The sequence below is a fragment of the Rhodococcus sp. DK176 genome (assembly GCF_038447315.2).
GTDB classification, from domain to species: Bacteria; Actinomycetota; Actinomycetes; order Mycobacteriales; family Mycobacteriaceae; genus Rhodococcus_F; species Rhodococcus_F jostii_A.
In genome coordinates this window covers 1140106-1255448 of the sequence record NZ_CP118321.2, presented here as the reverse complement: position 1 = coordinate 1255448, position 115343 = coordinate 1140106, and the positions used below count along the sequence as shown (strand labels likewise).

General features: G+C 68.8%; 105 protein-coding genes and 1 riboswitch (2 of these 106 only partly in view). Of the genes, 63 read left to right on the top strand and 42 right to left on the bottom strand.

The features are described from left to right. Positions 1 to 1208, bottom strand: partial view of a multidrug effflux MFS transporter gene (locus PSR88_RS05875; protein ID WP_016880021.1) — the 5' portion only. 46 nt of this gene lie to the left of the window's left edge; 1208 of the gene's 1254 nt are visible here — the first part of the coding sequence; the start codon lies at positions 1206 to 1208; its stop codon lies beyond the left edge, outside the window. 232 nt (positions 1209 to 1440) lie between these two features. Between PSR88_RS05875 and PSR88_RS05870 the strand changes: the two genes are divergently transcribed. Continuing rightward, on the top strand, positions 1441 to 2127 hold the full coding sequence (locus PSR88_RS05870; RefSeq protein WP_016880022.1) for a DNA alkylation repair protein: 687 nt from the start codon (positions 1441 to 1443) through the stop codon (positions 2125 to 2127). Between the two features lie 114 nt (positions 2128 to 2241). Here the strand turns inward: PSR88_RS05870 and glnA are convergent, their stop codons facing one another. Then, entirely contained in the window at positions 2242 to 3678 is a 1437-nt protein-coding gene (glnA, locus tag PSR88_RS05865; RefSeq protein ID WP_009473800.1) for a type I glutamate--ammonia ligase, read from the bottom strand. Between the two features lie 211 nt (positions 3679 to 3889). On the opposite strand from glnA, the gene PSR88_RS05860 reads away from it, so the two are divergent. Then, positions 3890 to 4366, top strand: a complete 477-nt coding sequence (locus tag PSR88_RS05860) for an RDD family protein (RefSeq protein WP_009473799.1) — start codon at positions 3890 to 3892, stop codon at positions 4364 to 4366. A gap of 65 nt (positions 4367 to 4431) precedes the next feature. Here the strand turns inward: PSR88_RS05860 and PSR88_RS05855 are convergent, their stop codons facing one another. The 5 genes from PSR88_RS05855 to sucB form a co-directional block, all read right to left on the bottom strand. Further along, positions 4432 to 5190 carry a DUF4191 domain-containing protein gene (locus tag PSR88_RS05855; protein ID WP_005247752.1) on the bottom strand — a complete coding sequence of 253 codons (759 nt, stop codon included), beginning with the start codon at positions 5188 to 5190 and terminating at the stop codon, positions 4432 to 4434. Between the two features lie 73 nt (positions 5191 to 5263). Next, positions 5264 to 6274, bottom strand: a complete 1011-nt coding sequence (lipA, locus tag PSR88_RS05850; protein ID WP_005561159.1) for a lipoyl synthase — start codon at positions 6272 to 6274, stop codon at positions 5264 to 5266. Positions 6275 to 6326: 52 nt separating this feature from the next. Then, complete coding sequence (gene lipB, locus PSR88_RS05845; protein WP_009473797.1) at positions 6327 to 7103, bottom strand: lipoyl(octanoyl) transferase LipB; 777 nt, start codon at positions 7101 to 7103, stop codon at positions 6327 to 6329. 48 nt (positions 7104 to 7151) lie between these two features. Beyond that, complete coding sequence (locus PSR88_RS05840; protein ID WP_011594266.1) at positions 7152 to 8042, bottom strand: TIGR01777 family oxidoreductase; 891 nt, start codon at positions 8040 to 8042, stop codon at positions 7152 to 7154. A gap of 92 nt (positions 8043 to 8134) precedes the next feature. Further along, entirely contained in the window at positions 8135 to 9865 is a 1731-nt protein-coding gene (gene sucB / locus PSR88_RS05835) for a 2-oxoglutarate dehydrogenase, E2 component, dihydrolipoamide succinyltransferase (protein ID WP_011594265.1), read from the bottom strand. Between the two features lie 329 nt (positions 9866 to 10194). Between sucB and PSR88_RS05830 the strand changes: the two genes are divergently transcribed. Then, the gene (locus PSR88_RS05830) at positions 10195 to 10533 is read left to right on the top strand and encodes a hypothetical protein (RefSeq protein ID WP_009473794.1); all 339 of its coding nucleotides are present in this window, start codon (positions 10195 to 10197) and stop codon (positions 10531 to 10533) included. Between the two features lie 66 nt (positions 10534 to 10599). On the opposite strand, the gene PSR88_RS05825 is transcribed toward PSR88_RS05830, so the two are convergent. Continuing rightward, positions 10600 to 12117 carry a leucyl aminopeptidase gene (locus PSR88_RS05825; protein WP_016880023.1) on the bottom strand — a complete coding sequence of 506 codons (1518 nt, stop codon included), beginning with the start codon at positions 12115 to 12117 and terminating at the stop codon, positions 10600 to 10602. Between the two features lie 121 nt (positions 12118 to 12238). Between PSR88_RS05825 and gcvT the strand changes: the two genes are divergently transcribed. Together gcvT and PSR88_RS05815 are read left to right on the top strand one after the other, a co-directional pair. Continuing rightward, positions 12239 to 13339, top strand: coding sequence for a glycine cleavage system aminomethyltransferase GcvT (gene gcvT / locus PSR88_RS05820; RefSeq protein WP_016880024.1), 1101 nt, complete (start codon positions 12239 to 12241; stop codon positions 13337 to 13339). Positions 13340 to 13402: 63 nt separating this feature from the next. Then, positions 13403 to 14506, top strand: a complete 1104-nt coding sequence (locus PSR88_RS05815) for a branched-chain amino acid aminotransferase (protein WP_029537317.1) — start codon at positions 13403 to 13405, stop codon at positions 14504 to 14506. 19 nt (positions 14507 to 14525) lie between these two features. Here PSR88_RS05815 and PSR88_RS05810 read toward each other — a convergent pair whose 3' ends face one another. Genes PSR88_RS05810 through cobU form a run of 3 tightly spaced genes read right to left on the bottom strand, consistent with a single transcriptional unit; the run spans position 14526 to position 17031 of the window. Next, entirely contained in the window at positions 14526 to 15266 is a 741-nt protein-coding gene (locus PSR88_RS05810) for an adenosylcobinamide-GDP ribazoletransferase (protein ID WP_016880025.1), read from the bottom strand. A gap of 2 nt (positions 15267 to 15268) precedes the next feature. Further along, a complete protein-coding gene (gene cobT, locus PSR88_RS05805; protein WP_016880026.1) occupies positions 15269 to 16387 on the bottom strand; it encodes a nicotinate-nucleotide--dimethylbenzimidazole phosphoribosyltransferase in 1119 nt (372 codons plus the stop codon). After that, positions 16384 to 17031, bottom strand: coding sequence for a bifunctional adenosylcobinamide kinase/adenosylcobinamide-phosphate guanylyltransferase (gene cobU / locus PSR88_RS05800; protein ID WP_011594260.1), 648 nt, complete (start codon positions 17029 to 17031; stop codon positions 16384 to 16386). Before cobU ends, cobT begins: the two co-directional genes overlap by 4 nt. 100 nt (positions 17032 to 17131) lie before the next feature. Here cobU and PSR88_RS05795 point away from each other — a divergent pair, with 100 nt between their 5' ends. Then, positions 17132 to 17347 carry a hypothetical protein gene (locus tag PSR88_RS05795; RefSeq protein ID WP_016880027.1) on the top strand — a complete coding sequence of 72 codons (216 nt, stop codon included), beginning with the start codon at positions 17132 to 17134 and terminating at the stop codon, positions 17345 to 17347. A 3-nt stretch (positions 17348 to 17350) separates the two neighbouring features. On the opposite strand, the gene PSR88_RS05790 is transcribed toward PSR88_RS05795, so the two are convergent. Continuing rightward, on the bottom strand, positions 17351 to 18007 hold the full coding sequence (locus PSR88_RS05790) for a DUF3043 domain-containing protein (protein ID WP_009473786.1): 657 nt from the start codon (positions 18005 to 18007) through the stop codon (positions 17351 to 17353). Between the two features lie 88 nt (positions 18008 to 18095). Between PSR88_RS05790 and PSR88_RS05785 the strand changes: the two genes are divergently transcribed. From PSR88_RS05785 to PSR88_RS05775, 3 genes are all read left to right on the top strand, one after another. Continuing rightward, positions 18096 to 19169 carry a glycerate kinase gene (locus PSR88_RS05785; RefSeq protein ID WP_016880028.1) on the top strand — a complete coding sequence of 358 codons (1074 nt, stop codon included), beginning with the start codon at positions 18096 to 18098 and terminating at the stop codon, positions 19167 to 19169. A 141-nt stretch (positions 19170 to 19310) separates the two neighbouring features. After that, a complete protein-coding gene (locus PSR88_RS05780; RefSeq protein WP_005247725.1) occupies positions 19311 to 19661 on the top strand; it encodes an iron-sulfur cluster assembly accessory protein in 351 nt (116 codons plus the stop codon). Between the two features lie 178 nt (positions 19662 to 19839). After that, positions 19840 to 20814, top strand: coding sequence for a carbohydrate kinase family protein (locus PSR88_RS05775; RefSeq protein WP_016880029.1), 975 nt, complete (start codon positions 19840 to 19842; stop codon positions 20812 to 20814). Between the two features lie 71 nt (positions 20815 to 20885). Here PSR88_RS05775 and asnB read toward each other — a convergent pair whose 3' ends face one another. Beyond that, entirely contained in the window at positions 20886 to 22811 is a 1926-nt protein-coding gene (gene asnB / locus PSR88_RS05770) for an asparagine synthase (glutamine-hydrolyzing) (RefSeq protein ID WP_011594256.1), read from the bottom strand. 261 nt (positions 22812 to 23072) lie between these two features. Here asnB and PSR88_RS05765 point away from each other — a divergent pair, with 261 nt between their 5' ends. Together PSR88_RS05765 and PSR88_RS05760 are read left to right on the top strand one after the other, a co-directional pair. Further along, entirely contained in the window at positions 23073 to 24140 is a 1068-nt protein-coding gene (locus tag PSR88_RS05765; RefSeq protein WP_016880030.1) for a cytochrome c oxidase subunit II, read from the top strand. A gap of 41 nt (positions 24141 to 24181) precedes the next feature. Continuing rightward, positions 24182 to 24598, top strand: a complete 417-nt coding sequence (locus PSR88_RS05760) for a cytochrome c oxidase subunit 4 (protein ID WP_009473781.1) — start codon at positions 24182 to 24184, stop codon at positions 24596 to 24598. Positions 24599 to 24666: 68 nt separating this feature from the next. Here PSR88_RS05760 and PSR88_RS05755 read toward each other — a convergent pair whose 3' ends face one another. Further along, complete coding sequence (locus PSR88_RS05755; protein WP_011594254.1) at positions 24667 to 25269, bottom strand: TetR/AcrR family transcriptional regulator; 603 nt, start codon at positions 25267 to 25269, stop codon at positions 24667 to 24669. Positions 25270 to 25338: 69 nt separating this feature from the next. On the opposite strand from PSR88_RS05755, the gene PSR88_RS05750 reads away from it, so the two are divergent. After that, on the top strand, positions 25339 to 26295 hold the full coding sequence (locus tag PSR88_RS05750) for a DMT family transporter (protein ID WP_016880031.1): 957 nt from the start codon (positions 25339 to 25341) through the stop codon (positions 26293 to 26295). Here the strand turns inward: PSR88_RS05750 and PSR88_RS05745 are convergent. The 4 genes from PSR88_RS05745 to PSR88_RS05730 form a co-directional block, all read right to left on the bottom strand. After that, on the bottom strand, positions 26292 to 27941 hold the full coding sequence (locus PSR88_RS05745) for a cytochrome b (RefSeq protein ID WP_050787461.1): 1650 nt from the start codon (positions 27939 to 27941) through the stop codon (positions 26292 to 26294). The genes PSR88_RS05750 and PSR88_RS05745 overlap by 4 nt on opposite strands. 29 nt (positions 27942 to 27970) lie before the next feature. Continuing rightward, entirely contained in the window at positions 27971 to 29113 is a 1143-nt protein-coding gene (locus tag PSR88_RS05740) for a ubiquinol-cytochrome c reductase iron-sulfur subunit (RefSeq protein ID WP_009473777.1), read from the bottom strand. Then, entirely contained in the window at positions 29110 to 29961 is an 852-nt protein-coding gene (locus tag PSR88_RS05735; RefSeq protein WP_081437413.1) for a cytochrome c, read from the bottom strand. The genes PSR88_RS05740 and PSR88_RS05735 overlap by 4 nt, the downstream gene beginning before the upstream one ends. A 64-nt stretch (positions 29962 to 30025) precedes the next feature. Further along, positions 30026 to 30637, bottom strand: coding sequence for a heme-copper oxidase subunit III (locus PSR88_RS05730; protein WP_005260123.1), 612 nt, complete (start codon positions 30635 to 30637; stop codon positions 30026 to 30028). A gap of 127 nt (positions 30638 to 30764) precedes the next feature. Between PSR88_RS05730 and PSR88_RS05725 the strand changes: the two genes are divergently transcribed. After that, complete coding sequence (locus tag PSR88_RS05725; RefSeq protein WP_011594251.1) at positions 30765 to 31235, top strand: ribonuclease E inhibitor RraB; 471 nt, start codon at positions 30765 to 30767, stop codon at positions 31233 to 31235. Positions 31236 to 31278: 43 nt separating this feature from the next. Then, on the top strand, positions 31279 to 32367 hold the full coding sequence (trpD, locus tag PSR88_RS05720) for an anthranilate phosphoribosyltransferase (RefSeq protein ID WP_011594250.1): 1089 nt from the start codon (positions 31279 to 31281) through the stop codon (positions 32365 to 32367). A 9-nt stretch (positions 32368 to 32376) separates the two neighbouring features. Here the strand turns inward: trpD and PSR88_RS05715 are convergent, their stop codons facing one another. Beyond that, positions 32377 to 32652: an Lrp/AsnC family transcriptional regulator gene (locus PSR88_RS05715; protein ID WP_005247708.1), complete on the bottom strand. Its 276-nt coding sequence runs from the start codon at positions 32650 to 32652 to the stop codon at positions 32377 to 32379. Then, positions 32649 to 34415, bottom strand: a complete 1767-nt coding sequence (locus tag PSR88_RS05710) for a DEDD exonuclease domain-containing protein (protein ID WP_016880032.1) — start codon at positions 34413 to 34415, stop codon at positions 32649 to 32651. Before PSR88_RS05710 ends, PSR88_RS05715 begins: the two co-directional genes overlap by 4 nt. Before the next feature lie 466 nt (positions 34416 to 34881). Continuing rightward, positions 34882 to 35046, top strand: a riboswitch (cyclic di-AMP (ydaO/yuaA leader). Positions 35047 to 35060: 14 nt separating this feature from the next. On the opposite strand from PSR88_RS05710, the gene PSR88_RS05705 reads away from it, so the two are divergent. The 4 genes from PSR88_RS05705 to PSR88_RS05690 all read left to right on the top strand — a co-directional run bounded on the left by PSR88_RS05705 (position 35061) and on the right by PSR88_RS05690 (position 39622). Next, positions 35061 to 35606: an NlpC/P60 family protein gene (locus PSR88_RS05705; RefSeq protein ID WP_029537328.1), complete on the top strand. Its 546-nt coding sequence runs from the start codon at positions 35061 to 35063 to the stop codon at positions 35604 to 35606. Between the two features lie 380 nt (positions 35607 to 35986). Next, entirely contained in the window at positions 35987 to 37039 is a 1053-nt protein-coding gene (locus tag PSR88_RS05700; RefSeq protein WP_011594247.1) for an NlpC/P60 family protein, read from the top strand. A gap of 50 nt (positions 37040 to 37089) precedes the next feature. Continuing rightward, the gene (locus PSR88_RS05695; protein WP_016880033.1) at positions 37090 to 38451 is read left to right on the top strand and encodes a hypothetical protein; all 1362 of its coding nucleotides are present in this window, start codon (positions 37090 to 37092) and stop codon (positions 38449 to 38451) included. A gap of 43 nt (positions 38452 to 38494) precedes the next feature. Then, a complete protein-coding gene (locus PSR88_RS05690; RefSeq protein ID WP_016880034.1) occupies positions 38495 to 39622 on the top strand; it encodes a glycosyltransferase family 4 protein in 1128 nt (375 codons plus the stop codon). Positions 39623 to 39680: 58 nt separating this feature from the next. Here the strand turns inward: PSR88_RS05690 and PSR88_RS05685 are convergent, their stop codons facing one another. Then, a complete protein-coding gene (locus PSR88_RS05685; RefSeq protein WP_016880035.1) occupies positions 39681 to 41492 on the bottom strand; it encodes an AMP-dependent synthetase/ligase in 1812 nt (603 codons plus the stop codon). Between the two features lie 168 nt (positions 41493 to 41660). Here PSR88_RS05685 and PSR88_RS05680 point away from each other — a divergent pair, with 168 nt between their 5' ends. The 6 genes from PSR88_RS05680 to PSR88_RS05655 all read left to right on the top strand — a co-directional run bounded on the left by PSR88_RS05680 (position 41661) and on the right by PSR88_RS05655 (position 46216). Next, entirely contained in the window at positions 41661 to 42035 is a 375-nt protein-coding gene (locus tag PSR88_RS05680) for a hypothetical protein (RefSeq protein WP_005260151.1), read from the top strand. A 152-nt stretch (positions 42036 to 42187) separates the two neighbouring features. Continuing rightward, entirely contained in the window at positions 42188 to 42625 is a 438-nt protein-coding gene (locus PSR88_RS05675; RefSeq protein ID WP_009473765.1) for an SRPBCC family protein, read from the top strand. Then, the gene (locus PSR88_RS05670) at positions 42622 to 43863 is read left to right on the top strand and encodes an ArsA family ATPase (protein ID WP_081437412.1); all 1242 of its coding nucleotides are present in this window, start codon (positions 42622 to 42624) and stop codon (positions 43861 to 43863) included. The genes PSR88_RS05675 and PSR88_RS05670 overlap by 4 nt, the downstream gene beginning before the upstream one ends. Continuing rightward, positions 43860 to 44261, top strand: a complete 402-nt coding sequence (locus PSR88_RS05665; protein ID WP_009473762.1) for a hypothetical protein — start codon at positions 43860 to 43862, stop codon at positions 44259 to 44261. The genes PSR88_RS05670 and PSR88_RS05665 overlap by 4 nt, the downstream gene beginning before the upstream one ends. A gap of 52 nt (positions 44262 to 44313) precedes the next feature. Continuing rightward, on the top strand, positions 44314 to 45327 hold the full coding sequence (locus PSR88_RS05660) for an ROK family protein (protein ID WP_009473761.1): 1014 nt from the start codon (positions 44314 to 44316) through the stop codon (positions 45325 to 45327). Between the two features lie 130 nt (positions 45328 to 45457). Next, positions 45458 to 46216, top strand: coding sequence for a lysophospholipid acyltransferase family protein (locus PSR88_RS05655; protein WP_005260161.1), 759 nt, complete (start codon positions 45458 to 45460; stop codon positions 46214 to 46216). A 13-nt stretch (positions 46217 to 46229) separates the two neighbouring features. Here PSR88_RS05655 and PSR88_RS05650 read toward each other — a convergent pair whose 3' ends face one another. Beyond that, positions 46230 to 47552, bottom strand: coding sequence for a glycosyltransferase 87 family protein (locus PSR88_RS05650; RefSeq protein WP_029537333.1), 1323 nt, complete (start codon positions 47550 to 47552; stop codon positions 46230 to 46232). 67 nt (positions 47553 to 47619) lie between these two features. On the opposite strand from PSR88_RS05650, the gene PSR88_RS05645 reads away from it, so the two are divergent. Both PSR88_RS05645 and PSR88_RS05640 read left to right on the top strand, forming a co-directional pair. Then, complete coding sequence (locus PSR88_RS05645; protein ID WP_011594241.1) at positions 47620 to 48111, top strand: polyadenylate-specific 3'-exoribonuclease AS; 492 nt, start codon at positions 47620 to 47622, stop codon at positions 48109 to 48111. A gap of 42 nt (positions 48112 to 48153) precedes the next feature. Then, positions 48154 to 49539, top strand: coding sequence for a class II 3-deoxy-7-phosphoheptulonate synthase (locus PSR88_RS05640; protein ID WP_005247669.1), 1386 nt, complete (start codon positions 48154 to 48156; stop codon positions 49537 to 49539). A gap of 47 nt (positions 49540 to 49586) precedes the next feature. Here the strand turns inward: PSR88_RS05640 and pknB are convergent, their stop codons facing one another. Beyond that, positions 49587 to 51605 carry a Stk1 family PASTA domain-containing Ser/Thr kinase gene (gene pknB, locus PSR88_RS05635; protein WP_342338062.1) on the bottom strand — a complete coding sequence of 673 codons (2019 nt, stop codon included), beginning with the start codon at positions 51603 to 51605 and terminating at the stop codon, positions 49587 to 49589. A gap of 110 nt (positions 51606 to 51715) precedes the next feature. Here pknB and PSR88_RS05630 point away from each other — a divergent pair, with 110 nt between their 5' ends. Beyond that, a complete protein-coding gene (locus PSR88_RS05630) occupies positions 51716 to 52084 on the top strand; it encodes an Rv2175c family DNA-binding protein (protein ID WP_011594239.1) in 369 nt (122 codons plus the stop codon). A 7-nt stretch (positions 52085 to 52091) separates the two neighbouring features. On the opposite strand, the gene PSR88_RS05625 is transcribed toward PSR88_RS05630, so the two are convergent. The 4 genes from PSR88_RS05625 to PSR88_RS05610 all read right to left on the bottom strand — a co-directional run bounded on the left by PSR88_RS05625 (position 52092) and on the right by PSR88_RS05610 (position 57491). Continuing rightward, positions 52092 to 53033: a phytoene/squalene synthase family protein gene (locus PSR88_RS05625; RefSeq protein WP_011594238.1), complete on the bottom strand. Its 942-nt coding sequence runs from the start codon at positions 53031 to 53033 to the stop codon at positions 52092 to 52094. Positions 53034 to 53040: 7 nt separating this feature from the next. Further along, complete coding sequence (locus PSR88_RS05620) at positions 53041 to 54645, bottom strand: alpha-(1->6)-mannopyranosyltransferase A (protein ID WP_029537337.1); 1605 nt, start codon at positions 54643 to 54645, stop codon at positions 53041 to 53043. Positions 54646 to 54757: 112 nt separating this feature from the next. Further along, positions 54758 to 56383: a phytoene desaturase family protein gene (gene crtI / locus PSR88_RS05615; protein ID WP_011594236.1), complete on the bottom strand. Its 1626-nt coding sequence runs from the start codon at positions 56381 to 56383 to the stop codon at positions 54758 to 54760. A gap of 10 nt (positions 56384 to 56393) precedes the next feature. Next, complete coding sequence (locus tag PSR88_RS05610; protein WP_192815030.1) at positions 56394 to 57491, bottom strand: polyprenyl synthetase family protein; 1098 nt, start codon at positions 57489 to 57491, stop codon at positions 56394 to 56396. Between the two features lie 147 nt (positions 57492 to 57638). On the opposite strand from PSR88_RS05610, the gene metF reads away from it, so the two are divergent. Further along, the gene (metF, locus tag PSR88_RS05605; protein WP_009473752.1) at positions 57639 to 58646 is read left to right on the top strand and encodes a methylenetetrahydrofolate reductase [NAD(P)H]; all 1008 of its coding nucleotides are present in this window, start codon (positions 57639 to 57641) and stop codon (positions 58644 to 58646) included. Here the strand turns inward: metF and PSR88_RS05600 are convergent. Genes PSR88_RS05600 through PSR88_RS05580 form a run of 5 tightly spaced genes read right to left on the bottom strand, consistent with a single transcriptional unit; the run spans position 58639 to position 63532 of the window. Beyond that, positions 58639 to 59799 carry a glycosyltransferase gene (locus tag PSR88_RS05600; protein ID WP_016880043.1) on the bottom strand — a complete coding sequence of 387 codons (1161 nt, stop codon included), beginning with the start codon at positions 59797 to 59799 and terminating at the stop codon, positions 58639 to 58641. The two genes, metF and PSR88_RS05600, sit on opposite strands and share 8 nt — an antisense overlap. Next, complete coding sequence (locus tag PSR88_RS05595; protein WP_011594234.1) at positions 59796 to 60509, bottom strand: LppM family (lipo)protein; 714 nt, start codon at positions 60507 to 60509, stop codon at positions 59796 to 59798. The genes PSR88_RS05600 and PSR88_RS05595 overlap by 4 nt, the downstream gene beginning before the upstream one ends. 31 nt (positions 60510 to 60540) lie before the next feature. After that, complete coding sequence (locus tag PSR88_RS05590; protein ID WP_016880044.1) at positions 60541 to 61353, bottom strand: carotenoid biosynthesis protein; 813 nt, start codon at positions 61351 to 61353, stop codon at positions 60541 to 60543. Continuing rightward, positions 61350 to 62924: a phytoene desaturase family protein gene (locus PSR88_RS05585; protein ID WP_016880045.1), complete on the bottom strand. Its 1575-nt coding sequence runs from the start codon at positions 62922 to 62924 to the stop codon at positions 61350 to 61352. The genes PSR88_RS05590 and PSR88_RS05585 overlap by 4 nt, the downstream gene beginning before the upstream one ends. Next, positions 62921 to 63532 carry a GNAT family N-acetyltransferase gene (locus PSR88_RS05580; protein WP_029537339.1) on the bottom strand — a complete coding sequence of 204 codons (612 nt, stop codon included), beginning with the start codon at positions 63530 to 63532 and terminating at the stop codon, positions 62921 to 62923. The genes PSR88_RS05585 and PSR88_RS05580 overlap by 4 nt, the downstream gene beginning before the upstream one ends. 253 nt (positions 63533 to 63785) lie before the next feature. Here PSR88_RS05580 and PSR88_RS05575 point away from each other — a divergent pair, with 253 nt between their 5' ends. From PSR88_RS05575 to PSR88_RS05460, 24 genes are all read left to right on the top strand, one after another. Further along, the gene (locus tag PSR88_RS05575) at positions 63786 to 64166 is read left to right on the top strand and encodes an SAV_6107 family HEPN domain-containing protein (RefSeq protein ID WP_016880047.1); all 381 of its coding nucleotides are present in this window, start codon (positions 63786 to 63788) and stop codon (positions 64164 to 64166) included. A 232-nt stretch (positions 64167 to 64398) separates the two neighbouring features. Then, complete coding sequence (locus PSR88_RS05570; protein ID WP_009473745.1) at positions 64399 to 64827, top strand: DUF3040 domain-containing protein; 429 nt, start codon at positions 64399 to 64401, stop codon at positions 64825 to 64827. 490 nt (positions 64828 to 65317) lie between these two features. Continuing rightward, positions 65318 to 65749: a division/cell wall cluster transcriptional repressor MraZ gene (gene mraZ, locus PSR88_RS05565; protein ID WP_011594229.1), complete on the top strand. Its 432-nt coding sequence runs from the start codon at positions 65318 to 65320 to the stop codon at positions 65747 to 65749. 196 nt (positions 65750 to 65945) lie between these two features. Next, positions 65946 to 66962, top strand: coding sequence for a 16S rRNA (cytosine(1402)-N(4))-methyltransferase RsmH (gene rsmH / locus PSR88_RS05560; RefSeq protein ID WP_009473744.1), 1017 nt, complete (start codon positions 65946 to 65948; stop codon positions 66960 to 66962). Next, positions 66959 to 67636, top strand: a complete 678-nt coding sequence (locus PSR88_RS05555) for a hypothetical protein (protein WP_009473743.1) — start codon at positions 66959 to 66961, stop codon at positions 67634 to 67636. Before rsmH ends, PSR88_RS05555 begins: the two co-directional genes overlap by 4 nt. Beyond that, positions 67633 to 69483 (top strand): peptidoglycan D,D-transpeptidase FtsI family protein, encoded by a 1851-nt coding sequence (locus tag PSR88_RS05550; protein WP_011594228.1) that lies wholly within the window; start codon positions 67633 to 67635, stop codon positions 69481 to 69483. Before PSR88_RS05555 ends, PSR88_RS05550 begins: the two co-directional genes overlap by 4 nt. 169 nt (positions 69484 to 69652) lie before the next feature. After that, on the top strand, positions 69653 to 71266 hold the full coding sequence (locus tag PSR88_RS05545) for a UDP-N-acetylmuramoyl-L-alanyl-D-glutamate--2,6-diaminopimelate ligase (protein ID WP_011594227.1): 1614 nt from the start codon (positions 69653 to 69655) through the stop codon (positions 71264 to 71266). Continuing rightward, positions 71263 to 72777 carry a UDP-N-acetylmuramoyl-tripeptide--D-alanyl-D-alanine ligase gene (locus tag PSR88_RS05540; RefSeq protein ID WP_016880048.1) on the top strand — a complete coding sequence of 505 codons (1515 nt, stop codon included), beginning with the start codon at positions 71263 to 71265 and terminating at the stop codon, positions 72775 to 72777. Before PSR88_RS05545 ends, PSR88_RS05540 begins: the two co-directional genes overlap by 4 nt. Further along, on the top strand, positions 72774 to 73853 hold the full coding sequence (gene mraY / locus PSR88_RS05535) for a phospho-N-acetylmuramoyl-pentapeptide-transferase (protein WP_005247625.1): 1080 nt from the start codon (positions 72774 to 72776) through the stop codon (positions 73851 to 73853). Before PSR88_RS05540 ends, mraY begins: the two co-directional genes overlap by 4 nt. Before the next feature lie 4 nt (positions 73854 to 73857). Continuing rightward, on the top strand, positions 73858 to 75357 hold the full coding sequence (murD, locus tag PSR88_RS05530) for a UDP-N-acetylmuramoyl-L-alanine--D-glutamate ligase (RefSeq protein ID WP_016880049.1): 1500 nt from the start codon (positions 73858 to 73860) through the stop codon (positions 75355 to 75357). Beyond that, the gene (gene ftsW / locus PSR88_RS05525) at positions 75354 to 76889 is read left to right on the top strand and encodes a putative lipid II flippase FtsW (protein WP_016880050.1); all 1536 of its coding nucleotides are present in this window, start codon (positions 75354 to 75356) and stop codon (positions 76887 to 76889) included. Before murD ends, ftsW begins: the two co-directional genes overlap by 4 nt. Further along, entirely contained in the window at positions 76886 to 78034 is a 1149-nt protein-coding gene (murG, locus tag PSR88_RS05520; protein WP_016880051.1) for an undecaprenyldiphospho-muramoylpentapeptide beta-N-acetylglucosaminyltransferase, read from the top strand. The genes ftsW and murG overlap by 4 nt, the downstream gene beginning before the upstream one ends. Next, a complete protein-coding gene (murC, locus tag PSR88_RS05515) occupies positions 78031 to 79542 on the top strand; it encodes a UDP-N-acetylmuramate--L-alanine ligase (protein ID WP_009473736.1) in 1512 nt (503 codons plus the stop codon). The genes murG and murC overlap by 4 nt, the downstream gene beginning before the upstream one ends. Further along, a complete protein-coding gene (locus tag PSR88_RS05510) occupies positions 79539 to 80426 on the top strand; it encodes a cell division protein FtsQ/DivIB (RefSeq protein ID WP_009473735.1) in 888 nt (295 codons plus the stop codon). The genes murC and PSR88_RS05510 overlap by 4 nt, the downstream gene beginning before the upstream one ends. 217 nt (positions 80427 to 80643) lie before the next feature. Beyond that, entirely contained in the window at positions 80644 to 81843 is a 1200-nt protein-coding gene (ftsZ, locus tag PSR88_RS05505) for a cell division protein FtsZ (RefSeq protein WP_009473734.1), read from the top strand. Then, positions 81840 to 82583, top strand: a complete 744-nt coding sequence (gene pgeF / locus PSR88_RS05500; RefSeq protein ID WP_011594221.1) for a peptidoglycan editing factor PgeF — start codon at positions 81840 to 81842, stop codon at positions 82581 to 82583. Before ftsZ ends, pgeF begins: the two co-directional genes overlap by 4 nt. Positions 82584 to 82629: 46 nt before the next feature. After that, positions 82630 to 83355, top strand: a complete 726-nt coding sequence (locus tag PSR88_RS05495; protein WP_192815031.1) for a YggS family pyridoxal phosphate-dependent enzyme — start codon at positions 82630 to 82632, stop codon at positions 83353 to 83355. An 85-nt stretch (positions 83356 to 83440) separates the two neighbouring features. After that, a complete protein-coding gene (locus tag PSR88_RS05490; RefSeq protein ID WP_005574458.1) occupies positions 83441 to 84118 on the top strand; it encodes a cell division protein SepF in 678 nt (225 codons plus the stop codon). A gap of 133 nt (positions 84119 to 84251) precedes the next feature. Continuing rightward, complete coding sequence (locus tag PSR88_RS05485; protein ID WP_005247609.1) at positions 84252 to 84554, top strand: YggT family protein; 303 nt, start codon at positions 84252 to 84254, stop codon at positions 84552 to 84554. A gap of 102 nt (positions 84555 to 84656) precedes the next feature. Then, a complete protein-coding gene (locus PSR88_RS05480) occupies positions 84657 to 85502 on the top strand; it encodes a DivIVA domain-containing protein (RefSeq protein ID WP_011594219.1) in 846 nt (281 codons plus the stop codon). A 49-nt stretch (positions 85503 to 85551) separates the two neighbouring features. After that, complete coding sequence (locus tag PSR88_RS05475) at positions 85552 to 85803, top strand: hypothetical protein (protein WP_011594218.1); 252 nt, start codon at positions 85552 to 85554, stop codon at positions 85801 to 85803. 261 nt (positions 85804 to 86064) lie between these two features. Beyond that, entirely contained in the window at positions 86065 to 89232 is a 3168-nt protein-coding gene (ileS, locus tag PSR88_RS05470) for an isoleucine--tRNA ligase (protein WP_016880054.1), read from the top strand. Positions 89233 to 89278: 46 nt separating this feature from the next. Next, the gene (locus PSR88_RS05465) at positions 89279 to 90613 is read left to right on the top strand and encodes a DNA polymerase IV (RefSeq protein WP_029537350.1); all 1335 of its coding nucleotides are present in this window, start codon (positions 89279 to 89281) and stop codon (positions 90611 to 90613) included. Between the two features lie 152 nt (positions 90614 to 90765). Next, positions 90766 to 91266, top strand: a complete 501-nt coding sequence (locus PSR88_RS05460) for a hypothetical protein (protein ID WP_005247603.1) — start codon at positions 90766 to 90768, stop codon at positions 91264 to 91266. Positions 91267 to 91365: 99 nt separating this feature from the next. Here the strand turns inward: PSR88_RS05460 and PSR88_RS05455 are convergent, their stop codons facing one another. Together PSR88_RS05455 and PSR88_RS05450 are read right to left on the bottom strand one after the other, a co-directional pair. Continuing rightward, entirely contained in the window at positions 91366 to 92118 is a 753-nt protein-coding gene (locus tag PSR88_RS05455; RefSeq protein ID WP_011594215.1) for a sensor domain-containing protein, read from the bottom strand. Further along, a complete protein-coding gene (locus PSR88_RS05450) occupies positions 92118 to 93071 on the bottom strand; it encodes a hypothetical protein (protein ID WP_009473723.1) in 954 nt (317 codons plus the stop codon). Before PSR88_RS05450 ends, PSR88_RS05455 begins: the two co-directional genes overlap by 1 nt. 51 nt (positions 93072 to 93122) lie before the next feature. On the opposite strand from PSR88_RS05450, the gene lspA reads away from it, so the two are divergent. The 5 genes from lspA (at position 93123) to dnaE (ending at position 99870) form a co-directional block, all read left to right on the top strand. Further along, on the top strand, positions 93123 to 93719 hold the full coding sequence (gene lspA / locus PSR88_RS05445) for a signal peptidase II (RefSeq protein ID WP_009473722.1): 597 nt from the start codon (positions 93123 to 93125) through the stop codon (positions 93717 to 93719). Next, on the top strand, positions 93716 to 94642 hold the full coding sequence (locus tag PSR88_RS05440) for an RluA family pseudouridine synthase (protein WP_029537355.1): 927 nt from the start codon (positions 93716 to 93718) through the stop codon (positions 94640 to 94642). Before lspA ends, PSR88_RS05440 begins: the two co-directional genes overlap by 4 nt. 1 nt (position 94643) lies before the next feature. Further along, a complete protein-coding gene (locus PSR88_RS05435; protein WP_011594213.1) occupies positions 94644 to 95321 on the top strand; it encodes a hypothetical protein in 678 nt (225 codons plus the stop codon). Further along, positions 95318 to 96235 (top strand): EamA family transporter RarD, encoded by a 918-nt coding sequence (rarD, locus tag PSR88_RS05430; protein ID WP_016880056.1) that lies wholly within the window; start codon positions 95318 to 95320, stop codon positions 96233 to 96235. Before PSR88_RS05435 ends, rarD begins: the two co-directional genes overlap by 4 nt. 98 nt (positions 96236 to 96333) lie before the next feature. Next, on the top strand, positions 96334 to 99870 hold the full coding sequence (gene dnaE / locus PSR88_RS05425) for a DNA polymerase III subunit alpha (protein ID WP_016880057.1): 3537 nt from the start codon (positions 96334 to 96336) through the stop codon (positions 99868 to 99870). Between the two features lie 3 nt (positions 99871 to 99873). On the opposite strand, the gene PSR88_RS05420 is transcribed toward dnaE, so the two are convergent. Continuing rightward, on the bottom strand, positions 99874 to 100110 hold the full coding sequence (locus tag PSR88_RS05420) for a hypothetical protein (RefSeq protein ID WP_011594211.1): 237 nt from the start codon (positions 100108 to 100110) through the stop codon (positions 99874 to 99876). A gap of 171 nt (positions 100111 to 100281) precedes the next feature. Between PSR88_RS05420 and PSR88_RS05415 the strand changes: the two genes are divergently transcribed. The 3 genes from PSR88_RS05415 to ilvA are packed head-to-tail and all read left to right on the top strand — an operon-like array spanning position 100282 to position 103939. Then, the gene (locus PSR88_RS05415) at positions 100282 to 100716 is read left to right on the top strand and encodes a nitroreductase family deazaflavin-dependent oxidoreductase (RefSeq protein WP_009473716.1); all 435 of its coding nucleotides are present in this window, start codon (positions 100282 to 100284) and stop codon (positions 100714 to 100716) included. Positions 100717 to 100767: 51 nt separating this feature from the next. Continuing rightward, the gene (locus PSR88_RS05410) at positions 100768 to 102543 is read left to right on the top strand and encodes a pyruvate dehydrogenase (protein WP_009473715.1); all 1776 of its coding nucleotides are present in this window, start codon (positions 100768 to 100770) and stop codon (positions 102541 to 102543) included. A 43-nt stretch (positions 102544 to 102586) separates the two neighbouring features. After that, positions 102587 to 103939 carry a threonine ammonia-lyase IlvA gene (gene ilvA, locus PSR88_RS05405; protein ID WP_009473714.1) on the top strand — a complete coding sequence of 451 codons (1353 nt, stop codon included), beginning with the start codon at positions 102587 to 102589 and terminating at the stop codon, positions 103937 to 103939. A 4-nt stretch (positions 103940 to 103943) separates the two neighbouring features. Here the strand turns inward: ilvA and PSR88_RS05400 are convergent, their stop codons facing one another. After that, entirely contained in the window at positions 103944 to 104468 is a 525-nt protein-coding gene (locus PSR88_RS05400; protein ID WP_009473713.1) for a TetR/AcrR family transcriptional regulator, read from the bottom strand. 125 nt (positions 104469 to 104593) lie between these two features. Here PSR88_RS05400 and PSR88_RS05395 point away from each other — a divergent pair, with 125 nt between their 5' ends. After that, positions 104594 to 106159: an MFS transporter gene (locus PSR88_RS05395; RefSeq protein ID WP_011594210.1), complete on the top strand. Its 1566-nt coding sequence runs from the start codon at positions 104594 to 104596 to the stop codon at positions 106157 to 106159. On the opposite strand, the gene treZ is transcribed toward PSR88_RS05395, so the two are convergent. Together treZ and PSR88_RS05385 are read right to left on the bottom strand one after the other, a co-directional pair. Next, complete coding sequence (gene treZ, locus PSR88_RS05390; protein WP_016880060.1) at positions 106126 to 107859, bottom strand: malto-oligosyltrehalose trehalohydrolase; 1734 nt, start codon at positions 107857 to 107859, stop codon at positions 106126 to 106128. The two genes, PSR88_RS05395 and treZ, sit on opposite strands and share 34 nt — an antisense overlap. Positions 107860 to 107899: 40 nt before the next feature. Next, the gene (locus PSR88_RS05385; protein ID WP_005260252.1) at positions 107900 to 108049 is read right to left on the bottom strand and encodes a hypothetical protein; all 150 of its coding nucleotides are present in this window, start codon (positions 108047 to 108049) and stop codon (positions 107900 to 107902) included. A gap of 109 nt (positions 108050 to 108158) precedes the next feature. Here PSR88_RS05385 and PSR88_RS05380 point away from each other — a divergent pair, with 109 nt between their 5' ends. Beyond that, positions 108159 to 108347: a DUF1918 domain-containing protein gene (locus tag PSR88_RS05380; protein WP_005563004.1), complete on the top strand. Its 189-nt coding sequence runs from the start codon at positions 108159 to 108161 to the stop codon at positions 108345 to 108347. Positions 108348 to 108438: 91 nt separating this feature from the next. Next, positions 108439 to 109065, top strand: a complete 627-nt coding sequence (locus tag PSR88_RS05375) for a TetR/AcrR family transcriptional regulator (protein ID WP_011594207.1) — start codon at positions 108439 to 108441, stop codon at positions 109063 to 109065. A gap of 17 nt (positions 109066 to 109082) precedes the next feature. On the opposite strand, the gene PSR88_RS05370 is transcribed toward PSR88_RS05375, so the two are convergent. The 4 genes in view from PSR88_RS05370 to PSR88_RS05355 are tightly spaced (at most 53 nt apart) and all read right to left on the bottom strand, a layout consistent with a single transcriptional unit that may run on beyond the window. Next, positions 109083 to 110024, bottom strand: a complete 942-nt coding sequence (locus PSR88_RS05370; protein WP_016880061.1) for an NADP-dependent oxidoreductase — start codon at positions 110022 to 110024, stop codon at positions 109083 to 109085. Between the two features lie 53 nt (positions 110025 to 110077). After that, positions 110078 to 112435 (bottom strand): malto-oligosyltrehalose synthase, encoded by a 2358-nt coding sequence (gene treY / locus PSR88_RS05365; RefSeq protein WP_016880062.1) that lies wholly within the window; start codon positions 112433 to 112435, stop codon positions 110078 to 110080. 13 nt (positions 112436 to 112448) lie between these two features. Next, a complete protein-coding gene (gene glgX / locus PSR88_RS05360; protein WP_011594204.1) occupies positions 112449 to 114710 on the bottom strand; it encodes a glycogen debranching protein GlgX in 2262 nt (753 codons plus the stop codon). A 51-nt stretch (positions 114711 to 114761) separates the two neighbouring features. After that, positions 114762 to 115343 carry the end of an adenosylmethionine--8-amino-7-oxononanoate transaminase gene (locus tag PSR88_RS05355; protein WP_009473705.1) on the bottom strand. It continues 714 nt past the right edge of the window, so 582 of the gene's 1296 nt are visible here — the last part of the coding sequence; the start codon falls outside the window, past its right edge — the gene reads right to left on this strand; it ends in the stop codon at positions 114762 to 114764.

The following is a 115343-nucleotide window of genomic DNA, read 5'->3' as shown; positions in this document are numbered from 1 at the left end:
TGGGACCGCCGGGTGGACGTGGTGAGGAGCAGCAAAATCCCGGCTCCCGCGCCCAGGGTCAGGTACAGCCAGCCCAGCGGTGCCTGGCTGTTCTCCGGCAGCACTCCGGCGACGGCCATCGCCGCACTGACGACGAGATAGCAGGCCGCGGTGACGACACCGCCGATCAGTCCGAGGTTGCGGGTGAACAGTCCGAGGGCCAGCCCGTACATCTGCGGGCAGAGCACTCCGCATCCGGCGAGCGCGAGGCAGGCGCCGATCGTGATGGCCGGTGCGGTGACGACGGACAACCCGGCCGTGACGGTGAGTACGAGTGCGCCCGACACGAACACCCACCACGCGCCGAACGCGAGCCGGCGGGTTCCGACCCGAACAGCCAGCGCACTGCAGGCGAGTTCGCCGAGGAGGTTCGCGCCGCCCACGACCAGCGCCACCGCACCGTAGGCGGCAGGGGAGAAGCCGAGGATCTGCTGGTACAGGAAGGGAGCGACGACACCGAAGACCATCTGAGCGGACGCCATCAGACCGAACACGAGCACGAACCCCACGAAGATGCGGTGACGCAGGGCCGCACCCAGCACCCGCGCCGCGGCGCCGACGTCGACCGGTGCCCGCAGATCCGGCGGAAGGGTCTCCGGCAGTCCCGCGACGACGAGGGGAACGGCGAGCGCCGCGAGAAGCGCGATCAGCCCGAACACCAGACGCCACGAGATGAACTGCACCAGTACCCCGCCCACCGCGGGTGCGACAACGGGCGCCAGCCCCCACGCGGCCCCGAGGAGACCGGACACGGATGTGAGCCGGGCGCCGCGGTAGCAGTCGGCGGCGATCGCGTAAGCGAGGACGAGGCACGCGCACCCGCCGATACCCTGCACGAATCTCAGACCGAGCAGCAGTGTGATGTTCTGCACGAGTGCGCATCCCACGCTGGTGACGACGAGGATCGCCAGGCAGGTCACCAGAGTTCGTTTGCGGCCCACCGCATCCGCGATCAGGCCGACCGGAATGAACGCCAGACTCATGCCCAGCATGTAGGCGGTCACCGTGTTCTGCACGACGGCGGCGGACGCGTCCAGATCGAGCACCATCTGCGGCAACGCCGGAGTGTAGATGTCGAGCGGGATCTGGCTGAGCGGAATCACCAGCAGCAGAATGACCACCACACGGCGCGGAACCGGCACACCGGACGACGTCGTGGGCACTGACATCCCGCATCACCTGCTTCTCGACCCGAGGGGGCTGGAGAACGGAGCAAGTATCCCGAAAGGCTCCGACCGCACGTTTCGCAACGGTCCGTGTGGTCGGTTCCCTGGATCATACGACGCGGCCCGCGGCGCCCGGGCGGGTTCCGGACCGCCCGGCAGGGGGCCGAGACACCACACGGCGGGGGCCGGCGTCCGTCGTAGGCTGAATCCCCCATGTGACGGACAGGAGACTCAGGTGGCCGAGACGGCGCTGACGGAGACCACGGTTGCCCAGGTGATGGCCGAGCTGGCCGAGCTCGAGGACCCGAGGGCACGCGAGGTGAACGAGAAGCACGGTGACGATCACGGGGTGAACCTCGGCAAGCTGCGCGCGCTCGCGAAGAGGCTGAAGACGCAGCAGGAACTCGCGTACCGGCTGTGGGAGACGGGTGACACCGCGGCACGACTGCTGGCGATCCTGATCTGCCGCCCGAAGGCGTTCGAGCGCGACGAGTTGGACGCCATGCTGCGCGAGGCGCGCGCACCCAAGGTGCACGACTGGCTCGTGAACTACGTGGTGAAGAAGAACCCGCACGCCGAGGACCTGCGCCGGGCGTGGTCCGTCGATCCGGATCCAGCGGTCGCCGGTGCCGGCTGGGCGCTGACCACCGAACGCGTGGCGAAGAAGCCCGAGGGCCTCGACCTCGCGGGACTGCTCGACGTCATCGAGGCGGAGATGAAGGACGTCCCGGATCGCCTGCAGTGGGCGATGAACCACTGCCTGGCCCAGATCGGGATCGAGCACGCCGAGTACCGCGCCCGCGCACTCGACATCGGTGAGCGCCTCGAGGTGCTGAAGGACTACCCGACCTCCCCGGGCTGCACGTCCCCGTTCGCGCCCATCTGGATCACCGAGATGGTGCGCCGACAGGGCGGCGAATAGAAGGTTCGACCCGACGACCGCGGCGGCCACCTGCGACCGGACGCAGAAGAGCCCACCCGCGCCGCGATCGGTGTCGTGATCGCGGCGCGAGTGGGCTCGACTGAAGCTACCGACTCACACGTCGTAGTACAGCTGGAACTCGTAGGGGTGCGGACGCAGGTTGACCGGAGCGATCTCCTGCTCACGCTTCAGCGAGATCCACGTCTCGATCAGGTCGGACGTGAACACGCCACCCTCGGTGAGGTAGTCGTGATCAGCCTCGAGGCGATCGATGACGGCCGACAGGCTGGTGGGAGCCTGCGGGATGTTGCGGGCCTCCTCCGGCGGGAGCTCGTAGAGGTCCTTGTCGACGGGAGCCTGCGGCTCGATCTTGTTCTTGATGCCGTCCAGGCCGGCCATCATCTGCGCCGCGAAGTTCAGGTAGGGGTTACCCGAGGAGTCGGGGGCGCGGAACTCGAGGCGCTTGGCCTTCGGGTTGTTGCCGGTGATCGGGATACGCACGGCCGCCGAGCGGTTGCGCTGGCTGTACACGAGGTTGATGGGGGCTTCGTAGCCCGGCACCAGACGGTGGTACGAGTTGATCGTCGGGTTGGTGAACGCCAGCAGCGACGGTGCGTGGTGCAGGATGCCGCCGATGTAGTGACGCGCCATGTCGGACAGACCCGCGTAGCCGGCCTCGTCGTGGAACAGCGGCTTGCCGTCCTTCCACAGCGACTGGTGGACGTGCATACCCGAGCCGTTGTCGCCGAACAGCGGCTTCGGCATGAAGGTGGCCGACTTGCCGTGCTGCCAGGCGGTGTTCTTCACGATGTACTTGAACAGCTGCAGGTCGTCCGCGGCCGCGAGCAGCGTGTTGAACTTGTAGTTGATCTCCTGCTGGCCGCCGGTGCCCACCTCGTGGTGGCCGCGCTCGAGCTCGAAGCCCGCGTTCTGCAGGTTGGTGGAGATCTCGTCGCGCAGGTCGACGTAGTGGTCGTACGGAGCGACGGGGAAGTATCCACCCTTGGGGCGGACCTTGTAGCCCAGGTTGGGGCTGCCGTCGGCGTTCACGTCGTTGCCCGTGTTCCAGGAACCCGAGATAGAGTCGAGCTCGTAGAACGCGCCGTTGATGCCGGAGTCGTAGCGGACCGAGTCGAAGATGTAGAACTCGGCCTCGGCGCCGAAGAAGGCGGTGTCGGCGATGCCGGTCGACTTCAGGTATTCCTCGGCCTTGCGCGCGACGTTACGCGGGTCGCGGCTGTAGGACTCACGCGTGAACGGGTCGTGCACGAAGAAGTTGATGTTCAGCGTCTTGGCCGCGCGGAACGGGTCGAGCTGGGCGGTGGCGACGTCGGGGAGGAGCATCATGTCCGACTCGTGGATCGACTGGAAGCCGCGGACGGACGAACCGTCGAACGCGAGGCCGTCCTCGAAGACGTCCTGGTTGAACGCGGACGCCGGGATCGAGAAGTGCTGCTGCACGCCCGGCAGGTCGCTGAACCGGATGTCGACATACTCGACGTTCTCGTCCTTGATGAACTTGATGACCTCTTCGGCCGTGGTGAACGCCACGCTTGTGCTCCTTAAGTCGCTTCAGCCAAGTGGATATTGGCGAATTCGTCGAGCCAGACGGTAAGGACTTGGTGTTGCCCGCTGGTCAACCTTTTGTTTCGCCCGTGTTACGCGTCGAATCTTCCTGGGCTTTTACACCGGCTGTGACTGCGCACACAGCCCAAACGTCCGGTGTGAGGTCCTCGGAGAGGCGACGCCTATCCTGGACAGCATGGCACGTATCACCGGTTCCTGGCTTTCCGGACCTTCGGCCGCGCTGCCGAACGGCGCGGACGAGACGACGCAGTCCTTCCGCGGCGAGCGCCTCGGATTGCAGGCGGAAGGTCCCGGTTCACTCGCGAGCACGGGACGCCGTCTCGCCGCTCTGATGATCGACTGGGTGTCGTCGGCGGGCGTCGCGGCACTGATCATCGGCGACAACTTCTTCGAGGGTCCGTTCTCGACCGTCACTCTGCTCGTCTGGTTCGTCGTCGGGGTCGCCACGGTGTCGCTGTTCTCGTTCACACCGGGGCAGCTGTTCCTCGGCATGCAGGTGGCGCGGGTGGACGGACCCGCCCGTGTCGGCTTCGTCCGGGCCCTGGTGCGTCAGGCGCTGCTCGTGTTCGTCGTGCCCGGAACCATCACGGACATCGACGGTCGTGGCATGCAGGACCGGGCCACCGGCACCGCCCTGATCCGCACGCGCTGACCCCTCGGAACGTCTTCCGCCCGATGTCGGATCGACATCGGGCGGAGTAGTGGGGCGACAGGCTTCTAGCGACGACGGATGGTGCGCTGCACGCCACGCATCTTCGCGCCGCCGGGCATCGGACCCTTGGGCAGTGCGGCGCCGCCACCGCGGCTGCTGAGCGCGGCGAGCCGCGACTCGATGGCGTCCATCCGCTTGGTGTCGATGTTCTTCGGGAGCTTGTTCAGGTGCTTCTGCAGCTGCGACAGCGGGACCTGGCCCTCGTCGTTGCCGATGACGATGTCGTAGATCGGGGTGTCGCCGACGAGGCGCGCCGTCTTCTTCTTTTCCTGGGCCAGGAGCGACTTCACGCGTTGCGGCGACCCCTCGGCGACGAGGATGACGCCGGGTCGCCCGATCACGCGGTGAACGGCGTCGAGCTGCGTGGTGCCGGCGACCGCGCTGGTCACGCGCCAGGAGCCCTGCATGTTGTCGAGTGCCCAGGCGGCCGCGCCTGCCTGGCCCTCGGCCTTGCCGTACACCGTCTTCTGGACGCGCCGGCCGAAGATGATGAACGCTCCGAGCACGCCGAGGAGGAGACCGATCGGGAGAAGGAACCACTGGAGGCCCCAGATCAGACCGACGAGGAAGAACACCACCGCGAGTCCGATGAGCGTGCCGAGCATGAGCGGCAACAGCAGCTTGTCTTCCTTGCGCTGCATCTGGAACGCCTGCCAGAGCTGAGTTCTGCGTTCCTTCGACGCCTGCCTGCGGGCTGCCTTGGCGGCTGCCTTTGCTTCTTTGCTGGGTTTGCCCGCTTTACCGGATTTACTGCCGTTCGCCATGCTCTTCAGGATACGTCCCTGGCCGTGCGCGGTGATGACCCGTCCGGTGTCGACCACCGCGCACGCGTGGAGGTCAGCGGGCGAGCCGCGCCATGAGGGAACTCGCCTCCTGCGACGCATCGCCGCTTTCGGTGAGATGTGCCTGTCCTGCAGGCAATTCGCGGCCATGGTGGGCCATCGCCTGCGCGTAGAGGCGGCCGGCGCGGTAGGAGGAGCGGACGAGGGGTCCGGCCATGACGCCGGCGAATCCGATTTCCTCGGCGGTCTTGGAGTGCTCGACGAACTCTTCGGGCTTGACCCACCGCTCGACCGGGTGGTGGCGGGGGGAGGGGCGCAGGTACTGGGTGATGGTGATGATGTCGCAGCCGGCGTCGTGCAGGTCGTGCAACGCCTGGGTGACCTCGTCGGGGGTTTCGCCCATCCCGAGGATGAGGTTGGACTTGGTGACGAGGTTGTCTTCGCGGGCGGCGGTGATCACGTCGAGGCTGCGCTGGTAGCGGAACGCGGGCCGGATCCGCTTGAAGATGCGGGGGACGGTTTCGACGTTGTGGGCGAGCACCTCGGGGCGGGTGGAGAACACCTCGGCGAGCTGATCGGGCTTGGCGTTGAAGTCGGGGATGAGCAGTTCGACGCCGGTGCCGGGATTGAGCTGGTGGATCAGGCGGACGGTTTCGGCGTAGAGCCAGGCGCCGCCGTCGGGGAGGTCGTCGCGGGCGACGCCGGTGATGGTGGAGTAGCGCAGTCCCATCGCCTGGACGGATTCGGCGACGCGGCGGGGTTCGTCGCGGTCGAGGTCGTCGGGTTTGCCGGTGTCGATCTGGCAGAAGTCGCAGCGGCGGGTGCATTGTTCACCGCCGATGAGGAAGGTCGCCTCGCGGTCTTCCCAGCATTCGTAGATGTTGGGGCAGCCGGCTTCTTCGCAGACGGTGTGCAAACCCTCGCGCTTGACGAGGCTCTTGAGCTCGGAGTATTCCGGGCCCATCTTCGCTCTCGTCTTGATCCAGTTCGGTTTGCGTTCGATCGGAGTCTCCGCATTTCGGATCTCGAGGCGGAGCAATTTGCGTCCTTCTGGGGCCACAGTCACGCGGTCGATGGTACGCCCGGCCCGTCGCACCCGGCGGGCCGGGGAGCGGTCGTCAACCGTACTGAACAGTAGTGAAAGTGGGAGCGGAGGACGTCGTCCCGGCGGCGGCGGAGTCGAACGTCACCCGCTCGATGTCGTGTTCGGTCACCGGAAGTTCGCCGTCGAGCGCGGCGACGACAGCCGCAGTCACGGCAGGCGTGACCTCCTCGACCGTGACGTCGCGGCCCAGTTCCCGCGACAGCGACGTGACCCCGGCGTCGCGGATACCGCACGGGATGATCGCGTCGAAACCCGTGAGAACGGAATTGCAGTTGAGCGAGAAGCCGTGCAGTGCCACACCACGCTGTACCCGCACCCCGATGGCCGCCACCTTGCGCTCGGGCAGCCACTGCCCGTTGTCGAAGGACGCAGGCAGCCACACACCGGAGCGGCCGTCCACCCGGCCGCACACGATGCCGAGGTCGGTGCACACGGTGATCAGCGCCTGCTCGAGCCGGCGCACGTACCGCACGACGTCGACCGGTTCGGCCAGCTTGACGATCGGGTAGCCCACCAGCTGTCCCGGACCGTGCCAGGTGATTTTCCCGCCGCGGTCGACGTCGATGACGGGAGTGCCGTCGGTCGGACGGTCCTCGGGTTCGGTCCGGCGCCCCGCGGTGTAGACGGCCGGGTGTTCGAGCAGGAGCAGCGTGTCGGTGCCCACGTTCTCGGCGCGTTCGGCCGCCAGCTCGCGCTGTCGATCCCAGGCGTCGACGTACCCGATCGTGCCGAGGTGTTCGACGGAAATCGGGGAGGGGCTGAAACGGGCGGATTGTGTCGCGCTGCTCATGCGCTAGAGGTTACGCCGGGGCAGCCGAGGCACCGCCACGACCTGGGTTCACCGCACGAGAGCGGCGTCGAGCGCTTCCCCGATGGTGTTGTGCCGGAACCGGAATCCCGCATTCTCGAGCACCGTGGGTATCGCGCGCTGTCCGGCCAGAATGCCTTCCTGCGCGAACTCTCCGACCAACGCACTGAGGGCGAACCCGGGAACGATCCACGGCGCGGGGCGATGCAGCGTCCGCGCGACCGCGCCGTTGAACTGGGCGTTGGTGACGGGCGCCGGACCGGTGACATTCACGGGACCGGCGACGTCGTCGCGGGCGAGGACGAACTTGATCGCATCGACCTCGTCCTCCAACGAGATCCACGACAGGTACTGGCGGCCGTTGCCGAGCCGGCCGCCGAGCCCGAACGAATACAGTGTCTTCAGCCTGCCGAGCAGGCCGCCGTGGGGGGAGAGGACGATGCCGCTCCGCAGCAGAACCGTCCGGACCTTCGAGGTGTCGGCGGGGGCGGTCGCGGCCTCCCAGTCGCGGCAGGTGTCCGCGAGGAAACCCGTCCCGGAGGGCGAGGTCTCGTCGACGACCCGGTCGCCGGTGTCGCCGTAGTAGCCGACCGCGCTCGCATTCACGAACACGGGCACCCCGGCCTCGGCGACACCCTCGGCCAGGACGTCGGTGGCGGCGATGCGGCTGTCCCGGATCAGTTGTTTGTACGCCCCGGTCCAGCGTTTGTCGCCGACCCCGACGCCGCACAGATTCACGACCGCGTCGGCGTCCGCGAGGATCCCCGTGTCGATCCTGTCCTTCTGCGGATCCCAGCGCGACTCGTCGGGACCCGCGGACGACCGGCGGACGAGGCGGACGACGTCGTGACCGTCGCCGCGGAGAGACGAGACGAGAGCGGTGCCAATCAGCCCGGAGGAACCGGCGATGACCACTCGCATGTGCAACAGCCTCCTTCACAGCGCAGGGGCACCATCCCTGCTGGAAATGGTGCCCCTGCGAAACTACGTACGGCTCGAAGTCCGGTGTCGGATCAGAGCCCGAGGTCGGCCTCGAACGCTCCCTGCTCCAGACGCTGCTTGATCGTGGTCAAGAAGCGGCCGGCGTCGGCACCGTCGACGAGGCGGTGATCGTAGGTGAGCGGCAGGTAGCACATCGAGCGGACACCGATGCTTTCACTGCCGGACTCGTCGGTCACGACCACGGGACGCTTGACGATCGCACCGGTTCCGAGCATCGCGGCCTGCGGGGGCACGAGGATCGGGGTGTCGAACAGGGCGCCCTGGCTGCCGATGTTCGTGATCGTGAACGTGCCACCGGACAGCTCGTCCGGCTTGAGCCCACCGGAGCGGGCGCGCTTGGCGATGTCCGCGATAGCGCGGGCCAGTCCGGCCAGCGACAGGTCGCCGGCGTTGTGGATCACGGGGGACAGCAGGCCCTGGTCGGTGTCGACCGCGATGCCGAGGTGCTCGGCGTCGTAGTACGTGATCTGCTTGTTCGCCTCGTCGTAGCTGGCGTTGATGTTCGGGTGCGACTTCAGCGCCTCGACGACGGCCTTCGCGAAGAACGGGAGGAACGTGAGCTTGACGCCCTCGCGCTCGACGAAGGTGTTCTTGGCCTGCGCGCGCAGGGCCGCGATCTTGGTGACGTCGACCTCGAAGGTCTGGGTGAGCTGCGCCGTGGACTGCAGCGACTCCCGCGTCTTCGTGGCGGTGATCTGGCGAATCCGGTTGGCCTTCTGCGTGGTTCCGCGCAGGTGCGCAAGTTCGGGGCGGACCCCGGCGGAGGCGGCTGCGGGAGCAGCGGCGGCGGCCGGTGCGGCAGCAGGCGCGGCAGCGGCGGCCGGTGCCTTCTTGGCCTCGGCGGCGGCGAGGACGTCCTGCTTACGGATACGGCCACCGACTCCGGTGCCCGTCACCGAGGACAGATCGACGCTGTTGTCCGCAGCGAGCTTGCGCACCAGCGGAGTGACGTACGGGGTGCTGTCTCCGGACGTGGCCGCGGGAGCGGGCGCGGCGGCTGCGGGAGCCGGTGCGGATGCTGCCGGTGCGGCGGCCGGGGCCGGGGCACTCTTCGCGGGTTCGGGCTTCGCGGGCTCGGGGGCCGGAGCGGGCTCGGGGGTCGGCTCGGGCTTCGGTTCCGCGGCCGGCTTGGCGGCGGGTGCACCCGAACCGATGACGGCGAGCTGACCGCCGACGGAGACGGTGTCGTCTTCCTCGGCGCTGATCTCGAGGAGAGTACCGGCGACGGGGGACGGGATCTCCGTGTCGACCTTGTCGGTGGATACCTCGACGAGCGGCTCGTCCACGGCAACCTCGTCGCCGACGGCCTTGAGCCAGCGGGTGACGGTGCCCTCGGTGACGGACTCGCCCAGTTCGGGCATCTTCACGGCGGTGCCCTCGGCGGAACCGTTGCCGGATGCTGCGGGCGCAGGCTCGTCGGCCGGCGCCTCCGCGGCGGGAGCCGGCTCGGCGGCGGGCTCTTCGGCGGCGGGTGCGGGAGCGGAGTCGGAGGCAGGAGCCTCACCGGCGTCGCCGATCACGGCAAGCTCGCCACCGATTTCCACGGTGTCGTCTTCCTGAGCAACGATCTTGCTGAGAACGCCGGCCACGGGAGACGGGATTTCCGTGTCCACCTTGTCCGTGGAGACTTCGAGCAAGGGTTCGTCAACTTCGACCGTGTCTCCTTCCTGCTTGAGCCACCGCGTGACAGTTCCCTCGGTGACACTCTCACCAAGCGCTGGCATCTGGACGGAGAAGGCCATGTCTTTTGACTCCTCGACAGTTGTGTTCGGGTTGTTGAATTTTGTCGACTTGTGGTCGTGAACCATTGTGCTTCGAGATGCACGTGTCTTGCGTCTACTTGCAGGTAATTCCGATTCGTCGTCACCCACTCGCTGTGTCGGCGCTCCACATCTTTCCATTGATCCGGCGGGCGTGTCCGCCGAGGGGCACCCGTCGGGGACTCCGGTGTGTCGCGACGTAATCGCTACCGGCCAGTAGTTTTCGTGTGCCGCGGAAACCGGGCGTTCGCTGGCAAACTTGGAGGACAGTCGCCGGCATCGCCGGGCGCACGCACTCGAGGAGGCTCGACGTGGGGTTGTTCGACCGATTCTCGCGGCCTCGGTCCGGCCGATCTCAGGCGTCCCCGGAGGACGCCGCGTATCTCGCGAACTGGACTCGCACGCACCTCGGTGTGGAGGCCTACGTGGAGCCTCGGACGACAGTGACGGAAGTCACTGTCGTGCTCGTCGCGGCGGACGGCGAGTGGACCCGGCGCCGGGTGGGCGGTGAACGCGGCGCCCGCAAACTCGGCGAGGATCTCCGCATCCCCGTGTACGACGTCCGCAAGACCGGCTACCCGCAGCGGATGCGTGACCACGACGCGCGGCGCCGCATCGAGCGCAAACGGGAACGCGAGCGCGACCTGTAGGCCCTTCGGGCCCGTGCGCCTTTCTGGTAGCTGCAACAACGAGAAAGGCGCACGGGCGCGGAGCGCCTATCCGTTGGCGGCGATGTCCTCGATCACCGAGATCATGGTGCGCACGGGCACGCCGGTGCCGCCGCGGCCGGTGTATCCCCACGGTCCCGACGAGTTGTAGGCCGGTCCGGCGACGTCGATGTGCGCCCACTGGACGCCGTCGGCGACGAACTCCTTCAGGTACAGGGCCGCCGCGAGCATGCCGCCCCAGCGGTGGTTGGTGACGTTGGCGAGGTCGGCGACCTTCGAATCGAGGTCCGAGCGCAGTTCGGCGGGCATCGGCATGGCCCATGCGTTCTCGCCGATCTCCTGGGAGATGGCGGCGACGCGGTCGCGGAACTCGTCGGTGCCCATGACACCGGGCGTCCGGTTCCCCAGCGCCACCATCTGCGCGCCGGTGAGGGTTGCGGTGTCGATGAGGTAGTCGGGGTCGTCCTCGCACGCGCGGACGATGGCGTCGGCGAGGACGAGGCGTCCCTCCGCGTCGGTGTTGATGACCTCCACCGTGGTTCCGCCGTACTGGGTGAGGACGTCGCCGGGACGCTGCGCGGTGGACGACGGCATGTTCTCCGCCATCGGGACGGTGGCGGTGACGTCGACGGGCAGACCGAGCTTGGCGGCGAGGACCACGGTGGCGACAACGGCTGCGGCGCCGCCCATGTCGGACGTCATGTTCTCCATGCCTGCGGCGGGCTTGATGGAGATGCCGCCGGTGTCGAACGTGATGCCCTTGCCGACGAGCGCGATCTTGGGGGCGTTCCGCTTCTTGGCGGAATAGCTCAGCCGAACGAGTCGCGGCAGCCGGGACGAGCCCTTGCCCACCCCGAGGATGCCGCCGTACCCGTTCTTTTCGAGCGCCTTCTCGTCGAGGACCTCGACCTTCAGTCCGGCATCGGTGCCGAGAGCCTTTGCGCGGTCGGCGAATTCTGCGGGGAAGAGGTGGCTCGGGGGAGTGTTGACGAATTCGCGGGCGGTGGCGACGGCTTCGGCGATCGCCGCGGACCGCGCCAGGGTCTCCTTCGACTCCTTCGCGCGCGGCGACGAGACCAGCAGCTCCACCCGCGAAACGGGCTGTGCGTCGGGGCCGGGGGCGGATTTCGCGGACTTGAATTCGTTGAACCGGTACGCGCCGAGGGCGAAACCTTCGGCTGCCGCACCGAGATCGAGTACGGACAGGGTGGTCGCGACGGTGCCCACACCACTGAGCGACCGCGCCGCGGCGCCCGCGGACTTACGGATCTGCTCGGCGTCGAGCTTTTCGGCCGAACCGAGCCCGACGGCGAGCACGCTGTCGACCGGAAGCGTGTCGGGTGCAGGGATGCGGGTCGTCTCCTCCGCCTTGCCGGAGGCCCCCACCGCGACGAGTGTGTCGAGCAGACCGGTCAGCACCGATTCGTCGACGATGCCGTCGCCGAGCGCGATTTCGGGGCCGTCCGAGGCCGACGTCAGCCCGATCACCAGCACGTCCACCCGCTTGCCGACGGTGCCGGCGAGGGCGAGTTGTGGTCCGAGGGGTCGGGCTGTGTGAGTGCTCACGGTGTCTCTCCTGCAGCGGTTCGGGATCGGGTGGTGTCGGATGGCCGACGTCCGTCCCGATGGTAGTGCTCGTCCGCCGTCGCCTACCCGGTGCGCCCGGGGGTCGGATAAGTTGAGGCCCATGACCGAGGAGCAGTTGTCGCAGGGCCCCGTCCACGCCGCTCACGTCGAACTCGGGGCCACGTTCGCTCCCTTCGGCGGCTGGGAGATGCCCGTCTCGTACGCCGGTGTCGTCGCCGAGCACACCGCGGTGCGTGAATCGGTGGGGGTGTTCGACGTCAGCCACCTCGGCAAGGCCCTCGTGCGGGGCAGCGGCGCCGCCGCCTTCGTCAACTCGGCTCTGACCAACGATCTCGACAAGATCGGGCCAGGCAAGGCGCAGTACACGCTGTGCTGCACGCCGTCGGGCGGCGTGATCGACGACCTGATCGCCTACTTCGTCAGCCCCGACGAGGTATTCCTCGTCCCCAACGCGGCCAACACCGCGGACGTGGTCGCGGCACTGGCCGCCACGGCGCCCGAGGGTGTCACGGTGGAGAACCAGCACCGGGACTTCGGTGTGATCGCCGTCCAGGGCCCGAAGTCGGCCGAGGTGCTCACCGCGCTCGGCCTGCCGACGGACATCGAGTACATGGCCTTCGCCGACGCCACCTGGGACGGGGTTCCCGTCCGCGTCTGCCGCAGCGGGTACACCGGAGAGGTCGGATTCGAGCTGCTGCCGCGCTGGGAGGACAGCGAGAAGCTGTTCCGGGCCGCGGTCGAGCTGGTCCGCGCGCACGGCGGCCAGGTCGCCGGTCTCGGGGCGCGGGACACGCTGCGCACCGAGATGGGATACCCGTTGCACGGGCACGAACTGTCGCTGGAGATCTCCCCGCTCGAGGCGCGATGCGGCTGGGCGATCGGGTGGAAGAAGCCGAAGTTCTGGGGCAAGGAGACGCTCACCGACGAGAAGGAGTCCGGCCCGGCGCGCAAGCTGTGGGGCATCAAGGCACTGGACCGCGGGGTTCTCCGCGCCGGTCAGACCGTCCTGCGCGACGGCGAGTCGATCGGCGAGACCACGTCGGGCACGTTCTCGCCCACGCTGAAGGTCGGGATCGCATTGGCGCTGCTCGACTCCGGGGCCGGCGTGTCGGCGGGAGACGAGATCGCCGTGGACGTCCGGGGACGCTCGCTGCGCGCCGAGGTGGTGTCTCCGCCGTTCGTGGAGATCAACACCAAGTAAGCGCCTGTCGCGGAGGACCTGTCGGCCGTGGGGCGGCGGAAGGTGTTCGATAAGATCACGGGCATGACAGGTGTCACCGAGTTCGTTCGCGTCCCGCATCCCGCCCTCACCTCCGACGAGGTACGGCGAGAGATACTGGCGGCGCCCGGATTCGGCCGGTACTTCACGGACCACATGGTGTCGATCACGTACTCCACGGAGCTCGGCTGGCACGACGCCAAGGTGGAACCGTACGGGCCGCTCCAGCTCGACCCCGCCGCGATGGTGCTGCACTACGGGCAGGCCATCTTCGAGGGGCTGAAGGCGTACCGGCAGCCCGACGGCGGTATCTCGACGTTCCGCCTCGAGGCGAACGCCGAACGACTCGCGACGTCGGCTCGCCGTCTCGCGATGCCGGAGCTGCCGGAGGAGTTGTTTGTCAAGTCGATCACCGAACTGCTCGAGCTGGACCACGAATGGGTGCCCGCCGCCGGCGGCGAGGACGCGCTGTACCTCCGCCCGTTCATGTTCTCCACCGAGGCCGGTCTCGGGGTGCGTCCGGCAGACGAGTACCGCTACCTGCTGATCGCCTCGCCCGCCGGCGCCTACTTCCCGCGTGGAGTGAAGCCGGTCAGCGTGTGGCTGTCGACGGAGTACGTGCGCGCCGCGCCCGGTGGCACCGGCGCCGCCAAGTTCGCGGGCAACTACGCGGCGTCGCTTCTCGCGCAGGCGCAGGCCGCCGACGAGGGTTGCGACCAGGTGGTGTGGCTCGACGCGATCGAGCGGTCGTACGTGGAGGAGATGGGCGGCATGAACCTCTTCTTCGTGTTCGGCTCCGGTTCCGACGCCCGGCTCGTGACGCCGTCCCTGTCCGGTTCGCTGCTGCCGGGTATCACCCGCAACTCGCTGCTGACCCTCGCGACCGACGCCGGTTTCGCGGTGGAGGAGCGTCGGATCAGCACCGACGAATGGCGCACCAAGACCAAGTCGGGCGAGATCACCGAGGTGTTCGCGTGCGGTACGGCGGCGGTCATCACGCCCGTCGGCCGGGTCAAGTCGGCCGAGGGTGAGTTCACGATCGCCGACGGCGAGCCCGGCGAGGTCACCATGGCCCTGCGCGACACTTTGACCGGCATTCAGCGGGGAACGTTCGCCGACACACACGGGTGGATGACCAAACTGCGCTGAGCTCGGTTCCGGCGGTCGCTCAGAAGGTGAGACCGATCGCCGCGACGGTGACGGTGATCTCGAGCGCGGCGCCGAGTACGTCGCCGTTCAGGCCGGCGAATCGCCGGACGCAGTGGGCCACCAGCAACGCGGTGAGCGTCAGCGCGACCACTACGACGACCGGTCCCTGCCACCACGGCAAGGTGCACCACGCGGCCGCCGCGAGGAGCGGAACGGTCCAGGCGATACCGGTCCACGGGGACTGGGTTTCGGCGACCAGTGCGCCGAAGCCTTCCGTCGACGACGCGGGAATTCCGCGCCGGCAGGCGAAGACGACCGCCACCCGCCCGGCCGCCACGGCGACGGCGGCGCACGCGAATTGTCCTGCGGCGGCGAGAGATCCGAACGCCAGTCCCTGAGCGCCCAGGCAGATCACCAGGGCGCACACCCCGAACGGGCCCGCGCCGCCGCTGTGCATCACGGCCCGCGCCCGCTCCGGAGGCCCGTAACAGCCGAGCCCGTCGACGGTGTCGGACAGACCGTCGATGTGCATGCCCCGGGTGGCGAGGGCGTGGGCACCCACCGTCATCAGGCCGGCGAGGGCGGGGTCGAGACCGGCGGACACGAGTGCCCACAGCAGCCCCGCGGCCAGGACTCCCAGCGCGATCCCCGTCACCGGCGCCGCCCGGATCGCGCGGCGACCCGACACGCGGTCCACTGAATCCGGTCCGCGCAGGGGGAGGACCGTCAGCCAGGAGAACGCGAGCAGCACCCCCGACACGGTCAGCCCGCGGTATCGGCGGCGGAGCCGGTCTCGGTGCCGTCGCCGTCCTCGGCGCCGCGGGTGCTGACGCCGGCCTCCGCGAACGTCGCCATCTCCGCGAGCGTCGCGACGGCGCCCTGCAGGATCGGCAGCGCGGCGACGGCGCCGGACCCCTCACCGAGCCGCATGTCCAGTTCGAGGAGGGGGTCGAGTTGCAGATGCTTCAGCGCGATCGTGTGTGCCGGTTCCGTGGAACGGTGACCGGCAAGCCACCACGCGCGGGCGCCGTGCGCGAGTTCCTCCGCGACCATGGCGGCCGCGGTCACGACGACGCCGTCGAGAATCACCGGGGTCTTGCGGGCGGAGGCCTGGGCGAGGAAGCCGGCCATCGCGGCGAGGTCGGCGCCCGACACCGTCCGCAGGAGCGCCACCGTGTCCCGGACCACCGGCCGGGCGCGGCGCATCGCGTCGCGAATCGCTGCGGTCTTCCGGATCCAGCCGGCGTCGTCGACACCGGTGCCCCGGCCGACCGCCGCCACCGGTTCGGTGTCCGTCAGCGCGGCGATGAGAACGGTGGCCGGTGTGGTGTTGCCGATTCCCATGTCGCCGGCGATCAACAGGTCTGCACCGGAATCGATTTCGGAGTCGGCGATGGAACGTCCGGCCTCGATGGCCTGCAGTGTCTGCTCGTGGGTGAGCGCGTCCTCGCGGTCGATCGCCCCCGACGAGCGGCGAATCTTGAACGCGGACACCGACGGATCCGTGTCGCCGTCCACGGACAGGTCGACGACGCGCACGCTTGCGCCCGCCCGGTTCGCGAGGGCGTTGACGGCTGCCCCGCCGCCGACGAAGTTGGCGACCATCTGGGCCGTCACCTCGGGCGGATACGCCGAGACGCCGGTCCGGGCCACCCCGTGGTCACCGGCGAACACCACCACCCGCGCCCGCGCGAAGGGGACGGGCGGGCAGACTCCCTGGCAGGCCGCTGCCCAGCACGCGAGCGTCTCGAGGCGTCCGAGTGAGCCGGCCGGTTTGGTGAGCTGCAACTGACGGGCTTCGGCCTGTGCGCGCACCCCTTCGTCGGGTGGGGTGACGGGTTCGAACCGACCGGGGTCGGTGCTCACGGACTCGCTGGTCACGCTTGGCCTCTCGTTCGAGTGGACACTTCTGCCCCGCACGACTCGCGTGCGGGATCATCTTTCAAGATCATGGTCAGCCCGGCGACGACGAGGACGACACGATCGCAGACCTGGGCGAGTCGCGCGTTGAGGGCGCCGATCTCGTCGCGGAACAGGCGACCGGACCGGGTCTCGGGGATGACCCCGAGACCCACCTCGGGAGTCACCAGCACGAGTGCGCCGCGGTAGTCGCGGACGCTCGCGACGAGTTCGTCGGTGCGTGGGGTGATGGTGCCCCGCGGCGAGTCCCAGGCTGCGGCGCCGTCGAGTTCGACGGTGAGCCAGGTGCCGAGATCGTCGACGAGGGTGGCCGAAGCCTCGGTGGGGGAACGCAGCTGGCCGGCGAGGTCGAGCCGGTGCGCGGTTTCCACGGTGAGCCAGCTGGCGGGGCGCCGATCGCGGTGCTGAGCGATGCGGTGTTCCCAGTCGTGGTCGTCGGGGTCGCGGTGGCTGGTGGCGACGTAGCGCACCCGGCCCGCACCGGCCAGGGCCTGGGTCAGTTCCTCGGCGTGAGCGGATTTTCCGGAGCGTGCACCGCCGAGCACCAGCGTTCGCGACGTCGGGTTCGGACGGCTCGGGCGGTCCGGGGAATCGGCGGTGGGCACGGTGGGAAACGCTACCAACCGACCGGAGTGGCAGTATTTTGACGAAGAACGTCAATTCCGCCACTGTTGGCGGGAAGTGAATGGGCGGAAAATTTCAGCCATGACCGAATTCCTCGTCCTCGTTGCACTTATCCTCGTGCTGCATGCGGCCGTGACGTATGCCGGTCGGCACCTGGGATCACTCCCGCCGCGACTGCGGAAAAGCTACCGCGACAACTTCTTCCGACCGGCCGATCCCATGACCGACCTGTCGTACGACCGCGACGCCGAACTGGGGCGGCTGCTCGCCGAGACGCACCGCGCGCCGCACAACTGACCGTCAGATGGCGTCGCCGGGGCGCACCCGTGGCTTGGGGGCCCGCAGCTTGCGGATCTGCGACGCACGCACGAACGCGTACCACCCGAGCTTGAAACCGCCGTCGGGGGTGTCCGGGAAACGCTCCCGCACCTGATTGTTGATCTTGCGGCCCAGCCAGACGCCCTCGATGGCCATGAACATCATCATGATGAGCATGGCGAGCGTCACGATGGCCTGCAGCGCCGGGCTGACGAACATGGCCATGATGAGAACCAGGGCCAGCGGCATGAACAGGCCGACCAGGTTGCGCCGGGCGTCCACGATGTCGCGGACGTACGCGCGGACCGGGCCCTTGTCGCGAGGGAGGAGGTACTTGTCCTCGCCGGCGAGCATGCGGGCGCGTCGCTCGGCGGCGGTGGCGCGTCGCTCCGCCGCGGCGACCTTGCGCTCTTCCTTGCTGCCGCGGGTGGCCTTCTTACGGGCGCGTGCCTCTTTCGCCGTCAGGGGTGCGGGCGCGACCGGTCCGCGACGCCTCGCCTCGGCGTCGCGTCGCTTGGGGGTAGGGCGGCCCTTGCCTGCCTGTTCGGCGGACTCCGCCTCCGGGGCCGTGGACGACTCGGCGACCTCGACGTCCCGCTTGTCTGAATTGTCCGAATCACCGCGGCGTAGCAATTTCACCCTTCCAGAGTATGGGAAGACGCCACCGGGAGGAAAACCGCCCTCACATCGAAATGCCGGGTCGCGCCCGTCGCCATACACTTCGCCGATGCGAGTGATGATCGCACCGGACTCCTTCGGTGAAACGCTGACCGCCGTCGAGGCGACCGCTGCGATCGCGGCGGGATGGTCGGCCGTGCGCCCGGACGACCAGCTGATCGAGGCGCCGCAGTCCGACGGCGGCCCCGGATTCGTGGACGTGATCGCCGCAGCAGGCGGCACCGTCCGGACCGCGGTCGTGGAAGGGCCGCTCGGCGCCGACGTCACCGCCCGCTGGCTCCTCGACGGCACCGACGCCTACCTCGAATCCGCCCAGGCCTGCGGACTCGGACTGCTGGGCGGACCGCCGACGCCCCGCACCGCCCGCGACGCGCACAGCCGAGGCGTCGGCCAACTCGTCGTGGCGGCCCTCGCCGCCGGAGCGCGCAGAATCGTCGTCGGCCTCGGCGGCAGCAGCTGCACCGACGGCGGCCGTGGCGTCGTCGAAGCCCTCGCGCAGGGCTTCGGGAGCGCGGACGCCGCCGTCGCCCGCCTACGTTCGGTGGAACTGGTCGCCGCGTCCGACGTCGAGCACCCGCTGCTCGGCGAGCACGGCGCCGCCCGCGTGTTCGGACCGCAGAAGGGTGCCGACCCCGACACCGTCGCCTTCCTGGAGGACAGGAACGCCGCGTGGGCGGGGCAACTGCAGCGGGTGACGGCCCGGGAGGTCGCCGCCGAGGCCGGAGCCGGCGCCGCCGGTGGCATCGGCGCCGCGCTGCTCGCCCTCGGCGCGACCCGCGAATCCGGTGCTCACGTGGTCGCTCAGCGCACCCGGCAGGACCGCCAACTCGCCTCCGCCCAGCTCGTGATCACCGGGGAAGGCCGCCTCGACCAGCAGTCGCTGCGCGGGAAACTCGTGATCGCGCTCGCCGCTGCCGCCCGCCGGCGGTCGATTGCGACGCTCGTCCTGGCCGGGCAGGTACTCCTCGACGCCGCGGACCTCGACAGCGCGGGCATCGACGACGCACTGTCCCTGGTCGATCACGCGGGATCGGTCGAACTCGCGATGTCGGACGCATACGCGCAGCTGAGAGACCTCGCCGCGGCCGCGGCCCGGGGTTGGGAAGGTGTGGCCGCAGGGTAGTAACCCGAATCCGTGGCGTCGGATACCATGGACGTGGATCGATCTGCGGAGGCTGCCGCAGGGAATGGAACCCGGGAATAAGTCGGGCGCGGAGTACCGTTGAAGCGTTCACGGGTTTGTTACGAACTACAGGGAGAGCCCATGACTGTGCAGAACGAGACCGCCGTCCACGGCGTCAAGATGACCGAAGCCGCGTCCGCCAAGGCGAAGGCGCTGCTCGATCAGGAAGGTCGTGACGACCTCGCACTGCGTATCGCCGTGCAACCCGGCGGCTGCGCAGGACTGCGTTACCAGCTGTTCTTCGACGACCGGAACCTGGACGGCGACCTGATCGTGGACTTCGGCGGCGTCGCCCTCGCGGTGGACCGGATGAGCGCGCCGTACGTCGAGGGTGCCTCGATCGACTTCGTCGACACCATCGAGAAGCAGGGTTTCACCATCGACAACCCCAACGCGACCGGTTCGTGCGCCTGCGGCGACTCCTTCAACTGAGTCCCGGGCCGAAGTACAACTGAATCGACAAGTCTGACGCGGCGCCGACCGGCTGCCGCGTCAGACTTTTTTCGTGCCCGATCTCCACGTACCCGGGTCCCGTGCTGCCGACCGATCATGGTGGTACTCCGGGGTACGGTGAGAAATCCCGACCGAACTCATCGAAAGGCATCCGCCCGTGACAATTGCGGTAACCGGTTCCATCGCCACCGACCACCTGATGCGGTTTCCGGGCCGGTTCGCCGAGCAACTGCTCGCCGATCAGCTCAGCCACATCTCGTTGAGCTTCCTGGTCGACGACCTCGTAGTCCGGCGCGGGGGAGTGGGCGGCAACATCGCCTACGCCATGGGCGTGCTCGGTGGATCTCCGCTGCTGGTCGGGGCTGTCGGAGCCGACTTCGCGGACTACCGCCGGTGGCTCGAGAGCAACGGTGTCGACTGCACCGCCGTCCGGATCTCGACCACCGCGCACACCGCGCGTTTCGTGTGCACCACCGACGAGGACATGGCGCAGATCGCGTCGTTCTACCCCGGTGCGATGAGTGAGGCCCGCGAGATCCAGCTGTCGGGGATCGGGCAGGACGCCGGACCGCTCGAACTGGTCCTCATCGGCGCCAACGACCCCGAGGCGATGATCCGCCACACCGAGGAATGCCGCCGGCAGGGCATCCCGTTCGCCGCCGACCCGTCGCAGCAACTCGCCCGATTGAACGGCGAGGAGGCGTCGGCGCTGATCCGCGGCGCGAAGTACCTGTTCACGAACGAGTACGAATGGGGACTGCTACAGCAGAAGACCGGACTGTCCGAGGAGGAGATCCGCGCTCAGGTCGGCGTCCGCGTCACGACGCTCGGTTCCAAGGGCGTCGAGATCGTCGACTCCGAGGGCAACTGGACCCGGGTCGCCGTCGTCCCCGAGAAGGCGAAGGTCGACCCGACCGGTGTCGGTGACGGATTCCGGGCCGGATTCCTCCTCGCGCACAGCGCGGGCCTGAGTTTCGAGCGCTCCGCACAGCTGGGGTCGCTGGTGGCCGTGCTCGTGCTGGAGACCGTCGGAACCCAGGAATGGACGTTCGACCGCGACGAGGCCGTCAAGCGCCTCGCGGACGCCTACGGCTCCACCGCGGCCGACGAGATCGCTGCCCTCCTGCCGTAACAGGCGGCTCCGCCGCCCGTGAGTGGTTGACGAGTCCCTGGACTCCTCAACCACTCACGGGCGCGAAGCGCCTACAGCGAGACCGGGTACGCCGGCTCGGCGATCTCCGGAACGATGCGGTTCTCGACGAAGATGCCGTGCCAGACCATGAAGATCAGCACGGTCCACAGGCGACGGCTGTGGTCGGACACCCCGTCCCGGTGGTCGTTCAGCATCTTCGTGATCGCGGCCTTGTCGAGCAGGTGATCGGTGCCCGACGCCGCGATCTGCTCGTGTGCCCAATCGAACAATTCCGTGCCGCGCAGCCAGTGCCGCAGCGGCACCGGGAAGCCCAGCTTCGCCCGATGGAGCACGTGCCCCGGGACGATGCCCTCCAGCGCCTGACGCAGCGCGTACTTGGTGGTGCTCTTGGTGATCTTCTGATCCAACGGCACCTGCGACGCCACCTTGAAGACCTCGGGATCGAGGAACGGCACCCGCAGTTCGAGCGAGTTCGCCATCGTCATCTTGTCGGCCTTGACGAGGATGTCGCCGCGCAACCACGTGAACAGGTCCAGGTGCTGCATCCGGGCCACCGGATCCCACCCCTGCGACTGCGCGTAGATCGGGTCGGTGACGTCGCGGTGCGTCCACTCCGGCCGGAAGTCGCGCAGGACGGCGCGCAGCTGTGCGTCGTTGAAGCTGCGCGCGTTGCCGTAGTACCGCTCTTCCAGGGTCAGTGAACCGCGGTTGAGCAGGCTCTTTCCCCGGGTGCCCTCGGGGATGCGCTCGGACAGCTTCCCTGCGGCCCGCCGCAGTCCCTTGGGCAGGTACTCGAACGGCTTCAGCGAAATCGGCTCGCGGTAGATGGTGTACCCGCCGAACAGCTCGTCGGCGCCCTCACCGGACAGCACGACCTTGACGTGCTTGCGCGCTTCCTTGGCCACGAACCACAGCGGAACCAGCGCGGGATCGGCGACCGGGTCGTCGAGGTACCACACGATCTCGGGGATGGCGGCGGCGAACTCGGACGGGCTCACCACCTTCACCACGTGGCGCGCGCCGATCGCTTCGGCGGATTCGGCTGCGACGTCGACCTCGGAGTAGCCCTCGCGCTCGAAACCGGTGGTGAACGTGATCAGGTTCGGGTTGTGGCGCATCGCGAGCGCCGCGATGGCCGTCGAGTCGATGCCACCCGACAGGAAGGACCCGACCGTGACGTCGGCGCGCATGTGCTTGGCGACCGAATCCTCGAGTGCCTCGGCGATCTCGCGGTATCGGGCCTGGTCGGTGCCCGCGGCGAACGGACGCACCGGGAAGGTGGGCGCGAAATAGCGGGTGATCACGGGTTCTTCGCCCGGGCGCACGCGGGCGAAGCAACCGGACTCGAGGCGGCGGATCTGCTTGTGGAGGGTTTCCGGCTCCGGCACGTACTGCAGGACGGTGTAGTGCTCGACGGCCCGCGGATCGAGTTCGGTGCCGATACCGATCAGGCTCGCCAGCTCCAGCAGGCTCTTCTTCTCGCTACCGAACGCGGTGCCGCCGGTGCCCGTGGCCAGGAAGAGCGGCTTTATCCCGAACGGATCGCGCGCGATGAACAGCTCCCGCGTCTCCGTGTCCCAGATCGCAAACGCGAACATGCCGCGCAGACGACGGACGGCGTCTTCGCCCCAGTAGTGGAACGCGGCGACGATGGACTCGCTGTCGCCCTCTGTGACGAACTGCGCACCGAACTGCTCGGCGAGTTCGGCGCGAACCTCGAGGTAGTTGTAGATCTCGCCGTTGAAGGTGAGCGCGTAGCGTTCCGGATTCTCCGCCGGACCCCACCGCAACGGCTGGTGGGAGTGTTCGATGTCGATGATCGACAGCCGATTGAACCCGAAGACCAGATGGTCGTCGTGCCAGGTCCCGTGCTCGTCCGGCCCACGGTGCCGCAGGCAGTGCATCGCCTGGTCGACCTGTGAGACGGCGTTGTCGCTGGTTTCTCCAGAGGTCAGTAGCCCGAGCAGTCCGCACACAGCGTCCGGTACCTCAATTCAGAATCTTGGAAGGCTCCACGAGGTGGAGTGGTCAGGGATCTCTGCCGGAAAGTATGCCGCAGATTCCCGGAGCGGCCGGTTCGGGCCGCCGGTGACGGTGCCCCGGCTCGAACAGCGGCACCGGCAGCGACACGTCGCCCGACCCGAGGATGGAGAGCCGCCGCCTTTGGTCTACGCTGCGTAGTAATTGGGCCTTCCCATCGGGTGTGCCCTAGTGGAATTTGCGGCGATCAGGAAGGCGTGAACGTGGCGCAAGGTCGGATCCTTCGGCGGGCAGGGTTGGCAGTATCTTTGGGCATTGCTGCCTTGCTGCTGTCGGGTTGTTCAATCGACAACGAGGTGCTTCGTTTCGGGTGGCCTTCGGGCGTAACCCCGCAGGCGCACCGCATGCGTGAACTGTGGACCTGGTCGGTCATCGCCGCCCTCGTCATGGGTGTGCTGGTGTGGGGACTCACCTTCTGGGCGGTGATCTTCCACCGTAAGAAGAAGGACTCACCCGAGTTCCCGCGGCAGACGGCATACAACGTGCCGCTCGAGCTGGCGTACACCGCGGTTCCGTTCGTCATCATCGCCGTGCTGTTCTACTTCACGGTGATCGTGCAGAACCATGTCCTCGAGAAGGAGGACAACCCCAACGTGGTGGTGGATGTCACTGCGTACCAGTGGAACTGGAAGTTCGGCTACCGCTCCATCGACCTCGGCGAGGGTGGCGGCAAGTATGACGGCGTCGATCAGGAAGCGCAGGCTGCGGTCGAGTCCGCACCGGCGTCCGAGGCGGAGGCCGAGGGTGAGCACGCCCAGCCCGGTCCGATCCACGGCAAGACCCCCCAGGACCTGTCCTACCTGCACTACGACAAGATCGAGACGATCGGCTCGAGCAACGAGATCCCGATCCTCGTTCTGCCGACCGGCAAGCGGATCCAGTTCGAACTGGCCTCGGCCGACGTCATCCACGCCTTCTGGGTGCCGGAGTTCCTGTTCAAGCGCGACGTGAACCCGAACCCGAAGGAGAACCACTCCGACAACGTCTTCCAGATCAGTGAGATCGAGAAGGAAGGTGCCTTCGTCGGGCGCTGCGCCGAGATGTGCGGCACGTTCCACGCGATGATGAACTTCGAGGTTCGCGCCGTGAGCCCCGACAAGTTCGCGCAGTACATCGAGCTGCGCAAGCCGGCGAGCGAAGGCGGCCGGGATCTGACCACGGCGGAGGCTCTGCAGGCCATCGGCGAGTCCCCGGTTGCGACGTCGACGTCTCCCTTCACCACCGATCGCGGCTACAAGCAGGCGAGCGGTGTCGAAGGTAACTGAACCTGCTGCTGATACCTCACTGACCAAGGACAAGTGCTGATATGAAGATCGAAGCCAAGCTCTTCGAGATCCTGACGGTATTCTTCATTCTCGTCGCGATCGTCTACGGCGTCTTCACCGCCGTTTCACGAACCGGTATCGAGTGGGCGGGTCTGACGGGCATCTGCCTGTCGGCGGGACTGACGCTGATCATCGGAACGTACTTCCGGTTCGTCGCCCGTCGCCTCGACACCCGTCCCGAGGACTACGAGGACGCGGAGATCGCCGATGGTGCAGGCGACCTGGGCTTCTTCAGCCCCGGTAGCTACTGGCCGATCCTGCTTGCCGCTTCTGCTGCCTTCGTCGCAGTCGCGATGGCGTTCTTCCAGCCGTGGATGATCGTGGTCGCCGTGGTTGCCGTGCTCGCGGCCGCAGCGGGTCTCGTCTTCGAGTACTACGTCGGGCCCGAGAAGCACTAGTTCCACCCATATTCGAACAGCGGAGGCGCCGAATCCCACCGGGATTCGGCGCCTCCTCTTTGTCGTCCCTAACGGGCCGGGCCGGCCGCCGCGGCGAGGAGTGCCGACGCCTGATCGGATGCGAGTCGCACCGCCTCGGGGAACACCTGCAACCCATGTGAGACCAGTGCCCCTTCGTGGAGCAGCATGACAGTGCGTGCGAGTGTCTCCGGGTCGCGCACCGACGCGTCCCGGCACACGCCGGTGAACAGGTCGAGCATCCACCGCTTCTGGCCGACGATGACCGCGTACGCCGGATGTGCCGGGTCGCTGATCTCCGCGTGCGCGTTGACCATGCTGCACCCCTTCGCGCTGTTCTCCGCGGTCCACTCCCGGGATGCGTCGAAGATCGCGGTCAGGCGCCGTCCGGGGGAGTCACCGGCGGTGTCGAGGTGGCCGGCGAGAAACGCCCGCCACCGCTCGTCCCGGTCGGCGAGGTACTCGACCACGATCTGTTCCTTCGAACCGAAACGGTCGTAGAGCGTCTTCTTCGTGACACCGGCCTCGGCGGCGATGAGATCCACGCCGACCGCGTGGATTCCCCGCTCGTAGAAGAGGCGGCCGGCCGCGTCCAGCGCCCGCCTCGCTCCCGGTGTGAGCACGACGCGTCGCGGTGACGGTACAGATTCCATGACAAAAGTATACAGATCGGTATAGGTTAGGGAGGTATACCGATCTGTTTACTTAGGTGGTGGTCAGACGTGAATGCGCTTCTCGCCGTGATGTTCGTCCTGTGCTGGAGCTCCGGCTTCATCGGGGCCAAACTCGGTGCCGGGGACGCGGCCCCTCTGACCGTACTGACCTGGCGGTTCCTGCCACTCGCCATCGCACTCGCCCTGGCGGCCGCGCTGTTCGGACGAGCACGGTGGCGGGGACTCGGGTCCCGTGCACTCGGTCGTCAGGTGACGGTCGGCGCGCTGTCGCAGACCGGATATCTGCTGACCGTCTACCAGGCGATCGGGCTCGGCGTCTCGACCGGCACCACGGCACTGATCGACGGCACCCAGCCCCTGGTCGTCGCCGTGCTGGCCGGCCCGCTGCTGGGTCAGTACGTCGCGCCCAAGCAATGGTGGGGGCTGCTGCTCGGACTGGCGGGGGTCGTGATCGTCACCGCAGGCGACGCCACCGCTGCGTCCGGCGTGTCCTGGTGGGCGTACCTCGTGCCCTTCGCCGGGATGCTGTCGCTGGTGGCCGCGACCTTCCTGGAGAGTCGCTCACCGACCGACAGCGACCCCGTCGTGTCCATGACCGTGCACTGCGCGACCAGCGCCGTGCTCTTCACCGCCCTCGCCGCGTGCGCCGGACAGGGGTCGCCGCCGCCGACGGCGGCGTTCTGGTGGTCGGTGGCCTGGCTGATCGCCCTGTCCACGTTCGGCGGCTACGGCCTGTACTGGCTCGTGCTGCGACGGAGCGGCGTCACCCGGGTCAATGCCCTGATGTTCCTGATGGCACCGGTGACGGCGATCTGGGGGGCCGTGATGTTCGGCGAGCCGTTCGGGATCCTCACCGCGCTCGGTCTTCTCCTGGGACTCGGGGCGGTCGCGCTCGTGTTCCGCGCGCAACCGCGGGGGAGGGGAGCGGGCACGACGCCCACAGACGAGCAGAGCCCCGAACCGGAAGTGGTTCGGGGCTCTGCTCGAGTGCGGAGGCGAGGCTAGTGGGCCTCGCCGTTGCCGGACGATCCGTTGCCGGATGCCGACGAACCGTTGCCGTGGGCGCGGTCCTGGTACTCCCGCAGCATCGTGAGCTGCTCGTGCTCGCCGTGGTGCAGGGCGTGCTCGAGCGCCAGGCTCTCCTCGACCGGGTCGGCCGTGACGAGGCTGCCGGAACCGGGCTTGCCGGCGGAACCGAGCTTGTTCATCTTCTTCGGGACGGTCGCACCCTGGTACTCGAGCGGGATCGGGTGACCGTGGTCGTCGACCGGGCCGAGCGGCTGGTGGATCTCGATGTACTGACCGTTCGGCATCCGCTTGATGATGCCGGTCTCGATGCCGTGCTCGAGAACCTCACGGTCGCTGCGCTGGAGACCCAGGCAGAACCGGTAGGCCACGAAGAAGGCGATCGGAGGCAGCAACACCATGCCGATGCGGCCGATCCACGTCATCGCGTTCAGCGAGATGCTCAGGTGGTACGCGATGATGTCGTTGATGCAGGAGATCGTCAGGACGGCGTAGAACGCAATCGCCATCGCACCGATCGCGGTACGCACCGGAACGTCACGCGGACGCTGCAGCAGGTTGTGGTGAGCGTCGTCCTTGGTCAGACGCTTCTCGATCCACGGGTAGGCGATCAGCACCGTGAACACCAGACCCATGATCAACGCGACGGCGAACACCGACGGAATGGTGTAGCGGTCGAACAGGTAGATGTCCCACGCCGGCCACAGGCGGGCCAGGCCGTCCGTCCACATCATGTAGATGTCGGGCTGCGAACCTGCCGACACCTGCGACGGGTTGTAGGGGCCGATGGTCCAGACCGGGTTGATCTGCAGCACGCCACCCATCACGGCGAGCACACCGAACGTGATCGCGAAGAACGCACCCGACTTGACGGCGAACACCGGGAGGATGCGCACACCCACGACGTTGTTCTCCGTGCGGCCGGGGCCGGGGAACTGCGTGTGCTTCTGGTACCAGACGAGCGCGAGGTGACCGGCGATCAGGGCGAGGATGATGCCCGGGAACAGCAGGACGTGCGCGACGTACAGGCGGGGGATGATCAGGTCGCCGGGGAAGTCGCCGCCGAAGATCAGCCAGTGCATCCAGGTGCCTGCGATCGGGATGCTCAGCGTGATGCCGGAGAACGCGGCCCGCAGGCCCGTGCCGGACAGCAGGTCGTCGGGGATCGTGTAGCCGAAGAATCCCTCGAACATCGCCAGGATCAGCAGCAGGCAGCCGATGACCCAGTTGGCCTCACGCGGACGCCGGAAGGCGCCGGTGAAGAAGATGCGCATCAGGTGCACGACGATCGACGCCGCGAACATCAGCGCGGCCCAGTGGTGGATCTGACGGACGAACAGACCGCCGCGGACCTCGAACGAGATGTTCAGCGTGGTCTCGTACGCGCGGGACATCGTGACGCCGCGGAGCGGCTCGTACGCACCGTTGTAGACGACGTGCGCCATCGACGGATCGAAGAACAGGGTCAGGTAGACACCGGAGATCAGCAGGATGACGAAGCTGTACAGCGCGATCTCGCCGAGCAGGAACGACCAGTGGGTGGGGAAGACCTTGTTGATCTGCCGCCGCATTCCCGCTGCGAGGTGGTAGCGCGAGTCCATCGCTTCGGCCTGGCCGGTGGCCATCGCGCTCAGTTTGGACGGTTTGTTGTCGGTCACGGTCGACGCTCCCAAAATGCCGGGCCGAGAGCTTCGATGTAGTCACCCGTTGTGACTAGGAAACCCTCTTCGTTCACTGTAATAGGCAACTGCGGAAGTGCACGAGCGGCCGGACCGAAAATCGGCTTTCCGTAGGTCAGCGCATCGAACTGCGACTGGTGGCACGGGCAGAGGATTCGGTTGGTCTGCTGTTCGTACAGGGAGGTGGGGCAGCCGAGGTGGGTGCAGATCTTCGAGAAGGCGAAGTAGTCGCCGTAGTTGAAGCTCTCCTGGCCCTTGCGCTTGGTGACCCGCGCCGTGTCCTCCGTGCGGAGGCGGATGAGCATGGTCGCGTTGCGGATGCCGCGCAGCGCCTCGAGCAGTGCGTCGTGGTCGCCGCGGTCGGACTCGCGGAACGGGAACACCGTTTCCATCGCGCCGGCGTCCAGGTCTTCCGGGCGGACGAGGACGACGTCCTCGGGGCGACCGGTGTCGCGGCGCAGGTAGATGGTTTCGCCTTCGTAGCGGGGGGTCCATCCCGAGACCCACAGCGGGGAGTCGTCGCGCTTGGCCCACGGGTTCTTGATCAGACCACCGAGGGGCATGACGGACATGATGCCGAGGGCACCGCCGCCGAAGATGAGGGTGCGCTTGAGGAGCTTGCGGCGTCCCAGCGTCGACGTGTCGAACGAGTCGCCGAGTTCCGCGACGATCGTCTTGCGGTCGACCTCGGACGATCCACCGTCGTGGCGGTCCTGGATGGACACCTCTTCGGGGATGAACTTCTTGGTGAACTGCACCGCTCCGACACCGAGGCCGAGGATGGCGAGACCCATGGTGAGGCCGATCAGCGGCGTGTACAGGCTGTAGGCCGAGTAGTGCTCCTCGCCGGCGCCTGCGTATTCCCAGGGCCAGAAAAGGTAGATCGCGATGAACGCGATCGCCGAGATGCCGGAGAGAGCGAACCAGAAGGCGACCGACCGCTCTGCGCGCTTCTCGGCCTTCGTCCCCGGAACCGCCCAGCGGTTGCGTCGGAACGCGACGTCGACGTGGTCGAGGTTGGTGCCGAGCTCGACCAGTTCGTCGCGGCTCAGGTTCTCGAGTTCTGCATCCGTGTACTTCTTTGGCGTGGCGCCGCCCGGCTGGCCAGCGTCGCTCATGACCTTGCTCCGATCCACAGTGCTGCACCGACGACAGCGATGATTCCGATGACCCACATGGCCAAGCCCTCGGAGGCGGGACCGATGCCGCCGAGTCCGTAGCCGCCGGGCTGCTTCGTCTCGCCTGAAGACTTGATGTAGGCGATGATGTCCTTCTTCTCCTCGAGGGTCAGCTGACGGTCCGAGAACTTGGGCATGTTCTGCGGGCCGGTGACCATCGCGGTGTAGATCTGCTGCTCGCTGGCCGGGTCGAGGACCGGCGCGTACTTACCGGACGAGAGCGCACCGCCGCGCCCGGTGAAGTTGTGGCAGGACGCGCAGTTGAGGCGGAACAGTTCGCTGCCGCGTCCGATGTCGCCGCCGCGCAGCGACGACTGGGCGACCTCGCCGTTCTCGTCACGAATGACCGTGGGGCCGCCGCCGTTGGCCTGGACGTACGCGCCGATGGCGTCCGTCTGCTCGGCGTCGAACTTGACGGGCTTTCGCTCGACCTGGGCCTCGTTACGCGAGGCCGGCATGCGTCCCGACGACACCTGGAAGTACACGGCTGCCTCGCCGACACCGATCAGGCTCGGTCCGCGATCCTGCACACCCTGCAGGTTCGCGCCGTGGCATGTGATGCACGAGGTGTCGTACAACTGCTTGCCCTCGCGGATCAGTGCTGCCTGATCGTCGGTGGCGGTGGCCACCTGCGGGGTCGGCGTCAACGCGGACGCGAGGAAACCGGCGCTGACCAGTCCCATCATCAGGACCAGGGCGCCCGTGACGCGCCTGCGGAGCTTCCGCTGGCGGCGTGCCTTCGAGGCAGACGCTGTGGTATCGGATGCGGGAGGGGGGGATGAACTCATCTGTATCCCTTTGGTATGTCGGGACGGACTGGACGTCAGGGGGCTGCCTGGGGCGTTCAGCTGATCAACGGATGAAATAGATCGTGGCGAACAGGCCGATCCACACGATGTCGACGAAGTGCCAGTAGTACGAGACGACGATGGCGGCGGTGGCCTGGGCGGGCGTGAACTTGCTGACCTTGGTACGTGCGATCAGGAAGACGAACGCGATGAGGCCGCCGATCACGTGCATGCCGTGGAAGCCGGTGGTCATGTAGAACACCGAGCCGTACACGCTGCTGGAGATCGAGGTGCCGTGCTCGACGAGGTGGATGTACTCGTACGCCTGGCCGAGGACGAAGAAGGTGCCCATCGCCAGCGTCAGGAGGTACCACCGGCGGAGGCCGAAGACGTCGCCGCGCTCGGCCGCGAACACACCCATCTGGCAGGTGAACGACGAGGCGATCAGCACCAGCGTCACCGGTACGGCGAGGAACAGATTCAGCTCGGTCGGCTCCGGCGGCCAGTTCCCATTCGCCTGTGCTCGCGCCACGAAATACATGGCGAAGAGCCCTGCGAAGAACATGAGCTCACTTGACAACCACACGATGGTGCCAACGCTGACCATGTTAGGTCGGTTCAGCGAGTGCACGCGTTGGGTGATTGCTGATCCTGAAGTCCCTACTGCGCTCGTCACAGACAGAAGTATGACGCTTCGTCGTAAGAGACGACTACCCGGGTCCACCCTCGGCGCGTCAACGCGCCCCGCTTGTCCGATTCTCCCTGCTGACAGCCCTGGTGGCGGACCGTGAAAGGGTGGAGCCATGCGCTCTCGTGACAACAGTACGGGGTGGCTGCGGAGGCTGTTCGGCAGTCGGCAACCGGCCCCTCTCGATCAGGATCGACCCGACCTCGTGGTCGTCGCCTCGAGCTTCGACGACGTGGAGGCGTGCTCGACCGCGCTCGACCGCGCCGCCGCCGAGGATCCGCGGTGGGACGCCGACGCGGAAGCGGTGCTGCGGCACCATCTGCGGCTGCCCGCGTCGTCCGTCGCCGACGCCGTGTCGATCGCCGCGCAGGACGGTTACCGACCGCAGGATGCGGACGGTCCGGCATCCCCGGCCGAGGACGGTGCGACGGTCGGACTCGTGCTGCAGCGAGTCCAGATCCTCGATGCGCTGCACTGTTCTCAGGAACGGTCGAGAATGGCCGGGCTGGCGCAGCGGCTCGGTGGCTCGGTCGACGGCTGGGACGCGACGCAACCGGCGCGCGAGTCCGATCCGCCCGGTGACTAGGCTGCCAGGACCGGATCCGCCACTAGTGCAAGGGGACACGACGATGCAGAGCCCGACTGCTCAGGGGACGAACGACGGTGTGCGGCCGGCACGCACGTGGCCGTCGGTCCTCGGCACGCTCACCGACGGACGTGACCTGTCGGTGGACGAGGCGAAATGGGCGATGGACGAGATCATGTCCGACAACGCCACGTCCGCGCAGATCGCGGCGTTCGGTGTGGCCCTGAAGATGAAGGGCGAGACTCCGGAGGAGTTGCGCGGACTGGCGGACTCGATGCTCGGGCACGCGCGCAAGGTCCCCGTCGACGACGACGTCGTCGACATCGTCGGCACCGGTGGTGACCGATCCAACACCGTGAACATCTCCACGATGGCGTCACTCGTGGTCGCGGCGTCCGGCATTCGCGTCGTCAAGCACGGAAACCGGGCGGCGTCGTCCAAGAGCGGCGGGGCGGACGTTCTCGAGGCACTCGGGGTGAAGATCAATCTCGGCCCCGACGAGGTGGCCCGCTGCGTCCGGGAGGTCGGCATCGGTTTCTGCTTCGCGCCGGTGTTCCATCCCGCCCTGCGGTTCGCGGGCGCGCCGCGCAAGGAGATCGGCATCCCGACCGTCTTCAACGTGCTCGGACCGCTCACCAATCCGGCGCGTCCGCGGGCCGGCCTCATCGGCTGCGCGTTCCCGGGCCTGATCTCGGTGGTGGCCGGTGTGCTCGCGCAGCGCGGCAACTCGGCGCTCGTGGTGCGCGGTGACGACGGCCTGGACGAGTTGACGACGTCGACCACGTCGACCGTGCACATCGTGGCGGACGGGGCGGTGACCACCCGTCAGCTCGACCCCAGGGACATCGGGATCGCGCGGGTGTCGCTCGACGAACTGCGCGGCGGCGATGCCGAGGTGAACGCGGCGGTGGCGCGGCGACTTTTCGCCGGTGAGACCGGACCCGTACGCGACGCGGTCCTCCTCAACGCCGCGGCGGCGATCGCCGCGTTCCGGGGACTCGGCGGCCGCACGCTCGAAGACGCGCTGTCGGACGGACTCTCGACGGCGGCGCAGTCGATCGACAGCGGAGCGGCCGCGACGCTGCTCGCGCGGTGGGCCGAACTCACGTCGGGACTGGCCACCAGCAAATAGCCGGCGGAGCTACTCGCCGATCGAGAAGCCCGCTTCCACGTCGGCGCTGGAGTAGGACTGGAACGCGATGTGCGTCGCCGTCCGGGAGACGCCGTCCACCTTGTTGATTCCCTCGGTGACGACCTCCGCGATCTTCGCGTGGTCCCGGACCCGCACGATCGCGATCAGGTCGACGTCGCCTGCGCAGGAATAGACCTTGTCGACGCCCTCGATGTCGGCGACGGCCTGAGCGGTCTCCGGGATGCGGTGGGCTTCGGCGTGGATCAGGACGATGGCGTTGATCATGATCGCCAGCCTAAGCGGTGGTCGGCGGAACCCGGTGCGGGTGGTCGGCTCTCGGCGTCCCGTGTCGACGCGCTCCCCGCTCGCGCGAGTGCGCACCACTCGGACCAGGATCCGGCGCCCCGTGCGGGCTCGCACCAGCCCGCGGAGGCGCTGACGATGCGGGTGTCCTCCTGGTCGAGCCAGCGCGCCAGCAGTCCGGCCTCCTCGGGGGACGCGCCGCGGAGCGGAGTTGCGTCGGGAACGACGGTTTCGGCGGTGAGGACGAGCGCATCGACCACCGGCATCGGGTGGATTCCGCGCCGCGCGCAGCCCGCGGACGCGAGCCGCCCGGAACGGATCACCGCGAACTCCCAGCCGCCGGTCGCGGCCGGGCGAGCGGCCACGAGCTGATCGAGCGCGGTGAGGGCGGCCAGGCGCTGCATCCTCCGCAACGCGAGCACGACCTCGGCGGTGCGATCACGCAGGCGTGCGGCGTTCTCGAACAACTCGCCTGCGGCCAGCTCCTCCACCCGTGCGCGCATGCGGTGCAGCGGCGCGTCGTCCAGGCCGCGCAGGAACTGCCGGAAGAGTTCCGGTCCGGGACGGTAGGCGTCCTCCGTGGCGCGGTCGTGGACGGACGCCGGGCAGCCTGCGAGCTCGCGGGGTGGGCACTGCGGACCGTGCTCCCTTCCCTTCGGGATGCGGCTCGTGCAGGTGCGGAGAATGCAGTACTCGGCGAGGACGTCGGCGAGGTCGACGGCGGTCGAGCGCGACCGGAACGGACCGAGCGAGTCGGCGGTCGGGGTACGCACCACCGACAACCGGGGGAAGGCCTCCACGGTGAGCGTGATCCACCAGCCGCGTTTCGGGTACTTGGATCTCCGGTTGTACGGAGGCGTGTGCGCTGCCAGCAGCCGGAGCTCGCGCACACCGGCCTCGAGTGCGTGCGCGCACTCGACGTGGTCGATCCGGGTGGTCAGCGCCACCATCTCCTTCATCCGGCCGCGCGTCTCGGAGCCGGTGAAGTAGTTGCGCACCCGCCGGCGCAGATCGGTGGCTGTGCCGACGTACAGGACCTCGTCGGACGGTCCGCGGAAGAGGTAGACGCCGGGGGCATGGGGGAGATGGCCGGCGAGCGAGCGTTTCGCCCGCTGGTGCGAGGAGACGTCGGGAAGGTAGTCGACGAGCTCGGTGAGACTGTGCACTCCCTGATTGCCGACCCTCGCGATGAGGGCGTGCAGGACGTCGACGGTGGCACGGGCGTCGTCGAGTGCGCGGTGGGTCGGAGTGGTCCCGACGTCGAACAGCCGGGCCAGCGACGACAGCTTGACCGACGGCGCTTCGTCGCGGCTGAGGACGCGCCGGGCCAGTTTGACGGTGCAGAGCACGGTGAACTTGGGCCAGGGGGTGTCGGTCGCGGACGCGGCGGCCTTGAGGAAGCCTGTGTCGAACGGGGCGTTGTGCGCGACGAGCACCGCCCCGCGTGCGAACTCGAGGAACGCCGGCAGCACTCGCTCGATCCGCGGGGCGTCGATCACCATGGCGGTGGTGATGCCGGTGATCTCCACGATGTGCGGGGGAATGGACCGCCCCGGGTCGACGAGGGTGGCCATTTCGGCGATCACCTCGCCACCGCGGATCTTCACGGCGCCGATCTCGGTGATGGCGTCCTCGCCCGGCCGCGCTCCGGTGGTCTCGAGATCGACCACCACGAACGTGGTGTCCCGCAGTGGGGTGTCGAGCTCGTCGAATCTCAGCTGTTCGGGTACACCGGGGACGCTCACGGCTCAGAGCGTATGGACGGGCACCGACAGAACCGCCCGGCGAGCCCGAAGAGCCCGGAGAGACGAGGATCACACTGCCCGCCTCGGGCGACGGTCGCGGGCGGTGCGAGGGTCGGGCGCGCGACCGCGAAGGAGGGGTCCGGACGGGGCGGGGACCGGTGCCGGCAGGTCCGGCGCGTGCGGCGGGTGCGGTCCGCGGCACCCCGCTGAACAGCAGGAACACTGGTCGAGAAGACATCGGGGAGTCGTCAGGCTCCGCGAAAATGCCCACTCCCGCTATCGAAAAGGGATCGGAAACCAACCGCCTGTTATCCAGTCGTTACCGAATGTGGGTATCGCGCGCCCGCGAAGCCCAAATCGGCCCAAACGGACACTTTCCGCGTGTCCCGGTCGACATCGGGGTATTCCATTTCGTAACCTTCCTGAGACCTAGCGGAGTCTCGCAGCCCCAACACCGGGGCAGCATCGCTAGTCACCGCCTAATCGGTCTCTCGCGAGAGTGGCCGTACCGGGAACCCAAGTTTCTACTGGGGTGAATCCCGCCGGGACGTCCTCACGCACCGGTGGGTAGGGCTGATCTTCCCAGCCCGAACCCGTCAGCTAACTCGGTCGGCGGATGAATGGAAGAAACGGAGTACCCCTTTCGTGGCGTCACAAGTTTCCAAGCGGAATGTGCGACGGGCAGTCGTCGCCGGCGCGCTCGCAGTCGGAGCGCTCACCGCTACCGCGGCCCCCGCGGCCGCAGATCCCGTCACCATCCCCGGAGTCGGAACCTTCGAGATCCCGGGTGTCGTCATCCCGCAGATCCCCGGTGTCCCGAACCTGCCTGCGCCCCCGGCGCCGGCCAGCACCGCAGGTGACAAGGCCGTTCAGGCCGCACAGACCAAGCTCGGCTCGCCGTACGTCTACGGCGCCGCCGGCCCCAACTCGTTCGACTGCTCCGGTCTGGTGCAGTGGGCGTTCAAGCAGGCCGGACTGAACCTGCCGCGCACCAGCTACGCGCAGGCGGCGGCAGGCACTCCCGTGTCGCAGTCCGATCTCCGCCCCGGCGACGTGGTCTCCTTCTACGGCGGATCGCACTCGGGCATCTACGCCGGCAACGGCAACGTGATCCACGCCTCCACCGAGGGGCAGCCCGTCAAGCTGGCGCCCATCGCGTCCATGCCTTTCGACGGCGCACGCCGCTACTGATCCACACGCGACGCGAGGCATCCACCGAGTCGAGCGCGGGGATGCACGGGGTAGCTTCGTAGGATCTCGCACGACCACCGAGGGTGGGTTCGAATCACGATTCGAACCCACCCTCGATGTCGTTGCGCCCCAGGCAGACAGCGTGTCGTTCACCCGTCGGGTGGTCCCCGCCACCCCGTTCGTGACACAGGTGGACACAAACGTATGCCATTCCGTAACCTATCCGAGACCTTGCGAAGTCTTGTCGCGCCAACCGGGCGGCAACGCGGGTCACCACCTCTTCGGCACTCCACGGTCGCATCGGCCGAGGAAATCCCTGAGCCGCGCATCGGACACCCGACCCGGCTGGTGGAGAGCGACGATCGGAGAACTGCATTTCCGTGGCCTCACACAAGATGAAGCGCTCCCTGGGCAGCGTGCTGACCGCCGGCGTGCTGTCGGTGGCGCTCGTGTCGCTGCCCGCGATCCAGGCGGGTGCAGACCCGGTCACCACCAACCCGACCGACGCGCTGACAAAGCTCGGTGACCTGTCCCGGCAGTCCGAGCAGACGTCGGAGGCACTCCACAACGCGCAGATCGATCTCGAGGCCAAGCAGTCGGCGCAACGCGACGCCGACGCCGAGCTCGCGGCGGACCAGGGTGTGCTCGACGCCGCCAACGCGCGCGTCGCCGTCTTCCAGCCCGTCGTGAACAAGCTCGCCACCGCCAACTACCAGGGCGCACGGACCAATCGCCTCTTCGCCGTAATGGTGAGCGATTCGCCGCAGCAGCTCCTGGACCAGATGTCCGCTCTGGACGCCATCTCCAACGACACCCGCAATCAGGTCGCGCAGTTCCAGTCCGCCACATCGGAAGCCACGAAGGCCGCCGAGGCGTCGAAGAAGTCCGCGGATGCCGCACGCTCCGCGACCGAGCAAGCGAAAGCGGTGAGCGACGATCTACAACGCAAGCAGAGCGACCTGCAGGCGCAGATCGCCGACGTGATCAAGGCATTCGGAGATCTCACCGGCGCCGAACGCGACCAGCTGGCGGGGACGCCGTTCCCGCCCGGCTTCGACCCGAACACGATCCTCGCGCATCTCACCCCCGGCTCGGGCACGAGCGCGCTGCAGGCAGGCATGACCCGTATCGGCGACCCCTACGTGTGGGGCGCCACCGGTCCGGACGAATTCGACTGCTCGGGACTCGTCGTGTGGGCGTACAAGCAGATCGGCAAGACGCTGCCCAGGTCCAGTCAGGCGCAGGCCAGCGGCGGCACCCCGGTGTCCCGCGACGCCCTGCAGCCCGGCGACGTCGTCCTCTTCTACAACGACGCGTCCCACGTCGGCCTCTATGCCGGCAACGGCAACATTCTCCACGCCTCGACGTTCGGTGTTCCGGTGAAGATCGAGTCGATGGCGAAGTTCCCCTTCTACGGGGCGCGCCGCTACTGACGGCGACCGCTCCGACAGCGGCGGCCGGGTGTGCTCATACACTCACCGGCGTGCCCGCTTCAGACCCGTCTCCCGCAACGGATCCGACCTCGCGCCGTCAGGCGCGCCCGTGGGAGCTGGCCGCACTGGCCGGACTCGTCCTCGCCGTCGTCGTCGTACTCGCACTGACGGGGTTCTCCCGGACCGAGCGGGACGCCGACGGGGCCGTCGGCACCGCGCAAGCCGACGCCGAGGCGCGTGCGGCAGCCGTCCAGACGCTCCTCGACACGTGGGCGTCGGTCGTGCGGACGAACGACGCGGCCCGGCTGTCCGGTCTGATGGATCAGGCGGCGGCACCGGGATTCCTGGCCGCCGAGACGCGGCGGGCGGGCAACGTTGCCGGGGTGGAATTCTCGGACTGGGGCTACGAGATCGCCGAGGGCGCCGAGACGGCGGTGCCGTCGAGTCTCGTCGACGCGCTCGGGGCCGACGAGGTGTGGGCCCCCGCCGTGCAGCTCCGCTACGCGATCGCGGACGAGAGTCCCACCCGAAAGCCGGTGGCTCTCGTCGTCGCCCGGCGCGGCGAGCGCTGGGCACTGGTCAGCGACAGCGCCACCGTGGACGGCGACCGGCGGACCTGGCGTGGACCGTGGGATTTCGGACCCGTCGTGTCGCGCCGCGTCGACACCGGTGACGGGCGGACGTCGGTGGTGCTCGGACATCCCGAGAACGCCACCATGGTCGACCGGCTGGCGGACGAACTTCCCGCCGCCGTCGTCAACGCCACTCAGCTGTGGGGTTCGAACTGGGCGGGGCGCGCGCTCGTGTGGGTCGCGGGATCGCAGGACGAGTTCACGGCGCTCGTCGGCCCGAATCACGACGGACGCGACATCGCCGCCGTCGCCATCTCGGACGCCGTCGACCCCGATGCCGCCACGGTCACCGGACAGCGGATCGTGTTCAGCCCCGCATCCGCGGACCGGCTGACCGAGGTCACCCGGCGGGCGATCCTGCGGCACGAGCTGATCCACGTGGCGGCGCGCGCCGAGACGGTGGACCGCTCACCGATGTGGGTGCTGGAGGGCTACGCGGAGTACGCGGCATACCGGGGTACCGGCGAAGCCGAACGGCAGATCGCGCCGGCGCTGACCGCGCAGGTGGGCGCCGAGGGTCCGCCGACCGAGTTCCCCGAGGACACCGACTTCTCCGGATACGGCGAACGCGGCTCGGTCGCCTACGAGACGGCGTGGTCGATCAACGCCTTCGTCGCGGAGCAGTACGGCGAATCGAGGCTCACGGAGCTGTACCGGACGCTGGCCGTGGGGGAGGGAGACCCGGAGGCGGTCGACGGACGGCTGTCCGACGTCCTCGGCGTCGACGCCGATCAATTCCGCGGCCGCTGGACCGACTGGGTGGGCGCTCACCTGGGGTGACCCTGCGTCGGCCTACGCACGGTCCACCGCCTACGGTGATCACATGCGCCGAACCCTGTTGGTGACGAACGATTTTCCGCCGCGACCCGGTGGAATTCAGTCGTACCTGCACACCTTCGCCAAGCACCTGCCCGCCGACGACTTCGTCGTCTATGCTCCGCGCTGGCGCGGCGACTCGCACATCAAGTTCGATGCGCGGCAACCGTTTCAGGTCGTCCGGCACCCCACCACCTTGATGGTGCCCACGCCGTTCGTCGCCCGCCGTGCCGCCAAGTTGCTCGCCGAACACGACTGCACGGGCGTCTGGTTCGGCGCAGCGGCCCCGCTCGCGCTGCTGAGTTCGACGCTGCGCCGCGCCGGGGCGGAACGGGTGGTCGCGAGCACCCACGGGCACGAGGTCGGCTGGTCGATGCTCCCCGCCGCCCGCCAGGCTCTCGGACGGATCGGCGACCGGACCGACGTCGTCACGTACGTCAGCCGGTACACGAGGGGACGATTCGCGTCCGCGTTCGGCGCGAGTGCCGCGCTCGAACACCTGCCGCCCGGAGTCGACACCGACCTGTTCACCCCGGACAGCGGGGCGCGGGCCGAACTGCGGGCCCGCTACGGGCTGGGGGAGCGGCCGACGGTCCTGTGCCTGTCGCGTCTCGTGCCGCGCAAGGGCCAGGACATCCTCATCAAGGCGCTCCCGGGCATCCGCGAGCACATCGACGGCGCCGTGCTCGTGATCGTCGGCGGCGGCCCCTACGAGGACCGTCTGCGCTCGCTCGCGCGCTCGGTCGGGGTGGAGGACCACGTCGTGTTCACGGGCACGGTGCCGTCCGCGGAGCTGGCGGCGCACCACACGATCGCCGACGTCTTCGCGATGCCGTGCCGCACGAGAGGCGCGGGACTCGACGTCGAGGGCCTCGGCATCGTCTTCCTCGAGGCGTCGGCGACCGGTGTGCCGGTGATCGCCGGACAGTCCGGTGGTGCCCCGGAAACGGTGCGGCAGAACGAAACCGGGATGGTCGTGGACGGCACGTCGGTGGCCGAGGTGGCGCGATCGGTGATCTCGGTGCTGTCGGATCGCGACCGCGCAGCCGCGATGGGTGCGGCCGGCCGCGAATGGGTCAAGGCGGAGTGGCGATGGGACGTGCTCGCCGCCAAGCTGCAGGCATTACTTGCGTGACCGCCCGTGAGTACTTGTCAACCGCGGGCGGTTGACAAGTACTCACGAGCCGAAGGCATTACTTGGCGTAGATGGCCGCGATGTCGTCGGCGAAGCTGTCGTGCACCACGTTGCGCTTGAGCTTCATCGTCGGCGTGAGCTCGCCGGTCTCCTCCGTGAAGTCGACGGGCAGGACCCGGAACTTCTTGATGGCCTCCGCGTGCGACACGAGCTTGTTGGCCTCCGCGACGGCCTCGTCGATCTCGGCTGTGAGGTCGGCGTCGGTCAGCAGGTCCGCGACCGTCGTCCCTGCGGGCTTGCCGGTGCGCTCGTTCCACGCGGGCAGTGCGTCGGCGTCGATGGTGATGAGCGCGCCGATGAACGGCTGCTGATCTCCGACGACGATGGCCTGGCTGATCAGCGGGTGCGCACGCAGGTGATCCTCGAGCTGGGCGGGGGAGACGTTCTTGCCGCCCGCTGTGACGATGATCTCCTTCTTGCGGCCGGTGATCGTGATGTACCCGTCCTTGTCGACCGATCCGAGGTCGCCGGTGTGGAACCAGCCGTTCTCGATCGCGTCGGCGGTCGCGCTCTCGTTGCGCCAGTAGCCGCTGAAGACGACCGGCCCCGACAGCAGGATCTCGCCGTCGTCGGCGATGCGAACGGAATTGCCCGCCAACGGCTTGCCGACCGAGCCGACCTTCTGCTCGCCGATCGTGTTGACCGCGAACGCCGCGGACGTCTCGGTGAGGCCGTAGCCCTCGTAGATCGTGATGCCGATGCCGCGGAAGAAGTGGCCGAGGCGGGCGCCGAGCGGTGCGCCGCCCGAGATCGCCAGCTGGCACTTGCCGCCGAGCGCGGCCCGCAGCTTCGAGAACACCAGCTTGTCGAACAGTGCGTGCTTGGCCTTGAGGACCAGTCCCGGCCCGCCCTTGTCCTGAGCCTCGCTCCAGGCGATGGCGGTTTCGGCGGCGGCGTCGAAGATCTTGCCCTTGCCCTCGCCGTGGGCCTTGGCGCGGGCGCTGTTGTACACCTTCTCGAACACCCGCGGCACCGACAGGATGAAGTCGGGGCGGAACTCGCCGAACGTGGGGACGAGGTTCGGGATGTCGCTGGTGTGTCCGAGTGCGGCGCCGGCGTCGAACGACGCGATGCTGACGGCGCGCGCCAGCACGTGCGCCATCGGCAGGAACATGAGGGTACTGACGCCGGGCGTCTTCAGCAGGGTGCCGAGGCTGGAATCGAGGATGCCCCTGGACTCGGCGATGAGGTTGGAATGGGTGAGCTGGCAGCCCTTGGGCCTGCCGGTGGTGCCGGAGGTGTAGATGAGGGTGGCCGGATCGCTCGACTTCAGCGCGGCGACGCGGGCCCGGACTTCGGCGTCGGGAACGTCGGCGCCCAGTTCGGTCAGTTCCTCGACGACGCCACGGCCGCCGTCGGACGCCTCGATCTGGTAGACGCCGCGGAGCGCGGTCGCCTCGGCGGCGACGGCCTTCACGGTGGCCGCGTGCGTCGCGTTCTCGACGACGAGATCGATCGCGGCGGAGTCCTCGAGGATCCACCGGACCTGCTCGGCGGAGGACGTCTCGTAGATCGGGACGGTGACGCCGCCCGCCGCCCAGATCGCGAAGTCGACGAGGGGCCACTCGTACCGGGTGGCCGACATCAGTGCCACCCGGTCGCCCTGCTGGACGCCGAGGGCGATGAGGCCCTTCGCGACCGCGGTGACCTGAGCCGCGAATTCGGCGGCCGTGACGTCGGTCCAGCGTCCGCCGATCTTGCGCTTGTACACGACCAGCGTCGGGTCGGCCGCGGCGTGGGCGAACACCGAGTCGACCGCGGACGCGTCCTCCGCGATCGTGAACGACTGTGGCGCGCTGAACTCGGGCACGAAAACCTCCGACACTGAAAATACTGACGAGTAGGATTGCGGTCCCAACTTTAGACCTTCCCCGGCCCGGTCTGCTTCCTGGCCGAAGAAGGGTGGTCAGAGCCCTGTCCGCGAGGTGCCGCGGAACCCCGCGGCCACCGCCCACGGCGGTATGTGAAGCTAGTCGCCGTGAGCAGCATTCAGGTCGCAGACCAGACGTTCATCGCGGCCCCACCGCAGCAGGTCGCGGCGGCGATCGCCCCGCCAGCCCGCTGGCGCCGGTGGTGGCCCGATCTCACCCTCGCCGTCCGCGAGGACCGGGCCGAGAAGGGCATCCGGTGGACGGTGGCCGGACCGCTCACCGGAACCATGGAAGTGTGGCTCGAGCCGGTGCTGGACGGAGCGATCGTCCACTACTTCCTCCACGCCGAACCGGCCCGCAGCGAGGGCACCCCCGATCTGGCCGCGCTGAACCGTCGCAGGCGCGTCGAGGGAAAAGTGATGTCCTTCGAAGTGAAGAAGGAACTCGAGGCAGGTCGCGCTGCGGGAGAACCGCCGTCCTGAGGCGGATCCGCCCGCCGCGGCAGGGTCGGCATTGTGTCAGAGCGCCGAGATCGTGTGTGATAGTCGGGCACAACACAGACATACGAAACCGGTAACGGCGTGGCCCCGCGATCGACGAGCGGGTCGGCCAGGCGAAAGGAAGCGTTCACTCCATGCCCGAGAGGACCAAGAGGTCGATCAGTATCGAGGCGCCGCCCGCCCGGGTGATGGATGTGATCGCCGACTTCGACGCGTACCCGGCGTGGGTGACCGCCGCGAAGTCCGTCGAGGTCATGGAACCCGGCAAGGGCGGCCGGGCCGACCGGGTGCGGTTCGTGCTCGACGCCGGCATGGTCAAGGACACGTACGTACTCCGCTACGACTGGGCGCCCGACGGCAAATCGGTCAGCTGGGAACTCGAGTCCGGTGAGATCCAGAAGTCGCAGTTCGGTTCGTACGTTCTGGAGGACGAACCGGGCGGCGGCACCACCGTCACGTACGAGCTCACCGTCGACCTCACCATCCCGATGATCGGCCTGTTCAAGCGCAAGGCGGAGAAGGCGATCACCGACACCGCCCTCAAGGAACTCAAGAAACGGGTGGAAGGCTGAGCAGCGAGGGTCGTGCCGGACCTGCGCGGGTCCAGTTCTTCGTCGGGAAGGGGGGCGTCGGGAAGACGACGCTCGCGGCCGCGACGGCACAGGCGGCCGCAGAGGCCGGACACCGGACTCTGCTCGTCTCGCTCGACCAGGCGCACTCTCTCGCCGACGTCATCGGGATCGCCGCCGCCCGGGACCTCGTGCCCGTGACCGACACCCTCGATGTCCTGGAACTCGACACCCTCACGTTGCTCGAGGACAGATTCCGGAGTCTGACAGCGGTTCTCGCGGCCGCAGGAACGCACGACCACGGTGCCCAGCTGTCCGCGCTCGAGCCGGAGGAGCTGACCGGGCTTCCCGGCGTGCAGGACGTGCTCGGCCTGCGTGAAGTCGTCCGGTTCGCCACCGAGGGCGAGTACGACGCCGTCGTGGTCGACTGCCCGCCCACCGCGGACTGCCTGCGGACGCTCGCCGCGCCCGCGACGGCTCTCGAGTACATCGAGCGGGTGTGGCCGCAGCATCGCCGCATCGCCGCGCTCCTGGGTTCCGATCCCCGCCTCGTGATGCTGGTGACGCTGATCGAGCAGGTCGTCGCCACGGTCGGCGAGGTCCGGGAGATGCTCGCGAACCGGGCGAAAACCACTGTGCGACTGGTGACGACACCGGAGCGGGTGGTGCTGACCGAGACCCGGCGCACCGTGGCGGTGGCCGCACTGTCCGGCCTGCGCGTCGATGCCATCCTCGTGAACAACCTTCTGCCGCACTTCGATTCGCCGGCAGGACACGACGATCCCGGTGTGGCATGGTTGATCAGGCGGCGAGCCCTGCAGCAACGGGTCCTCGCCGAGCTGACCGCCTCCGCGGGCGCCACCGTGATCCTCTCGGTGACCCGGTCGGTTACGGAGCCGGTAGGGTGGGCCGATCTCGGCGGAATCGCCCGGGAGTTGTATGCCGACGACACGGACGCGGTTGCGGTGCTGGGGAAGAACCCACCTGCGGTGCGGGTGGGGCTGGAATCGGGGGCCGGTGTGGATTCTGTGTACACGATGCGGATGTATCTGCCGCTCGTGAACCCGTCGACCCTCACGCTGGGTCGAGTGGAGGACGACTTGGTCGTGGGAGCTGAAGGGGTGCGCCGCCGGGTCCGCCTCGCCTCGGTCCTGCGCCGGTGCGTCGTCGCGGGGGCAGAACTCGACGGAAGTGATCTGGTCGTGCGCTTCACGCCCGACCCGCAGGTGTGGCCGGTATGAACGACGACCACGCACAGCTGGTGGCTGAGCTGCGGGCACTCGCCGAGACCGCCCTGGACCGTCTCGAGCCGCTTCTCCAACGCGCGGCGGCGCCGCACGCCCAGGCCGGCGCCGAGGACGCGATCCCCGGAACCGGGCAGTGGTCGGGATGCACGTGGTGCCCGGTGTGCGCGCTCGCGGCGCTGATCCGCGGCGAGCAGCACGATCTCGTGACCCTGCTCGCGGGCCAGGCGTCCGTGCTGATCGCGGTGCTGCGGCAGGTCCTCGACGAGCACGCCGTTCACGACACCCCGGGGCCCGGCGGTCCCGACGCTCCGGAACCCGGCCCCGGCGGCGGAACGTCCGAAGCGGACGGCGGCTCGGCGTTCGAACCGATCACGGTCACCATCAAACATTGAGCGTGCCCCGCGCGGGCCGGATCGCCGGACTCGTGCACGTCGGCGATCCGGCATGGGCACAATCATCTCCATGAGCACAGGTACGGGCAGCGAACGTGGCGGCAGCGCGGCGCTGACCATCGGCATCGACGTGGGTGGAACGAGCATCCGTGCGTCGGTGGTCGACTCGGCCGGTGAGGTGCTCGACTCGCTCCAGTCGCCGACCCCGGCGTCGGCGAAGGCACTCGAGAACGGCCTGGACCGGGCGGTCCGGGAGCTGTCCGCACGGCACGACGTCGCCGCGGTGGGGCTGGCGGTCGCCGGGTTCATCACCCCCGACCGCACAACGGTGCGGTTCGCGCCGCATCTGCCGTGGGTGGGTGCACCGGTCGGCCGGGACCTCGGGCAGCGTCTCGGTCTGCCGGTGATCCTCGAGCACGACGTGAACGCGGCGGCGTGGGCCGAGCACCGGTTCGGGGCGGCAGCAGGCGGCCGGAACGTGGTGATGCTCGCCATCGGCACGGGCATCGGGGCGGCGCTCCTCGCAGACGGTCGGCTGTACCGCGGCAGCCACGGCGTCGCACCCGAACTCGGCCACATCCAGGTGGTCCCGGACGGACGGCCGTGCGCGTGCGGCAAGCACGGCTGCTGGGAGCGGTACTGCAGCGGGACGGCCCTCGTCGACACGGCGATCGAACTTCTGGCCGCGGATCCGGCGACGTCGACGGTCCTCGCGCGGGACGTGGCGGTCGATCCGGGTGCGCTGACGGGCAGGCGGATCGCGGGCGCGGCACAGGACGGCGATCCGCTGGCACTGGAGACCATGCGGGAGTTCGCCCGGTGGCTCGGCGTCGGCCTGGCACTCATCGGGGACGTGTACGACCCGGATCTCGTCGTGATCGCCGGGGGCGTCGCGAGTTCCTCACCGCTGTTCATCGACGAGGCCCGTGGGCACTACGCGGCGCTGACGACGGGGGCCGGGCACCGGCCGCTGGCCCGCATCCGGCCGACTCAGCTGGGGGAGGCGGCGGGCATGATCGGAGCGGCGGAACTCGCCCGGGCCGTCCTGCCCGATCGGGTGGGTTGACGTCCGGCCCACTGCTGTAAACCCGCAGAGTGTGATGCTGTGCGGGCCTCCCGGCCGTGTGTAGCGACCCTCACCCACCCGAAGTAGAGTCGACCCGAACGAAGCTTGGGTTGTGAACGGGAGGGACGCCATGTGGTACTGGCTCTTCAAGTACGTGTTTTTGGGGCCGGTTCTCTGGGGGCTGGGTAGGCCGACCGTGGAGGGTACGGAGAACATTCCGGCGGAGGGTGGGGCCATATTGGCGAGTAACCATCAGGCCGTGCTGGATTCGTTCTTCCTGCCGTTGCGTGTGCCGCGGAGGATCACTTTTCTCGCGAAGAGCGAGTATTTCACCGGGACGGGACTCAAGGGCGCCTTCCAGCGCTGGTTCTTCTCGGTGGTCGGTCAGGTGCCGATCGACCGGACGGGCGCCGACGCCGCGCAGGATGCATTGAACGCCGGGCTGCGCGTCCTCTCGCAGGGCAAGCTGCTCGGGATCTACCCGGAGGGCACCCGGTCGCCCGACGGCCGCCTCTACAAGGGCAAGACGGGCCTGGCTCGCATGGCTCTGGAGTCCGGTGTGAAGGTCATCCCGGTCGCGATGATCGGTACGGAGAAGGTCAACCCGATCGGCTCCCGGGTGTGGCGTCCCTCGAAGGTCACCATCCGCGTCGGTGAGCCCATCGACTTCTCCCGTTTCGAGGGCATGGGCGGCAACCGGTTCGTCGAGCGGGCCGTCACCGACGAGGTCATGTACAAGCTGATGAAGCTGTCGGGTCAGGAGTACGTCGACATCTACGCGGCAACGCTGAAGAAGAAGGCGCCCGCCGCCGACGCCTCGGTGGCCGATGTGGCGCCTGCGAGCGACGCCACCACCGTCACGAGACTGCCGGACACGCGGGCGAGCTGACCGCCGCGACCTCTCAGCCGACGGGGACGGTGAGATCGTCGGAGGTCTCCGAACGATCGTCCTCGTCGGACTGTGAGCGGCGGGTGCGGAACGCGAACATCGCGACCAGCACCACGGCCAGTCCCCACCACACGTACGACGACGCCAGAAACTGATCCCACAGATTCCAGTGGGTTCCGCTCCACCGTCCCACCCCGAGTTTCCAGTGCGCGGCGAGCCTCACGACGACGACGCCGACCACGGCCGTGACCGCCAGGGCGACACTCCGGCGACGGTAGGCGAGGACCCCGAGCACGAGGATCACCGGTGCCGACCACACCCAGTGGTGCGACCAGGACACGGGGGAGACGAGCAGTCCGAGGACGGCGTTGAGTCCCAGCGCGAGCGCGGTCTCGCCGGACTGCAGCGCCCGCACCATCGCGAGAATCACGAGTGCGAGAACCACGACGCTCAGCAGCAGCCAGATCGGGGTGCGCACCGAGTCGCTCAGTCCGAGCCGGGCCAGCACACCGGTGATGCTCTGGTTCGCGGGATACGCCGGGGTGCCGATCCGATCGGAATCGAAGAGGGTGTGCGTCCAGTAGGTGACGGAGTCGTTCCACGTCGCGATCGCGCCCACGGCGCTGAACGCGAGGAAACTGACCGCGGTCACGACGGCCGAGCGAAAGTCCTTGCGCACCAGGAAGTACAGGATGAACACGGCAGGCGTCAGCTTCACCGCCGCCGCGAGGCCGATCAGCACGCCGCGCGGCCACGGCGTCTTCTTCGGCAGGCAGTCCGCCGCCACCAGCAGCATCAGCAGGATGTTGATCTGCCCGTAGTCCAGGGTCGAGGAAACGGGTTCGAGGGCCATCGACACCGCGAGCGCGCCGAGGGCCGTCCACACCAGCGTGGTGCGGGGTGCGATGCCCAGCGAGTCGAGCGTGACGACGAGGACGCCGAACAGTGCGATCAGCGACAACACCGTCACGACGGTCCCGGCCGTCGACAGCGACACCGTCGACAGCGGACTGAAGACGACGGCGGCGAGCGGCGGGTACGTGAACGGCAGGAAGTTGCCCATCTGGGTGGCAGGCATCGACCCGTACAGGGTCGGGCCGTGCAGGAACACCGAACCGCCCAGGCGGTAGACGTCGAGATCCAGCCGGTAGTAGCTGCCGAAGTCCCGCAGGCCGGGCAGTCCGAGCAGGTTGTAGGCGAATCCGACCGCGAGCCCGGCGAGGACGAGGACCCGGACGACGAGACCACCGACACGGAGATGCGGAGGCACCCGCGGGGAGTCGAGCGGGTCCGCGACAGGGGTGGCGGACTGTCGACCGTCGGAGGTTGAGCGCACCGAGGCCTCCTTCACGAGGTAGGGGTGGATCCGGATGACGCCAACGGGTGAGGCATAGTTTGCGGGCGTGCGTTACTTCTACGACTGCGAGTTCATCGAGGATGGTCGCACGATCGACCTGGTGTCGATCGGGGTGGTCGCAGAGGACGGACGTGAATTCTACGCGGTGTCCACCGAGTTCGATCCCGACCGTGCGGGCAAGTGGGTGCGCAGGAACGTGCTGCCGAAGCTGCCGCAGCCGTCGTCGCCCCTCTGGAAGAGCCGCGCCCGCATTCGCGACGACCTCTACGCGTTCCTGATTCCCCGCCCCGGCATCGTCCCAGAACTGTGGGCGTGGGTGGCCGCCTACGACCACGTCGCCCTCTGCCAGCTGTGGGGGGACATGACGGAGCTGCCGCAGTCGCTGCCCCGGTACACGCGGGAACTCCGCCAGTACTGGGAGGAGCACGGCAGTCCGGCGCTCCCACCTGCACCGGGTGACGCGCACGACGCCCTCGCCGACGCCCGGCACAACCTGGCGAAGTTCGAGGCAGTTCAGGCGGCGCGCTCGCTCCGGTGACCTGACTCGCCATCGCTCCGGTCGAGCGAATATCCTGTATGGGTGAACTGGACTGTCGACGTGCCGATCGACCGCTTGCCCGAACTCCCGCCGCTGCCCACCGAGATGCGTGAGCGTCTCGATGCAGCGCTGGCCAAGCCCGCTGCTCAGCAGCCGCAATGGCCCGAGGGGCAGGCCGCCGCGATGCGGACCGTCCTCGAGAGCGTGCCCCCGATCACGGTGGCCAGCGAGGTCGTGGCCCTGCAGGAGAAGCTGGCTCAGGTCGCGCGCGGCGAGGCGTTCCTCCTCCAGGGCGGTGACTGCGCCGAGACGTTCGCCGACAACACCGAGCCGCACATCAAGGGCAACATCCGCACCCTGCTGCAGATGGCCGTCGTCCTGACGTACGGAGCGAGCCTGCCCGTCGTCAAGGTGGCCCGTATCGCCGGTCAGTACGCCAAGCCGCGGTCGTCGAACGTCGACGCCCTGGGCCTGCAGTCGTACCGCGGCGACATGATCAACTCCCTCGTCGCCGACGAGGCCGTGCGCGCCCACGACCCCTCGCGGCTCGTGCGGGCGTACGCGAACGCCAGCGCCGCGATGAACCTGGTCCGCGCGCTCACCGGCGCGGGCATGGCCGACCTGCACAAGGTGCACGACTGGAACCGCGAGTTCGTGGCGTCGTCGCCGGCCGGGGCCCGGTACGAGGCACTCGCCGCGGAGATCGACCGCGGTCTGCAGTTCATGAACGCCTGCGGCGTCACCGATCCCAGCCTGCACCACGCGCAGATCTTCGCCAGCCACGAGGCGCTCGTCCTCGACTACGAGCGCGCGATGCTGCGCCTCGACAACGACGACGACCACGCCAAGCTGTACGACCTGTCCGCCCACTTCCTGTGGATCGGCGACCGCACCCGCCAGCTCGACGGGGCGCACATCGCATTCGCCGAACTCGTGTCGAACCCGATCGGCCTGAAGATCGGGCCCAGCACCACACCGGAGATGGCAGTCGAATACGTCGAGCGGCTCGACCCCACCAACAAGCCGGGTCGCCTCACCCTGATCTCGCGGATGGGTAACAACAAGGTCCGCGACCTGCTGCCGCCCATCATCGAGAAGGTCCAGGCCACCGGTCACCAGGTGATCTGGCAGTGCGACCCGATGCACGGCAACACCCACGAGGCGTCCACCGGATACAAGACCCGCCACTTCGACCGCATCGTCGACGAGGTCCAGGGATTCTTCGAGGTCCACAACGGGCTCGGCACCTACCCGGGCGGCATACACGTCGAGCTCACCGGTGAGAACGTCACCGAATGCCTCGGCGGCGCGCAGGACATCTCCGACCTCGACCTGTCCGGCCGCTACGAGACGGCGTGCGACCCCCGCCTCAACACCCAGCAGTCGCTGGAACTGGCGTTCCTCGTCGCGGAGATGCTCCGCGGCTGACCGCAGGGCGTACATTCAGGGGGACTCACTGCCCTGCACCTGCGGGGTCAGGGCAGTGAGACCAGGGTGACAGTGCTCCCGGGCTTCACGAGATCGCCGCCGCCGGGGTTCTGGCTGATGACGAACGACCTGTCCGTGTCGGTCACCTGACGCACCTTCACCTCGAGTCCGAGACGGCTCAGTTCGTCCCGCGCGGATCCGACCGTCCGGCCCAGCATCGACGGAATTCGCACCGCGTTCGACACACTCAACGTGACGCTGGTGCCCGCATTGACGCGGGTGCCCGCCTTCGGGCTGGTGGCGATCGCGTCTCCGGCGGCGACGTTCCGGTCGAAGTCGGTGGTCACGTCCTGCACGACGATCCCCACCGCCTCGAGTGAGGCGCGCGCCTCGGCCTCCGACATGCCCTTCACATCGGGAACGTCCACCGGCGGTGCACCTTTGCTGACGATCAGCTTGACCGTGGACCCGGTCGCGAGCTCGGTACCCGGTGCCGGGTCGAGTGCGGCCACCGCCCCGATCGGGACCTTCGCGCTGAACGCCTGACCACCGTCGACCGGGGTGAATGTGCGGTTCCGCAGTTCCTGTTCGATTCCCGCGCGCTCACCGCCCGCGGGCAGCGGCGGGACCGTCGGCCTCCCGAGGGAGACGAGCAGTGCCACCGTGCCGTCGCGAGAGATCCGCGAGCCGCCGGTGGGATCGGTACCCAGCACCGTGTCGAGCGCAGCCGTGTCCGAGTACTGCCCGCGGATCTCCGTCGACAGTCCGGCCGCTTCGATCGCCGTCACCGCCGCACCGCGATCGAGACCGTCGGTGGTCGGGACCGCGGTGAAACGTCCCGAACCCATCCACCAGCCACCGAAACCCACCGCGAGGGCGAGCATCAGGATCACGAGCAGCCACACGATCGTCGTCCGGCGCGACCGCTGCCGTTCGGCGGCGAAGTCGGGGTAGTGGTAGCCGTCGTCGGGTTCGTCCTCCACCGCGAACGACGGTTCGTCGATCGGCGGGCGCGGAGTCTGCGTGGTGACGACCCGCGTGTGCTGGACACCGGGCTGCGCCGGCAGCGGGCTGGGCGGCGACAACGGCGGGGCGGGGGGAAGGTGCACCGTGGGTGGTGCGACGGGTCCCGGCGGCGCGCTCAAGGGCGGCGCGCTCGCGGCGGCAGCGGCGCTGAGGTGCTGCGCCGAGCGTCGCGGGGCGGGCACCCGGTACGCGGGCAGGTCGAGCGCCGCCGCGATGCTGCGCAGGGCCGAGCCCATCTGCTCGGCGTTGGCGAAGCGGTGCGACGGCTCCCGATGGGTGGCCTCCGCGACGAGTTCGTCGAACTCGGGCGGGACACCTGCGATGAACGAACCCGGCCGCGGAACGTCCTGATTGATCCGCTGATACGCGACGGACAACGACGTGTCCCCGGTGAACGGTGTCCGCCCGGTGAGAAGTTCGAACAGCAGGACACCGGTGGAGTAGACGTCGCTGCGAGTGTCCGCGATCCCGGATGTCACCTGCTCCGGCGACAGGTACGCCGCCGTGCCCAGAATCACACTGTTCGACGTGGTGGTCGAGGCGGCGGCGGCCCGCACCAGACCGAAATCGGCGATCTTCACCTCACCGCCGTCGGAGATCAGGATGTTCTCGGGTTTGACGTCGCGGTGGACGAGACCGGCCCGGTGGGCGACGGCGAGCGCGTCGAGAACCGGGCCCGCGACCGCGGCCACCGCGTGCGGCGGCATCGGCCCGCGTTCCCGCAGGAGTTCGCGGAGCGTCCCGCCGTCGACGAGTTCCATCACCAGGAACGCGTGCTCGCGGTCGTGTCCCTGGTCGTACACCGCGACCAAGGAGGGGTGCTTGAGTCGCGCGACCGAGCGGGCCTCGAACTCGAACCGGGTGACGAACGCCGGATCGGCCGCGAACTGCGGATCCATCACCTTGATGGCCACCGGACGGTCGAGACGCGTGTCGAGCCCCCTGTAGACGGTGGACATGCCGCCACGCGCGATCGTGGCATCCACCCGATAGCGCCGGTCGAGCAGCTCGCCGATCAAACGTTGACCTCCATCGTGCACAGTGTCCGTTCCCCCGTCAGAGCGCGCAGCCCGGCCACGCGCCCCTCAATCGTAGCCAGCGACACCGACCGGTAGCGCCACGCCGGAAGCGACCAGATAACGTTAGGGAAGTGAGTGCCATCCCTTACTGTGACGATGTCCTGGACCCTTCCGTCTCGCTCCTCCAGTTGGTGGACGTCGCGAAGAACCTCGGTGTGGCCGTCACCCGCGTGCAGCAGCTTCTGCGCGATCAGCAGTTGATCGCCGTCCGCCGCGACGGCGTCCTCGGTGTTCCCGAACTCTTCTTCGACGAGACCGGCGAGATCGTCAAATGGCTGCCCGGTCTCGTCGCCGTGCTCCACGACGGCGGATTCGAGGACGAGGAGATCCTGCAGTGGCTGTTCCGTGAGGACGACAGCCTCCCCGGCACGCCCGTCCAGGCCCTGCACGGCGATCTCGCCCGCGAAGTGATCCGCCGCGCTCAGGCGATGGGATTCTGACCGCCGGTCATCGCACTCGGCCACGGGCAGGCACCGCGAGCCGGGCAAACTGAGGCAGCGCCGTCGCCCACCGGTTTCTCCGGGACACGGTGGCGCGCCGGTCGAGCACCCGGTAACCGCCTCGCTCGATCTCGTCGAGGATGCGGGAATACAGCACGAACGCGGTCCGGATACCCGGTTGCACCCGCCGGTCCAGCATCGCGATGCCCGGTTCCGCGTCCCGGTACACCGACCGGGTGACCGAGATCAGGTGGGCGAGGGCCCGCACGATCCGCTGGTCCGTCGTGCCGCTGCGGCGACTGTGCGCGAGAAGTTCGGTGTCGACACCGAACGCGGCCAATTCGTCGGCCGGGAGATAGACCCGGCCCCGATCCAGGTCCTCGCCCACGTCGCGAAGGAAATTGGTCAGCTGGAACGCCTCACCGAGAGCCGCAGCGTGCGGTTCCGCATCGGCGACGGGCCCGATGGTTCCGAGGACGGGCAGCATCTGCAACCCGATCACGACGGCCGATCCGTACATGTATGTCCGGAGCTCGGTCATGGTGCCGTACTCGGACCGATGCTCGACGGTCCCCGGAACATCCATCCGCATGGACTGCAGGAACGCGAAGAAGTAGTCGTGGGGGATGTCGAACGACGCGACGGTGTCGAGGAACGCGGGAAGGACCCGCCGCATCTCCCGTGAACACGCATCCGGACCGACCGCGGTCCGGTCGGTGAAGCCGATTCGCAGAGCCGCGTCGATCCGATCGAGTTCGGCGGCGCAGTCGCCGGCCGTCCGGCTGGGATCGACGTCCACGATGTCGTCGACCGTGCGCGCGAACCCGTAGAGGGAATGCACGGCGGCCCGGCGGCGCTCGGGAAGGAGCCGGGTCGCGAGATGATAGGTGCGACCGTGCTCCGCCGTCACCGCGCCGCAGTACCGGTAACTGCCGGCCAGGTCGGTCATCGACCGGTCATTCGACGCGCGGCGCCGTCGCAGCACCTGCGAGGTCGGCGGTGCGCTCGTCCTCGACGGGCCGGGGTGTGCGCAGCCGCAGCGGGTCGACCGTGCGGAGCGACACGGCCGCGACGACCGCAGCGAACGTCGCGAGCACGACGTGCGGGAACGTGTACAGGCCGATCGAGCCGTCGGGCTGGAAGACCAGCATCAACCAGGTGGACAACCCGACGAGGATCATCAGGGTCCGGGTCGACAACGCGAAGCCGGCCGCGATGGCGATCGGCCACGAGTAGTACCAGGGCAGCGCCGCGGGCGACAGGATCACGATCGCGACCAGGACGATGAGGATTCCGAGAATCGCGTCACGCTCGGTCGTCCGGTAGCGCCACCAGGCCGCCAGCACGATCGCGACCAGGGCCACCGCGCAGATCGGGCGGGTGATCGCCAGCACCTCACCCAGCCGCAGCTCCGCGAACCACGACGTTCCGACGGTCACGATGTGGGCGAGGATCGTCGGCAGCGACAACCAGTTGATGATCTTGTTCGAACCGGACAGCGCGGTCATCCAGCCGAGCCCGACACCGGCGACGGCGGACGCGGCCGCGAAGATGGCCACGAACACGGCGAACCCCGCGCCCGCGGTCTTCGCGAACGACGCGAGCGGCGACGCGGGTGTGCGCCCCTCCGCCTCGGCCTTCTCCTTCTCGTGGAGCATCCAGATCCACACCATGAAGGGCAGCGCGGCGCCTGCGGTCGCCTTGATCGCGACCGCGACCGCGACGAGGGCGATCCCGGCGAGATGGCGACGTTCGAGGACGAGAGCGATGCCGGCGATCATCAGGCCGACCATCAACAGCTCGTTGTGAACCCCGCCGATGAGGTGGACCAGGACCAGCGGATTGAGCACGGCGAGCCACAGGGCGATCGCCGGATTACCGCCGAGGTGCCGCGCGAGGTGCGGAACCCCCCACACCATCAGCGCGAGTCCGGGCAGCATCGTCACGCGCAGAAGCATCGTCCCGGCGATCACGTTGTCGCCGGTCAGCGCCGTGATCCCCTGACTGAGGAGCAGGAACAGCGGACCGTACGGCGCGGTGGTGGTGGTCCACACGTTGCTGACGTTGTCCAGGAGGACTCCCGGGTTGACCACCGGCCCGACGGCGTACGGGTCGAACCCGTCACGCAGGAGCGCACCCTGCGCCAGGTAGGAGTAGGCGTCGCGGCTGAACATCGGCACTGCGAGGAGCAGCGGCGCCGTCCACACCGGGACGATCATCCGCAACTGCCGGAGGGTGACGTCGCCGCCGAGCGTGGCACGACCCAACCGCACCCACGCCGTGATCATCGCGACCACACCCACCCAGACGATGACCGTCGACAGGATCTGACCGTGACCGAACCGGAGCCACGACAGGTGCATCGCCTCGAGGAGTGGGTCCTCGCGGCGGACGCTGCCCGCACCGAATCCACCGAACGTGATCATCACGGCGCCCGCGAACCCGAGGATGGCGGCGTGCCCCTCCGGGCTGCGGAGGAAGCCGGCCGTGGTCTGGGGCCACGACCGCTGCGGCGTGGTCGTCGCAGCGGCGACGGTCGCCTGCGGGGCAGAGGGCGTCATGAGTGCAGATTCCTCCCCCGAGGTGAGTTCGGTTGCGGTCGTCGGCGTGCGCATCGCATGGTCGAGGACCCAGTTTAATTGCTGTCGGCACCAGTTCCCGCCACGCCTCGCCCTATCCTCCCGCACTTGATGCTTCCGTGTGTCTTTCCGCACTTCGTGCTCCGGTGTGTCTTTCCGCGCTTCGAGCTGCGGTGGGCCCGGTGATGCGGGCGGCCGCCAGCTTCCCCGACAGCAGGACGGTCGGAACTCCGACACCCGGGACGGTGCCGGAACCGGCGAGCACGACGTTGTCCAGGCCCCTGACCAGGTTGGGGCGCCGGAACGGCCCGGTCTGCCGGAACACGTGCGCCGCCGCGAAGGGGCTGCCCGCCGCCATGCCCTTGCCGAGCCAGGTGAGGGGGGTGTCGACGCGGTCGATCGTGAAATGCTCCGCGATCCCGCGGTACCCGCGCGTCTCGAGTTCGCGCAGCAGTTCGTTCACGTACGGGCCGGTCAGCGACGACCACTCCAGCGGTGCGCTGTGCAGGTTCGGGCAGGGCGCGAGCACCGACAGCGGTTCCGAGGGAATCCCAGCGCGGTCCAGGGCGAGGCCCGGATCCGACAGGGCGGGCCGGGTGATCAGCAGCGACGGGTCCGTCATCAGCCGTCCGCGCCCCGCGCGGGCGGTGATCTCCGCGAACGTCCGCTTCCACGCGTGACCGAAATCGATGGTGTGGTGTCGTTGGGCGGCCCACTGGGAGGCGACCGCGGTGGGGACGGTCCCGTGCAGGACCACGGCGGACGGCGACACTCGCACCCGCCGGGGGGTCCGGCGTGTCACCGGGCGGAGCAGTGCGTCGACGACGGCGGTGTCCGGGGTGAGGACCAGCGCGTCGCAGTCGACGCGGTCACCCGCCGCCGTGACGACGGTGCCGACGCGGTCGCCGCTTCGCTCGAGTGCCGCGACCTCGGTGTCGAACCGGATCTCGCCGCCCGCTGTGGAGAGGGCGTCGGCGAGGGCGAGCGCGATCGAGCGCATCCCGCCGCGCGGGAAGTAGACGCCGAGCGAGGTGTCCATGTGGGCGATCGCGCCGTACACCGCGAGGGCGTCGGCGGGCGCGACCCCCGCGTACAGGGCCTGGAACGTGAAGATCCGGCGGAGTCTCGGATCGGTGATCGTACGGTCGACGCGGGCGCCGAGCCTGCCGAACCCGCCCAGGGCGGTGAGCGTCAGCAGATCCCGCGCGGCCGCCGGGGATGAGACGAGATCCAGCGGCGAGTCGAAGTTCGCATCCATGAACCGGTGGTACTCGGCGTCGAAGATCCGGCCGAGCCAGCGCCGCAGCCGCAGATACCTCGCCGACTCCTCCGGCCCGCACACCCGGCTGACCTCGGCGACCATCGCGTCGGGATCGGAGTGCACGTCGAGTGAGGACCCGTCGGCGAACCGTGCGTGATACGCCGGCGCCAGCCGTTCCAGGACAAGCGGCGGCCGGGTGGACGCGAAATCCGCGCCGACGGCGGCGAGGGCCTCGCCGACCAGTTCGGGCATCGTGAGTACGGTGGCACCGTTGTCGATGTCGTAGCCGGGACCACGGTAGGTGCCGACCCGGCCGCCCGGCGACGAGTCCCGTTCGAGGACGGTGACACGCCTGCCCGATCCGGCGAGGTGCAGAGCGGCCGAGAGACCGGCTAGACCCGCGCCGACGACCACGACGTGATCGGTGCGGCCGGGAACCGTCCGGAGCGCGCGGGCCATCCCCGGACCCTCAGTAGTCGCGGCGCGTCGCGGCGACGGCCATCTCGGTGAGCTGCTGCTTCGCCTCGGTAGTGGCGGTGCTCGCCGCCAGCGTCGACAGCGCGTTCCCGACGAGTTCCTCGATCTGCTTCTCCACGTCCGCGACCGCGCCGAGGGACGTGATCGTGGTCCGGAGGGTGTCCACGTCCGAATCTGACAGGTCGGTGCCGATGCCCTCGCGGAGGAGCGCGGCCGCCGCGGGGTCTTCGGCGTCGGCGCGCTGCAGCGACATCGCGAACAGGACGGTGCGCTTGCCCGCCCGCAGGTCGTCGCCGGAGGGCTTCCCCGTCACGGCCGGATCGCCGAACACGCCGAGCAGGTCGTCGCGGAGCTGGAAGGCGATACCGATGTCGGTGCCGAATCGGCGGTACGCCGAGACCAGGGTGTCGTCGGCGCCTGCGAGCGCCGCACCGAGGTGTAGGGGCCGCTCGATGGTGTACGCGGCCGTCTTGTACCGATTCACCTTCATGGCGGCGACGATCGACTCGTCCGCCCGGGCCTCGTTGCTGATGTCGAGGAACTGCCCGCCGAGCACCTCGGTGCGCATCGCGGACCAGACGGGGGAGATGCGGGCCGACGCGTCCGGGGTGATTCCGGATTCGCGGATCATGTCGTCGGCCCAGGCCAGCGCGAGATCGCCGAGGAGGATCGCGACGCCCTCGCCGAAGTGAGCGGAATCACCGCTCCACGCCCCGGCGCGGTGCTGTTCCGCGAACTCGACGTGGACGGTCGGGAACCCGCGACGCGTCGTGGACGCGTCGATGATGTCGTCGTGGACCAGCGCGCAGGCCTGAACCAGTTCCAGCGCGGAGCAGGCGCGGAGCACGGGTCCGGCGTCGGGGCCACGAGCGTCGCCACCCGCCCCGACCCAACCGGTCCACGCGAAGGCCGGGCGGACCCGCTTGCCTCCGCGCAGGACGAAGTCTTCGAGCGTGGTCACGGCCTCGCGGTAACCACCACCCACGGAGTCGACGAGGTCCTGCCGGCTGGTGAAGAAGTCGCGAAGCGCATTTTCGACCTCGGCCGCGAGGGCGGCGGGGCGCGTTCCAACGGACAGTGTTGCCTCCAGGATCGAATTCTCGCGTGCGCGCCGAGACCGGCGACAGGCGTCGACACCACCATAGTGGGCGCCCTCCCGGGTGGCCGGATTCCCGGCTCCCGCCGCCCGCGCAGACGCAGTGGGTGCAATGCCCCGGGCACTACCTATGCTGGACGGGTGACATTCGATTCCGTCAGGGGGCGGGCCAGCGAAGGTTGGGTAACCCGCACTCCGTCCATCGTCGACCGGATCCGGTCGTCCAGCGACGGCCGGGTCCCCTTTTCCGTCGAGTTCTCGCCGCCGCGTGACGAGGCCGCCGAGGCTCGTCTGTGGCGTGCCGTCCGGGAGTTCGAGCGGATGGGTCCGGCCTTCGTGTCCATGACCTACGGCGCGGGCGGGTCGACGCGCGACCGCACGGTCCGCGTCACCGGTCAGCTCGCCGAGGAGACCACCCTCCTGCCGGTCGCGCACCTCACGGCCGTGTCGCACAGTGTCGACGAACTGCGGTCGATGGTCGGTGCCTACGCCGACCGCGGAATCAGCAACATCCTGGTCCTGCGCGGCGACCCGCCCGGTGACCCGCTGGGCGAGTGGGAGAAGCATCCGGACGGCGTCGAGTACGCCGAGGACCTCGTGCGGCTCGTCCGCGACCTCGGCGACTTCCATGTCGGCGTCGCCTCGTTCCCGGAAGGCCACTACCGGGCACCCGATCTCGCGCACGACACCCGGTACCTGGTGTCGAAGTTGCGGGCAGGTGCCGAGTACTCGATCACCCAGATGTTCTTCGACGTCGACGACTACCTGCGACTGCGCGACCGGGTGTCGGCGTACGACCCCGAACAGGGCGCCAAGCCGATCATCCCCGAGATCATGCCGATCACGTCGCTGCGGTCGGTCCGCCGCGTGCTCGAACTGTCGGGATCGCGTCTCCCGGCGCACCTCGAGAAGCGTCTCGCCACGGCCGCCGGGGACGGTCCCGAGGAGAACCGCGCCGCCGTGCGCGAGATCGGCATCGACGTCGCCACCGAGATGAGCGAACGCCTCATCGCGGAGGGGGCACCCGGCCTGCACTTCATCACCCTCAACTTCGCGCGCGCCACGAGCGAGGTGCTTGCCAGGCTCGGCGACAAGGTCGGTTCGGGTGTGGCGGATCCCGCCCCGGTCACCCCGGCGCGGGTCAGCTGAGGCTCCGCCCCTTCCACCGGGTGCGCCCGCGGCGGTGACTGCGATGTGACGACACCGTCAGTGCCGTCACCGCGGCGACGGACAGCGGGTGTGCGACCGCGCCTGCGACGTCGGCGGCGGTGAGGCGGTCACCGCGTTCGAGTGCCCGGGCGCACAGCCGGGACGTCGTGGCCGCGAGATACCCCACTGCCCCCCACCGGCGCACGCGTCCCCGTCCGGCCGCGAACGCGACCGGCGGCGCGACGAACGCCACATTCGCCGCACCGAGGACCGCCGCGGCGCCGAGGCGGGAGCCGAATGCCGTCCACAGCCAGCGGTCGTAACCGCGGCGCAGCGCGCCCGCGTCCTCGTACATCCGGCACGACGCCGACCGGCCGGCCACGACCAGTGTGGTCGCGTGACCCCGAGTGCGGAGCAGTCGCGCGATGTCGAGGTCTTCCGTCACGCTGTCCACGACGGCCCGGTGACCTCCGACCCTGCGGTACGCGGCGGAATCGAACACCATGAACTGCCCGCAGGCCACCGCCGTCGACGGGCGCCGCGACCGGTCGGCCACGCCGATCGGCAGCGTCGCCGCCCACGACCACGCGAGCAGCGGCTGCACCAGCCCCTCGGTCACCGACCCCGCCTGCTGGAACGGCCACGGGCAGACCAGCGCGGCCCCGGACTCGCGCAGCGCGGCGCACGCGGCGTTCAGGGCGCCCGGACGCAACCGCACATCGGCGTCGAGGAACACGAGTATCCCCCCGTCACCGCGGCCCCGGGCGAAGGCGTGCTCACTCACCTGGTGGCAGGCCGCGGGTTTGCCCACCCAGCCCGGCGGCGGTTCCGCGGTTCCCCGCATCACGGAGAAGCGGGGGTCCGCGCCGCTCGCGGCGTCCGCGACCTCGGCGGTCCCGTCCGTGGAGCCGTCGTCGTAGACGAACACCCGCAGATCGTCGACCCCTCGCTGTTCGCGCAGGTCGCCGATCAGGTCCGGCAGCCGGTCACGCTCGTCCCGGGCCGGAATGCAGACGGTGACGGGTTCGGTGACCGGGCGGGCCGCCGCCGGGAGCCGCGGGGCGCGGCACAGGTTGGCGACGCTGGTGGCGAGACCGAGAACCGAGATCAGGGAGCCGACCCGGACGACCCGCTCGATCGGGCGAGAGGTCACACCTCCGAGTGGTCCCGTGCGCGACCGCTGCCGATCACCGGATCCCTGTTGCGGGCCAACCAGGCCAGCGCACCGACGATCACGGCGACGCCCAGCGTCACACCGGCCATGATGCCCGCCCAGCCCGCGAAGCTACGGGTGCTCGGGTCCGAGTAACGCACCTCGGCGCGGATCGTCGAGGTGTCGCCGGCGGGAAGTTTCCACGACACGATCGAGTCGCCCTCACGGGTGCCGTTGGTGGTGGCGACGCGCGCCGGGAAGGCGATCGTGAACTGCACGTCCGTGCCCTGCGCGGGGACCGAACTGAGATCGGCCTTCCCGTCGAGGGTCACGAGGTCGCCGGTCCGCTGGAGCGAGATCTGGAAACTTCCGTTGGCCTGCTCCGACATGGTGCCGAGCTGCTGCACGTCGCCGAACGTCAGGTCGCTGAAGAACGCCTGGCTGCCGACGTACCCGTCCTTCTTGTACTCCTGGACGCGCACCTTGCCCGACAGCGAGTCGGGCGGAGTGAGTTGCGGGCCCTTGTCCTGATCGTTCGCCGGCACGGCGGCGGCCACGATCTGGCCGGAGACCCGGTCGTCGGCGGACACCCCCATCGACACCTGAACCCGCAGGCATCCCGCGAGGAGGGGCACGAGGAGGAGGCCGAGGGCCGCGAGGGACAAAGCCCTCCGCGAGCGGGTCGAGGTCGGAACTGAGGGCGGCTGCACAGTCGTATCGTGCCAGGGGAGTGGATCGGTGTCAGGTGTGAGGGTGCGTGTCGTGGGTCCCGGGTCGCCGGACGCGCGGCCGAAGCAGCGACACGAGCAGCGGAACTCCCAGGATTCCCATCGCCAACCACCCGTAGATCGCCGAATACCGCAACTCGGGAGCACCCAGGAACACCGAATGGGCCAGCGCCGAACCGAGCCACGTCCACAGGAACAACCCGATCGGGACACCGTCACGGTGCCGGTGCCCGGCGTCCAGTCGACGGTCGATGCGGTCCACGGCGACGGCCATCACGGCCGCGACGACGAACCACCCGGCGTAGTTGGTCAACGGAATGTGCTCGATACCGGGCAGGCCGGCATCGGTGACACACCAGTGCCACTGCCCGTCCGCGACCATCTGCGGGTCGAGGTACAGGTCCCAGCCGACCACACCGATCGTCGTCAGCGCGATCCGCGTCAGCCGTCGACGCGGACCCCGCGCGAGTACGGACGCCACGCACCACACCGGATAGAACCCGGCCGTCCACGCGAACGGCACCACCAGAGGCACCCCCGCGAGTGCCGGCCCGAGACGGTCGACGCTGTAGTCGTAGCAGCCGTAGGGGAAGCCGGTGGCCGTGCCCACGACCTCGGAGCACAGACCGAGCCCCGCGGTGACGACCACCAGTCCCACCGTCCAGCGGGCACCCCGGGTCACCGCCGCATGGGTGACGGACGCCGCGGCCAGCAGCGCGACGACGAGCACGGTGACCACGTCGCGGATCCCGCCGTGCACCAGTGGGTAGACGATCTGCGCCGCGACCGCCGCGCACGCGAGGATCAGGGGCAGGCGGGTGGTCATCGCCGGCGTCGCAGGCGTCCCAGGCCCCGCCGGTCGTCGTGGAGCGCGATGCGTGCGGCGCTGCGACCGCTCGCCCCGGACACCCCGCCGCCCGGGTGGGTGGAGGCGCCGGTGAGGTACAGGCGGTCGGCACCCGGCACCCGGTGCCCGGACAGTTCGGGGAGGGGACGCCACATCATCATCTGGTCCAGCGACATCTCCACGTGCATGACGTTGCCGCCGAGCAACCCCATCTCGTCTTCGAGGTCCTGCGGCGACTGCACGTGCCGGTCGAGGACGGACTCACCGAAACCGGGAGCCAGCGCGTCGATCTCGGCCACGATCCGATCGGCCTCCGGTCCGGCGAGGTCGCTCCAGCGCCGGCCGCCGCTCAGCCGGTACGGCTGCCACTGCGACCACAGGGTCACCTGGTGCCTGCCCTCGGGTGCGATGGTGGGGTCGAGGCCACTGAAGCTCATTCCCAGCACCGCGGGCCGCGGCGGGAGTTCCCCGGCGAGGGCCGCGCCGTGCGCGAGCCGCAGGTGCGCGCGATCCGAGACCAGCAGCTGGAGCCCGTGGGTGACCGAGGCGTCGGGCGCACTCGGATAGGCGGGGAGGGCGTCGGTGGCCAGCCGCACCACCATCCCGATCCCCGGGCCGACGCGGATCCGGCGACGCCACCGGTCGAGGGTCTGTGCGTCGTACCCGCCGCGCTCGAGCAGGCCGAGCGTGGTCAGCACGTGACAGCCCGCGATCACCGCCCGTGAGCGGATCTCCCGGCCGGACGCCGTCCGCGTCGTCCAGGAGTCGCCGTCGCGGCTCAACGAGACCGCCGCGTCGCCGAGCGAGACGGTCCCGGAGTCGGCCCGCAGCCTCGCGGCGAGGGCCGCGGTCAGGGCTCCGCTGCCGCCGACGGCACGGCCGGGCGGAATGGTGTGCATCAACGCCGCGAATCCGACCATCGGCGCCGTCCCCGGCTCCGACATCGGCGGACCGGACTGGGCGCCGAACCATGCGAGGGCCGCCTTGAGACGCTCGTCGTCGAAGTACTCGTCGAGCAGCGCATCGCCGGAACCGAGGAACTGCCGGGAGAGGTCGCTACCGCCGCCGCCCGTGTCGAGCCCCCAGAACGACGAGAGCAGCGCGGGCCCGGTCGGCGGATTCGAGAACGCGCGCATGACCCGTGCGCTGCGCGGACCCCACACCGCCACGAACCGGCGGTACGCGTCGGCATCCGCGGCGCCGCACGACTCCTCGATGGACCGGCACGTCGCATCCAGGCTGCGGCGGAACACGATGCCCGGCCGATCCGAACCCGCCGGGGCGGGGGCGAACGCCCACGGATCGCAGTCGAGGTACCGCAGTCCGTGCGCGCCGAGATCGAGTTCCTCGACGATCCCCGTGTGACGGACCATGATGTGCGCGGACGACCCGCGGTCGACCTTGTACCCGGGGAAGCGTTCCACCGTGGACACCGCGCCGCCGAGCACGGTGTCGCGTTCGATCACCTCGACCGACCACCCGGATCGCGCGAGGTAACACGCCGACACGAGGGCGTTGTGTCCCGACCCCACCACCACCGCGTCGATCACAGGGGAAGCCCGCGTCCCAGCACCGCGAACGGCCGGTTGTCCCCGGCGAATCGGAAGTGGCGCAGGACATCTCTGAAGCCGAGGCGGCGATACAGCCGCCAGGCGCGGTTGTCCTCGTCCGCCACTTCGGGGGTGGAGAGCAGCACCCCGCGTTCGGGCCTGCGTTCGAGGAGGCGGAGGAGCAGGGTCTCGCCGAGCCGGTGTCCCTGGGCGTCCGGGTGGACGTGGAGTTCGGTGAGTTCGAAGTAGTTGCCGAGGATCACGTCGATCTGGTCCCGGGTCCACCCCGTGTGGCGCAGACCCGAACGGACCTGCTGGTGCCACCACTGTTCGGGCGCCCCGCGGTAGCCGTAGGCGACGGCGACGAGGCGGGCGGCCGCGTTGTCGGTGGATCCGTCACTGGCCGGGACGAGCGCGCCGACGCCCCGCCACCCCGATCGCTGCAGGTGCTCGTTCCACATCGGCGCCCGGTGGTATTCGGTGCCGTGGGGATAGCCCATGGCGGCGACGTAGATCGACAGCGCCTCGTGCAGGCGGTCGCGGAACTCGGTGGCCGAGAGTTCGACCACGAGCGGAGTCTGGTCAGCGTTCGTGTCGACCGGTCTCACCTTTCTCTTGACGACGTGTCGGTGGGTCCAGCTATATTGAATAGGTCGAACAGATGTTCGATAGCGGGGATCCGGCGATGCTCGAGGGAAGCGAGCATCGCCGGCCCCCGAACTCACGACCTGACTACGCCCGGCGGGGTGGTTGCACCGGGGTTTTGGAGGCGAAGTGATGACGAACCCGGTCACGGGACCGACCTCTGGGAACTCACGCCGACCGGGTGACGTACGCCACCCGGGCTCCAGGCGGGGTTCGGTGCTGCTCGATCGCGCCGACGCGCTCCTCGCCCAATCGGTGGGTGCCGGTGGGCCGGCGGATCGATTCCACAGCGCGTATCTGGCCGCGCTCCGCGGGGCGGGCGCAGTGCTGGCCGCCGTCGAGGGGCCTGCGGCGGGGCGCAGACGGACACGAACGCGTAACGCCTGGGTTCTCATGGCCGACGCGGCGCCCGAATTCGTGAACTGGGCCGACTACTTCGCCGGGCACTCGGCCACCCGTGCCGCGATCGAGGCGGGAATGTCGCGAACCCTCACCGATCTCGAGGCCGACGAGTTCTTCGTCGAGGTCGGACGCTTTCTCCAGGCCGTCGAAGATCGCATCGGACGTGGCGCAGGTCTCGATCTGCGGGCGTCCTAATCGGCGGCGGGCCCGGAAACGGCGGGAAAACGGTGAGGCGTCCGCGACATTGCGGTGCCCCGGACGGGGTTCGGTGTGGGAGTCCGTAAGGTTGGTGGGGAACTCGTACGTGGAGTAGGTGGTACGGGGATCGAACTGCTCGTATTATTAAATCTAGGTAGCCGCCAAAGTCGGTTACCCACCGTCTCGCACCGTGAGGCGGTGGCCAACACCCAGTGCCGGGGGAGGTACCGTGCCACTCTCCGAGCACGAGCAGCGCATGCTCGACCAGATCGAGAGCGCTCTCTACGCCGAGGATCCCAAGTTCGCCTCCACTGTGCGAGGCGGTCGCATGCGTGCGGCATCGAGTCGTCGTCGATTGCAGGCGGTGGCCCTGTTCGTTCTGGGGCTGGTCCTGCTCATCGCCGGCGTCGCCCTTCCGATCAAGCCTGGCGGTTTTCCCGTCATCAGCCTGATCGGCTTCATCGTCATGTTCGGTGCCGGAGTCCTCCTCCTGTGGGGTGGAGGTAAGAGCAAGTCCGGACAGTCCTCACGTGGTGGCTCGACCACGCAAGGTGAGACCGGCCGTGCCGATCGCGGTAAGCCCCGAAGCGGGCGCAAGAGTGGCGGATTCTCGTCGCGAATGGAAGACCGCTTCAAGAAGAGATTCGAGCAGGAGTAGTACTACCCGCTCAGCAGCCCAGTGGCGGCGTGGCATGTGATGCCACGCCGCCACTGCTGTGTCGGGGCTCGGTCCAGGATCGCCGGGTGCGTAGGCGGGGGTCGATCCGGTGGGGCCAGTGAACCGTCCCGCCCACGATTCCCCACCCTCACCCACCCTGTTTCCCCACTTTCCCCCCTCCGCTCCGCGATGAACCGCGAGGCAGGGGTGCCGCCCCCTCGCGGTGTGCTTTCACCTGGGCTTTTGCGCCATCCTGCGCCGTTGTGGGGCCGAGCCTGATCGGCTCTGCTCGTGTCGGTGATCACGTCGGGAATTTTCCCCCACCATCCGCAATGAGCGTTGACCAGCAAGTATCGGGCAAATTGGTGAACAACACGCCGTTATCCACCTTGTGAGTGGGGGAAAGTGGGGTACTGTGGTGCGCAGCGGGGAGCGAAGGTGAACCGCCCGGGCATACGGCGTTCGATATGAACGCGGTGGGAGGTGTCGAGTGTTTCTCGGTACCTACACGCCGAAGCTCGACGAGAAGGGGCGGCTCACGTTGCCCGCAAAGTTCCGGGATGCGCTGGCGGGAGGGTTGATGGTCACCAAGGGTCAGGATCACAGCCTCGCGGTGTATCCCCGGGAAGAGTTCACGGCACTCGCACGCAAGGCCGCGGCCGCGTCGAGAAGCGATCCGGAGGCGCGAGCCTTCGTTCGTGGGCTGGCGGCAGGTACCGACGAGCAGCACGCAGATGCCCAGGGGCGCATCACCCTCTCGGCAGATCACCGTCGTTACGCGGGTCTCTCCAAGGACTGCGTAGTGATCGGTTCGGTCGATTTCCTCGAAATCTGGGATGCGCAAGCCTGGCAGACCTACGTCGAGGCGAACGAGGAGAACTACTCGCAGGCAACAGGAGTCGCGCTCGGCGAGATCGTCTGAGCGTGGCAGCGTCCCCGCGAATGCCGCGAGGCCTCTGTCCGACGGAACCCTGACGCACTTCCCCAGCGCCAGGTTTTCATTTCGGGCAGGGACCTCGAAGCATTCGCCACGGCAACTGGCCGACAAGAGAAGTTCGAGCAGTGAACCCCGGCATCGGGCACTTCACCCGCACCACAGAGCAGGAGCCGGAGGGATCATGGTGGATCACGAGGGGGAAGATTCCTCGCCCACCGATGGTTTCGGTCACATTCCGGTTCTGCTTCACCGCGCCGACGAACTGCTGGGCCCCGCCCTCACCGTGAACGACCCGCAGGGCGGGGGAGCCGTCATGATCGACGCGACCCTCGGTCTCGGCGGACACTCCGAGCACTTCCTGCGGACCTACCCCCAGCTGAGGCTCATCGCCCTCGACCGTGATCCGCACGCGCTCGAGATCGCCGGCGGCCGGCTCGCGCCCTTCGCCGATCGCATCACGTTCGTGCACACCCGCTACGACGGCATCGAGGACGCGCTCGACCAAGCGGGGCTGCCCGCGCAGGAGTCCGTGCACGGGATCCTCTTCGACCTCGGCGTCTCCTCGATGCAGCTCGACGAATCGGATCGGGGGTTCGCGTATTCGATCGACGCGCCCCTCGACATGCGGATGGACCCGACCACCGGCATCACCGCGGCCGAGGTCCTCAACACGTACAGCCACGGAGATCTCGCTCGCATCCTCAGCACGTACGGCGAGGAGCGCTTCGCGGGCAAGATCGCGTCGGAGATCGTCCGGCAGCGCGCGAAGGAGCCGTTCACCACCAGCGCAGCACTGGTCGAACTGTTGTACCGCTCCATTCCTGCGGCGACCCGCCGTACCGGGGGACATCCCGCCAAGCGGACGTTCCAGGCCCTTCGAGTGGAGGTCAACGGCGAGCTCGATTCACTGCGCGCCGCGGTCCCGGCTGCACTCGACGCGTTGACCGTCGGGGGACGCGTCGTGTTCATGTCGTACCAATCCCTCGAAGACCGGGTCGTCAAGCAGGAAATCACTCCCAGGTCGAAGTCGAAGAGCCCCGAGGGGCTTCCTGTCGAACTACCGGGGATGGGACCGGAGTTCCGGATCCTCACACGAGGGGCGGAGCGGGCGTCCGAACAGGAAGTCGAAGAGAACCCACGATCAGCCCCGGTGCGTTTGCGCGCTGCAGAAAGAATTGCCAGGAGGTCGGCGGCATGACGGTTCAGGTGAGTTCCACCGAAATGCGGCCCGCGCGGGGGGCCAACCGGACGGGCGCGGCTGAGCGGGCGTACAAGAAGCGCACCCAGCGTGCGGCCGTGCACAGTGGATCCGCGATCGCCGTCTCCGGCAAGAACCGCGCCGGTACGCTCACCGCCCGCATCCCGTTCGTGGCGACGATCCTCGTTCTGCTCGCCATGGGTCTGGCCATGACACTGCTGCTGACCACCCGCTCCGCCGAGGACTCGTACCAGCTGAGCGCCGCCCGCGCTCACAACCAGTCGCTCGCGGAGGAGAAGGCGGCGCTGCAGCGTGACGTCGAGACCGCCAACTCTGCCCCGAAACTGGCGGAGGAAGCGGCCAAGCTCGGCATGGTGCCCGCCAATGATCCCGCTCGCCTCGTCGTCCACCCCGACGGCAGCGTCGAGGTCGTCGGAAAGCCGGCCCCGGCGTCGGGTGCACCCGTTCCGCCGCTCGACGTCGCCGTCCCGCCCACCCAGCGGGGCAACGCCGTCGCGACCGCCCCCAACCGCGGGACGACGACGCAGGCGCCGCGCGCCACGCCGCAGCCCGGCAATGGCACGGAGATCCAAGCTCAGGGTGAACAATTGGTTCCCGTGATCCCCTCGACCACCGCTCCGACGACTGCTCCACCATCCGGCGGTCGCCGGTGAATCGAAGCGCACCGAGAAGTCGTCCCCGGCGCCCCAAGGGCGCCGGTTCGGCGTCCTTTCCGTTCAGGCAACGGTACGGACGCCTGGTGATGTTCTTGGCGCTCGGCCTTGCCGCAGTGCAGCTTCTGTGGATCCAGGTCATCGACGCACCACAACTGTCCGCGGAAGCGGCGAACCAGCGCACCACCACCGAGGTGGATCCCGCTCTGCGCGGGTCGATCACCGACCGCAACTCCAACCCCATCGCATTCACGATGGAAGCGAAGGCCCTGACGTTCCAGCCCGCACGGGTGCGGAAGGAACTCGAGGAGGCGAAGGCCAAGAGCGACACCGCCCCCGACGTCGACTCCCGTCTCGACGCGATCGCGAAGGAGATCCACGACCGGCTCGGCGACGCCGCACCCGAGAAGGATCTGAAGGAGAAACTGCACGGCGACGACACGTTCGTCTATCTCGCGCGCAGCGTCGACCCCAACATCGCGGCGCAGATCAGCGACAAGTTCCCGGAGGTCGGACTCGAACGCCAGGACATCCGCGAGTACCCAGGCGGATCCCTAGCCGCCAACCTCGTCGGCGCCACCGGCTGGGACGGTCACGGACTGCTCGGTCTCGAGGACTCCCTCGACTCCACCCTCGCGGGCACCGACGGGTCCCAGACCTACGACCGGGGCTCCGACGGCGCGGTGATTCCCGGCAGCTGGCGTGACAAGCAACCGGCGGTGGACGGGTCGAGCGTCGAGCTCACCATCGACTCCGACCTGCAGTACTACGTTCAGCAGCAGGTGCAGATGGCCAAGGACAAGTCCGGTGCGAAGGACGCGTCGGCGGTCGTGCTCGACTCCCACACCGGTGAGGTGCTCGCGATGTCGAACGACAGCACGTTCAACCCGGCGATCGGGGTGGGCAACAATCCGCGGACCGTGGAGATGGGCAACCTGTCGGTGAGCACGCCGTTCGAACCGGGCTCCGTCAACAAGATCGTCACCGCGGCTGCCGCGATCGAGTACGGCCTGACCACACCGGACGAAGTTCTCGAGGTTCCCGGCAACATTCAGATGTCGGGTGTGTCGGTGAAGGACGCGTGGGACCACGGGGTCGCCCCGTACACGGCCACGGGCGTGTTCGGGAAGTCGTCGAACGTGGGCACCCTGATGCTCGCCCAGCGGGTGGGGGAGGACCGCTACGCGGACATGCTGTCCAGGTTCGGTCTCGGCCAGCGCACCGACGTCGGACTACCCGGTGAGAGCGCGGGCAGCGTCCCCAGCCGCGACCAGTGGTCGGGGGGCACGTTCGCGAACCTGCCGATCGGTCAGGGCCTGTCGATGACGCTGCTGCAGATGACCGGCATGTACCAGGCGATCGCCAACGACGGCGTTCGCATCCCGCCTCGCATCGTCAAGGCGACCGTCGACGCGGCCGGGAACCGGACGGAGACCGAGGCGCCCGACGAGGTGACGGTGGTCAGCCCGCAGACCGCGTCCACCGTCCGCGACATGTTCCGGTCCGTCACCCAGAACGACACGGGCAACCAGCGGGGTACCGGGGTGCAGGCCGCCGTCGACGGGTATCAGATCAGCGGTAAGACGGGCACCGCCCAGCAGGTCGATCCCGCCTGCAAGTGCTACTCGAACTCGAACTACTGGATCACGTTCGCCGGGATCGCCCCGGCCGACAACCCGAGGTACGTCGTCGGAATCATGCTCAACGCGCCGACACGCAGCGCGGACGGTTCCGGCGGCCAGTCCGCCGCGCCGCTGTTCCACAACATCGCGTCCTGGATGCTGCAGCGCGACAGCGTGCCGATGTCCCCGGACCCCGGACGCAGGCTGGTGCTGCAGGCCGATTGAGCGAAGGTCGGCCGAATCGGGTTCCGAGAGCACTCGCGGTAATCTGACACGTCGGCCGTTCAGTGGACACGGACTTTTCCGTGGACGCAGGGAACTGCCGAGGTAGCACGCTGTATCGATCCGTGCACTAAGCCGTTGTCAGTGAGAGTCGACATCCGAGAGGAGCCCGGTGCCTGTTCCGTCCCGCCCGCAGTCGGCGTCAGTGGAGGTGAAGGTCACAGACAGTCTTCGCCCCGCCCAGCCGGTCCGTACCACGGTGAGCGCTCTGGCAGCGCTCGCCGGAGCGAGGGTCGAGGCACCCACGGGAACCGCCGAGCACGTCATCGTCACCGGGGTGGATCTCCGCGCCCAGGGGATCGTCGAGGGCGATCTGTTCGCGGCCCTTCCCGGGGCCCGCGCGCACGGCGCGGAATTCGCCGCCGACGCTCTCGCACGGGGCGCGACCGCGATCCTCACCGACGAGGCCGGATTCGCGCTGGTGTCCGCACTGGGCTCGGACATGCCGGTGCTCGTCCACGACGACCCACGCGGCGTCCTCGGTGAGCTGTCGGCAACCATCTACGGCCGGCCCTCCGAGAAGATGCAGGTCATCGGTATCACCGGGACATCGGGTAAGACGACGACCTCGTATCTCGTCGAAGCCGCGCTCACCGCCGCGGGGCGGACGACCGGTCTCGTGGGCACCATCGAGACCCGGATGAGAGGCCGCCGGGTGCCGAGCGCACTGACGACCCCCGAGGCGCCGCAGCTCCACGCCCTGTTCGCCGTGATGCTCGAGCAGGGGATCGACACCGTCGTGATGGAGGTGTCCAGCCACGCGCTGTCGCTCGGCCGCGTCGACGGAGTCCGCTTCGATGTGGGCGCGTTCACGAACCTCTCCCAGGACCACCTGGACTTCCACCGCGACTTCGAGGACTACTTCGCCGCGAAGGCGCGGCTCTTCGCGGCCGATTCGTCCGTGCACGCCCAGCACGCCGTCATCTGCATCGACGACGTGTGGGGACAGCGGATGGCCGACGTCGCCCGCGGTGCGCATTCGATCGTGACGACAGTCGCGACCACACCGGACAGCGAGGGCGCGGTGTGGACGGCAGGCCCGGCGACGGTGTCGCCCTCGGGCTCGCAGACCTTCGCGCTCACCACGGCCGAGGGCACGACACTCGACGTGGAGCTCCGTCTGCCGGGGCAGTACAACGTCGCCAACGCTTCGCTCGCCGTCGCGCTGTGCGCGGCGCTGGGTGTCGATCCGCGCGACGCCGTCGAGGGCATCGCCGGCGTCGACGTGCCGGGCCGGGTGCAGCGGATCGACCGGGGACAGGACTTCCTCGCCGTCGTCGACTACGCCCACAAACCCGCAGCGGTCGAGGCCGTGATCGCGACGCTGCGCGAGCAGGTACGCGGTCGCGTCGCCGTTGTCGTGGGTGCGGGCGGCGATCGCGACGCAGGCAAGCGGCCGCTGATGGGTGCCGCGGCCGCGCGTGGTGCCGACCTGCTGATCATCACGGACGACAACCCCCGCAGCGAGGACCCGGCGAAGATCAGGGCCGCGGTCCGCGAGGGCGCTCTCGGAGTGCCCGAATCCGAGCGGGGACAGGTGTGGGAAGTAGCGGACCGAGCGAAGGCGATCGCCGACGCCGTCGGCTGGGCGCAGGCAGGCGACGTGGTTTTGGTCGCAGGCAAGGGACACGAGATCGGTCAGGAGATACACGGGGTGAAGTACCCATTTGACGACCGCGACGTACTGGGCGACGCGATCGAGCGACAGGTCGGAGGAACGCGATGATCCCGATGACACTCGCTCGCATCGCCGAGATCGTGGGCGGCGAACTGCACGACGTCGCCGATCCGTCGGCCGAGGTGACGGGAACGGTCGAGTTCGACTCGCGGAAGGTCACCGCCGGCGGGCTGTTCCTCGCCCTGCCCGGCGCCCACGTGGACGGCCACGATCACGCGGCCTCGGCGGTCGAGGCCGGTGCGGTCGCCGTCCTGGCCGCGCGCCCGGTCGGTGTCCCCGCGATCGTCGTCACCCCGACGCCGAGCGACGTCCCGAGCAAGGCGATGGCACTCGAACACGACACCGACGGATCGGGCGCCGCCGTGCTCGCAGCCCTCGCGAAGCTCGCGCGCGCCTCCGTCGACGGCCTCACCGCGAAGGGGCTCACCGTCGTCGGCGTCACCGGATCGGCGGGAAAGACGTCGACCAAGGATCTGCTCGCCGCCGTCCTGCGCCCCCTCGGTCCTGTCGTCGCGCCACCCGGATCGTTCAACAACGAACTCGGCCACCCGTGGACCGCACTACGTGCGGACGCGGACACGGGATTCCTGGTTCTGGAGATGTCGGCCCGCGGCCGCGGGCACATCGCCTCCCTCGCGAACATCGCACCCCCGAAGATCGGGGTCGTCCTCAACGTGGGTACGGCGCACCTCGGCGAATTCGGTTCCCGCGACGCGATCGCCGCTGCCAAGGGCGAACTCGCGGAGTCGCTGCCCTCGGCGGACGAGGGTGGTGTCGCGATCCTCAACGCCGACGATCCGCTGGTGGCAGCCATGGCGCCGCGCACATCGGCCCGGGTGGTCCTCGTCGGCCGGTCGGAGTCCGCGCACGTGCGGGCCACCGACATCGTGCTCGACGAGAAGGCAAGGGCGCGTTTCACTCTCACGGCGCCGACCGGGAGTGTCGCCGTCGAGCTCGCCGTGCACGGTGAACACCAGGTCGGCAACGCGCTCGCCGCCGCGGCGGTGGCACTCGAATGCGGGGCGGACCTCGAGCAGATCGCGCAGGCCCTTTCCGGTGCCGCCGCGGTCTCGGCGCGCCGGATGGACGTCCGCGATCGGCCGGACGGTGTGACTGTCGTCAACGATTCGTACAACGCCAACCCCGACTCGATGCGGGCCGCCCTGAAGGCGCTGGTGTCGATGGCCCGGTCGGGCCGGGGTGCGGCGCGCCGGAGTTGGGCGGTGCTCGGAGAAATGGCCGAGCTGGGTCCAGAATCAGTGGTCGAACACGACGCCATCGGCAGATTCGCGGTCCGGCTGGACGTGAGCAGGCTGATCATCGTGGGAACCGGCAGGCCCGCCCGCGCCATGCATCAGGGTGCGGTCATGGAGGGTTCGTGGGGTGAGGAGTCGATCCTCGTCCCCGACATCGCCGGTGCGGTCGCCTTGCTCGAAGCGGAACTGGCACCGGGTGACCTGGTGCTGGTCAAGGCGTCGCAGTCCATCGGATTGTGGGAGGTCGCGGACACGGTGTTGGCGGGAAGCACGGGACAGAAGGGTTCGGAGGCTACGCGGTGAGACAGATCCTCTTCGCGGCGGGCATCGCGCTGGCCGTCTCGATTCTGCTGACCCCCGTTCTCATCAAGGCCTTCTCCCGTCAGGGGTTCGGCCAGGAGATCCGTGTCGAAGGTCCGGCGAGTCACCAGTCGAAGCGCGGCACCCCGACGATGGGCGGCGTCGCCATCCTCGCCGGACTGTGGGCCGGCTACTGGGGTTCGCACCTGATCGGCATCGGCTACAACGCGGACGGGCCGTCGGCATCGGGACTGCTGGTTCTCGGTCTCACGACGGCGCTCGGCGGGGTCGGCTTCCTCGACGACTTCATCAAGATCCGCAAGCAGCGCAACCTCGGACTGAACAAGACGGCGAAGCTGGTCGGACAGCTCATCGCGGCAGTGGCGTTCGGCATTCTCGCGCTGCAGTTCCGGGGCGCGAACGACCTCACACCGGGCAGCGAGCACCTGTCGTACGTGCGTGACATCGCGACGGTCACGATGGGCTCCGTCGTGTTCGTCGCGTTCTGCTACCTCCTGGTGAGCGCCTGGTCGAACGCGGTCAATCTGACCGACGGCCTCGACGGTCTCGCTGCCGGGTCGATGAGCCTGGTCCTCGGCGCGTACGTGATCATCACGTTCTGGCAGTACCGCAACGCGTGCGAGACGAGCCCCGGCAAGGGCTGCTACGACGTCCGCGATCCGCTCGACCTGGCCCTGATCTGCGCGGCCGGTGCGGGTGCGTGCATCGGATTCCTGTGGTGGAACGCGGCGCCCGCCAAGATCTTCATGGGTGACACCGGTTCGCTGGCACTCGGCGGCATGCTCGCCGGACTGTCGATCACGACGCGCACCGAACTGCTGATGGTCGTGATCGGCGCGCTGTTCGTCGCAGAGGCGGCATCGGTCGTGATCCAGGTCGCCGTGTTCCGGTCGAGCCGAAGACGAGTGTTCCGGATGGCTCCGTTCCACCACCACTTCGAACTTGCAGGGTGGGCGGAAACCACGGTGATCATCCGGTTCTGGTTGCTGGCCGCCATCGCCTCCGCGATCGGGCTCGCGCTGTTCTACAGCGAGTACCTGGCAGCGATCGGGGGCTGACGACGTGGCAGAGGAACACGGCGGGCTCGACTGGTTGCGGGGTCGCAGCGTCCTCGTCGCCGGTGCGGGTGTCTCCGGCCGGGCCACCATCGAACCTCTTCGTGACCTCGGTGCGCTCGTCACCGTGACCGACGCGAACGTCGACGCTCTCGCCGAGTGCGCGCGGCTCGGCGCCGCGACCGTCCCGATCGACGATCTGCTCGCCGAGCGGGACCGGGTCGCCGAGTTCGCGCTGGTCGTGACGAGCCCGGGGTTCCGCCCGGACGCGCCGCTGCTCTCGCTCGCCGCCGGGGACGGGGTACCGATCTGGGGTGACATCGAGTTCTCGTGGCACGTGGACCGGGCCGGGCTCTACGGCCCGCCGCGGCGGTGGCTGGTGGTCACCGGCACCAACGGCAAGACCACGACGACCTCCATGCTGCAGTCCATCCTCGAGGCGGCCGAGCTGCCGAGTCTGGCCTGCGGCAACATCGGGCTTCCGGTCCTCGACGCCCTGCGGCAGACCGAGCCCCGGGCGGAGGCGCTGGCGGTCGAACTCTCGTCGTTCCAGCTGCACTGGGCGCCGTCGGTCCGGCCGACCGCAGGTGCGATCCTCAACATCGCCGAAGATCATCTGGACTGGCACGGCGGGATGCAGCCGTACATCGATGCGAAGGCCCGCGCCCTGACCGGTGAGGTCGCGGTGCTGGGGCTCGACGACGAGGTTGCGTCCTCCCTGTTCTCCTCGTCCCCCGCAGTCCGGACCCTGGGTTTCCGGTTGGGCGTGCCGGCGCCGGGCGAACTGGGTGTCGAGGACGGGTATCTCGTCGACCGCGCGTTCGCGGACGGCGAGCGGCTGGCCCCGGCCGAGGGGATCACCCCGCCCGGGCCTGCCGGACTGATGGACGCCCTGGCCGCGGCGGCTCTGGCCCGGGCGATCGGAGTTCCGCCGGACGCCGTCGCCGCCGGTCTGGCCGCCCACGTCGTGGGCCCGCACCGCGCGGCACTCGTCGCCGAGGTCGGGGGCGTGACGTTCGTCGACGACTCCAAGGCCACCAACCCGCACGCCGCCCGCCCGTCGATCCTCGCCCACGAGCGGGTGGTGTGGATCGCCGGTGGTCTGCTGAAGGGGGCGCGGGTCGACGACCTCGTCCGGGAGGTGGCTAGTCGCCTCGCCGGCGCCGTCCTGCTGGGCCGCGATGCGATGCAGATTGCAGAGTCCCTTGCGCGACACGCCCCCGAGGTTCCCGTGGTCACTGTCGAGACGGGAGACGATGCAGGTGTGAGTGCAGTCCCGCAGACCGCGACGCACCGGGTGGTGCTGCCGGCGGACACCGACAGCGACGCCGTGATGGGTGTCGTCGTGCGTGAGGCGGCGGCGCTGGCAACGGCAGGGGATTCCGTCGTCCTGGCGCCCGCGGCGGCATCGCTCGACATGTTCGCCAGTTACGGCCACCGGGGGGACAGCTTCACGGACGCCGTAGGCAGGCTCGACGCGTCGGACATCTCCAGGACGCTGCGATGACCTCCGCCGGAGCCCGCACCCGACGCGCCCCCGAGGGACAGCGGTCCCCGGCTCGCACGGCGGCCGCCCCCGGTGTGGCGAAGCGTGCACCGTCCGGTCCCCGTACCCGCACGGCGCCTCCGCGCGGCCCGCGCACCCGGATCGGGGCCTGGCTGGCGAGGCCTCTGGCGTCGTTCCACCTCGTGGTCACCATCGCGTTTCTGCTGACGGTCCTCGGCCTGGTGATGGTGCTGTCGTCCTCGAGCGTCGAGGCCTACGCCTCCGACGGTTCGGCGTACACCCTCTTCACCCGGCAGGCGCTGTTCGCGGCTCTCGGGCTCTGCCTGTTCTACGCGGCGCTGCAGATCCCGGTCCGGGTGATGCGCGCCCTGTCGTTCCCGGCCTTCGCGGTCACGATCATCCTGCTGGTGCTGGTCCTCATACCGGGTATCGGCACCGTGTCCCAGGGCACCCGCGGCTGGTTCGTCGTCGCGGGATTCTCGTTGCAGCCCGCCGAGCTCACCAAGATCGCGCTGGCCGTGTGGGGTGCGCACATCCTGGCGTCGCGGCGCAGCGACATCTCCAGTATCCGGGACATGCTCGTTCCGCTGGTGCCGGCCGCGCTCGTCGCGTTCGTCCTGATCATCCTGCAGCCCGACCTCGGCACGACGGTCTCGCTGGCCATCATCCTGATGGCGCTGCTGTGGTTCGCGGGCCTGCCGCTGAAACTGTTCGTCGCCATCCTCGGCACCGGTTTCGGCGGAATCGTGATCCTCGCGCTCACCGCGGGCTACCGCTCCGCTCGCGTGCGCGAGTTCCTCAATCCCGGTTCCGACCCGCAGGGCATCGGGTACCAGTCGCGGCAGGCGATGTATTCGCTCGCGGACGGCGGGATCCTCGGGCGAGGTCTGGGGCAGAGCCGCGCGAAGTGGAGCTACCTGCCGAACGCCCACAACGACTTCATCTTCGCGATCATCGGCGAAGAGCTCGGATACCTCGGCGGCGCCGCCGTCCTCGGTTTGTTCGGACTGTTCGTGTACACGGGCCTGCGCATCGCGGCCCGATCCGCCGACCCGTTCCTGCGCCTGCTTACCGGAACGGCGACGGTGTGGATCACCGGACAGGCATTCATCAACGTGGGGTACGTGATCGGGCTGCTGCCCGTCACCGGCCTGCAGTTGCCGCTGGTATCGGCCGGCGGAACGTCGACGGCCACCACACTGTTCATGTTCGGCCTCGTCGCCAACGCGGCGCGGCACGAACCGGAGGCGGTCGCGGCGCTGCACTCCGGGCAGGACGGCCCGTTCGGTCGCCTTCTGCGCCTCCGCAAGCCGGAGGCGTATTCGCCGGTGCGGGCCGACGCGGCACGCGCCGAGGCGGTGCGCCGTGCCGAAGCCCGCCGGCGGGCCGGTCGCGAGATGGCCCCGCGCACCCGCAGCGTCACATACGAGAAGGGCCGCCCCGAACGCGGCAAGAGCCGCACCCCCGAACGAGGTGCACGTCAACAGCGAAGCTCGGGTGGCCGAGCAGGAGAGCGAGGATTTCGTAGGTGAACGGCGACAAGTCCACCCTGTCGGTGATCGTGGCCGGTGGTGGTACCGCCGGGCACATCGAACCGGCTCTGGCAGTGGCCGATGCGATCAAGGCGATCGACGACACCGCGGTGGTGACCGCTCTCGGCACCGCGCGCGGCCTCGAAACCACCCTGGTTCCCGAGCGGGGCTACCCGCTCGAGCTCATTCCACCGGTGCCGCTGCCCCGTAAACCCACCCTCGACCTGCTGCGGCTTCCCGGCCGGGTGCGCGCGTCGGTGCGCCGCACCCGCGAGGTGCTCGACGCGACCGGCGCCGACGTCGTCGTCGGGTTCGGCGGGTACGTCGCGCTGCCCGCATATCTGGCGGCCGGGCCCGGACTGCTCCGCCGCAGGCGCCGCATTCCGATCGTGGTGCACGAGGCGAACGCCAGCGCCGGGATCGCGAACAAGATCGGTGCCCGCCGCGCCGCCCGGGTGCTGGCCGCGGTCGCCGGTTCCGGAGTCTCCGCTCGCGGCCGCTCGGATGCGGAGATCCTCGGGATCCCGGTCCGGGCGTCGATCACCGCTCTCGACCGGGCGGCTCTGCGCGCGGAGGCGCGCGCACACTTCGGGCTCCCCACCGACGGTCCGGTGCTGCTCGTCTTCGGCGGCTCGCAGGGGGCGCGGTCGCTCAACGAGGCCGTCTCGGGCGCGGCGGAGTCGCTCGCCGCGGCCGGTGTGGCCGTTCTGCACGCACACGGACCGAAGAACACCCTCGACGTTCCCGCGACACCGGGCGGCCCGCCGTACGTGGCCGTTCCCTACCTGTCGCGGATGGACCTCGCGTATTCGGCCGCGGACGCGGTGATCTGCCGGTCGGGTGCGATGACGGTGGCGGAGGTGTCGGCGGTGGGACTTCCCGCGGTATACGTGCCGCTGCCCCACGGCAACGGGGAGCAGGAACTGAACGCGCGACCGGTGGTCGCCGCCGGAGGTGGAATGATTGTCGCCGACGGAGACCTGTCCGCCGGATTCGTCGCGGAGACCGTGATCCCTCTGCTGCGCGACCCCGCACAGCTCGAGGACATGGGACGACGCGCGGCCGGCGCAGGTCACCGCAGCGCAGCCACCGAGGTTGCGCGCATCGTGCTCGACGTGGCCGCGCTGACAAGGGGAACCCGATGACCGACCTGCCCGCGGAGTTGGAACGAGTCCACATGGTCGGGATCGGCGGCGCCGGAATGTCCGGAATTGCGCGGATCCTGCTGGCCAGGGGAGGGCAGGTGTCCGGATCGGACGCCAAGGAGAGCCGCGGCGTCCTCGCCCTGCGTGCCCGCGGCGCGCAGGTCCGCATCGGCCACGACGCCGGCGCGCTCGACCTGCTGCCCGGCGGCCCGACCGTCGTGGTCACCACCCACGCCGCCATCCCGAAGGACAACCCGGAACTGGTGGAGGCGGCCCGGCGCGGGATTCCCGTGATCCTGCGACCCGCGGTGCTGGCGTCGCTGATGCAGGGGCACCGCACCCTGCTGGTGTCCGGCACCCACGGCAAGACGTCGACCACGTCGATGCTGGTAGTGGCGCTGCAACACTGCGGTTTCGATCCGTCGTTCGCGGTCGGCGGCGAACTCAACGAGGCCGGAACAAACGCGCACCACGGCAGCGGCGACGTGTTCGTCGCGGAGGCCGACGAGAGCGACGGTTCGCTGCTCCAGTACGAACCGGACGTCGTCGTCGTCACCAACGTCGAAGCCGACCACCTCGACTACTTCGGCAGCACCGAGGCGTACATCCAGGTGTTCGACGATTTCGCGGCCCGTCTGTCGCCTGGCGGTCTGCTCGTCGCCTGTCTCGACGATCCGGGGTCCGCGGCGCTCGCGCAGCGGGTGGCGGCGCGGGGGCTGCCCGGTGTGCGGGTGCTGGGATACGGCAGCGCCGAGGACGCGGACGGGGCCTTCGCTTCGGTCGACGGCGTCGAGGTCGGCGCGCGACTGCTGAGTTTCGAGGCCAGGGACGTCGGCGGAGTACTGCAGTTCCAGCTGGCCGGGGAGCAGTCGCCGAGGACGGTCCGCATGGGTGTGCCCGGCAGGCACATGGCGCTCAACGCGCTGGCCGCTCTCCTCGCCGCCAGGGAGGCAGGCGCCGACGTGGACGAGATCCTCGAAGGCATCGCCGGATTCGGGGGAGTGCACCGCCGGTTCCAGTTCACCGGCCGCGAGCACGGGGTCCGCGTGTTCGACGACTATGCGCATCACCCGACGGAGGTGCGTGCCGTGCTCGGCGCCGCCGCCGATCTGGTGCGCCAGCCCCACGAGGCCGACCGCCGCGAGTCCGAGGACTCGGTGCGCAGCGGGAAGGTCATCGTGGTGTTCCAGCCCCACCTGTATTCCCGCACAGCAACATTCGCGGAAGAGTTCGGGCACGCCCTGGATCTCGCCGACGAGGTCGTGGTCCTCGACGTGTACGGCGCGCGGGAAGAACCTCTCCCGGGCGTCAGCGGCGCCCTGGTCGCGCTGTCGGTGTCGAAGCCGGTGCACTACCAGCCCGACCTGTCGCAGGCACCGCGGCAGGTCGCGGCACTCGCATCCCCCGGGGACGTGGTGATCACCATGGGTGCCGGTGACGTGACGATGCTCGGCAACCAGATCCTCGACGCTCTGCGTGCGGCTCCGCACCACCACCCGTCGCGATGACGCGGGAGCGTCGGGGCCGGTCCGAGCGGCCGGACCGCCCTGTCCGCCGCGACGTCCAGCGCAGTCCGCGGCCGGGGGCCGCGGCCGGTGCCCGCGCGACGGCGAGCGATCGGACGTCCTCGCGTCGGCGCACCTCGACGGTCACCGACCCCGGAACACGACGCACCCGCGAATCGGCTTCGGCGGCACGGAAGTCCGCGGTGGCGGAGACACCGCGGCGGCCGTGGTACCGGAGGCCGGCGGTGATGGGCGCCGTCGGTGTCGTCGTGGTCGTGGCGCTCGGTCTCGTCGCCTGGTTCACGCCGCTGCTGTCAGTGCGGAAGACTGATGTCGCGGGGGCGGCGTCGATCTCCGAGGAGCAGATTCGCCAGGTGCTGGCGGTGCCGCAGGGGCAGCCGTTGCTGCGTGTCGACACGGAGGGCGCGGCTCAGCGGGTGGCCGCGATCCCGAAGGTGGCGTCCGCGCGCGTCCAGCGGGTGTACCCCTCCACCATCCGGGTCACGGTAACCGAGCGGGTGCCCGTCGTGTTCGTCGACAGCCCCGGCGGCACCCATCTGCTCGACGCGGAGGCCGTGGACTACGAGATCGCACCGCCGCCGCCCGGGGTGCCGCGTCTGGTGACGGGGTCGCCGGGGTGGGGCGACCCGTCGACGGAGGCGGCGATCGAGGTGCTGGAGTCGATGCCGCCTCAGTTGCGCGGTCAGGTGGGACAGGTTGCCGCGAAGTCGATTTCGGATATCTCGGTGACGCTGCTCGACGGCCGGATCGTGGTGTGGGGCGGTACGGAGAAGTCCGAGCGCAAGGCTGCGGTCACCCTGCCGCTGCTCACCCAGCCCGGGCAGACGTACGACGTGTCGAGCCCCGACCTGCCGACGGTGCGGTGAGGGGGCGTGACTCGGATGCGAAAGAGTTGCGGGCGAGTTCGTCAAATAACTCGGCGCGTCTCGGCGCGCCTAATGGCGTATCCCTATGCCGGTGCATAGCGTTTCGCTCTAGTCGGGCAGCACTTGACATAACCGTAACCCTATGGTTGAGGTTGAGGGTTCAGGCTGGACTGATCTGTACGAAAGCGTGATACACACTCATGGAAGGCGAGAGCCGATGACGCCCCCGCACAACTACCTCGCCGTAATAAAGGTCGTCGGCATCGGCGGCGGCGGCGTGAACGCAGTCAACCGGATGATCGAGCAGGGACTCAAGGGAGTCGAGTTCATTGCCGTCAACACCGACGCGCAAGCGCTGCTGATGAGTGACGCCGACGTCAAGCTGGACGTCGGCCGGGAACTCACCCGCGGGCTCGGCGCCGGCGCGGATCCCGAAGTCGGCCGCAAGGCCGCAGAAGACCACAAGGACGAGATCGAGGAAGTCCTCAAGGGCGCCGACATGGTGTTCGTGACCGCAGGCGAGGGCGGCGGCACGGGTACCGGTGGCGCACCGGTCGTCGCGAGTATCGCACGCAAGCTCGGAGCCCTCACGGTCGGTGTCGTCACCCGGCCCTTCTCCTTCGAGGGCAAGCGCCGCGGCGGCCAGGCCGACACCGGCATCCAGTCGCTGCGCGAATCGTGCGACACCCTCATCGTGATCCCGAACGACCGCCTCCTGCAGCTCGGCGACGCCGCCGTCAGCCTCATGGACGCGTTCCGCAGCGCCGACGAGGTGCTGCTCAACGGTGTCCAGGGCATCACCGACCTCATCACCACCCCCGGTCTGATCAACGTCGACTTCGCCGACGTCAAGGGCGTCATGTCCGGCGCCGGTAGCGCGCTGATGGGCATCGGATCCTCGCGCGGCGAGGGCCGGGCCATCAAGGCCGCGGAATCGGCGATCAACTCTCCGCTGCTCGAGGCGTCGATGGAGGGTGCGCGCGGCGTGCTGCTCTCGATCGCCGGCGGCAGCGACCTCGGCCTGTTCGAGATCAACGAGGCGGCGTCGCTGGTGCAGGAGGCTGCCCACATCGACGCGAACATCATCTTCGGCACCGTCATCGACGATTCGCTCGGCGACGAGGTGCGGGTCACCGTCATCGCCGCCGGGTTCGACGGCGGCGCCCCCGCCCGCCGGCCGGTCGAGTCGGGCGCTGCCGGTCGCAGCGCCATCGGTGCCGGGCGCGCGGGCGAGGTCGGACAGTCGGCCGACCAGCAGCACAGCGAGCCGATGTCGGTGACCCGCGAGACGATCAGCTCCCACCAGAGCCCGAGCAGTCTGCCGCCGCTTCCGGGAAACGGTCAGTCCCGCGCGGTGCCGGTGTCCGACGAGGAGGGTGAAGACGAAGTCGACGTGCCCTCCTTCATGCGTCGTTGAGTTCACCGTCCGCCCCCGATTTCAGGGTTCGCCGGGTCGTCACCACCCGTGCCGGAGGGCACTCCGTCGCGCCGTACGACACGTTCAACCTCGGTGATCACGTCGGCGACGATCCGGCCGCGGTGGAGGCGAACCGGCGTCGACTGGCAGACAACATCGGCGTGGCCTTCGACCACCTGATCTGGATGGAGCAGATCCACAGTCGGAACGTGACCGTGGTCGACGGGCCCACCGACGTGCCGGTGCCCGCCACGGACGCACTGGTGACGACGGTTCCTGGGCTCGCACTCGCGACCCTCAGCGCCGACTGCGTCCCGGTGCTGTTGTCCGACGACGAGGCCGGGGTGATCGCCGCCGTCCATGCCGGTCGTATCGGCGCCCGCATCGGCATCGTTCCGCGGGTGCTCGACGTCATGGTCGAGCAGGGTGCACGGATCGACCGGATCGGCGCATTCCTGGGTCCGGCGGCGAGCGGCCGACAGTACGAGGTCCCCGCGGCGATGCAGGCCGACGTCGAGAAGTTCCTTCCCGGCAGCGCCACCCGCACCGTCAAGGGAACCCCCGGCCTCGACCTGCGGGCCGGCCTGCGGAAGCAACTGCTCGATGCGGGTGTCGCGGGGGTGGCGGAGGATCCGCGCTGCACCATCGAGGACCGGACACTGTTCAGTCATCGCCGGGAGGCCCCGACCGGTCGGCTCGCGGCGGTCATCTGGATGGATACTGGGCAAGACAGCGTGTGACGACGACCGCCGACGGCGGTGAGGATTCGGTGTGGGAGTGGAAACGATGAGCAGGGTCGGGGAGATCGAGGCTGCGCTCGGCACCGTGCGTGCACGGCTCGCCGCGGCGTGCCGGGACGCCGGTCGCGACCCCGCGGACGTGTCGCTGCTGCCCGTCACCAAGTTCTTCCCGGAATCCGACGCGCGGATCCTGTACGACCTCGGGTGCCGCGAATTCGGGGAGTCGCGGGAGCAGGAGGCCACGGCCAAGATTGCGGAGTTCCGCACCGTGGTGACGGATTCGTCGGTGCGGTGGCACATGATCGGACACCTCCAGCGCAACAAGGCGAAGGCCGTCGCGCACTGGGCGTACGCCATCCATTCGGTGGACAGCGAGCGGCTCGTCGGCGCACTCGGCCGCGCGGCCACGACGGCGCTCGAGGCGGGGGAGCGGCCCGAGCCGCTGCGGGTGCTGCTGCAGGTCAGTCTGGACGGCGATCCGCAGCGCGGCGGTGCCGCGATCGCAGACCTCGAACGCCTTGCCGCGCAGGTGCAGTCGTCGCCGGGACTCGAATATCGCGGGTTGATGGCGGTTCCGCCGATCGATACCGATCCGGACGCCGCGTTCGAGGAATTGCAGAAGATTCACGCGCGGCTCAGGCGCGACCATCCGGATGCGACGGACCTCTCAGCGGGCATGACGAATGATCTCGAGCACGCTGTCCGACACGGGTCGACGTGCGTGCGTGTCGGAACCGCGCTGTTGGGTTCGAGGCCTATAACCTCGAAATAGATCGCCCAGGTGATCGCCAACCCGTCCACACCGCTGCGACCGGTCGCAGTTGGATCCTGTCCGCCGCGCCAAGGAAGGTCGATCAATGAGCAGTCTGCACAAGTTCAAGGCTTACTTCGGCATGGTTCCCCTCGACGACTACGAGGACGAGTACCTGGACGAGCCGGAACCTGCGCGCAGGCCTGCTCGACCGGCCCGCGACAGTGGACGTGATCCGTACCTCGACCGCGACGACCGTGACTTCGCCGAGCCGGCCTTCAGTAAGGCCGCCTACGCTCCCGGCCGCCGGGACGACCTCGACGACGACTTCGACCGGTACGACGGCCCCCGGCACTCGTCCCGGGTCGAACCCGTGGCCGTCCGGTCGGCCCGTCCCAGCGCGAGCGGTGCGGTGCGCGGCAGCACCCGTGGCGCGCTGGCCGTCGACACGCGGTCCGAGCGGGTGGAGAGTCGTCGCGGACCCCTCTTCGACGAAGGTGGGCCGCTGTCCAAGATCACCACGCTGCGCCCCCGCGACTACGGGGAGGCCCGCACGATCGGCGAGCGGTTCCGTGACGGCACCCCCGTCATCATGGACCTCGTCGAAATGAGCAACGCCGACGCCAAGCGCCTCGTCGATTTCGCCGCCGGACTGGCCTTCGCGCTGCGCGGGTCCTTCGACAAGGTGGCCACGAAGGTGTTCTTGCTCTCACCCGCAGACATCGACGTGTCCGCCGAGGAGCGTCGCCGCATCGCGGAAACCGGCTTCTACAGCCAGAAGTAAACCGGGGAGCGGGGGAAACGACCATCGGGATCCGAACGTCCGTAACGACGCGGGCCGCGGCGGCTGTGGCGGAGAAAACCCTGGCCACGCGGCTCGTTTTGATCGGCCGGACATTCTCAGGCAGAGTGAAGGTGTGGCCTTGTTCTCGGTGATCTACTTGATACTGTTTGTCTTTTGGCTGCTACTCATCGGCAGAATTATTGTCGAGTTCGTACGGACCTTCGCACGAGACTGGCGACCAACCGGCGTCGTGGTCGTCATTCTCGAGGCGATTTTTACGGTCACCGATCCACCGGTCAAACTGCTACGGCGGTTGATCCCCCCGATCAATCTCGGTGGGGTGCGGTTGGATCTATCCATCATGGTCTTGCTGTTCATCGTCTTCATCCTGATGTCGATCGTTCAGGGACAAGCGCGTGCTACGGGTCTGGTGTGACAGAATGGACCCCATTGATCCAGTCTTGATTCACCGTTACGTAGACTGCGCTGTAACTGAATGCTTGCTAGACCGCCAAATGACGCGTGAAGGGATCCTTCCATGCCGCTGACTCCCGCTGATGTGCACAATGTCGCGTTCAGCAAGCCACCGATCGGTAAGCGGGGCTACAACGAAGACGAAGTCGATGCGTTTCTCGACCTCGTCGAGCAAGAGTTGTCGCGCCTGATCGAGGAGAACGCCGACCTTCGGCAGCGAGTAGGGGAGCTCGACAAGGAGCTCGCCGATGCGAAGAAGGCTCCACGCTCCGGGTCCGCAGCACCGACTCCCGCTCCGAAGGCGGAGCCGGCTCGTGTCGTCGAGCAGCCCAAGGCTCCCGCGCCGGCACCGGCTCCCGCCGCTGCGGCCGCGGCCGCTCCCGCGCAGGGCGCCGACGCTCACATGCAGGCCGCCAAGGTTCTGGGTCTCGCCCAGGAGATGGCGGACCGTCTCACGAGTGACGCGAAGACGGAGTCCGAGCAGCTGCTCGGCAACGCGCGCACCAACTCGGAGCAGCTGGTCAGCGATGCACGGACCCGTTCCGAGACGATGATCGCCGACGCCCGCCAGAAGTCGGAAGCACTGATCACGGACGCTCAGACCCGTTCCGAGACCCAGCTGCGCCAGGCCAAGGAGAAGGCCGACGCGCTGCAGGCGGACGCGGAGAAGAAGCACACCGAGATCATGGCGACGATCAACCAGCAGCGTTCCGTGCTCGAGGGTCGTATCGAGCAGCTCAAGACGTTCGAGCGCGAATACCGCGTGCGCCTGAAGTCGTACCTGGAGTCGCAGCTCGAGGAGCTGGAGCAGCGGGGATCCGCGGTTCCGGTGGACGGCGGTCAGGATTCGTTCGCGCAGGGTGGATCGCAGTCCAATTACAGCCAGTCCTACGCCAAGGGCAATAGCTGACTGAGCGCGCGGTAGTTGCCCAGCCAGCGGCCCGGATAGAGGTTGAGCCGTGCTGGTCGTGACACTCGCTCTTGCAGCGGTGGGGTTCGCTCTCCTGGTGGTGGCTCTCATGACCGGTTCGGTCGTGTGGGCCTGGGGATGCATCGTGGTATGCGTCGCCGGAGCGGTCCTGCTGCTCGTCAGCGCCCTCGCAGGCAAGAAGGCGGCGGCCGTTCCGGGGCAACCCGCGAGCGGTGTTCGCGCTGACCGCGGTCCCGCACGGGACGCGGACACGACGCCCGGATCCGACGAGGGCGACTGAGCTGCCGTATCCCGGTGGCGGCTAGACTGCATTCAGCGAACAATTCAGTAATCGAGTTACGGGGCGACGATCCGGCCATCACCGGGGAGCCTTCGGAAGAACGGCCGGCACGCCGGCTCAGTAGAACCGAACGGGTGGGCCCGTCACAGCCCGGCACCGAGAGGCGCCCTCCGGGGTGCAAGCGGGGTGGTACCGCGGTGGTGACGCAGGAGGCGTCTCCGTCGTCCCCGTGCCGAGTACGTCAGGCACGAGGAGATCGCGGTGACCGACACCAGCAACGTGACCAGCAGCAACGAGTCCTACCCCAGGGTCGACTACGGCGTCTCGCAGGATGCGGGTGTCCGGTTCCCTCAGATCGAGCAGCGTGTGCTGGCCGGCTGGGACGAGGACGACACCTTCCGGGCGTCGGTCGCCCAGCGTGACGACGCCCCCGAATTCGTGTTCTACGACGGTCCGCCGTTCGCGAACGGTCTCCCGCACTACGGCCACCTCCTGACGGGGTACGTCAAGGATCTGATCCCGCGGTTCCAGACCATGCGCGGCAACAAGGTCGAGCGCCGATTCGGCTGGGACTGCCACGGACTGCCCGCCGAACTCGAGGCGGAGAAGCAGCTCGGCATCAAGGACAAGTCCGAGATCGACGTCATGGGTCTCGAGAAGTTCAACGAGTACTGCAAGTCTTCCGTGCTGCGCTACACGGACGAGTGGCGCGACTACGTCACCCGTCAGGCGCGGTGGGTCGACTTCGACAACGACTACAAGACCCTGGACCTCGACTTCATGGAGTCGGTCATGTGGGCGTTCAAGGAACTGTTCGACAAAGGCCTGATCTACCAGGGTTTCCGTGTGCTGCCGTACAGCTGGTACGAGCAGACGCCGCTGTCGAACCAGGAGACCCGGCTCGACGACGCGTACAAGATGCGCCAGGACCCCGCCGTCACGGTCGACATGCCGCTGCACGGCGAGGGCCCGCTCGACGGCGCCAACGCGATCATCTGGACCACCACGCCATGGACGCTGCCGTCCAACCTCGCGGTCGCAGTGCACCCGGACATCGACTACGTCCAGGTGACGGGCGCCGACGGCAAACGCTACGTGCTCGCCAAGGATCGGCTGGGGCACTATGCCCGCGAACTCGGCGAGGCGCCCGAGGTGCTGTCCGAGCACAAGGGTGCGGACCTCGTCGGGCTCCGCTACGACCCGCCGTTCGACTTCTTCGTCGGTCACGAGAACGCGCACCGCGTCATCTCCGCCGACTACGTCACCACCGAGTCCGGTACCGGAATCGTCCACCTCGCACCGGCTTTCGGTGAAGAGGACATGGAGTACTGCACGGCGAACGGGATCGAGATCGTGCAGCCGCTCGATCCGGGCGGCAAGTTCACGGCGATGGTGCCGCCGTACGAGGGTCTCCAGGTGTTCGACGCGAACCCGGTGATCATCAAGGACCTCAAGGCTGCTGGAAAGTTGCTGCGGCACGAGACGATCGAGCACTCGTACCCGCACAGCTGGCGCAGCGGGCAGCCGCTGATCTACATGGCGGTCCCGTCGTGGTTCGTCGCGGTCACCAAGTTCCGCGACCGCATGGTCGAGCTGAACCAGGACATCACGTGGGTGCCCGAACACATCCGCGACGGACAGTTCGGCAAGTGGCTCGAGGGTGCCCGCGACTGGAACATCAGCCGCAACCGGTACTGGGGCAGCCCGATTCCGGTGTGGGTGTCCGACGATCCGGCGTACCCGCGCACGGACGTGTACGGCTCGCTCGACGAACTCGAGCACGACTTCGGGGTGCGGCCGACGGATCTGCACCGGCCGATGATCGACGACTTGGTGCGCCCGAACCCGGACGACCCGACCGGGAAGTCGATGATGCGGCGTGTGCCCGAGGTCCTCGACTGCTGGTTCGAGTCCGGGTCGATGCCGTACGCGCAGGTGCACTACCCGTTCGAGAACCGTGAATGGTTCGACGGCCACTTCCCTGGCGATTTCATCGTCGAGTACAACGGGCAGACCCGCGGCTGGTTCTACACGCTGCACGTGCTGGCGACGGCGCTGTTCGATCGTCCCGCCTTCAAGACCGTTGCGGCTCACGGCATCGTCCTGGGTGAAGACGGACTGAAGATGAGCAAGTCCAAGGGCAACTACCCGGACGTGAAGGAGGTATTCGAGCGGGACGGCTCGGACGCCATGCGCTGGTTCCTCATGTCCTCGCCGATCCTGCGCGGCGGAAACCTCGTCGTCACCGAACAGGGCATCCGCGAGGGTGTCCGGCAGGCGCTGCTGCCGCTGTGGAACGCGTGGAGCTTCCTGCAGCTGTACGCGCCGACCTCCGGTGAGTGGCGCACGGATTCGACGAACGTCCTGGACCGGTACATCCTCGCGAAGCTGGCCGGAACCCGGGACGCCATCACCGGCGCGCTCGAGACGAACGACATCGCCGGGGCGTGCGACGAACTGCGCACGTTCTGTGATGCGCTGACGAACTGGTATGTGCGGCGGTCGCGTTCGCGTTTCTGGGACGAGGACAAGGACGCCGTCGACACCCTCCACACGGTGCTCGAGGTGGTCACCCGGCTCGCCGCTCCGTTGCTGCCCCTGATCAGCGAGGTCATCTGGCGGGGACTGACCGGCGGACGGTCCGTGCACCTCGCGGACTGGCCGGCAGGAGCGGAGCCTGCGGAGCGACCCGGAAGCACCGCGGGTCAGCTGCCGGCGGATCCGGAGTTGGTGTCGGCGATGGACGAGGTGCGGTCGGTGTGCTCGACGGTGCTGGGCCTGCGCAAGGCACAGAACCTCCGGGTGCGGCTGCCGCTGCCTGAGGTGACGGTCGCGTCCGACGACGCGGAGCGCCTGCGCCCGTACCTGGGTCTCATCGCCGACGAGGTCAACGTCAAGAAGGTCGACCTCACCACCGACGTGGACGTGCACGGCCGGTTCGAGCTCGTCGTCAACGCGCGCGCCGCGGGACCGCGCCTCGGCAAGGACGTGCAGACCGTCATCAAGGCCGTGAAGGCCGGTGACTGGTCGGAGAATTCGGACGGCGTCGTCGTCGCGGCGGGGATCGAGTTGCTGCCGGAGGAATACACGCAGCGGCTCGTGGCCGCCGAACCGGAGTCGACGGCAGCCCTGCCCGACGGGGCCGGTCTGGTCGTCCTGGACTCGGCGGTCACCGAGGAACTGGAAGCCGAGGGCTGGGCGAAGGACCGGATCCGCGAGTTGCAGGACGCGCGGCGCGCCGCCGGGCTCGAGGTGTCCGATCGGATCACCGTCGTCCTCGACGTGCCCGAAGAGCGGCGGGAATGGGCGCTCGCGCACCGCAAGCTGATCGCGGGCGAGATCCTCGCCGTCGAACTGGAACTGGCCGAGGCGCCGGGCGACGCCGTCGAGCTCGGTGAGGGTGTGCGGGCGGCGATCGCGAAGGCGTGACCTGTCGTACCGGGCGGGTATTTTGCACCAGGTGAGTCGTCGGTGGGTGCTGCACCTCGACATGGACGCGTTCTTCGCGTCGGTCGAGCAGCTCACCCGGCCGACGCTCCGCGGCCGCCCGGTTCTCGTCGGTGGGCTCGGCGGGCGCGGCGTCGTCGCCGGCGCCAGCTACGAGGCGCGGGTGTTCGGCGCGCGTTCAGCCATGCCGATGCATCAGGCCCGCAGGCTGGTGGGTCCCGGTGCGGTGGTGCTGCCGCCGCGGGGTCGCCTCTACGGCATGTTGAGCAAGTCCGTGTTCGACGCGCTCCGCGGCCCGATGCCGGTGCTCGAGCAACTGTCGATGGACGAGGCGTTCGGCGAACCCATCGAGCTGGCCGGGGCGGATGCGGGCACGGTGCAACGCTATTGCGAGGGACTGCGCGCGTTGGTGCTCGAGGAGACGGGACTGGTCGCGTCCATCGGTGCCGGGTCGGGCAAGCAGGTGGCCAAGATCGCGTCCGGTCTGGCCAAACCCAACGGGATCACGGTGATTCCGCCGGACGAGCAGCATGCGGTGCTGGACGAGCTTCCGGTGCGGAAGCTGTGGGGCATCGGCCCGGTCGCGGAGGAGAAGCTGAAGCGGCTCGGCATCGAGACCATCGGCGGTTTCGCGCGGACCCCGGAATCGGAGGTGGCGTCCATTCTGGGCACCACGGTCGGACCGGGCCTGCACCGGTTGGCGCAGGGCATCGACAATCGGCCGGTCGCCGAACGCGCCGAGTCCAAACAGGTCAGTGCGGAGACGACTTTCGCCACCGACATCGTCACGATGGCGGAGTTGCGCGGTGCCGTCGAGTCGAGCGCGGCGTCCGCGTTCGTGCGTCTGCAGAAGGACGGCCGGGCGGCGCGGACGGTGGTGCTGAAGCTGAAGAAGGCGGACATGAGCGTCGTGACGCGCTCGGTGACGCTGCCCTACGCGACCCTCGACCGTCAGATCCTCGTCGCGGCGGCGCAGCGCCAGGTGATCGATCCGCTGGAACTCGGGCCGGTGCGTCTGGTCGGGGTGGGATTCGCCGGACTGTCGACGGTCCGCCAGGGCTCGCTGTTCCCCGAACTGGACCTGGACGTCCCGGGTTATCAGGAGTCGAAGATCACGGTGGCGGGCGCCGACGACGGCCTCTCCGCGCCCGTTCCGGCACCCGCCCGGGCGATCGACACCCGGTGGCATCCCGGTCTCGACGTGACGCACCCGGACTTCGGTCACGGCTGGGTGCAGGGGGCGGGCCACGGTGTCGTGACAGTCCGATTCGAAACGCGCACAACGGGTCCGGGGAAGGCACGGACCTTCAAGGTGGACGACGCGCAACTCGAACGGGCCGATGTGGAAGGCTCGCTCGAGTGACCGGACCCACCGCCCGGACGAAGGAGTGGAGACCGGCTCCACGAGAAGGTAGCCTCGGGCGCTGATGCTTACCCTTGGGTAATGTTGGCCCGGGTAGCGATAGATGCTCAGATCGTCCGAGAACGAACACCGAGAATGAAGAGGTTATTGAGTTGAAGCTTCGTAAGATCACGGTTGCCGGAGTAGCAATCGCCGCAGCCCTCACGATGTCCGCGTGTGGCTCCGACGAGAGCGACACGGCGACCAAGACCACGACGACGACTTCCGCAGCTGCCGAGACCTCGGAAGCCATCGAGGTGCCCACCGCGGCCGATCTCAACGCGCTTCTGGTGCAGGGCCTCGATCCGGCCACGCCGCTCGAGGTCAAGTCCGCGATGGTCGAGGGCTCGGAGCAGGATCCGGAGCTCATCAACCAGGTCGCTGCCGCAGCCAAGGCGAACAACGCCGAGGTCACCGTTCTCGACCCGGTCATCGACAACGGCGACGGCACCGCCAGCGGCCAGCTGCAGCTGACCGTCAACGGCCAGGTCCAGCAGGGTGGCGTTCCGGCCATCTTCGTTCCCGGCGAGAACGGAACGTGGAAGCTGTCGAAGATCACCGCATGCCAGATCGTGTCGCTCGCGCAGCTGACCTCGCCTGCATGCCCTGCCTGATTTCAGGCCGAACCGCGCGGTCCTGACGGATCGCCGCGTTCTGGCACCGATGCCGGTGTCCCCTCGGGGACACCGGCATCGGTCGTTCGTGGCCTGGTCTCAGCCGGCGGGTGCGGGTGCGAGCTTCGCGACGGCGGTGCTCGTCAGGTCGCCGAAGACGCCGGCGTCGATCGGGTCCTGGCCCGTCGCGACCAGCTGCGTGACGGTGCTCCCGACGACGACCACCACCACATCCGAGACCAGACTGACGCCCTCGCTGGTGGTGACGAGCCGGAACGCCACCGATGCGTCGCCCGCGGGCTGCTGCTCGCGGCCGCCGACCCGGTACTGCACCTGCACGCCGTCGGCGTCCGTGCCGGTGTACTCGGTGCATCCCGCCAGCCGGTCCTGCACCGCCGAGAACGCCGCGGAGGCGTCGGCGCCGGTACCGTAACTGGCCGCGTCCTGGTCGATGGTCGCGAAGCCGGGGCCGGTGAACCAGCCGGACGCCGCCGCCACCGCGCCCGCACGCTGATCCGCGACGGGCGACAGCACGGCGCCGCATTCCGCCGGATTCGTGCTCGACTTGTCGGAGTCCGCCGACTCCGACGCCGGAGGCAGCCCCAGATCCTCCTCGGGATCGGGCACCGGGGTGAAGCCGACGGGAAGGTCCCCGGCGTCGAGGAGGGCCGCCTTCAGCGCGGCCCGATCGGGGAACGGTGCGCCCGCCGCGTCCGGCGCTGCGGTCACTACCGGTCCGAGCGGCGCGAGTGAGGCGCCGGCACCGGCGTCGCCGGACGCGTTCGACGAGCACGCCGACAGCGCGAGCACCGCGAACAGGGAACAGGATGCGGCAACGGTTCCGCGGCGCATCAGGAACCCCACCGGACCGAGTTCGACGTGGTCTGGTGCAGGCGGGTGGAGCCGTCGGGGTCGCTGTACTCCTGGTCACCGCCCACGGTCACCGTCCCGGTGACGGGCAGCGGCAGGCCGAGGTCGACGGTCATGGTGCCCGAGCCCTGCATCACGTACTGGTCGACGTTCAGCGTGCCCGCCTCCCCGGGCAGCTCCCAGACGGGTGACTTCGGCTTCTGGTCGATCGTGTAGTCGACGGTGAGGCGGTTGCCGTCCCGGGCGGTCAGGGTGGCCACCGTGGTCTGGTCGAGGGCGATGCCGCTCATCACCTGCTGGCGGATCGTCCACTGGGCGCCCACCCCGACGGGCTCCGCCGGAAACGGGACCGTGCGGTACACGGCCTGGTAGAAGGCCTGCTCTATCGCGGAGCGGGCGATGTCCTGGGCTTCGGCGTCCGGACGCAGTCGCAGTGCGGTGATCGCACCGGTGGGGTCGACGGTGAACCCGGCGCCCGAACCGGCACTGGCCTCGAGCGCGCTGCCGAGCCGGTCGTCGGGGCTGGTGACGTCACCGAGCGTGAGGTCGACGGTGGTGCCGCCGTCCGTGTCGTCGGTGGACTGCCCGACGGCGGCGGTGAGGGGGAGTGTGATCTCGGGTGAGGAGAAGTCCTGGGCGGGCTGGTCGTCGATCTGCTGGAACACCTGCGCGTCGGTGATCAACTGCACCTGCTGTGTGACCCCCACCGGCGGTCTGCGCTGGATCACCTCGCGCGGCTCCTCGCCGGGCTGGATCAGTTCGACGGTGGTCGCGGAGATCGGGACGGTCACTTCGGCGGGAGTGGACGTGGACCCTGCGGGGCTCGACTCCGAGGAGTCGCCGTCACCTCCGCACCCGGCGGTCAGCGCGACCAGGGAGAGGGTTGCGGCGAGTAGGCAGAATCCGGGTCGCAGAGCGTTCGAGAACAGTGGCACGCCCCCAGGTTAGTGCGCGCGGGAGCGCGTGAACGGAGGCTTGCCTCCGTAGTGGATGATGAACGGGTGAGTCAAGACCCCACGGCAGAGAACGAGACCGACGCCGAAGACCGAAACGACGATGACCCGTCCGGCAGCGCACCGCCGCAGCCGGTGACGCATCAGCGCAGGCTGCTGCTGTTCGTGATCGCAGGTGTCGTCCTGGCCACGGACCTGCTGACGAAGATCCTCGCCGTCGCGAACATCGAGCCCGGCCGGCCGGTCTGGTTGATCGGAGACATCGTCTCGCTGCGGCTCGTGCGCAACCCGGGCGCGGCGTTCTCCATGGCCACCGGCATGACGTGGCTGCTCACGCTCGTCGCCGTGGGTGTGGTGATCGGCGTCGTCCGCATCGGCCGCACGCTGCGGTCGCCGTGGTGGGCGCTCGGTCTGGGGCTGGTACTCGGCGGCGCCCTCGGCAACCTCGTCGACCGGTTCTTCCGGGCACCGGGAGTGATGCAGGGTCACGTCGTCGATTTCGTGTCCGTCGGCTGGTGGCCGGTGTTCAACGTGGCGGATTCCGGCATCGTGTGCGGTGCGATCCTGCTCGTGGTGCTCACCCTGATCGGGCTGGAACCGGACGGAACACGCAAGGGGGTAGAGAAGTGAGGGAAACACGGTCGATGCCGGTCCCGGACGGGCTCGAAGCGATGAGGGTCGACGCCGGACTCGCTCGACTGCTCGGTCTGTCGCGCACCGCGGTGGCTCAGCTCACCGAGGAAGGTTCGGTGCTCGTCGACGGCGCACCCGTCGGCAAGTCCGATCGCCTGTCCGCAGGCGCCTGGCTCGAGGTGGAACTGCCCGAACCGCCGCGTCCGCTGACCATCGAGGCGGAGCCCGTCGAGGGCATGGAAATCCTGTACGCCGACGACGACGTGGTCGCCGTCGACAAACCGGTCGGTGTCGCCGCCCACGCCAGCGTGGGCTGGACCGGTCCGACGGTGATCGGCGGTCTCGCCGCCGCAGGCTTCCGGATCTCGACGTCGGGTGCGCACGAGCGCCAGGGCATCGTGCACCGGCTGGACGTCGGCACGTCCGGAGTGATGGTGGTGGCCACGTCGGAACGCGCCTACACACTCCTCAAGCGCGCATTCAAGCAGCGGACCATCGACAAGCGATACCACGCGCTGGTGCAGGGGCACCCGGATCCGAGCAGCGGAACCATCGACGCGCCGATCGGCAGGCACCGCAGCAACGACTGGAAGTTCGCCGTCACCGCGGACGGCAAGCCCAGCATCACGCACTACGACACGGTCGAGGCGTTCCAGGCGGCGAGCCTGCTGGACATCCACCTCGAAACGGGCCGGACCCATCAGATCCGCGTCCACTTCGCCGCACTGCGGCACCCGTGCTGCGGCGACCTCACGTACGGGGCCGATCCGCGGCTGGCGGAACGTCTCGGGCTGGAGCGGCAGTGGCTGCACGCCCGGTCGCTCGGGTTCGCGCATCCCGCGGACGGGCGGTGGGTCGAGATCACGTCCAAGTACCCGAAGGATCTCGAGGACGCTCTCGGGGTTCTGCGGGCGAGCTGAGGTGAGGGTCCCGCACCCGAGCGGTCCGGCGGTGCCGGCAGCGCTCACCGCCGTCGTCCTGATCGCGGTGACGGTCGTGCTCGGAGCACTGCATCCCGTCCGGCGCGCACCCGTGTCGACGGACAGCCTGGGCCCGGACAACGGGGAAGTGGTGGCCGACTACCTGGCCCGGGCGGACCGATCGCTCGACGCGGCGGACGGGCGCCGAGAGCGCTGGGCGCTGGTGTCGTTCACGCGTCCGGTGACGACGCACGTCGTCGGGGACGTTGCGTCCGGCACCCGCGTGTCGCAGGTGCTCTTCCGTGTGCCCCTGGACCGGGTGCAGACACCCCTCGTTCCCGTGTCCGTCGCGGCAGGCGATGCGGCCCTCGCACGGGCGAGTGTCCTGGCCGCCGGACGCGCCCAGGCGATGACGGGCGAAACGGAGCGGCAGGCGCAGATCGCGGCGGTGTCGTCGGCGGTACTGGCCCGGAACTGCGCGTGCGTGATCGGTGTCGTCGTCCGCGGTGATCACGAAGCCCTCACCGCGCTGCGGTCCGCCCCGGACGTCCGGGCGGTCGAGGCGCTCGGAGCCGACGCCGTCGCCGGGCGGTTCGCCGTGCGCCCGCTGTTGCCCGAGCAGGTCGAGACCGTCGTGCCCGGCCCCGATGACGGGCTCGTCCCGGGGAGCGGTTCGTGAAGGCGAGGCAGGCGGAAACCGTGGGTGCCGCATGTGGAGTCGGCGCCTACGTGCTGTGGGGGGCGTTCCCGGCGTTCTTCGGATTGCTCGGCCCGGCCGGGTCGGTGGAGATCCTCGCGCACCGGGTGGTGTGGACGCTCGCGCTCATGTTCGTCGTTCTCGCGGTCTCGAGCCGGCTCCGGTCGCTGCGCGGGCTGAGCGTGCGCACCTGGCTGCTGGTCACCGCCGCGTCGACCGCCATCGCCGTGAACTGGGGCACCTACATCTACGGGGTCACGTCGGACCGGGTGGTCGAGACCGCGCTCGGCTACTTCATCAACCCGTTGGTGAGCGTGCTGCTCGGGGTCGTGATCTTCCGGGAGCGGCTCGTCCCCGCCCAGATCGTCGCCCTCGCGCTCGCCGCCGTCGCGGTCATCGTGATCACGGTCGATTACGGGCATCCGCCGTACATCGCGCTGACCCTGGCCGCGTCGTTCGCGCTGTACGGACTGTGCAAGAAGGTTGTGCCGCTCGATCCGCGGACGAGCCTCACCGCCGAGGGGATCGTGGCCGCGCCCGTCGCGGTCGGCTATCTCGTGTTCCTGGCCCTCACCGGGGCGGGCACGTTCCTCGGGTTCGGGTCCGGTCACACCCTGCTGCTGATGGCCGCGGGACCGGTGACGGCCCTGCCGTTGTTGCTGTTCGGCGCGGCCGCGCAACGGGTGCCGTTGCGCACACTCGGCATGCTGCAGTACCTGACGCCGGCGCTGCAGATGGCGTGGGGCGTCGCGGTTCTCCACGAGGACATGCCCGCGTCGCGGTGGATCGGTTTCGCGCTGATCTGGGTGGCACTCGCGATCTTCAGTACCGATGCGCTGGTACGGGTCCGGCGCGAGCGGCGAAGGACCGAGCCGTCCCAGGCGCCCGTCCAGTAACTCGCGTCACGACTTCGCCGACACCCGCCGTCGGCGACCGGTGCTGTCGGTCCGAGGGCCTACACTCGTGAGGCTCCCAGACCTTCAGAGAGGCGCACGTGGCTGACTCGTTCGTACATCTGCACAATCACACCGAGTACTCGATGCTCGACGGTGCGGCCAAGGTCGGCCCCCTGTTCGAAGAGGCCGAGCGACTGGGGATGTCGGCGGTCGGCATGACCGACCACGGCAACATGTACGGCGCCAGCGAGTTCTACAACGAGGCCAAGAAGCAGGGCATCAAGCCGATCATCGGCATCGAGGCGTACGTCGCGCCCGAGTCCCGCTTCAACACCAAGCGCGTGTTGTGGGGCGACCGCAGCCAGAAGTCCGACGACGTCTCCGGTAGCGGTGCGTACACCCACATGACGATGGTCGCGGAGAACGCGACCGGCCTGCGGAACCTGTTCAAGCTGTCCTCGCTCGCGTCCATCGAGGGTCAGCTCGGCAAGTGGGCACGAATGGACGAAGAGCTCATCGCCACCCACCACGAGGGCATCATCGCGACCACGGGCTGCCCGTCCGGTGAGATCCAGACCCGGCTTCGGCTCGGCCACGACCGCGAGGCGCTCGAGGCCGCCGCCAAGTGGCAGGAGATCTGGGGCAAGGACAACTTCTTCCTCGAGCTGATGGACCACGGACTGTCGATCGAGCGACGGGTGCGCGAGGGCCTGCTCGAGATCAGCAAGAAGCTCGAGATTCCGCCGCTCGCCACCAACGACTGCCACTACGTCACCAAGGAAGCCGCGGAGAACCACGAGGCCCTCCTCTGCATCCAGACCGGTAAGACACTGTCCGACCCCACCCGGTTCAAGTTCGACGGCGACGGCTATTACCTGAAGCCGGCCGCGGAGATGCGGGCGCTGTGGGACGACCAGGTGCCCGGAGCGTGCGACAACACACTGCTGATCGCCGAGCGGGTCCAGTCGTACGACGACGTGTGGGCGCACCACGACCGGATGCCGATCTTCCCGGTCCCCGAGGGCGAGACGCAGGGCACCTGGCTGCGCAAGGAGGTCATGCGCGGACTGGACCGCCGGTTCCCCGACGGTCCGCCCGAGGAGTACCTCGCCCGCGCCGACTACGAGATCGGCGTCATCCTCGAAATGGGTTTCCCCGCCTACTTCCTCGTCGTCGGCGACCTCATCAACCACGCCCGGGAGGTCGGCATCCGCGTCGGCCCCGGCCGAGGCTCGGCGGCCGGTTCGCTCGTCGCCTACGCGATGGGCATCACCAACATCGACCCCATCCCGCACGGCCTGCTGTTCGAGCGGTTCCTGAACCCCGAGCGCGTCTCGATGCCCGATATCGATATCGACTTCGACGATCGCCGTCGCGGCGAGATGGTGCGCTACGCGACGGACAAGTGGGGCAGCGACCGCGTCGCCCAGGTCATCACGTTCGGCACCATCAAGACGAAGGCGGCCATCAAGGACTCCGCCCGAGTCCAGTTCGGTCAGCCCGGTTTCGCGATCGCCGACCAGATCACGAAGGCGTTGCCGCCGCCGATCATGGCCAAGGACATCTCGGTGTCCGGCATCACCGACCCGAACCACGAGCGCTACAAGGAAGCGGTGGAGGTTCGCGCCCTCATCGACTCCAACCCGGACGTCGCGAAGATCTACCAGACGGCCAAGGGACTCGAGGGCCTGATCCGTAACGCCGGCGTCCACGCCTGCGCGGTGATCATGTCGTCCGAACCGCTGATGGACGCGATTCCCGTGTGGAAGCGCGCCCAGGACGGCGCCATCATCACCGGCTGGGACTACCCGTCGTGCGAGGCCATCGGCCTGCTGAAGATGGACTTCCTCGGACTGCGGAACCTCACCGTCATCGGTGACGCCATCGACAACATCAAGGCCAACCGGGGGATCGACCTCGATCTCGACACCCTCGCGCTCGACGATCAAGCCACGTACGAACTGCTCTCCCGCGGAGACACTCTCGGTGTGTTCCAGCTCGACGGCAGCGCGATGCGCGACCTGCTGCGCCGCATGCAGCCCACCGGCTTCGAGGACATCGTCGCGGTGCTCGCGCTGTACCGGCCCGGTCCGATGGGCATGAACGCGCACAACGACTACGCCGACCGCAAGAACGGGCGGCAAGAGGTCAAACCCATCCACCCGGAGCTCGAGGAGCCCCTGAAAGAGATCCTGGCCGACACGTACGGCCTGATCGTCTACCAGGAGCAGATCATGCAGATCGCTCAGAAGGTGGCCGGGTACTCGCTCGGACAGGCCGACATTCTCCGCCGAGCCATGGGTAAGAAGAAGCTCTCGGTGCTGGAGGAGGCGTACGCCGGTTTCCGTGAGGGCATGCTCGCCAACGAATTCTCCGAGCCCGCCATCAAGGCGCTGTGGGACACCATCCTTCCGTTCGCCGGGTACGCGTTCAACAAGTCGCACGCGGCCGGGTACGGCCTGGTGTCGTTCTGGACCGGGTACCTCAAGGCCAACTATCCGGCCGAGTACATGGCCGGTCTGCTCACCTCGGTCGGTGACGACAAGGACAAGGCCGCCGTCTACCTGGCGGACTGCCGCAAGATGGGTATCACCGTGCTGCCGCCGGACGTCAACGAATCGGAGGTCAACTTCGCCTCCGTCGGTGAGGACATCCGGTTCGGCATGGGCGCGGTCCGCAACGTCGGTGCCAACGTCGTGGGCTCGATCATCAAGGCGCGCAAGGAGAAGTCCAAGTTCGTCGACTTCTCCGACTACCTCAACAAGATCGACGCCGCCGCCTGCTCCAAGAAGGTCACCGAGTCGCTGATCAAGGCAGGCGGGTTCGACTCGCTGGGTCATCCGCGCAAGGGACTCATGCTCGTCCACGCCGACGCCATCGACGCGGTGATGGGTACCAAGAAGGCGGAGGCGATCGGACAGTTCGACCTGTTCGGTGGCGACGACGCCGACGAGTCGATCTCCTCGGTGTTCAACGTGAAGATCCCGGACGAGGAGTGGGACTCGAAGCACCGGTTGGCGCTGGAACGGGAAATGCTGGGACTGTACGTGTCCGGGCACCCGCTCAACGGCGTCGAACACGTGCTGTCGGCGCAGTCCGACACCGCGATCCCGACCATCCTCGAAGGCGACATCAAGGACGGCACCCAGGTCACCGTCGGCGGCATCCTCGCGTCGGTGAACCGGAGGATCAACAAGAACGGTCTCACCTGGGCGTCCGCGCAGCTCGAGGATCTGACCGGCGGTATCGAGGTGCTGTTCTTCCCGCAGGCCTACTCGGTCTACGGGATGGATGTCACGGAGGACTCCGTCGTGCTCGTCAAGGCGCGCGTGTCGATTCGTGACGACCGGATCTCGCTCATCGCCAACGACCTTGCGGTGCCGGATCTCTCGGCGGTGGGGGTCGCGAAGCCGCTGGCGGTCAGTCTTCCGCTGCGTCAGTGCACCAAGGACAAGCTCGGTGCGCTGCGTCAGGTGCTCACGCGCCATCCGGGGACCTCGGACGTGCACGTGCGGTTGATCGGCGGCACCGAGGTCACGTTGTGGAAGGTGGACGACGTGCTCCGGGTGGAACCGTCGTCGGCGTTGATGGGTGATCTCAAGGCGCTGCTCGGACCGAGCTGCCTGTCTGTGTGACGGCTAGGGGCGCGGCGGGTAGAGGCGCCGCGTCCACCACACGAGGACGGCCACCGCGGCGGCGGTGAGGACGGCCACTTGCAGTGTCTGGGTGACGACGAGGATCGTGACGAAAACCAGTAGTGCGACGGCCAGCGCTTCCAGTTTGTACAGGGGCCACTCGGTGCCGGCGAGATCGACAGTGCGGGCGGGGCTGTCGCGGCGAATCTCGCGGCGCACCCATGCGTCGTGTGTCGTCATCGCAGGTCACCTCACTGGCGCGGGTCGGGGGAGCGGAGGTCCCCCGCGTGGGATCAGGGTACTCGGAACCCGGAGTTCGGCGCAACGAACAAACGGATGTGGTTCTTCGCATGTGCACTCGTTCGGCGGAATCGGTGGCGCGTCCTCGCGGATCAGGTGTTGACTGGACGCATGCCACTCACAGGTGAATACGAGCCCAGTCCGTCCAAGTGGGCAGCAGATCAGGCCGAGTTGATGGAATCCACCGATGGAGCGAAGGGCACGACGCTGGGCGGCAGGCCCGTCGTCCTGCTGACCACGCGTGGTGCCAAATCCGGCAAAATCCGCAAGACGCCGTTGATGCGTGTCGAACACGACGGGACATATGCGATCGTCGCCTCGCTCGGCGGCGCCCCCAAGAATCCGGTCTGGTACTACAACGTGAAGGCCGAGCCGCACGTCGAACTCCGCGACGGCTCGGCGACACAGGACATGGTGGCCCGCGAGGTGACGGGCGACGAGAGGGCCACGTGGTGGGACCGCGCCGTCGCCGCGTTCCCCGACTACGCCGAGTACCAGAAGAAGACCGATCGGGAGATCCCGGTGTTCGTGCTCGAACCCGCCTGACACGCGCCCCGCTGTCCTTCGCCGTTCGACCGTCCCCCGACCGGAGGCCCGATGAGAGCGAAAACCGTTGCCGATCAGCTGGTACGTCAACTCCAGGACGCCGGCGTCCAGCGGATCTACGGAATCGTGGGAGACAGCCTCAATCCCGTCGTCGACGCGGTCCGGCGGTCGGGCGGCGCGGCGAAGGGCGGAATCGACTGGATCCACGTGCGTCACGAGGAGGCCGCCGCGTTCGCCGCGGCCGCGGAGGCGCAGGTCACCGGCAAGCTGGCGGTGTGCGCCGGCTCGTGCGGCCCCGGGAATCTGCACCTGATCAACGGTCTCTACGACGCGGACCGCTCGGGCGCGCCGGTGCTCGCGATCGCGGCGCAGATCCCGAGCGAGCAGATCGGACTCGGCTTCTTTCAGGAGACCCACCCGGACCGCCTGTTCGTCGAGTGCTCCCGGTACGCAGAGCTGATCGGAAGTCCCGCTCAGGCGCCACGCGTGACGGCGTCCGCGATCGCGCACGCGACCGCGCTGTCCGGTGTCGCGGTCATCACGCTGCCCGGCGACATCGCGGACCGGCCCGCCGAAGGGAAGGCGCCGTCGGTGCCGCGGACCGGCGCACCGGCGATCGTGCCCGACCAGGCCGACGTGCAGGCGCTCGCCGACGCCGTGAACGCGGCGGGCAAGGTCGCGATCTTCGCCGGCGAGGGTGTGCGGGAGGCGCGCGAGGAGTTGCTGAGCCTGGCCGACACGATCGGTGCGCCGATCGGCCACACGCTCCGCGGCAAGGAATGGATCCAATACGACAACCCCTTCGACGTCGGAATGACGGGGCTGCTGGGGTACGGGGCGGCGCACGACGGGATGCACGGCGCCGACCTGCTGCTGCTCGTCGGAACGGACTTCCCGTACAACCAGTTTCTGCCCGACGGAGTCCGCACCGCGCAGATCGACTGGGCTGCACAGCGGATCGGCCGGAGAACGAACGTCGACCTGGCCGTGCACGGCGACGTGGCGAGCACGTTGCGTGCCCTCGCCCCGTTGATCCGGCGGAAGGACGATCGCCGATTCCTGGGCGACATGCTCGACAAGCATCGGACGCTGATGAACAAGGTGGTCGGTGCGTACACGAAACCCGCCAAGCAGCGAATCCCGATCCACCCGGAATATGCGGCGTCGATCCTCGACGACCTCGCTGACGACGACGCGATCTTCACGACCGACACGGGAATGTCGAACGTCTGGACCGCGCGCTACCTGACGCCGAACGGGTCGCGGCGGTTCCTGTCCTCGGCTCTGCACGGATCGATGGCGAACGCCCTGCCTCACGCGATCGGCGCCCAGGTGTGCGCGCCGGGCAGGCAGGTGGTGTCCGTGTCGGGCGACGGCGGGCTGTCGATGCTGCTGGGGGAACTGGTGACGGTCGCGATGTACCGGCTCCCGGTGAAGATCGTGGTGTTCGACAATTCCACTCTGGGGATGGTCAAGCTGGAGATGCTGGTGGACGGGCTGCCGGATTTCGGGGTGGACGTGCCACCCGTCGACTATGCCGCGGTGGCGTCGGCCCTGGGCATCTTCGCCCGCCGGATCGAGGATCCGGCCGACATCGAATCGGGCCTGCGGCAGGCGTTCGATCACGACGGACCGGCGCTCGTCGATCTGGTCACCGACCCGCTGGCGTTGTCGCTGCCACCGACCATTACGGGCGGGCAGGTCACCGGCTTCGCGTTGGCGTTGTCGAAGATGGTGATGAACGGGGGTGTCGGCGAGGCCGTGAAGATGGCGAAGTCGAACGTCCGCAATGTGCCGCGACCGTCCCAGTTCGATCCGCGCGGCTGAACCCGACTGGTATCCCATGGCTGGAGAGTGGGAACATATCCGGGTGTCCACATCGCCCGATACCGCAGCCCAGAACATCACCTCGCCTCTGACAGTGGGCGATATCGACGCGGCCATCGAGCGAATTTCCCACGTGATCGACGCGACCCCCTTGCAGCGGAGCGAGCGCCTGTCGTCGCTCACCGGCGCGAACGTCTACCTCAAGCGCGAAGACCTCCAGGTCGTCCGCTCCTACAAGCTGCGCGGCGCCTACAACCTCATGGCCCAGCTCGATGCCGGTGAGCGTGCGGCCGGCGTGGTGACGGCCAGTGCGGGCAATCATGCGCAGGGCGTCGCGTTCGCCTGCCGGACAATGGAAATCACCGGCCGCATCTACGTTCCGTCGAACACCCCCAAGCAGAAGCGGGATCGCATCCGCGCGCACGGCGGCGAGTTCGTCGAGCTGATCCTGACGGGGGAGACGTACGACGCCGCTGCCGCTGCGGCTTCCGCCGACGTGCGGCGGACGGGCGCGACGATGGTTGCGCCGTTCGACGACGCCCGTACCGCGGCCGGGCAGGGCACCATCGCCGCCGAGATCCTCGCGCAGCTCGGTGCGGCTCCCGATACCGTGCTCGTCCCGGTCGGTGGCGGCGGATGCATTGCCGGCATCGCCACGTATCTGCGTGCGCACGCACCCCGCACGGCCATCGTCGGGGTGGAGCCGACGGGGGCGGCGTCGATGACGGCGGCCCTGGTCGCCGGGGGTCCCGTGACGTTGACGGAGATCGACCCGTTCGTCGACGGTGCCTCGGTGAAGCGGGTCGGCGACCTTCCGTACGCCGTGGTGTCCGCCTTGGGCGCCGAGGTGGTGACGCACACGTCACTGGGCCAGTCCGACCGGTCCACCACGATCCGGCTCGATCCCGAGAGCTTCGTGATGGCCAACCTCGACGAGGGCGCACTGTGCACCACGATGCTCGAGCTGTACCAGAACGAGGGCATCATCGCCGAGCCCGCGGGCGCCCTGTCGGTGGCGGCACTCGGGAACATCACGTTCGAGCCGGGGTCCACGGTGGTGTGCCTGATCTCCGGAGGCAACAACGACGTCTCGCGGTACGGCGAGATCCTGGAACGTTCGCTGGTGAATCTCGGCCTGAAGCACTACTTCCTCGTCGACTTCCCGCAGGAGCCGGGCGCACTGCGCCGCTTCCTGGACGAGGTGCTCGGCCCCGAGGACGACATCACCCTGTTCGAGTACGTGAAGCGCAACAACCGGGAGACCGGCGCCGCCCTGGTGGGTATCGAACTCGGCAAGGCCGAGGGGCTCGGCGAGCTGCTCGAGCGGATGGAGCAGTCCCGGATGCAGGTCGAACGCCTGGAGCCGGGGAGCCCCGCGTACCGCTACCTCACCTGAGTCGCTACTTCTGCAGCAGCCGCGCGACAACCTTCGTGTACAGCTCGGGCTCCGGCATGGGGAGCCCGAGCAGAGCGGCCAGGTAGATACCGTCCCCGACGAGGCGCACGATCTCGGCCTGCACGGGGTCGTCGATCTCGCTCTGGAGACCTTCGTCCCAGCCGCGCATCACTTCGGTAACGGCCTTCTGGATCTCGTCGTGCTGACCGTCGACGCTCCGTAGCGCGGCGATGGTCGAACGGTAGAGGGCGAGTTCCTCGGTGGTGCTCGCGTCGGGAACCTGCAGATACCACTCGGACAGCGAGGTGCCGCCGGACACGGCGTCGGCGAGCTGGGCGTCCGCCCGCTCGCCCAGCCGGCGCACCATGGCGGCGAGAAGCGCTTCCTTGCTGGGGAAGTGGTAGAGCAGTCCGCCTTTGGACACCCCGGCCTCCGCGGCGACGGATTCGAGGGTCACCTGGGCTATCCCCACGTCGAGCAGCAGCTTCTCGAGGGCGTCGAGTATTCGATCGCGCGTACCGGCAGCCATGGAGAGGGACTGTACCCGGGAAATAACTTTACCGTCCGGACGGTTCACGATAAGGTAACGGAACTGTACCGGCTGGACGGTTCTCACCGTGCCAGCTCTCGAATCGGAAAGTCGCAGGAAGATAAATGTCTGTCTCCACGGATCGCGGGATCAACGACGCCTACGGCGCGCCAGGTCAGTCCTCCGCATCACGCCGAGACTGGCTCGGATTGGTCGTCCTGGCCTTCGCCGTCCTCCTGATCGCCGTCGACGGCACCGTGCTCGACCTCGCACTGCCGTTCATCAGCGCCGACCTCGAACCCAGCAGCACGCAGCTGCTGTGGATCATCGACGTCTACTCGTTCGTCCTCGCCGGCCTGCTCATCACGATGGGCACGCTCGGCGACCGGATCGGGCGGCGTCGCCTGTTGCTCCTCGGCGCCGCCGGATTCGGCATCGCCTCGCTGATCGCAGCGTGGTCGCCGACACCCGAGATGCTGATCGCGGCCCGCGTCCTGCAGGGAATCTCGGGTGCGACGCTGATGCCCGCGACACTCGGCCTGATCCGCACGATCTTCGTCGACCCGCGCCAGCGGACCCTCGCCATCGGCGTGTGGGGCGCGATGGCCGGTGGCGGTACCGCGGCCGGCCCGCTGATCGGCGGCTGGCTGCTCGAGCACTTCTGGTGGGGCTCGGTGTTCCTGATCAACATCCCCGTGATGCTGATTCTGATCGCCGTGGGACCGCTCGTGATTCCCGAGTCCAAGGACCCTGCCCCGGGGCGCTTCGACCTGCTCAGCGCCGCGCTGTCGATGACGACGATGCTGCCGCTGGTGTACGCGGTCAAGGAGACCGTGGTGCACGGTGTCGACCCGGTGCTGCTCGCCGTCGGACTCGTCGGCGTCGTGTCCGGTGTGGTGTTCGTGCGCAGGCAGAAGGCGATGAAAGACCCGATGATCGACCTCGGCCTGTTCGCCAAGCCGGCGTTCTCGACCGCCGTCCTCACCAACCTGCTGTCGATCTTCGCGCTGGCCGGTGTGCTGTTCTTCGGCTCGCAGTACCTGCAGTTGGTGCTGGGTAACAGCGCTTTCGAATCGGGTGTGCTGATGCTGCCCGGCATGCTGATGAGCGCGGTCACCGCACTCGCGGCGGCCTGGATGGTGCGCCGGTGGGCCACCTCGCACGTGCTCGGCGGCGGTCTCGCGATCGCGGCTGTGGGCTCGGCACTGATGCTCACGCTCGGCGTGGACGGTGCCCCGACGATGTTCGTGATCGGCTTCGGCCTCGCAGGCGCCGGTGTCGGTATCGCACTGACCCTGACCTCCGACCTCGTGGTCAGCGCCGTCGAGCCCGAACGGGCCGGCGCCGCCTCCGCGGTCTCCGAGACCGCATACGAGCTCGGTATCGCGCTCGGCGTCGCCGTGCTCGGCAGCGTCGTCATGGCGATCTTCCGGAACGGCCTCGACACCTCGATGCTGCCGCCGGAACAGGTCGAGCCCGCCCAGGGCACGCTCGGTGCCGCCGTCGCGGAGGCCCAGCACCTCCCGGAGACGGCCCGGACGGTGTTCCTGGAGTCCGCGCAGTCGGCGTTCGTCGACGGCATGCACGTCGCCGCCGGCGCGACGGCCGTGATCCTGTTTGCGACCGCAATCCTCGTCCTGCGGATGCTGCGCGACCGTCAGGGCGAGCTGTCGAGCACCACGAACGAGTGACCCGGTAGCACCGTCGCCGACGCGGTTTCGTCCTGCATCGGCGGCTCCCACCACAACACGGGGGAGCCGCCGACCGGGACGCTCACCGGTTCGGCACTCAGGTTGCACGCGATACGAAGTGCACCGCGGTGCACCACGATCCACTGCTCCGCCTCGTCGTAGTCGACGGACAGGTTCTCGAGCCACGGATCGGTCAACTCGGCGCGCTCCCGGCGTAGGCGCAGCAACGAGCGATAGCAGTCGAGCAGCCGCGCATGCGGTTCGCGGACCAGTTCGTCCCAGTCGAGCTTGGACCGCTCGAAGGTTTCCGGGTCCTGTGGGTCCGGAACGTCGTCCGTGCTCCAGCCGTGCTCCGCGAACTCGGCCTTGCGCCCCTCGGCCGTTGCCCGCGCGAGTTCCGGTTCGGGGTGGGAGGTGAAGAACTGGAACGGGGTGCTCGCACCCCACTCCTCACCCATGAACAGCATCGGCGTGAACGGCGAGCACAGCACGAGCGCAGCCTTCACGGCGAGCTGCCCGGAATCGAGATACGTGCCGGGGCGGTCGCCGATCGCCCGGTTACCGATCTGATCGTGCGTGCACGTGTACGTGACCAGCGAACTGGCCGGGGTCCGGCGGGTATCCAGCGGCCTGCCGTGGGTGCGACCGCGGAACGTCGAGAAGGTGCCCGCGTGGAACCACCCCTGGCGCAGGGTGTCGGCGAGGCAGGCCATCGAACCGAAATCTCCGTAATAGCCCTGCCTCTCGCCCGACACCGCGGCGTGGATGGCGTGATGCACGTCGTCGTCCCACTGCGCGTCGAGGCCGCAGCCGCCTGCCGACCGCGACGTGATCAGGCGCGGATCGTTGAGGTCGCTCTCGGCGATGAGCGTCAGCGGCCGTCTCAGGTGCGCGGACAGCCGGCGGGTCTCGATGGCCAGGTCCTCGAGAAGATGGGTGGCGGTGTGGTCGACGAGCGCGTGGACCGCGTCGAGGCGGAGCGCGTCGATGTGGAACTCACGGAACCACCGCAGCGCGTTGTCGATGATGTAGCGGCGGACCTCACCGCTGTCCGGTCCGTCCAGGTTGATGCTCCGGCCCCACGTGTTGGCGCCCTGCGCGAGGTACGGGCCGTACCGGTCGAGGTAGTTGCCGGACGGTCCGAGGTGGTTGTACACGGCGTCGAGGACCACGCCGAGACCGCGGGCGTGGCACGCGTCGACGAGGGTCTGCAGCCCGTCCGGCCCGCCGTAACCCTCATGCACCGTGTACCAGAGAACGCCGTCGTATCCCCAGTTGTGGGTCCCGTTGAAACCGTTGACGGGCATCAGTTCCACGAAGTCGACGCCGAGTTCGACGAGGTGGTCGAGCCGGTCGACGGCGGCCGCGAACGTGCCCTCCGGAGTGAACGTGCCGACGTGCAGTTCGTAGACGACGGAGCCGGCGAGCTGCCGCCCGGTCCACCGCGAGTCGGTCCAGAGGCTCTCGTCGAGAGTGTGGAGTTGGGACGCGCTGTGCACTCCGTCGGGCTGTCGCGGCGACCGGGGATCGGGAAGTGGGGTGTCGCTGTCGTCGAGGACGAACGCGTACCGCGAATCCGGCGACGCGTCGACGTCGGCTCGCCACCATCCGTCCGGTGACGGGGTCATGTCGTGGCGTCGGCCGTCGACCTCCACAGAAACGGAATCCGGAATCGGGGCCCATACCTCGAATGTGTGCACCCGATCAGCATGCCTCGATGCGGCGGGCCGCGCAGGACAGTCAGCTCTCGGGCGTGCCGGAGTCCTCGACCTCCTCGATGATCTCCGCGCCGAGAACGGACAAGCGGTGTTCCTCGGCGTCCTGCACGGTGCCGAAGTCCTGCTCCTCGAGCACGTTACGGTCCTTGTCGAGGTATCGATACGTCGCCATGTCCCTACGATGGCACACGGCGGCAGAGATGGCGGCGAGTCGGCCCTTTCGCCCCGGTTCCGGAAGTAGCAAGCTGAGAGTACGGACTCGAACGTCGCGAGGAGCAGTCATGCACGTAGCAGTGGGAGACCGGTTGCACGTTCAGGGGAGGGTGGTCGGAGTGCACGAGACGACCGCCGAGGTCGTGGAGGTACACGGAGAGAACGGCGCACCGCCCTATCTCGTCCGGTACGACGACGGCCACGAGGCGCTCGTGTTTCCCGGATCCGACGCCTGGGTGGAACACCCGAAGTCGTAGGTATCGGGCGCTTCGCCTGGTCGATGCGTGGCAAATCGCTGTGCCACATTGGTTGCACGATTGATGTATCGAATGCATCTATCGTGAGACCGTGCCCGAATCCGCCAAGAGGTCCTACAGCTCGCCGCTGCGTGCGGAATCGGCGCGCCGGACCCGTCTCCTCGTCCGGGACGCCGCGGCCCGGCTGTTCGTCGACCGTGGATACGTCAGCACGACGGTGCGGAACGTGGCCGAGGCCGCCGGGGTGTCGACCCGCACGGTGTTCACCGCGTTCCCCGGCGGCAAGGCGGAACTGTTCCACGAGGCCCTGCACACGGCCATCGAGGGTGATACCGCCGCGACCCACACGCCCGCACCTCGGGACGGCGACCCCGTCGAACGGATCCTCGACCAGATGGTCGGATTCAGCACCGACGTCCTGGAGCGCGCCGGAACCCTGATGACGACGTCGATCGAATCCTCGGGAGCGGACGACGACATGCGGCGGTTCGCCGACGAGGGAGCGCGGGCCTCGGCCGAGAATGCGATGACGCTCGCCGAGGGACTCGCCGCGCACGAACTGCTGCGTCCCGAAATCTCCGTCCAGCGGGCCGCCGACGTGCTGTTCACGGTCGTGTCGCCGCAGGTGTACTCGATGCTGCGACGGCAGTGCGGGTGGGATGTCGTCGAGTACCGGAACTGGGTGAAAGCGACTATCCGGGCGAGTCTGCTCCACTGATCCGAGGTGCGTCGCGCCTACGGCAGCAGGATGAACTTGCCCGCCGCGTGCGGCTTCCGAAGATCGGCATGAGCGCGTGCCGCCTCCGTCAGCGCGTACGTGCGCGCCACGCGCACCCGCACGTCGCCGTTGCCCGCGAGGTCGACGAGGAAGACGCGGGCGCGTTTACGCGGCTCCATCCCTTCCGGCCCCAGCGCGCCCACGATCCGGAAACCGGCTTCGACCGGCCGGGGTCCGGGAACGGTCGTCACCAACCGCGACCGGTCCCGCACCAGGTCCACGGAGACGTCGATCGCCTCGTCACTGCCCGCGGTATCGATCACGGCGTCCACCCCGTCCGGTGCCAGGACGCGGACCCGATCGTCCAGGCCGGCGCCGTAGGACACGGGGGTGGCTCCGAGCGAGCGGACGTAGTCGTGGTGCTCGGGGCGCGCGGTACCGATGATCGTGGCACCGCGGGCCCGCCCCAACTGCACGACGAACGACCCCACGCCGCCGGACGCTCCGTGCACGAGCAGGAGGTCGCCGGCGCCGACGTTCGCCGTGTCGAGGGTGTCGACCGCGGTGGCACCCACGGCGAGAAGTCCGGCCGCCTCGTTCCACGGCAACGACGCCGGTTTCGGGATCACCGAATCACCGGACACGACAAGTCGGTCCGCGTACGACTCGGACACCGGGTACACGATCACCTCGTCGCCCACCGAGATCGGGCCCACCGGTCCCGCCGCGGTGTCACCCACCTCGCCGACGATGCCCGCGGCCTCGCTGCCCAGGCCCATGGGCAAGACGTCCGGGTCGGCACCGAACGCGCCGCTGTAGAGCTTGTAGTCGATCGGATTGACCCCGATGGCGCGAACGTCGATCACCACCTCGCCGGGGGCGGGACTGACCGGATCCGCGTCGACGACGGCGAGGACCTCCGGCCCTCCGTATGCCCGGGCAACCACACGTCGCGACATACAAGAGCCAGTACCCCCGTGAGTACTTGTCAACCGCGGCGGTTGACAAGTACTCACAGGGCCAGAAGCGCCACGGGATAGCGGGCGAACAGGGTTGCGGTGTCGACGCCGCCGCCGGTGTACGTCTGGGAGGTGAGCAGGTCGGTCCAGGTGCCGTCGGGGAGGGGCACGGTGGTGTCGCCCCAGCCACGTTGCTCCAGACCGACGGTGTGGCGGGTGGCCAGTGCCACGACGTCCGGCGCCGACCCTTGCCGTCCGCGGGCGAAGCCGATCAGATGTTCCGCCGCGGTCCCCGACGCGAACACCGGCGTGTAGGTCCCGCCGACGAAGCTGTCCGGACGTTCCCGGCGCAGGCGCAGAGCCGTGCGGACGATGTGCATCTTCGCCGCGCCCGTCGCATCGACCGGAGGGGTGCCGAGCCCCGCGAGCAGGCTCCGTCGTATGTCGTAGTCCACGGGACGGCGATTGTCCGGGTCGACGAGCGAGTCTTCCCACAGCTCGGTTCCCTGGTACACGTCCGGGATCCCGGGTCCGCACAGCTGCAGCAGCTTCTGACCGAGCGAGTCCGACCAGGCGTGCGGGGCCAGCTGGGTGCACAGGGAGCCGAGCGCCTTGCCGACGGTGCCGTCGATCACCGTGTCCAGCCAACTGTGGAGGTCGCGCTCGAAGTCCTCGTTCACGTCGTGCCACGACGTCCGGGTCCCGGCCTCGCGGACCGCCTTCTCCGCGTACGCGTGGACGCGGTCGCGGAAGTCGGGCACGTCGGCCGCGGCCCGGCCGTCGACCGGCCACACCCCGAACAGGTTCTGCCACAGGAACAGTCCGGTCACGGGATCGGGGCTGGGTGCGATGCGTTCCCACTGATCGACGCATTCGGCCCACAGGTCCGGCACCTGCGACAGGATGCCGATCCGGGCCCGGACGTCCTCCCCGCGCTTGGTGTCGTGCGTCGACAGCGTCGTCATCGCCTGCGGCCACCGGGCGGCTCGCTCGGCTGCGGCCAGGTGGAATTCGGCGGGGGAGACGCCGACGTTCGCCGGATTGCCGCCGACCTCCTGCAACGACACCAGCCGGGCGGTGCGGTAGAACAGGCAGTCCTCCACGGACTTCGCCATCACTGCGCCGCACACCTGCTGGAAGCGGGTGGCCGCCTCACCGCCGGCGATCAGGGCGGCGCCGAGGGCGGACAGCGCGTCGGACCAGTGCGGTTCACGCCGGAGGACGTCGCCGATCACCCGTTTCGCCAGCCCGGCCAGCGGACTGTAGTCGGACCGGTACACGGGCATGGCGGCGACGACGTCCACGACGGCGTCACGCAGGTCCGCATCGCTGCAGTCGGTGCCGGTCTCCGCGCGGATCGCCCGGACGAGGCGCCGGACCTCCGGGGCGAGAATGGTTCCGGCGACGTCGCGTTTGATCGCGGTTTCGTGTTCGTGAATCCACGGCGCGTCACCCCGGTCACCCGTGCGGGACGACGACAGGACGGTGAGCGCGGGAGCTCCCGACGCGTCGACGAAGACGCCGCCGACTTCGGCCAGCGCGTCGTAGCCGGTGGTGCCCGCGATCGGCAGGTGGTCGTCCAATGGTTCGGTGTGGCCGAGGATCTTCTCGATCACCAGCCACCGGTCCGCGCCGATCACGCCGCGCAGCCGGTCGAGATACTCGGCCGGATCGGACAACCCGTCGGGATGGTCGATGCGCACGCCGTCGATCAACTCGTCCGTCACCCAGCTCCGCAGTTCGCGGTGCGAGGCCTCGAACACGCGCGGGTCTTCCTGACGGATACCGGCCAGTTCGCTGACCGCGAAGAATCGCCGGTACCCGATGAGCCCGGAGTCCCACGGGACCAGGCGGTAGGACTGCGCGTCGTGGACCGCCGTCGGCTCGGCGGTGTCGGTGCCGGGGGTGATCGGGAACCGGTGCTCGTAGAACGCGAGCAGAGGCTCGGGTCCCGAGCGGTCGACGGTCAGCGACTCGAGATCGGCGTCCGATCCGAGGACGGGCAGCGCGAGCCGGCCGCCTGCGCCGTTGTCGTCGCTCCAGTCGATGTCGAAGAACTCGGCGTACTCGGAGCGGCGACCGTGCGTGAGAACATCCCACCACCACGGGTTCTCACGCGGATTCGCGACACCCACATGATTGGGGACGAGGTCGACGACGAGACCCAGGCCGCGGCCCCGCACCTCCCGGGACAGCGCGGCCAGCGCCTCCCGCCCGCCGAGCGCGGGGGACACGCGGGTCACGTCGGTGACGTCGTAACCGTGGGTCGATCCGGTGGTGGCCGTCAGGATCGGCGACAGATAGGCGTGGGAGATCCCGAGGTCGTCCAGGTAGTCGGCGACGGCGGCGGCGTCCGCCAGGGTGAAGCAGTCACCGCGCAGTTGCAGCCGGTAGGTGGCCGTGATCGACATCGTCGTCCCCGGCTCAGGCTGTCCGGCGCAGCACGACCAGCGACCGGGCCTCGACCTGCAGCGGATCCCCGGCCTTGATCACCGCTTCCTTCGCCCCCGTCGGGACTGCGGTGTCGAGCACGACCGCCCATTCGTCGGCATAATCGGAATTCGGCGTGGAGAACTCGATCTCCTCGTCGTGCGCGTTGAAACACAGCAGGAACGAGTCGCCGACCACCCGCTCGCCGCGGTGGTTGGGTTCGGGGATGCCCTCGCCGTTGAGGAAGACCGCGAGGGACTTCCCGAAACCGCTGTCCCAGTCCTCGGGGGTCATCTCCTCACCGGCCGGGGTGAGCCACGCGATGTCGCGGGTCTGGTCACCGCTGCGGATGGGGGTGCCCTCGAAGAACCGGCGGCGACGGAACACCGGATTCTTCATCCGCAAGGCGATCACCCGTTTGGTGAACTCGACCAGGTCGGCGTTGGCGTCCGCCAGCGACCAGTCCATCCACGACAGTTCCGAGTCCTGGCAGTACACGTTGTTGTTGCCCTGCTGGGTGCGGCCCATCTCGTCGCCGTGCGCCAGCATCGGCGTCCCCTGGCTGAGCAGCAGGGTGGCCAGGATGTTGCGGCTCTGCCGCCCGCGCAGATCGAGGATCTCCGGATCGTCCGTCGGCCCCTCGACACCGCAGTTCCAGGACCGGTTGTGGCTCTCGCCGTCGTTGTTGCCCTCGCCGTTGGCCTCGTTGTGCTTCTCGTTGTACGACACCAGGTCGTGCAGGGTGAACCCGTCGTGGGCGATGACGAAGTTGATGCTCGCGCCGGGGCGGCGCCCGGTGGCCTCGTAGAGGTCGGAGGACCCGGTCAGCCGGGACGCGAACTCGCCGAGCGTCGCGGGTTCGCCGCGCCAGTAGTCGCGGACCGTGTCCCGGTACTTGCCGTTCCACTCCGTCCACAGGCCCGGAAAGTTGCCCACCTGGTACCCGCCTTCGCCGATGTCCCACGGTTCGGCGATGAGCTTGACCTGGCTGACGATCGGATCCTGCTGGACGAGGTCGAAGAACGCGGAGAGCCGGTCGACGTCGTGCAGTTCACGGGCGAGCGTGGACGCGAGGTCGAACCGGAATCCGTCGACGTGCATCTCGGTGACCCAGTACCGCAGCGAGTCCATGATGAGTTGCAGCGTGTGCGGGTGCCGGGCGTTGAGGCTGTTCCCGGTGCCGGTGTAGTCCATGTAGTGCTCGGCGTCGCCGTCGACGAGCCGGTAGTAGGCGGCGTTGTCGATGCCGCGGAACGAGATGGTCGGACCGAGGTGGTTGCCCTCGGCGGTGTGGTTGTAGACGACGTCGAGGATGACCTCGATGCCCGCTTCGTGGAACGAGCGGACCATCGCCTTGAACTCCGACACCGCGGCGCCCGGCTTCTCCGCCGACGAATACCCGGTGTGCGGGGCGAGGAAGCCGAACGTGTTGTAACCCCAGTAGTTCCGCAGCCCCTTGTCCAGCAGCGTCTGATCGTGCATGAACTGATGCACCGGCATCAGTTCGATCGCGGTGACCCCGAGGTCGACGAGGTGGTCGATGATCACCGGATGCGCGAGGCCCGCATACGTGCCGCGGAGCTCTTCCGGCACACCGGGATGCGTCGCCGTCATGCCCTTGACGTGGGCCTCGTAGATCACGGTGTCGTGGTACGGGTGCTTCGGTGCGCGGTCGGCAGCCCAGTCGAAGAACGGGTTGATCACCACCGTCGTCATCGTGTGGCCGAGCGAGTCGTGTCCGGGCAGTCCGGGCGCCGAGGTCTCCTCGGGTTCCGCCGCGAGCTCGGCCCCCGCCTCGTCCTCTGCCTCGATGTCGTCGTCCGTGTCGACGAGTAGGGCGGCGTCCTCCGATTCGTCGGGGGCGGCCTCGGCGGGCGCGTCGATGTCGTAGGAGAACAGGGACCGGTCTCCGTCGAACTCGCCGTCGAACGCCTTGCCGTAGGGGTCGAGGAGGAGCTTGCTGGGGTCGCAGCGGTGCCCGGCAGAGGGATCCCAGGGGCCGTGGATCCGGTACCCGTACCGCTGACCGGGAACGACGGTCGGCAGGTACGCGTGCCACACGTAACCGTCGACCTCGTCGAGGCGAATCCGCGTCTCCGTGCCGTCCTTCGCGATCAGGCACAGATCGACCGCCTCGGCGACCTCGGAGAACAACGAGAAGTTCGTCCCGGCTCCGTCGTAGGTGGCGCCCAGTGGGTAGGCGCTGCCGGGCCACACGGGAATGGGCGTGGTGCCGGTCGACTCGCTTGCTTCCATATCGAGAACACTAGCCCGCGTCGGCGTTGCTCTCAGCTCGACGTGATCGGGCTATCGGCCCGGGGTGGAGCTCCGTGCGGCAGCAAGCATTCCGGCTGTGATCTTCCGCACGTCGCCGGTGGTGCACACGTACGGCGGCATCGCGTAGATCAGGTTCCGGAACGGCCGCAACCAGACCCCGGCGGCCACCGCGGCGTCGGTGGCGGCCCGCATGTCGACGGGTTCGGCGAGTTCGATCACACCGATCGCGCCGAGCACCCGGACGTCCCGGACGCCGGGGAGTTCCCGGGCCGGTGCGAGCCCCGATTCGAGCTCGCGGCGCACACCCTCGACCTCGGCTCGCCAGTCGCGCGACAGCAGGAGTTCGATCGACGCCACAGCGACGGCGCAGGCGAGCGGGTTGGCCATGAACGTGGGACCGTGCATCAGCCCGCCGGCGTCCCCGGCGCTGATGGTCTCGGCGACGTCGGTGGAACAGAGCGTCGCGGCGAGGGTCATATACCCGCCGGTGAGGGCCTTGCCGACGCACATGATGTCGGGGCGGGCGCCGGCGTGGTCCGCGGCGAACAGCTCGCCGGTGCGGCCGAAACCGGTCGCGATCTCGTCGAACACCAGCAGGAGCCCGTGCTCGTC

What these genes read in the sequence shown, in the direction of transcription:
- PSR88_RS05860 (WP_009473799.1), top strand. Translation starts at nt 3,890, where the DNA reads ATGGCACGTATCACCGGTTCCTGGCTTTCCGGACCTTCGGCCGCGCTG.
- PSR88_RS05855 (WP_005247752.1), bottom strand. Translation starts at nt 5,190, where the DNA reads ATGGCGAACGGCAGTAAATCCGGTAAAGCGGGCAAACCCAGCAAAGAA.
- lipB (WP_009473797.1), bottom strand. Translation starts at nt 7,103, where the DNA reads ATGAGCAGCGCGACACAATCCGCCCGTTTCAGCCCCTCCCCGATTTCC.
- PSR88_RS05840 (WP_011594266.1), bottom strand. Translation starts at nt 8,042, where the DNA reads ATGCGAGTGGTCATCGCCGGTTCCTCCGGGCTGATTGGCACCGCTCTC.
- sucB (WP_011594265.1), bottom strand. Translation starts at nt 9,865, where the DNA reads ATGGCCTTCTCCGTCCAGATGCCAGCGCTTGGTGAGAGTGTCACCGAG.
- gcvT (WP_016880024.1), top strand. Translation starts at nt 12,239, where the DNA reads ATGACCGAGGAGCAGTTGTCGCAGGGCCCCGTCCACGCCGCTCACGTC.
- PSR88_RS05815 (WP_029537317.1), top strand. Translation starts at nt 13,403, where the DNA reads ATGACAGGTGTCACCGAGTTCGTTCGCGTCCCGCATCCCGCCCTCACC.
- PSR88_RS05795 (WP_016880027.1), top strand. Translation starts at nt 17,132, where the DNA reads ATGACCGAATTCCTCGTCCTCGTTGCACTTATCCTCGTGCTGCATGCG.
- PSR88_RS05785 (WP_016880028.1), top strand. Translation starts at nt 18,096, where the DNA reads ATGCGAGTGATGATCGCACCGGACTCCTTCGGTGAAACGCTGACCGCC.
- PSR88_RS05780 (WP_005247725.1), top strand. Translation starts at nt 19,311, where the DNA reads ATGACTGTGCAGAACGAGACCGCCGTCCACGGCGTCAAGATGACCGAA.
- PSR88_RS05760 (WP_009473781.1), top strand. Translation starts at nt 24,182, where the DNA reads ATGAAGATCGAAGCCAAGCTCTTCGAGATCCTGACGGTATTCTTCATT.
- PSR88_RS05755 (WP_011594254.1), bottom strand. Translation starts at nt 25,269, where the DNA reads ATGGAATCTGTACCGTCACCGCGACGCGTCGTGCTCACACCGGGAGCG.
- PSR88_RS05745 (WP_050787461.1), bottom strand. Translation starts at nt 27,941, where the DNA reads ATGGCCACCGGCCAGGCCGAAGCGATGGACTCGCGCTACCACCTCGCA.
- PSR88_RS05740 (WP_009473777.1), bottom strand. Translation starts at nt 29,113, where the DNA reads ATGAGCGACGCTGGCCAGCCGGGCGGCGCCACGCCAAAGAAGTACACG.
- PSR88_RS05735 (WP_081437413.1), bottom strand. Translation starts at nt 29,961, where the DNA reads ATGAGTTCATCCCCCCCTCCCGCATCCGATACCACAGCGTCTGCCTCG.
- PSR88_RS05725 (WP_011594251.1), top strand. Translation starts at nt 30,765, where the DNA reads ATGCGCTCTCGTGACAACAGTACGGGGTGGCTGCGGAGGCTGTTCGGC.
- trpD (WP_011594250.1), top strand. Translation starts at nt 31,279, where the DNA reads ATGCAGAGCCCGACTGCTCAGGGGACGAACGACGGTGTGCGGCCGGCA.
- PSR88_RS05715 (WP_005247708.1), bottom strand. Translation starts at nt 32,652, where the DNA reads ATGATCAACGCCATCGTCCTGATCCACGCCGAAGCCCACCGCATCCCG.
- PSR88_RS05690 (WP_016880034.1), top strand. Translation starts at nt 38,495, where the DNA reads ATGCGCCGAACCCTGTTGGTGACGAACGATTTTCCGCCGCGACCCGGT.
- PSR88_RS05675 (WP_009473765.1), top strand. Translation starts at nt 42,188, where the DNA reads ATGCCCGAGAGGACCAAGAGGTCGATCAGTATCGAGGCGCCGCCCGCC.
- PSR88_RS05665 (WP_009473762.1), top strand. Translation starts at nt 43,860, where the DNA reads ATGAACGACGACCACGCACAGCTGGTGGCTGAGCTGCGGGCACTCGCC.
- PSR88_RS05660 (WP_009473761.1), top strand. Translation starts at nt 44,314, where the DNA reads ATGGGCACAATCATCTCCATGAGCACAGGTACGGGCAGCGAACGTGGC.
- PSR88_RS05655 (WP_005260161.1), top strand. Translation starts at nt 45,458, where the DNA reads ATGTGGTACTGGCTCTTCAAGTACGTGTTTTTGGGGCCGGTTCTCTGG.
- PSR88_RS05625 (WP_011594238.1), bottom strand. Translation starts at nt 53,033, where the DNA reads ATGACCGACCTGGCCGGCAGTTACCGGTACTGCGGCGCGGTGACGGCG.
- PSR88_RS05620 (WP_029537337.1), bottom strand. Translation starts at nt 54,645, where the DNA reads ATGACGCCCTCTGCCCCGCAGGCGACCGTCGCCGCTGCGACGACCACG.
- crtI (WP_011594236.1), bottom strand. Translation starts at nt 56,383, where the DNA reads ATGGCCCGCGCGCTCCGGACGGTTCCCGGCCGCACCGATCACGTCGTG.
- PSR88_RS05590 (WP_016880044.1), bottom strand. Translation starts at nt 61,353, where the DNA reads ATGACCACCCGCCTGCCCCTGATCCTCGCGTGCGCGGCGGTCGCGGCG.
- rsmH (WP_009473744.1), top strand. Translation starts at nt 65,946, where the DNA reads ATGGTGGATCACGAGGGGGAAGATTCCTCGCCCACCGATGGTTTCGGT.
- PSR88_RS05555 (WP_009473743.1), top strand. Translation starts at nt 66,959, where the DNA reads ATGACGGTTCAGGTGAGTTCCACCGAAATGCGGCCCGCGCGGGGGGCC.
- PSR88_RS05540 (WP_016880048.1), top strand. Translation starts at nt 71,263, where the DNA reads ATGATCCCGATGACACTCGCTCGCATCGCCGAGATCGTGGGCGGCGAA.
- ftsW (WP_016880050.1), top strand. Translation starts at nt 75,354, where the DNA reads ATGACCTCCGCCGGAGCCCGCACCCGACGCGCCCCCGAGGGACAGCGG.
- murC (WP_009473736.1), top strand. Translation starts at nt 78,031, where the DNA reads ATGACCGACCTGCCCGCGGAGTTGGAACGAGTCCACATGGTCGGGATC.
- PSR88_RS05510 (WP_009473735.1), top strand. Translation starts at nt 79,539, where the DNA reads ATGACGCGGGAGCGTCGGGGCCGGTCCGAGCGGCCGGACCGCCCTGTC.
- ftsZ (WP_009473734.1), top strand. Translation starts at nt 80,644, where the DNA reads ATGACGCCCCCGCACAACTACCTCGCCGTAATAAAGGTCGTCGGCATC.
- PSR88_RS05495 (WP_192815031.1), top strand. Translation starts at nt 82,630, where the DNA reads ATGAGCAGGGTCGGGGAGATCGAGGCTGCGCTCGGCACCGTGCGTGCA.
- PSR88_RS05490 (WP_005574458.1), top strand. Translation starts at nt 83,441, where the DNA reads ATGAGCAGTCTGCACAAGTTCAAGGCTTACTTCGGCATGGTTCCCCTC.
- PSR88_RS05480 (WP_011594219.1), top strand. Translation starts at nt 84,657, where the DNA reads ATGCCGCTGACTCCCGCTGATGTGCACAATGTCGCGTTCAGCAAGCCA.
- PSR88_RS05455 (WP_011594215.1), bottom strand. Translation starts at nt 92,118, where the DNA reads ATGCGCCGCGGAACCGTTGCCGCATCCTGTTCCCTGTTCGCGGTGCTC.
- PSR88_RS05420 (WP_011594211.1), bottom strand. Translation starts at nt 100,110, where the DNA reads ATGACGACACACGACGCATGGGTGCGCCGCGAGATTCGCCGCGACAGC.
- PSR88_RS05415 (WP_009473716.1), top strand. Translation starts at nt 100,282, where the DNA reads ATGCCACTCACAGGTGAATACGAGCCCAGTCCGTCCAAGTGGGCAGCA.
- PSR88_RS05410 (WP_009473715.1), top strand. Translation starts at nt 100,768, where the DNA reads ATGAGAGCGAAAACCGTTGCCGATCAGCTGGTACGTCAACTCCAGGAC.
- PSR88_RS05400 (WP_009473713.1), bottom strand. Translation starts at nt 104,468, where the DNA reads ATGGCTGCCGGTACGCGCGATCGAATACTCGACGCCCTCGAGAAGCTG.
- PSR88_RS05395 (WP_011594210.1), top strand. Translation starts at nt 104,594, where the DNA reads ATGTCTGTCTCCACGGATCGCGGGATCAACGACGCCTACGGCGCGCCA.
- PSR88_RS05385 (WP_005260252.1), bottom strand. Translation starts at nt 108,049, where the DNA reads ATGGCGACGTATCGATACCTCGACAAGGACCGTAACGTGCTCGAGGAG.
- PSR88_RS05380 (WP_005563004.1), top strand. Translation starts at nt 108,159, where the DNA reads ATGCACGTAGCAGTGGGAGACCGGTTGCACGTTCAGGGGAGGGTGGTC.
- PSR88_RS05370 (WP_016880061.1), bottom strand. Translation starts at nt 110,024, where the DNA reads ATGTCGCGACGTGTGGTTGCCCGGGCATACGGAGGGCCGGAGGTCCTC.
- treY (WP_016880062.1), bottom strand. Translation starts at nt 112,435, where the DNA reads ATGTCGATCACGGCCACCTACCGGCTGCAACTGCGCGGTGACTGCTTC.
- glgX (WP_011594204.1), bottom strand. Translation starts at nt 114,710, where the DNA reads ATGGAAGCAAGCGAGTCGACCGGCACCACGCCCATTCCCGTGTGGCCC.